Raw genomic sequence first — 95099 nt, forward strand, 5'->3', positions numbered from 1 at the left:
GGCAGGTGCCACCACGCCCGGTGCGGTCGACGCAGGCACCGGCGGCCAGGCCGCCGGGTCCGACGACGTCCTCCCGGTGATCCTCGCCGGCTCCGGTCTGGTCCTGCTCGGCGCCGGTGGTGTCGCCGCCGCCCGGACCCGCACCCGCGCCGACCGCTCCTGACCGTGCCCGACCTGCCCGCGGCGGCGCGGCCGGAGTCCGGAGCGTCCTCGAGTGACGCCCTGCCGGGTGCTGCGCTGCAGGCGTGTGCGCTGCCGGGTGCTGCACTGCCGGCGTATGCGCCCCCCGCGTCCGCGCTGGCCGCGTATGCGCTGCCCGCCGTCGCCCTGCCCGCCGCCCTGCGGGCGTTCGAGGGCACGCGGCCCGACGCCCCCGCGACGACGCCGTCGGGCGGGGGCCCCGCCCCGCGTCGTCGGCGGCCGCGGGCGTCGACGGCGTTGCTGCTCGCCGGGGCGGTCCTGCTCGGGACCGCCGCGGCGCTGTGGTTCGGGCGGGAGCCCGCCGTCGACGCGGCGCCGGTCGGCGACGTGCCCACCGCAGCCGCACCCGCCCGCGTCGAGACGGGGGACCTGCGGCCGGGTGCGCCGCTCGATCTCCGGCTGCCCGGGACGGTCCCGGCCCGACTGGAGCTGCGGGGGGTCGCCGCGCCGGTCGTGCCGGTTGGTACCGGGCCGGACGGGGCGTTGCTCGTGCCGGACCCGCCGCAGACGGTCGGCTGGTGGGCGCCGGGCGCGCTCGCGGGGTCGGGGACCGGCACCGTGGTCGTCGTGGGACACGTGGACTCGCGGCTCGCAGGCATCGGGGTGCTGGCGGTGTTGCCGCAGCTCACGGTGGGGGAACCGGTGGTCCTGCAGGCTGCCGACGGCCGCCCGGTCGAGTACCGCGTGGTCGCCCGGCGGGAGTTCGGGAAGGCCGCCCTGCCCGCGGACACCTTCGCCCGCACCGGCCCCCCGCGGCTCGTGCTGATCACCTGCGGCGGCCGCTTCGACCCGCGGACACGCAGCTACGAGGACAACATCGTCGTCTACGCGGAGCCGGTCCATGATCGTCGATAGCGTGCGCTCACTGCTCCGCGCGCAGCTCTGAGCGCACGCTATCGACGATCACGCAGCAGTGGGTGCACGAAACGTGCCCTCCCGTCGACCGAGCACGGCCACGGGTGATCGACGCTGGTGACGTACCCTGGCGCGGTGAGTCAGGCCCCTGAAAGCTCCGCCGAGTTCGTCGCCGTCCGTGCCGCTGCCCAGCGCGCCGCCGCGGCCGCGCCGGGAGTGCGCGCGGCCGGCGGCCCGGCCGTCGACACGGCCCTGCGCACCGCCGGGGGCCTGCTGCGCGAGAAGGCGCCGGAGCTGTTGGCGGCCAACACCGCGGACGTCGAGTCCGCCACCGCGAACGGCATGGCGGGCGGGCTGCTCGACCGGCTCCGGATCACCCCGGAGCGCCTGGCGGACATGGCGACCCAGCTCGAGGTGCTCGCCGACACCCCCGAGCCCCCCACCGAGCGGTTCGTCCGCGACCTGCCGTCGGGGGAGCGCGTGTTCGAGCGCAGCATCCCGGTCGGCGTGATCGGCGCGGTGTTCGAGGCCCGGCCGAACGTCACGATCGACGTGGCCTCCCAGGTCCTCAAGGCCCGCAGCGCGGCCGTGCTGCGGACCGGTTCCGCGGCGCTCGGCAGCGCGACCGCCCTGGTCGAGCTCGTGATCGCGCCCGCTCTCGCGGCCCACGCCATCCCCACCGACGCCGTGCAGCTCGTCCCGCTGCCCGGGCACGCGGGCGCCGAGGCGCTCGTCGGCCTGCCCGATCTCGTGCCGCTGGTCGTGGTGCGCGGCAGCGGCGAGGTGACCCGCAAGCTGTCGATGCTCGGCGCCGCGGCGGGCACCCGCGTGCTCGCCCACGCCGACGGCGGCGGGGTCCTCTACCTCGACTCCAGCGCCGACGACGCCCTGGTCGAGCGCCTCGTGCACGACTCCACCGACCGGCTCGGGGTGTGCAACCGGCTGAACCTGCTGCTGATCGACCGCCCGGTGTACGACCGGCTGCTGCCGGTCGCGGAGAAGGTGTTGCGGGACAGGGGGATCACCCTGTCGCTGCCGCCGCACGAGCACGCACTGGGCCACGAGTGGGCCCTCGACTCGGGCAACGAGGCGCACGTGACGGTCGCGCCCGTGAACGGTGCGGTCGAAGCCGCGTTGACCGCCGCCCGCGAGACCTCCGGCCTCGCCGCCTGCGTCGCCGCCACCGATGAGACGGTCGCCCGCACCTTCATCGACGCCTACACCGGCACGGGTGTGTTCTGGAACGCCCCCACTCGGCTGCTCGACGGCTACAAGCTCCTCGGTCTCCCCGAGACGGGCATCAACGTCGACCACACCCCGGGCCCCCGCGGCCCGGTCACCTACCCCGACCTCGCCCTGCGCCAGTTCGTCATCCTTCCGCCCGCCTGAGCCGTTCGGGCGAATCGTCCGTTGCTTCCGGGCAGCCGGCAGAGTTCGCTCATGATCACGACGCCCGGTGGTGCCCCCTCCGTTCCGCCCCCGGGCCCCGAAGCGCGGGGGCGACGGCGGTACGCGACCGCGGTCGCCGCCTACGTCCAACTCGTGGTGGGAGCACCGGGCGCGTGCATGGCCTCCATCGGGACCTTCCTACCGTTGCTGACCCGACTCTGGAGCGACGGCGACATCCCTCGTAGGTTCGAGCTGACCGGCTGGACGGCGAGGGTCAACTGGCCTGTGACCGAGCCGTTGTCGGATCCGTACCTCGGGATGCTGGTCCTCGTCAGCGCAGCCACCGCGGTGGGCGGAGCGCAATGGCGTGCGGTGCGACGTGAGGGTTCCTGGGCGGCGGACACGCTCTTCCGGCTCGGGACGACGGGCGTCTGCGTCGCTGCGCTCGGTGTCTGGTCGGCGCTGATCGCGGTGCAGTTCTCCGAGTTCGCCGGGTTGGTGGAGACGATGGTGATCGGCAGTGGGGCGTGGCTCCTCTTGGTCGGGGCGGCACTGATGTTCGGGTCGGCGACCGCGGCAGCGCACCTCCGACGGCGCACGGTCTTCGTGGTGACGCTGTGGCCCGCCAGCGGGCGGCGGCGCGTCGAGAAGTTCCTGGGACCTGTGGACAACTGACCCCTCCGGCGCCGATCACCCGGCGGACGGTCGGGACCCGGGGATAGGGTCGGGTCGTGTCGGAACTCCAGATCCACCGGACAGTGCTCGGCAACGGGCTGCGGGTCCTCGTCGTCCCCGACCCGGCCACGCCGGTGGTCGGGGTCTCGGTGCACGTCGACGTCGGGTTCCGCTCGGAACCGGAGGGGCGTACGGGCTTCGCCCACCTGTTCGAGCACCTGATGTTCCAGGGCAGCGAGAGCCTGGAGAAGCTGGCCCACTTCCGGCAGGTCCAGGGTGCGGGCGGGGTGTTCAACGGCTCCACCCACCAGGACTACACGGACTACTTCGAGGTGCTGCCCGGCGCCGCGCTGGAGCGGGCGCTGTTCCTCGAGGCGGACCGGCTGCGCGCGCCGATGCTCACCGAGGAGAACCTGCGCAACCAGGTGGACGTGGTGAAGGAGGAGATCCGGCTCAACGTGCTGAACCGCCCCTACGGCGGCTTCCCCTGGATCCTGCTGCCCCCGGTCCTCTACGACACCTTCCCGAACGCGCACAACGGGTACGGAGACTTCAGCGAGCTCGAACAGGCCACGCTAGACGATGCGGCGTCGTTCTTCGACACCTTCTACGCCCCGGGGAACGCGCTGGTCACGGTGCACGGAGACCTGGGCGAGCACGGGGTGGACGGCACGCTGGCGCTGATCGAGAAGCACTTCGGCGACATCCCCGCGCGGCCCACCCCGGCGCGGCCGTCGTTCGCCGAGCCGGTCGCGGGTGCCGAGCGCCGCCAGGCCGTCGCGGACGCGCACGCCCCGCTGCCCGCCCTGGCCGTCGGCTACCGGGTGCCGGACCCGACGACCGAGCTGGACGCCTACCTGGCGCACGCCCTGCTCGCCTCCGTGCTGTCGGACGGGGAGGCGGCCCGGTTGCAGCGCAGGCTCGTCCACACCGACGGGCTGGTCACGGACGTCAGCGCGAGCAACGGGCTGATGGGCGGCCCGCTCGACGCGCGGGACCCGGACACCTTCACGATCACCGCGGTCCATCCGGCGGACGTCGACCCGGACCGGGTGCTCGGCGCGGTCGACGAGGAGCTGGACAAGCTGGCGGCCGCAGGCCCGTCGGTCGAGGAGCTGGCCCGCCAGTCCGCCCGCTGGGCCGCGGCCCTGCACCACGAGGACGACCGGGTGATGTACCGGATGCTCGGGCTCGGCGCCCGCGAGCTGCTCTACGGCCGCGCGGAGATCGCCACCGAGCTGCCCGCCCGGATCGCGGCGATCACCCCGGACGGGGTGCGGGCCGCGGCGGCCGCGCTGCGGTCCCAGGGGCGCGCCGTCCTGCTCGTGGAACCGACCGCCGATCCGACCGCCGATCCGACCGCCGATCCGACTGCCGAGGAGACCGCGGAATGAGCGCGCCCACCACCCACCGCAGCGCCGAGCAGATCGGCCGCACCCCGCAGGGCCCCCGGCCGCTGCCGGACCTGGGCGCGATGCGCGAGGTGCCGCTCCCGGAGGTCCACACCACCACCCTGTCGAACGGGCTGCGGGTCCTGGCCGTCCACCGGCCCGGCGTCCCGATGGTCGAGGTGCGGCTGCGGATCCCGTTCGCGGCCGCGGGTCCCACGGCGGACCAGGCGTTCTCGGCCCGGGCCGAGCTGTTGTCCTCCACCCTGCTGACCGGCACCGCGGAGCGGGACCGGGTCGGCATCGACGACGAGCTGGCCACGGTGGGGGCGGACCTCGGCGTGTTCGTCGACCCCGAGCGGCTCGTGGTTCAGGGCTCCGGCCTCGCCGCCGGGCTGCCGACCGTGCTCGGGGTCCTCGGTGAGGTCCTCACCTCGGCGACCTATCCCGAGCAGGAACTGGTGCGCGAGCGCGCCCGGCTCGTCGAGCGGATCTCGCTGGCGCGCGCCCAGCCGCGCACGGTGGCGCGGGAGGCCCTGCAGCGCAAACGGTTCGGCGACCACCCGATCGCGCTGGAGACGCCGACGGGCGAGGCGGTCGCGGCCGTCACGCCCGAGCAGGTGCGCGCGGTGCACACCGCGGGCGTGGTGCCGCGCGGCTCCACGCTCGTGCTGGTGGGCGACATCGAGCCGCAGAGTGCGCTCGCCGAGGTGGAGAAGGCGTTGGGCCACTGGCGGTCCGAGGAGACGGCGCGCGAGCTGAGCCTGCCGCCGCTGCCCGTCGCCGGCCCGCTCGAGCTGGTGCACCGGCCCGGTTCGGTGCAGTCCCAGCTGCGGCTCACCGGACCGGCGCGGCGCCGGGACGACCCGGGGTACGCCGCCTTCCAGCTGGCCAACCTGGTCTTCGGCGGCTACTTCTCGTCGCGCTGGATGGAGAACGTCCGCGAGGACAAGGGCTACACCTACGGCGCCCACTCGGGGGCGGAGTTCGTGCCCGGCGGTGCGGTGCTCGGCGTGGAGACGGACGTGGCGAGTGACGTCACGGCGGCCGCGCTCCTGGAGACGCGGTACGAGCTGGGCCGGATGGTGGCCGTGCCGCCGACGGCCGAGGAGATCGACGCCGCCCGGCGCTACGCCGTCGGGTCGCTGCTGATCTCGCTGGACAGCCAGGGCGGGCTCGCGGCGACCCTGTCGGCCCTGGACGCGGCGGGCCTGGGGATCGACTGGCTGCGGGAGCGGCCGGTCCGGCTGGAGGCGGTCACCCCCGAGCAGGTCGCGGACGCGGCTCTGCAGTACTTCGCCCCCGAGCGGTTCACCGGTGTCATCGTGGGTGACGCCGAGACGATCGGCCCGCGGCTGCGGGCGCTCGGAGGTGTGGAGTGAGCTTCCGGCTGATCCAGCCGCCGGTCCTGTCCCGGGGCACGGTCGCGCGTGACGAACCGCTCCGGCTGGACGCGGACCGGCAGAAGGCGGGCTGGGCCACGGCCCGCGTCGTCGTGGTGGACGAGAAGGGGCGCACCCCGGTCTCCTGGGACACGGCGCCGGGCGCGCACTTCGCGGAGGGGGACGCCGCGGGGTGGGACGCCGCGTCGGGATCCGGGGTCACCCTGCGCACCAAGCCGGCCACGGACATCGCGCCCGCGCCCCCGGAGGACGCCGTGCTGCTCGGCGAGGCCGAGGGCGTCGCCTACTGGGCCGTGCGCGGGCGCCCGGACCTGGTGGCGGGAGACGATCCGTCGGAGTGGTCGGACCTGCGTGCGGTCGGCGGCGAGCTCGACGCGCTGGGAGCGGGCCTGCTCACCGGCGCGGTCGCGGCGCTCAACTGGCACGACACCGCGCGGTTCTGCGCGCGGGACGGCTCCCCGACCCATCCGCACAACGCGGGCTGGGCCCGCAGGTGCGAGGCCGAGGGCCACGAGGAGTACCCGCGCACCGACCCGGCCGTGATCTGCCTGGTGCACGACGGGGCGGACCGCGTCCTGCTCGCCCGGCAGCCGGTCTGGCCGCCGGGGCGCTACTCCGTGCTCGCCGGCTTCGTCGAGGCGGGCGAGTCCCTGGAGGCGTGCGTGGCCCGCGAGATCGGCGAGGAGGTGGGTGTCGAGGTCACCGACATCACCTACCTGGGCAGCCAGGCCTGGCCGTTCCCGCGCTCGCTGATGGTCGGCTTCCACGCGCGCGCCGACCCGGAGGCACCGCTGGTCCCCGCGGACGGCGAGATCGAGGAGGCCCGCTGGATCACCCGCGCCGAACTGCGCCGGGCGATGACCCAGGGCGACTGGGCCGCCACGCCCGAGCCGGGGAGCGTGCTGCTCCCGGGCCGGGTGTCCATCGCCCGCTCGATGCTCGACTCCTGGGCCGCGCTGGACTGAGCGGGCTTTAGGGGGTGTCTGATGGATCTCCAGCCGGCCCGTGGGGCCCCAGGCGGCGCCCCGCGGCGTTCTCGTCGGGTCCGATCCAACCCCGGGATCGGACCCTCCTTGGCCTTGCGGGCCACTGGAACCCCGCGGACTCGGCGGAGATCCATCAGACACCCCCTAGATGAGTGATTCCAAGGTCAGTGGTCGTAGGCCAGGAGGGACCGTTTGATGGGGTGGCCGGTCCGGTCGTTGTGCCATATGACGGCGGTCAGGGCGAGGAGCCGCTGGTAGACCCGGACGGCTACCCCGGTGATGGTATGTCCGCCATGTGTTTCGAGGTCGAGCTGTCCTTTGAGAGTGTCGAAGATCGACTCGATGGTCTGGCGGAGCGGCCGGAGGAACCGGGCGCCTGGTCGGGGTTGCTCGCCTCGGCGGGCTGGGCGGAGCAGGTGTAGCCCGGCTGTGTCCACGGTGGCCTCGAACTCGCGGCCGTAGTAGTTCTTGTCCGCGATGATGATCTGGTCGCGGCGACCGACGAGCAGGGACGGGTCGGCGGCGAGCACGGAGAGCAGGACCTGGCGTTCGTCGGCCTTCGCCCCGGTGAGGGCGAACCCGATCGGGAGTCCGTGCAGGGTCGTGATCAGGTGTAGGCGCAACCCCCAGAAGAACCGTGAGTGCGAGGCGCAGTAGACGTACTCGGCGTAGCCGGCGAGGTCGGAGCGCTTGACCGTCTCGCGGGAGCGGGCGCACTCGACCGGGGTGGAGTCGACCACCCACACGTCGTCGGACCAGAGGCTGGTGTCGGCGGCCAGGGCGGTGATCAGCCACTCGAGGGTCGGGGCGAGCGCGCGGAGGCGCTTGTTGTAGCCGGGCTGCTGGGGCAGGTAGCGGAACAGATGACCGAGATGGGCGCGGGCGTGGCGCAGCCAGCGGGCCTCGCTGGTGAATCGCAGCAGCGCCGCCATCACCGCCAAGGTGACCAGCTCGGCATCTGTGATCTTCGGTGCGATGCCGATCGTGGGCCGCCATGGAGCCCGATCGGGCGAGGCTTTCAGTAGGTCGTCGGTGCGCACGTACAGTGCCGTGGCGAGGGTGTCCAAGTCAGCGTCCACGAGAGCCTCCTGCTCTTCTGGGTCAGCGCGCTGATCTTGGGCACCCTCCACTCATCACCGACGCACGCCGCGCCGCACGAAACCCTTGGAATTGCTCATCTAGGCGGCGAGCTTGCGCTTGACGTCGGCGAAGCTCGGGTTGGTCGCCGTGGTCTCGTCGGGGTAGACGACGGTCGGCACGGTCTGGTTGCCGCCGTTCACGCCCTCGACGAACCGCGCCGCGTCCGGGTCCCGCTCGATGTCGATCTCGCGGTAGGCGATGCCCGCCTCGTCGAGCTGGAGCTTGAGGCGGCGGCAGAAGCCGCACCACGTGGTGGTGTACATCGTCAGATCGGCCATGACCGGTGCAACAGCGCCGCGACGGCCGCCGTTCCCGCTGTGTGCTGGGTCACCCCCCGGCCCGCGCCCGAAACCGTCGGTGGTGTTTGTCAGGATGGCCCGCGTGACCCTTCCCGCCGACCCCCTCGCTGGGCCGATGGTCCGCTCCGCAAGCGCGGCCTCGGCCGAGGACCACCTCGACGACGAGCAGCGCGCCGCCGTCACCGCGCCGCGCGGGCCGGTCTGCGTGCTGGCCGGGGCGGGCACCGGGAAGACCCGCACGATCACCCACCGGATCGCGCACCTCGTCCGGCACGGACACGTCGCGCCGGGCCAGGTCCTCGCCGTCACCTTCACGGCGCGGGCGGCGGGCGAGCTGCGCACCCGGCTGCGGGCGCTCGACGCGCCGGGCGTCCAGGCCCGCACGTTCCACGCCGCGGCGCTGCGCCAGCTGAAGTACTTCTGGCCGCAGGTCGTGGGGGAGCGGCCGTGGCCGCTGCTGGAGGGCAAGCTGCGGCTCATCGGGCAGGCGGCGGCCCGCGCCAAGGCGGGCACCGACTCGGACGCGCTGCGGGACCTGGCGACCGAGATCGAGTGGGCCAAGTCCAGCCTCGTCACGCCGCAGGGGTACGCGGCGGAGGTCGCGCGCCTGCGGCGAGACGTTCCCGGCCCGGCCGAGCAGGTCGCCCAGGTCTACGCGGGGTACGAGGCGCTGAAGAACCAGGCCGAGCTGCTGGACTTCGACGATCTGCTCTTGCACGTCGCGGCCGCGTTGGAGGAGCACGCGAGCGTCGCGGAGGAGTTCCGGGACCGCTACCGCTGCTTCGTGGTCGACGAGTACCAGGACGTCACACCGCTGCAGCAGCGGGTGCTCGACGCGTGGGTCGGCGGGCGGGACGACCTGACCGTGGTCGGCGACGCGAACCAGACCATCTACACCTTCGCCGGCGCCTCCCCGCGCTACCTGCTGGACTTCGCACGCCGGTTCCCCGAGGCCACCGTGGTCCGGCTGACCAGGGACTACCGCTCCACGCCGCAGATCGTCGCCGCGGCGAACACGGTGATCGGCGCGGCGCGCGGCCGGGTGGCGGGGAGCAGGCCGCGGCTCGTCGGGCAGCTGCCGCCGGGTCCGGACCCGGACTTCACCGAGCACCCCGACGAGCCTGACGAGGCGGCCGCCGTCGCCGCCAAGATCCGGCGCATGATCGCGGACGGCACCCCCGCCGCCGAGGTCGCGGTGCTGTTCCGGATCAACGCGCAGTCCGAGGTCTACGAGCAGGCGCTCACCGAGGCGGGCGTGCCGTACCAGGTCCGCGGGGGCGAGCGGTTCTTCGTCCGTGCCGAGGTGCGCCGCGCGATGATCGCGATCCGCACCGCGCCGCCCGCGCCGGAGGGCACGGACCTGGTCACCGCCGTCCGGCGGGTGCTGGCGCCGGTCGGGCTGAGCGACGAACCGCCCGCGGGCGCGGCGATGCGCGCGCAGTGGGAGTCGCTGCTCGCCCTGGTCGGGCTGGCGGAGGAGCTGGCCGCGGTCGAGCCCGAGGCGGACCTGCGGCGCTTCGCCGCCGAGCTCGAGGCGCGGGCCGACTCGGCGCACCCGCCGACCGTCCAGGGCGTCACGCTCGCGTCGCTGCACGCCGCGAAGGGCCTGGAGTGGGATGTCGTGTTCCTCGTCGGCCTGGCGGACGGCACCCTGCCGATCCAGCACGCCGAGGGTGACGAGGCGGCGATCGAGGAGGAGCGCAGGCTGCTCTACGTCGGTGTGACCCGGGCGCGCCGGGTCCTGCGGATCTCGTGGGCGCTGACCCGCGCCGCCGGGCGCGGTCGGCAGCGCAGGCGCAGCCGGTTCCTCCACGGACTGATCCCGGAGGACCACGCCGCCTCGCGCGTGGCGCAGGGGGATCGGCGGCGCACGGGCGGCCCGAAGCCCCGGTGCCGGATCTGTGGCGAGCCGCTGATCGGGACCGAGGCGCTGAAGCTGCAGCGGTGCGGCGCGTGTCCGTCCGATCTGGATACCGAGCTGTTGGATCGGCTGCGCGAATGGCGGGCCGACGTGGCGAAACGGCAGGGGGTGCCGTCCTATGTGGTCTTCACCGACGCCACCCTCGCCGCCATCGCGGAGCAGCGCCCCGCGGACCCCGCCGCACTCGTCGCCATCCCCGGGATCGGGTCGCGCAAGCTGGACCGCTACGGGCCCGAGGTCCTGGCGTTGATCACCGAGCCCGGCTGACCCACGAAGTGCTTCTCCAATCAACGGATTAATTCGGTTGTGCGGCTCCGAGGCCGCGCATTAGTGTGCTGACCACGGACGGAGCAACGGCCCGTCCTTCTGCACGGCCGCCACGAGAGGAGGTACGCCGCGATGAAGCTCTTCACCACGACCCGGACCACGGGAGACGTGTGCGGTGTGCCGACCCCGAGCGCGGCCCGCGTCATGAAGCCCGAGTCCGCGCGTCTCCGCGGCGGTTGGGCGCAGCGTGCGTACGTGCAGGGCAACCGCATTCCGCTGACCGATCACAACTGGACAGGTGTGTCCGTTCCAGGCGGGCTCAGTCGATCATGAGCTGAGCAGCCACCGGCCGAATCTTCAGGGGCCGCGGAACCCACACCAGGGGTTCCGCGGCCCCTTTTTCGCGTTCTCCGACCGGAGGACGGACCGAGAAGGAAACACCACCCACCACACCAGGAGGTAGTGCGGTGCTAGTGAGATCCACCCCGTGCGACGGCGGGGCGATCACGATGCAGGACGGCGGCGGAGACACCGCGGTCGCGATGCCGGACGGTGCCCCCACCGGGGGGCTGTTGACCGACGTCCCGGAGAAGGACCTGAACCTGCCCTGTCGGGAGGGTGACGCGGACCTGTGGTTCGCCGAGACCCCCGCCGAGCTGGAGCGGGCGAAGGCACTCTGTGCGGACTGTCCGATCAGGATCGAGTGTCTGGCGGGTGCGCTGTCCCGCGAGGAGCCCTGGGGCGTGTGGGGCGGCGAGATCTTCGAACGAGGAGTCGTCGTCCCGCGGAAGCGGCCGAGGGGCAGGCCCAGCAAGGCCGACCTCGCCCGCGACCGGGCCTGGGCCGAGGCGCACCAGCGGGCCCAAGAGCTGGCCCGGGCGCTGCGTGCCCGACCCTGCGCCTGACGATCACCCGTTTCCCACCACCGACTCCACAGGAGAGGCCAGACCGATGACCACGAACTTCCTGCCGCAGACCGATCGCGCGCCGCACTCGACCACCCTCGACGCCCAGGGATCCGCCGTGTTGTTGCTCCACGAAGCCCTCGCTCGATCTCGACACCGAGAGGCGGAACAGCGGGCGCGCGAGCACCGCCTCGCGCGCCACCTGTCCGCCGGACGCGGCTGGGCCCGGTTGGCACGCTTCTGTGCCCGCCGGGCCGAGCACGCCCGCGCAGTCACCGTGCGGTGAGTCGAGCCCTGACCGCGCCGTGAGTGCGCACTGACCGCGGCGACGGCCGCGGACCGACCCGCGACCTGTCGCGACCCGTCGCGGTCCCCCACGCCCGCCCCGGACCCTCACCGGGGCGGGCGTGGGGCGTTCCGGCGCCCTCCGGGTCGGGTCAGTCGGCCGGGGTGAACAGCTCCGGCTGCCAACGACCGACGATGCCGCGCAGCGGGACGTCCGCCTCCAGCTGGCAGAGCACGCCGAGGGTGCCGAGGGTGACCCGGTGGACCAGCAGGTACTGCGGCGGCAGGTTCAAGGCGCGCCCGGTGTCGAACTCCGGGCTGCGCAGGTCGCCGACCCGCTCGGCCTGGCCCTGTAGCCAGCGGCGGGTGAAGCGGAAGCGCTCGGTGTGCAGAGGCTCGGTGAAGGGGGCGAGGTAGGCGAGGACGTCATCCGCGGAGACGTCGGTGCCCGCGCGCAGGAACCCTTCGTCCCGCAGCAGCGCGATGAGGTCCGCGGGCCGGTTCTCCAGGGCGAACTTCGTCATGATCGTGAGCGGCCGAGGCAGCCCCTCCGGCAGCCGTGCCACCGCCCCGAAGTCGACGACCAGCATCCGGCCGTCGTCGAGGATCTGGAAGTTCCCGGGGTGCGGGTCGGAGTGGAGCAGGTGCACGCGGTACGGCGCGGAGTAGTGGAACCCGGCGAGCAGCTCGCCCGCACGGTCGCGCTCCTCCTGGGTGCCCTGGCGGATCACGTCCCCGAGCCGCCTGCCGGTGACCCACTCGCTGACCATCGCCTTGGGTGCCGACGCGACGACCCGCGGCACCCGGATCTCCGGGTCGTCCGCGTAGACCGAAGCGAAGGCCCGCTGGTTGTCCGCCTCGTCCCGGTAGTCGAGCTCCTCGACCATCCGCTCCCGCAGCTCGGCGATCAACGGTTTGATGTCCATGCCGGGAGCGAGCGGCTGCAGCAGCCTGCTCATCCGGGACAGCTGCCGCAGGTCGGAGAGCACGGCCTCCTCGGCCCCGGGGTACTGGACCTTGACCGCCACGTCCCGACCGTCTCGCCAGACGGCCCGGTGGACCTGGCCGATGCTTGCGGCCGCGGCCGGCACCTCGTCGAACTCCCGGAAACGGGACCGCCAACCGCGCCCGAACTGCTCGGCGAGCATGCGGTGCACGTCCGCGGTCGGCATCGGGGGCGCCGCGGTCTGCAGCTTGGTCAGCGCCTCGCGGTACGGCTCGGCCAGCTCGTCCGGCACCGCGGCCTCGAAGACGCTCAGCGCCTGGCCGAACTTCATGGCGCCGCCCTTGAGCTCGCCGAGCACGGCGAAGAGCTGTTCGGCGCTCTTCGCCATCATCTGCGCCGAGATCTGCTCGCGGTCACCCCCGGCGATCCGCCGCCCCCAGCCTGCGGCGGCCCGGCCCGCGACCCCGAGGGGGAGGCTGGCCAGCTTCGCGGTGCGGGACGCGGTGCGGCGCGGGATGTCGCTCACTCCATGATTGTCTCCCCCTCCGGCGCCACGGCGCACCTCGTCCGCCTCATCTCACCCGTCGCACGGGCGCGGTTCGCGGCTCGCGGCACCCGCGGACGGGGCACCGCGGTGCGGCGCGCCCACCCGCACGGGCAGCCCGGATGCGCCGTCCACGGGCGCCGGACCAGCCGTGCGGTGTGTGGATCGAGCTCGAGGGAGGCGCCGAGCGAGGGCGGCCGCACCCGCCCGTCCACCAGCACCAGGACCTGCGCCGCCCCGAGGGCCGCACTCGCCACGACCGCCTCCGGCTCCGCCGACCCGCTCCGGCCCGCCAGCTGCGCCGCGATCCGCGGCCAGGCCGGATCGCGCTGCGCCCGCCAGCGCTCGACGCACCCGAGGCACGGCGAGCGCTCCACGAGCACCAGCGGCCCGACGACGCCCGCCCCGTCCCGCACGAAGACGGGCAGATGGTCGACCCCCTCGGCCCGCAGCGCCGCGACGACCGCGGGGTCCGGGACCACCGCATCCGTCAGCACCACGAGGTCCGGGCGGCGACCGGACGGGGCGGGGCCCGTGTTCGTGCCCAGCCCGAGCCGCTCGACGGCCTCGGTGGCCGCGACCGACCGAGGCCTGCCGATGTCCGCCGAGCGCAGGCCCCCGCACCCGACGTCCGCACTCTCGACGTGACCCCGCGCAGCCACCTCCACCGCGCCGATCCCCGCGCGGGCGAGCCCCAGCGCCACCCCGGCCGCGAGGGGGCCCTCGCCACACACCCGCACGCGGGCCGCGGCCCGTCGCGCGGCCGTGCGCGGCCCGATCTCCGCGTCGACCAGGACACCCCGCTCGACGAGCCCGCCGAGCAGCGCGGCCGCGTACTCCGGCGGCACTCCGCGCTCCGTCGCCTCGGCGACCCACTCCACCGCGACGGCGGGCGCCCGCAGCCGGTCCACCAGCGGCAGCACCTGCGCGGGCAGGCCCTCGACCGCCACGCTCCGGCCCGGCGACAGCCCGAACTGGCGCCCGTCCGGCCCGCGGGTGAGCAGCGCCCGGTGCGGTGCGGTGACCAGACGCGCGGGGACGGGCGACGCGGCGACCTGGTCGGGGGCGGGAGGGGAGGACACGCGTCGAGCATCGCGCTGCCGCGCCGGGAACGCGAACGGTTGTCCACAGGTGGCCAGATCTGTGGATGAACGGACCGGACTCGCCGGAGAAACGGCTGGACCACCGGTTCCGACACCACCGTGCTCATCCGGGGCACTAAGCTGGACCCCATGGCGAGCCCCGCGGTCGTCGAGGTCAGGCGAAGTGACCGGCGGCGTCGGATGGTCAGCGCGCGGCGCGAGGGTGACACGGTGATCGTGTTCATCCCGGGCTGGATGAGCGAGGCCGAGGAACGGCGCTGGGTGGACGAGATGGTCAGCAGGTTGGAGCGCAGCGAGGCCAAGCGGCGCTCTCCGGGCAGGCACGGGGACGAGGCGCTGCAGAAGCGCTGCCTCGAGCTGTCGCGGAAGTACCTGAAGGGCAAGGCGACCCCGGCGTCGGTCCGGTGGGTCCCTCCGATGCGCACGCGCTGGGCGTCCTGCACACCGGAGGACCGCACGATCCGGATCAGCGAGCGACTGCGCGAGGTGCCCGGCTGGGTCGTCGACTACGTCCTGGTCCACGAGCTGGCGCACCTGCTGGTGCCGGGCCACGACGACGCGTTCTGGTCGCTGGTCCGCGCCTACCCGCGCACGGAGCGGGCGATCGGGTACCTGGAGGGGCTCTCCGCCGCAGCGGGTCTGGACCTCGTGGGCACCGACGGCCCGGAGGGCGCCGAGGAACCCGCCCCGGCCGAAGCGGGCTGAGCGTCACCGGAGCGCAGACCCGACCGCGCTCCCGTCCCACTCGTCCTTCAGAGGTCGACGCGCGTCACCTGAGCGTGGTCGCGACCGCGCTCGCGTGACGTTCACGGTGCTCGGGACCCGGATCCGCGAGTGTCACCGGAGCGCGCACATGGCGACGCTCAGGTGACGCTCGCCTTGACCGTGGCGGGCGTGACCTGAGCGCTGGTGCGAGCGCACCCGCGTAACGTTCACGGCGCTCGGGATCCGCGGGCGTCATCGTCGGTCGACGAGCGTCACCCGAGCGCTGACCCCACTGCGTTCCCGCCACACTCGCGTGACCCCTTCGCGAGTGTCACTGGAGCGCGGACCCGACCGCGCTCTCGTCACACTCACCGAGACCCGGATCCGCGAGTGTCACCGGAGCGCGCACACAGTGACGCTCACCTTGACCGCCGCGGGCGTGTCCTGAGCGTGGTTGCGACCGCGCTCGCATGACGTTCACCGTGCACGGGACCCGTGAGCGATCGGTCGACGGGCGTCACCGGAGCGCGGACCCGACCGCGCTCTCGTCACACTCACCGAGATCCGGATGCGCGAGTGTCACCGGAGCGCGCACACAGCGACGCTGAGGTGACGCTCGGCGCTACTTCTTCTCGTCCGGACCGTCGGAACCCTCGGAACCATCGGGGTCGTCCGACCCTTCGGTGCCCTCGGCGTCGGACTCGGCGGACTTCTTCTCCTCCGCCGCCGCGTCCGCCTCCGCCTGGAACTGCTTCTCCAGCTCGGCGATGGGGTCGTCGGTGTCGCGGCGGTTCACGAAGCCCGCGGGGTCGTCCAGGTCCTCGGAGACCGGCAGCAGGTCGGGGTGGGCCCACAGCCCGTCCCGGCCCTCGATGCCGCGCTCGGACTCCAGCAGCTTCCACAGCTCGGCCGCCGCCCGCAGCTTCCGCGGCCGCAGCTCCAGCCCGACGATCGAGGCGAACGCCTGCTCGGCGGGCCCACCCGAGGCCCGACGGCGGCGCAGCGTCTCCCTCAGCGCCCCCGCCCCGGGCAGGCGGTCACCCACCGCGTCCGCCACCACGGCGTCCACCCAGCCCTCGATGAGGGCGAGCAGCGTCTCGAGCCGGGCCAGCGCGGCCTTCTGCTCGGGCGTGGTCTGCGGCTCGAACATCCCCGACGACATGGCCTCCTGGATCGACGCCGGGTTCGACGGGTCGATCTGCCGGGCCATGTCCTCGATGCGCGAGGTGTCCACGGTGATCCCGCGGGCGTAGTCCTCGACGGTCGAGAGCAGCCGCTCCCGCAGCCACGGGACGTGCGCGAACAGGCGGTGGTGGGCGGCCTCACGGGCGGCGAGGTAGATCATCACCTCGCTGGCCGGGCGGTCGAGGCCAGCGGTGAACTTCTCGACGGCCTCGGGCAGCAGTGCCGCCGTCCGCTCCGGACCGACCGGGAAGCCGACCTCGGTGCCGGTCAGCACCTCGGCGGCGAGCTGGCCCAGCCCGTTGCCCAGCTGCGAGCCGAACGCCATGCCGCCCATCTGGCCGATCATCGCGAGCATGGGCCCCGCGGCGGACCGGATCTCCTCGGGAAGCCCCTCAACCCAGGCCCCGGACACCCGTCGGGCCACCGGGTCGCACAGCCGCTTCCAGGTCGGCATCGACGCCTTCACCCAGTCCGACGGCGTCCACGCGACGGTCTCGGTGGCACCCGCCGGGAACTCGGTGGCCGGGTCCAGCCAGAGCTCCGCGAGCTTCACCGCGTCCGCGACGGCGGTCCGCTGTGCGTCGGTCAGCGACGACGTCTTCTGCGCGAGCTGCTGCGTGGCCAGCTGCGCGGCCAGGTCGTAGTTGACCGGACCGTCCGACGGGCCGGCCTGCTGCGCGCTCGAGAGCATCTGCCCGAGCTGCGAGAGCATCTGGCCGAGCTGGCCCATGTCGAAGTTCCCGCCGCCGGGCAGGCCGCCGGGCATTCCCGGCATTCCGGGCAGGCCGCCGGGGAAGCCCCCGGGCAGGTTGCCGAAGCCGAAGGGGTCCTTGGGCCCGTCGGAGTCCCGGTCACGGTCGCGGTCCGGGTCGCGGTCGGAGGGGCCGAAGCCGAACGGGACGTCGCTCATGCCACCACGGTACGCGGACCGAACGCGGCGCGGCGTAGGTTCGCTGTCCGTGAGCCGCCGAACGTCGACGCTGGTCGCCGCCGTGCTCCTCGTCGTCGTGGTGGTGGGCGTGGGAACCCTCGTCCGCGTGCCGTTCGTGGCGATGGGGCCGGGGCCGACCTACGACACCCTCGGAACCCTGGACGGGACGCCGGTCGTCGCCGTCACCGGGACGCAGACCTACCCGACCGCCGGGCACCTCAACATGACGACCGTCGCCGTGAACGACGGTGTGACCGCGCTCACCGCCCTCGGCTACTGGCTCCAGTCCGACCGCAGGCTCGTCCCGCGGGACAGCGTGTACCCGCCCGGCCAGACGACCGAGGAGGTCGACCGGCAGAACACCGAGCAGTTCGCGGCGTCGGAGACCAGCGCCGAGGCGGCCGCGCTCGCCGAGCTGGGGCTGCCCACCCGGGTGACCGTGGCGGAGGTCGTCCCGGGCTCGGCGGCGGACGGCGTGCTGCGCGCGGGCGACACGATCGTGTCCGTCGGCGACACCCCGGTGAGCACGCCCGAGCAGCTCGCCGGGTCGCTGACCGGCACCTCGGCGGGGCAGACCGTCCCGGTGACCTACGAGCGGGACGGCGTGCGCACCACCGTCCCCGTCGTCCTCGGGCAGGGGGACGGCCGGGGGATGCTCGGGGTGCGGGGCGGCGTCGAACCCGTGACCGGCGACATCACGATCAGCCTCGGCGACGTCGGCGGTCCCAGCGCCGGGCTCATGTTCGCCCTGGCCGTGGTGGACAAGCTGACCCCCGGCGAGCTCAACGGCGGCCGTTTCGTCGCGGGCACGGGCACCATCGACGCGGCCGGGACCGTCGGTCCGATCGGCGGGATCCCGTTCAAGATGATCGCGGCGAAGGACGCCGGAGCCACCGTCTTCCTGGTCCCGGACGCCAACTGCGCGGAGGCCGCCGCGAACGCGCCCGCCGGCCTCCAGCTCGTCCGGGTGAGCACCCTGGCGGGCGCGGTCGACGCGCTGGAGGGTCTCGACCGCGGCGCCACCGTGCCGTCGTGTACCCCGTGACCTGTACGGTCGCTCGGGAGAACGGACGAATCCGGCACGTTCACGCTGCACACGGGAACTCCACACACCGTCCGTAGAGTTGTCCCACCAGAACCGACCCTGGAGGAGTGCCCAGTGGCCATGCGGCCCCCGGCGGGAGCGCCCTCGCTGTCCCGCCGTACACGGATCCTGCTGATCGCGGCGGCGGTCCTGGTGGTCGTCCTGCTGGGTGGTTCCCGGCTCGTCGACTTCTACGTCGACTGGCTGTGGTTCGGCGAGACCGGCTTCCGCAGCGTGTTCGGCACGGTGCTCGTCACGCGGATCATCCAGTTCGTCGTCGGCGGGCTGCTGCTCGGCGGCACGGTCTGGCTGGTCATGTGGCTGGCCTACCGCTTCCGGCCGGTGTTCGTGCCGGTCAACGGCCCGGAGGACCCGATCGCGCGGTACCGCACGGTCGTCATCTCGCGGCTGAAGGTGTTCGGGATCGGCATCCCGGTGCTCGTGGGCATCGTGGCCGGGCTGGCGGCGCAGGGCGACTGGCAGACCGTCCAGATGTTCCTCAACGGCACGCCGTTCAACCAGGTGGACCCCGAGTTCGGGAACGACATCTCGTTCTACGCGTTCACCCTGCCGTTCCTGCGGCTGCTGCTGGACTGGCTGTTCGTCGCCGTGGCCGTCGGGTTCGTGGTCTCGCTCGTGGCGAACTACGTGTTCGGCGGCATTCGGCTGGCGGGTCGGTCGGGGCAGGTCTCGGCGGCGGCGCGGGCCCAGCTCGCGATCCTCGCGGGGCTGTTCGTGCTGCTCAAGGCGGTCGCGTACTACCTGGACCGGTACGAGCTGCTGTACTCGGACCGCAACCAGAACTTCTACGGCGCCACCTACACCGATCTCAACGCGGTGATGCCGGCGAAGCTGATCCTGCTGGTCATCTCCGTGATCTGCGCGGGGGCCTTCTTCGCGGCGGTGTTCCGGCGCAACCTGCAGCTGCCGGGCATCGCGGTGGTGCTGCTGGTGCTCTCGAGCGTGCTGGTGGGCGCGGCGTGGCCCGCGGTGCTGCAGCAGTTCGTCGTCGCGCCGAACGCCAACGAGCGCGAGGCGCCCTCCATCGAGCGGAACATCGCCGCCACCCGCGCGGCCTTCGGGCTCACCGAGGACAAGGTCACGATCGAGCCGTACTCCGGCACGTCGTCGGCCAGCCCCTCGGAGATCCGCAACGACACGGCCACGATCCCGAACATCCGGCTGCTCGACCCGGGCAAGCTCACCAAGACCTTCACCCAGCTCCAGCAGCGGCGGAACTTCTACGGCTTCCCGGACAAGCTGGACATCGACCGCTACACCGTGAACGGCCAGACCCAGGACTACGTCGTCGCGGCGCGCGAGCTGGACTCGACCGCGCTCGTCGGCAACCAGCAGGACTGGATCAACCGGCACCTCGTCTACACGCACGGCAACGGCTTCGTCGCGGCCCCCGCGAACCAGGTCAACGCCGCGCTGGAGGACACCGGCGGCCAGGGCGGCCTGCCGAACTTCACGGTCAGCGACACCTCGGTGCAGGGCGCCATCCCCGTCCAGCAGCCGCGCATCTACTACGGCGAGCTGATCTCGGACTACTCCATCGTCGGGGCCGAGGAGGGCGCGGCGCCGCGCGAGTACGACAGCGACAGCCAGCAGTGGACCTACGACGGCGCCGGGGGCGTCTCGCTGGGCAACCTGTTCAACCGGGCCGTCTTCTCGCTCTACTACGGCGAGCGGAACATCCTGTTCAACAGCTCGATCAACGACAACTCCAAGATCATCTACAACCGGGACCCGCGGGACCGCGTCGAGAAGGTCGCCCCCTGGCTAACCCCGGACAACGACCCGTACCCGGCCGTCGTCGACGGGCGGATCCAGTGGATCGTCGACGGCTACACCACGCTGCAGCACTACCCGTACGCCGAGCAGGTGCCGCTGGGTGACACCACCCAGGACAGCCAGATCGGGCTGCAGGGCCAGCGGCTGCCGAACGAGAACATCAGCTACCTGCGGAACTCGGTGAAGGCGACCGTCGACGCCTACGACGGCACCGTCACGCTCTACGCGTTCGACGAGAACGACCCCGTGCTGCAGACCTGGATGAAGACGTTCCCGGGCACGGTGAAACCCGCCTCGGACATCAGCCCTGACCTGCGGGCGCACTTCCGGTACCCCGAGGACCAGTTCAAGGTCCAGCGTGAGCTGCTGACCCGCTACCACGTGGACAACCCCGGCGAGTTCTTCTCGACGGTCTCGTTCTGGGACGTGCCGTCCGACCCGACGGTCCAGGGCAACACCGGCGCCTCGCAGGACGCGCAGCCGCCGTACTACCTGCTGACCGGCCTGCCGAACCAGGAGGAGGCGAGCTTCCAGCTCACGAGCGCGCTGGTCAGTCTCCGACGGCAGTTCATGGCGTCCTACATGACGGCGAGCTCCGATCCGGACACCTACGGCAAGATCACCGTGCTGCAGTTGCCCGCGGACACCCAGACGCTCGGCCCGCAACAAGTGCAGGCGCAGTTCCTCGGTTCGCCCGAGGTGTCGTCGGAGCTGAACCTGTTGCGGCAGAACCAGACCACGATCGACTACGGCAACCTGCTCACGCTGCCCGTGGCGGGCGGGCTGCTCTACGTCGAGCCGGTCTACATCGAGCGCGCCGGGCAGGACTCCTCCTACCCGCAGCTGGCGCGCGTGCTGGTGAGCTTCGGCGGTCGGGTCGGGTACGACCCGCAGCTCTCCGCTGCACTCGATCAGGTGTTCGGAGCCGGAGCCGGTACGACAGCTACCACTCCGACGCAGACGGGCGGCGGCACCCCGCCGCCCGCGGCCGGGAACCCGAGCGCGGCGGCCAACCCGGCGGCGGTGCAGGCGGCGAACGACATCAACCAGGCGTTCGCCCAGCTCAAGGCGGCCCAGCAGAGCGGCGACTTCGCCGCGCAGGGCACTGCACTGGCCGCCCTGGACCAGGCCGTCCAGCGCTTCCAGCAGGCGCAGAGTGCGGCACCCGCCGCCCCCGCCGCCCCGGCGGGCGGCGGCTGACAGCCCGACGCGCGCGCCCCGACGGGCGGTCCCGGGTTTCCGGGGCCGCCCGTCGGTCGTCTGTGAGGAGGGACACCGAAGTCCCTGTCTGCGCCCGTGACCTGCGATTATCGAAGGTCGCGCGCATCGTCGCAGGTCAGGGCCTCGGACCCGCGGGGGACCCCCCGTGCACGCGGTGTTCGCGGGCGTGTAATGTTCCTGGCACAAGAGAAAAACACGCGGCACACAGAACGACAGCCGCTGGCGCGGGGTGGAGCAGCTCGGTAGCTCGCTGGGCTCATAACCCAGAGGTCGTAGGTTCGAATCCTACCCCCGCTACAAAGGTCAGAAGGCCCCCGGAGAGATCCGGGGGCCTTCTGCGTTGGCGTTTGTGACCAGATTTGTGACCAGCAGGCCCGCTCAGGGCTGCTCTTCGCTGAGGCGCTGGCGGATCAGCTTGGCCACCAGCTCGGCGGCTTCGCGGTCGTGGCCGGTGGAGCGGTGGCCGTAGATCTGCACGGTGATCCCCTCGCGTGCGTGGCCGATGCGGTCGCTGACGATCTTGGAGTGCACGCCGCTGTCCAGCGAGAGCGTGGCGTAGGTGTGCCGGACGTCGTGCAGCCTGATCCGTCGCACTCCGGCCAGGTCGACCAGCCGGTTGAAGCGCCGGGTGATCGTGTCGGCGTGGAGCATCCGACCGTCCTCGTAGCGCAGGAGCTTCCGGTGGGAGGTGTCGTAGCCCGTCCCGAACGCTTCGGCCTCCGCGTCGAGCATCGCCAGGTAGCCGCGGAGCAGCTCGACCGTGAAGGCGTCCAGCGAGATCATCCGCACGCCGCTGGCTGACTTCCCGTCCGAGTCGACGGTCTGGCCTGCCACGACCACGCGCGTGTCCTCGATCGTCAGCGTCGCGTCGTCGAGGTCGAGCAGGTCGCGATCCACACCGGCCAGCTCGGAGCGGCGCATCCCGGTCGTCGCGGCCAGGAGCCACACGGCGGCGAAGCGGTCCGACAGCGCGAGCCGCAGCCATGCCGTCAGCTCGTCGACGGTCCAGGGCGTCGGACGGGTCCGCGTGGTTCGCTTCTGGCGCGGGAGCCGAGCGTGCACCGCGGGGTTGGAGACCAAGTAGTCCCAGGCCACCGCGTCCGAGAACGCCCGGTGCAGCATCCGGTGGACGTTCTTGACGGTCTTCGGCGCGAGACCGGCCGACGTCTCGACAGGGACCCGACCACGCCGGAAGCGCAGCACCGCGGCCCTGGCAGCGTGGATCGTGACCCCGCACGCCTCGACGAGATCCGCGGGCGCCGGCCCCAGGCCCTCGCGCTGGTCGCGGCGTTCCGACCAGTAGAGGTACATGGCCGTGTTCTTGTCGACCTTGACCCGGCCCTCGGCCAGAAGCCGCTGGTAGAGCAGGTTGAGGACCGGCACCGTGACGTCCTGCAGCCGCCGATCGCCGATGATCGGGTCGACGTACGCCCTGATGTAGTCCGCGTAGTTCTGCCGGGTCGTCGGCTTGATCGACTCCTCGACAGAAGCCAGCCAGTCGGCCATGAAGCTGCGCACGGTCCGACGAGCCGGGGCGACCGCGCGGCCGGTCCCGTGGCGCTGCTTGGAGGCGACCGCGGACTCCCACGCGTCGTCCTCGGTCTCGAAGCCGCCCTTGTTCTCCCGCTGCCGCTTGCCGGTCAGCGGGTCCGGTTCGAGTTCGAGGCGGTAGTGCCAGCGGGAGCCCCGCCGGCTGACGGTGATGCCCGCGATGGGCGCAGCGCGCTTCGTCATGCCGCCACGCCCTCGACCATCGCGAGCAGTCGCGAGGTGACGACGTAGACCCGCCCGCCGAGACGTCGGGTGGGCAGCTCACCCGCGGCGGCGTAGCGGTAGGCGGAGGCGCGGCTGATCCCCAGCAGCTCGGCCGCACGGGGCACGGAGAGCAACGCGGGCAGCGGTGCGCGGTCGGTCGTGCTCGGCGTGGCGCTCATGGCGCGGTCCTCTCACTGGTGGGCGGGCGGCTACTGCGTCGGTCGTCGCGGACTCGTTCGGCGTGGGCGAGGGCGAGTTCTCGGTCGGTGTCGGTGTGGTGGCCGATGCCGACGAGGTGCCAGTCGTTGATGACGATCACGGGTTCGTCGGTGGGGTGGCCCAGCTCGGCGAGCTGCTCGGTGAGTCGCCAGGCCCGACGCTCACCGCGGATGGTGCGGAAGGTGGTGGAGTAGGCGCGGCTCTTGGTGAGGAAGTGGCCGCGGAAGCCGAGCATGTGGGCCCATTTGCGCAGGTTCAGCTCCGCGTACTGGGTGAGCCCGCCGAGGTGCCAGGCGGTCTCGATGAGCCGGCGGTGGTGCTCGGCGAGGGTCATGCGCTCGAGGTGGGCGAGCGAGCGGATCGGGCGGTCCGGGTGGCCGTCGCTCTTGCCCGTGCCCTTGGTGGCGTACTTGGCGATGTAGCCGGCGAGGCGTGAGTCGGTGATCTCGCCGGCCTCATCGGTGACGGCATCGTGAGCGGTGGGGGTGATCTCGCGCAGGTCGAGCTGCGTACCCCAGCGGAGCGCGAGCGTGGTCCCGTCGGGTCGGGCGATGTCGAGGACCGTCGCGGCGGCGGCCTCTCGGACGGCGTCGTTGAGCGACTCTGCGCTGATCCCAGCGGGTGGGTGGTCGGTGGGACCTTCCGGTCCGTCGAGGCGGATGGCGGCGTGGAAGTGCACCAGGCCGCGCCGTTGGTACTCGGCGACCTTGGCGTAGGACAGGCGGGCGACTTGCCCGAAGCGTCGGCCGGAGACGCCGAGGCGGGCGGCGAGGGCGCGTCGCAGAGCGATGGCGAAGCGGGCCCAGAGCTTCCCGGCGTGGGCCTGCCAGAGGATCGCGGCGGTGTAGTCGTAGGTGTCGTGGTCGACGGCCCCGCCGATGTTCGGGTCGTTGGCCTGGTGGTGGCGCCCGCACGAGCAGGGGATGACACGGCCGCGGGCGGTGAGCCGTCGAGTGTGGACCGGACCGAACGACGGCGCCGTGAGCGTGAGGAATGCGCGCGGTCGATCGGTGACCGACGCGGGGACCCCGCGTTCCTGTCCGGCGAGTCCGGCGCGGATGAGGTGGAAGGCGTCGGCGGCGTAGCGGTCGGAGCAGGCGGGGCAGACGGTGTCGCGGCGGTTCCCGCACGGCGCCCAGACCTCGCCGGAGCGCTGGGCCAGGACCTCTCCGCCGGTCGTGGTGATGGTGGAGGAGCCGCGCAGCCGGACCGGGTGTGCGCAGCCGCCGGTGGCTTCCATCCGGGCCCGCCAGGCGGGGTAGTCGAAGGCGCGCAGCCGCGACGTGAGGTCGAGGTCGTGGCTCATCGGGTCCACCACCACGTGTAGCGGGCCTCGTAGCCCCACTCAGCGGCGAGGGCGCGGGTCGTCTGGCACTCGACCAGGACGGCGCCGACGACAGCGGCCCAGAACCAGCCGGAGCCAGTGCCGAGCACGAGCCAGAGGACTCCGAGGGCGGTGGCGAGGGCGAGGGTGACGCGTAGCCAGGTCGCGGCGGCCCATCCGGTGACGGCCCACATCACGCGGCCTCCCCGTCGATCGCGCGCAGCTCCGGAGGGGCAGCCGGTGCGCACCGGGCGACGAGCTCGTCGATCTCGGCGTCGGTGACCAGGCAGGCGCGGAAGCGGATCGGGAGCCGTGAGCGCTGGTCGATGACGTAGCCGATCCCGGCGTGGTCGTCGCCGCCGGGGATCTCGTCGGCGAGTGCTCCGCGTTCGCGGGCTCCGTCGCCGAGGATCATGTCGACGTGGCTGGCGGCGGTGACGCCGAGGCAGATCCGCGTGGTGAACAGGTCCCGGACATCGACGACGTCCTTGGTCGGCTCCTGCACATAGCCCAGTACCGAGGTGAGGCAGGCGCGGCCCTGAGTCAGGATCTCCGCGAGCAGGCGGAGGGCTTCGCGGACGTCGGCGCGTTCGCCGTAGGCGGTGAGCATCGCCATCTCGTCGATGATCACCACGTCCAGCGGGGTCGCCGGGCTGACGTCGAGACGGCGCAAGCCCTTCTCAGCCATGAGTCGCTGACGCGCTTTCATCTCGTCGCGAACGTCCGTAAGGAGAGCGATCGCTTCGGCTGCGGTGGTGGCGTGGCGGTGGAACAGCGGGAGGCCGCGGCGGGTCTCGGCGCCGCCCTTGAGGTCGATGACGTGCACCCGCACCAGCCCTTCGCGGATGGTGGGGCCCATGGCGCGCAGCGGGGACCAGATCAGCGAGCCCTTCCCCGAGCCCGATGCACCCGCCACCGCGATGTGACGGCCGGGCACTCCGAGATTCAAGGGGTGGCCGTACTCGTCCTCCCCGATCGGGAGCGCGCCCAGGTCGACCGACTCCGCTGACAAGGGGATCGCGGGGGCGGGGATCGGGAACCGGAACGGCATCTCCCGCTCGACGACGACGGTGAGCACCCCGGGCCGGTGCCGAGCGACGGCGACCCGATGTGCGCGCAGGGCGTCGGCGAGGGGCTCGGTGCGGCCGGTCCAGAGCGTGAGGTCCTGCCCGCGGGTCAGGCGCACGCGCAGCGTGTCGAGGGTGGGCGTGGCGGAGCGGACGCGGAGCACGCGCGGGGCGGTGATGTGTCCTGTGTGGTGGTTGGTCTGGGCCAGGCCGCAGTCGGCCAACAGGGACGACCAGCGGCGGCCGCGGTAGGTCGTCCAGCGACGCCATGTGGCGCGCAAGGCGGGTGCGGCCCAGCGGTCGAAGGAGGGCGGGTGCAGCCGTCCCCAGACCACGACCACGAGGACGACCGCACCGACGCCGATCGCGGTCGGGAGCGCACCGAGGAGCACAGCGACGGCGACCAGGGCGCCGGGGACGAGCGCGAACAGCGGGTGGCGGACGAGCCAGGCGACACCGCGGAACTCGCCGCCCACGCGGCGGGAGGAGTGCCGGACGGTGTCGTGGCGGGCGCGGTGGTGGCTCAGCGATGGGCGGTTAGTCGGTCGAGCCATGGTCAGACTCCCTTGCGGATGGCGAGCTGGGCGAGGCGGAGTCCTTCGGCGACTCCGGCGCGCCAGGCCTGCTCGGTGGGGATCTCCGGGGTGGTGGTGTGCAGGAATCGGCGGCGCTCGCGGTCGAGCCGGCGCACGAGGCGACCGACGCCGTTAGCTGGCTGGCGGACCCGGCCGTGACTGGCGCGGGCGGTGGTCAGAGACATGACGGCTCCTTGGGAGTGGTTGCGGCACAGGGGGTTCCGGTGCCGTGGCAGGTCGGGCACTCGCCCGCGGTGCAGGCGGGACAGTCGCGTCCGTCCCCGGCGCCGGGATGGGTGTCGGGGGTGGTGCCGTAGCCCTGGCAGGTGTCGCAGGAGCCGGAGCCGGTGCAGTCGGGACAGGTGCTCATCGGGGGCCTTCCTGGTGGGTGGGCCTGTTTTCGGGCAGGGGGCAGCCACTGCGGAATTGCTGGCGATTTCGCCGATCAGAAAGGGGGTCGGCTGCCCCGTGCCTGACGGGGGCGGCGGTCAGGCCGCGGTCGTACTGGTGGTGCTGCGTGCGGTTTCGAGCTGGGTGACGACCTCGGCGAGGACATCGCGCAGGCGGACGAGGTCGCCGTGGTGGCCGAACACGGTCACGTGCGCGTCGGAGCCGTCGATGCGGACCGTGGCGCGGTCCTGCTCGGGGTAGAGGCGGGTGGCGAAGCGCGTGGTCTCGTAGACATGCACACCGACCTCCACATGCGTGGTGGGCAGCCACTCGGGGCGGCTCATCACTTGTCTCCGCTCGGGCGGGGCGCGGGGGCGTGCTTGATGCCCATCGCCCGCCAGGCGAGTCCGGCGTTGACCCGTCCGGCGGTCTCGATCTGGTACGGGGAGACGCGGGCGTCGAGCAGCTCGACCCGGACGTCCTCGCCGAAGTCGGGGCCGGGGTCGGTCCCCAGCGTCACCTTGATCTCCTCACCCTTCGGGGCGCGCTCACCGGGCTTGACCCGCAGCTTCGCGAACAACGACACCGTGAACTGGGTTGCGCCGTCCCGGTCGGTGACGGGCGTCTGGGCGCCGTTGGCGTCCTCGCGCATCTTCGGTGCGGGCGGCTCGACGACGGTGAGCTTGTAGCCGCCGAGGTTGACGGGGATGTCTCGCACTGGTGCTCCTTGGTCGAAGTGTGCCCCAGGCTCGGGGCGTGTCTCGACCGTAGCATGTGCCGCCTGTGCGACTTAGTCATGTTGGGCAACTATCGACATAGTCCACCCAGGTGGCCTAGTCAGCCTATGCGGGGGCACGTAGGGTGAGCGGTATGCAGGACTTGGATCCCGACGACCCGCGCCCGCCGTATCGGCAGGTGGCGAGCGCTCTACGTGCAGCGATCCTGACACGTTCGCTCAAGCCTGGTGAGAAGCTGCCGTCCGGCCCTGAGCTGGCCAAGCGCTACGGCGTCGCCCGCATGACCGCACAGCAGGCCATCCGCGTGTTGCGCGAGGAGGGGCTCGTCGTCTCCCGGCAGGGGAGCGGGGTGTTCGTGCGCGAGCGCACCGAGCGTCCCGTCGGGCTCCGTCCGCACATCGAGCGCGCGTTCGAGGCCGAGAAGGTCACCATCGACTTCGCCGGGTTCTCCGGCGAGACCCTGCACGGCGCGATGTCCGAGCCGCTCGACAAGATCCGCGCCGGCCAGGTGCGCCCCGAGTCGATCCGGGTCCGGATCCTGGTCCCGGACCCAGCGCAGCCGTGGACGCTCCCGGCGACGGTCGACGGGCTCGCGGACAGCCCGGCGTTCCGGGCGCGGGCGACCGGGATCATGCAGCGCCACACCGAGGCCGTCGTCGAGGCGGTCAACGAGCTCGGCGAGCTCGGGCTCGTCGCCGACGCCGCCGCAGAGGTGCGGGTCGCGCCCGCGGTGCCGCTGTTCAAGCTCTACGTGATCAACGATGCCGAGGTGTTCTTCGGCTACTACCCGGTCCAGGAACACACGGTGAAGCTCGACGGCGACCAGGTCCCCATGTGGGACCTCATGGGCAAGGACGCGACGCTGTTCCACCACAGCGCCGACAGCGACCCCGACACCCTCGCCTCCCAGTACGTCGCCCAGTCGAAGATGTGGTTCGACAGCGTGTGGGGCAGCGTCGCGCGCCCGTTCACCCGGTGACGCTCGCTCAGCTCCTCGAGGAGCGCCGACACGTCCTGCTCGACTTCGACGGCCCGGTCTGCGCAGTGTTCGGCATACGAGGGAGTGCGCATGCCGCTGACGCGGTGCGCCGGGCACTCGGGGCCACAGCCTGGCGCGAGATGGGCGACGACACCGCCAGCTACAGCGACGACCCGTTTGACGTCCTCCGCTACGCCTGGGTGCGACTCGACCGCCAGAAGGCCGATGCCGCCGAGCGGGCTCTCACCGCCTACGAAATCCGCGCTGTGGCCGGTCTGTCCCTGACCGAAGGTGTCGCGGAGGCCATCGACTCGCTGCGAGCGAGCGAGCACACGGTCACCATCGTCAGCAACAATTCGGAGCAGGCCATCCGCGCGTTCATCGACGCGCACGCTCTGGCCGAGCAGATCGACGGCGTAGTCGGAAGAACCCGCGCCCGAGCCCAGGACCTCAAGCCCGAGCCCTTCCTGCTCGACCGGGCACTCGAACAGCTCGCCGCGAAGCCGGCCGACGCCGTCCTCGTGGGCGACTCGATCACCGACGTCCAAGCAGCCCGAGCCGCCGGAACCGCAGCCATCGCCTACGCCAACAAGCCCGGCAAAGACCGAGCCCTCCGCTCCTTCGAACCCGACGCCCTGATCAAGTCCATGGCCGAGATCGCCCACGCTGCGTAACTGCCGACCGCAAGATCAACGCGAGCACACCTAGGCATCGTGATCCGAAGGGTCGCTCTCCGTGCAACTCTGACGTGAGCCAGGCGCTTGTGCGAGATCTATAGTCGGCTCGTGTCGGCTGTCGCAGAGGCCATGGAGTCGATCATCGCGTGGTGCATTCGGTACGCGCCGGAGACTGCGACGAGGCTGCGGCCGCCTGCGACGAGAGCGGAGATCGACCGCGCCCAGGCCGCTGTCGGGGTGCCATGGCCGGACGATCTTGTCGAGCTGTACGAGAGCATGGACGGAACCGAAGGCGCATGGCTCTGGCCGGGCGCGGCACCGCTGTCAACGGCGGCTCTCGTCGAGACGTGGAACTCCAGGCAGAGATCGTCCGCGATCGTCCGTCGTGACCACGCGCGGCAACTGGCCGCCAGGCCCGACTGGGAGATCGCCGCTGAGCAGAACCTGCGAGCCATGGCAGGGCTCAACGGCCCGCCCGAGGACCCCTACGACGTCGACCGGCACGAAGCCCAGCCAGCCGGTACCCCTGCCGGGATCTTCATCCGATCCTTCCTGCCCATCGCCAACGACGGCTCAGGCGGACATCTCATCGTCGATCTCCGCGACGGCGACGAGCGGGGCTCGATCAAGTACTTCGACAAGGTCGACGCCGACACCGGATCGCGCTGGTGGCAGTCGGTGGAGCACCTCGTCACTGATGTCGCCGACGGTCTTCAGCATGGACGGATGGTGCAGCCCTACTGGACGGCCGAGGTGGAGGACGGGCACCTGAACTGGGAGATCTGAGTCCCGCTGCCACGACCGCCGGGCTCGCCGAGCCAGAGGAACCCTTTTGGTCGAGGAGCAGCAGACTGGCGCCAGTTCGCGTCATCTAGCTCCACGGACTCGACGTCAGGCCGCGGGGTTCAGACTTTCTCTACCTGATCAAGACGGCGGCTGCGCCGCCGCTGCTTGCGGCGCTGCGGCCTCCGGCCGTTCGCCGCGCAGCGCTGCCCGACGGGCGGCGAGCCCTGGTGTCAGCGCTCCACGCCAGCGGCCAGATCGTCCCTGGCATGTCGATCTTTCTTCGGGGGGACGTGGGGTGAGCGGGCAGGATCCGCTGCGGAGCCTGCTCGATGCGGGTCTTCTTGAGCCGTACGTGAGACACATTCGTTTCCCCCTCATGCGAAATCTAGCAGAGAAGACTCGGATAGACTTCTCATATCCGATCACTGCGCTAGTTGGACCTAACGGTACAAATAAGACCGCAATACTACGTGCGCTTCAAGGGTGTCCCGACTATGAGAATCTCGGCAACTATTGGTTCTCAACAAACCTGGACATAATTCAGCCCAATAGTCGCCACCGTTTCATTCATGGCTACCTAGCCCTCTCTCAGGGCCGGGTTGTCGAGGCTATTAAGTCTAGGATTGAGAAGGGAACGCGTACGCGGTCTAAGGACGATGTTAGTCAGGAAGCGCGTGCGGTGCGCGTAAATCCAGACTATTTCGAGCCTTCTAGGCCAATTCTTGGCGACGATATGGAGAGGATGCCCAAGTCGGTCGAGGGCATACCTGAGCGGACTCGGACCAGGTGGAAGGCAATCCAGAAGGGGGTCGTCTATCTAGACTTCCGCTCCGAATTGTCTGCCTTCGATAAGTATTGGTTCCACTCGCCGTACAGTAGCCGAGTGCCCACGCTATCGGCTAAGAAGGACTTCATTCGAAGGCGCTCTGTCAAGCTCGCCGATGCCGTCAATGGCAAGATGAATGAGTATGTCTTCGCTCGGAAGAATCGGGTCATCGAGGCGGCGTCAGACCTTGACTCCGTGCATATCCGCGCTATATCAACAATACTCGGGCGCGAGTATGCTGGTGTAAGGACAATCCGGCACTCATTCTTTGGGGTCGACGGGTTCACCGTTGTATTGCGGACCGGGGATCTCTACTATAGCGAAGCTTTCGCCGGTAGTGGCGAGTTCGCTGTCGTAATGCTCGTGAAGGCAATCCTGGGTGCGGACGACGGATCGCTCGTTCTACTGGATGAACCTGAGACCTCTCTTCACCCCGGGGCTCAGAGGAATCTAATGGCCTTTCTTCGGGAGCAAGTCAAGCTGAAGAAACTCCAAGTAGTCCTGTCGACACATGCGCCAGAGATCGTCTCCGATCTGCCTCCTGACGCGATTAAGGTCTTGCAGGTTCGGGCATCAGACGGACGGGTTCAGTTAGTTGGTCAAGAATCTGACGCCAATGAAGCGTTCTTTCGTCTGGGCTCTCGGGCTGGTTCGGACTACGCGGTATTCGTTGAAGACGAACTAGCAGCTGCCATTGTCCGTAAGGCAATCCGTCCGCTCGGCTCGGCCGTATTCTCGATGGTTTCTGTTGCGGTCCTTCCAGGCGGCGCTGGCGGAATTCAAACCAAGTTCGTGCCGTCGTTCGCTCAATCTGATCGAGATCGGTGTCTTGTGCTGCTTGACGGGGACCAGCGTCCCGATCGCTTGGCGATCGAGGTGCTTGACGCACTCGACGGTGACGTGGTCGATGTCGTCGAGCAGGTCCTTGGGGGAAAGCCTCAACTTGCGGTAAGCGGTTCACGAGGTGCTGCGGCCCAAGAGGAGAAGGTCAAGGAGAGTCGGCGCCTTCTAAATTGGATTGCAAACCACGTCGACTACTTGCCGGGATCCTCGCCGGAGGGTCTGCTGGCCAATTTAGTTGGGGCGCAGATTCCGTTATCCGCCGCTGAGGCGAAGACATACTGGGTCCAGGCCGCAGAGGTATCGCTCGGTAGGTGCGAGTGGGAGACGGTCAGCGCTCGGGAGATCCTGAACCATCAGGATCGCGAGCTGGCCGCGGTCTCCGACAATCACGTCGACCTCGTCCAGATTCGGGAACGCATCCGTACACTCATTGCAGCGGGCGGTGTGTCCAATTGAGCATCTCGGTAGTTGACTTCTTCTCTGGTTGCGGTGGCACGAGCCTTGGCTTGCGCGCATCTGGTATGTCGATAGTTGCCGGTATTGACAACGATTGCGACGCCGCAAACACGTACCGACTCAACTTTTCGGAAGCGCACTTCTTTGAGAAGGACATCTGTGAGATGTCTACGGCCGAACTGGGGGCAATCCTGCCTCCGGGTGAAACGCTTTTTGCAGGTTGTGCGCCCTGCCAACCGTTTTCTCGTCAGAATCGAGAGAAGAAGACTGAAGACTCAAGACGACGCCTGCTCGGGGAGTTTCAGCGCTTCGTTGTTGACCTAAAGCCTACGCACGTCGTTGTTGAGAATGTTCCAGGCCTCCAGCGACTGGGCCGAGATGGCCCTTTGGCTGCATTCGTTCAGACGCTTGAGGAAATGGGCTACCGAGTCGTCTCCGGCATCCTCCATGCGTCTCATTTTGGAGTGCCTCAAAGGCGAACAAGGTTTGTTCTGGTCGCATCGCTGATTCACGAGCGTGCGAAGCTGCCAAAGTCTACCCATGGCCCAGGCAAGAAGCCTGTGTCGACAGTGCGAGACTGGATGGCAAACCTGAGTCCCCTAGAGGCCGGGGGAGTGGATCCAATGGATCCGGATCACTGCTCTATGTCGGTCAGCGCTACCAATATGCGTAGACTCAAGGCTACGCCTGAAGGTGGCGGGCGGGAGTCTTGGAGTGCTGATCTTCTGCTTGCGTGCCATTCCGACCACAAGGGGCACACGGATGTGTATGGCCGACTAGCATGGGATCGTCCAGCAGCCGCGATGACAACTAGATGTTTGAGCTATTCTAATGGACGATTCGGTCATCCAGTCGAGGATCGGGCAATTAGTGTTAGAGAGGCTGCATGCTTGCAGACCTTTCCGAGAGACTTTCGGTTCACTGGGAACATTACTTCTAGGGGGCGTCAGGTCGGCAATGCTGTCCCTCCTCTTTTGTCTGAGGCTATCGGTAAGGTGTTCGGGTTGAGTTCTAATGCGTCGGCGGAAACGCTGTTCTAGTTGTTTGAGTTGCCCTCGCCGGGCGGGCAGATCAACAGGATGGCGGCCCGTGCCATCCCGACGACCTCCCGGAGGGCTACCACCCGGCCACCCGTGGGCGGAGCGTGCGTAGGTCGGCCGGCGGTGGCGTCGAGGGTCGCCCACGGGCGTCCGGGCGGTCGGGCACAGCCAGGTCGACGGGATGGCACTCAGCAGGCAGGAGAGTGCAGCCAGCGCCGGGCTGTGACCAGATCTGTGACCACGACGCGGCGAGACGGCTGATCCGCGGTGCGGTGAGCTGAGACGGCGCGGGACCGTCGGCGCTGGTCAGGGCGAAATTCAGGCCACTCGTGAGACGCCCAGAGACCTACTGCTCCCGACTCATAACCCAGAGGTCGTAGGTTCGAATCCTACCCCCGCTACTGCTCGAGAGGCCCCCAGGACATCGTCCTGGGGGCCTCTCGCCTGTCCGGGGGTTTCGTTCCCCGCTCCACCGATGAGCCCGCTGCGCTCGGACGGTCTGCCGTTCGAGATCACGACCCGGGGAGTGGCATGGGCATCGTCCGCTACGGCATGAACACCTCCCTCGACGGTTTCGTCGAGGACGCATCCGGCGGCTTCGGCTGGTCCGTGCCGGACGACGAGGTGCACCTCGCCGCGAACGCGCAGGCCGAGGAGACCGCGGCGTTCCTGTTCGGGCGCCGGATGTTCGAGATCATGGACGAGTTCTGGTCGGCCCCCGAGCGTGCCGACGGGCCCGAGGTCGAGGCGAGGTTCGCCCGGGCTTACGTGGCGACGCCCCGGATCGTCTTCTCCGACACCCTCACCGCGGTTCCGGACGGCTGTCGGCTGGTCCGCAGCGGCGACGCGGTGGCGGAGGTGCGGCGGCTCAGGGCGAAGACCGACGGGATCCTCGGCCTGGCCGGGGCCACGCTGGCCGCGTCCCTGGCCGACCAGATCGACGAGCTCGTGCCCTTCGTGGTGCCGACGGTCGTCGGCGGCGGGAAGCCGTTCCTGCCGCCGGGTCGCGCGTTCGCGCTGAGCCTGGTCGAGCACCGGGTGTTCGCGGCGTCGGGCTGGGCGATGCTGCGCTACCGGGTGACGCGGTAGCGCAGCGACCCACGGGGGCCCTGACGCCTGGGCGGCCCAAGCACCACGGAGCGACGGTGGGGCCGTCCGAGCGTCACTCCGCCGACCCCGACCCGCCTCGCGGAGGAGGACGGTCAGATCTGCGCCTGCCGGTGCTCGCGGGGCGAACAGCCGAACCGGCTGCGGAAGGCCCGGCTGAACGTGGCCGGGTCCGGCATGCCCCATCGGGCGCCGATCGCGCCGATCGAGAGGTGCGGCGTGCGCAGGTCGGCCCACGCCCCCTGCAGCCGCTGCTCGCGGATCGAGCCCGCGACGGACTCGTCGGCGTCGGCGAAGATCTTGTGCAGGTAGCTCACCGAGATCGCGCAGGCGGCGGCGACCCGAGCGGGGTCGAGGTCGGGGTCGCCGAGATGCGCTGTGATGTAGGCGCGGGCGCGCACGAGGTGCAGGTTCGGTGCGCCGTCGGGCACCCGGCTGCGGACGAGCGCCACGAACAGGTCCCCGATGGTGCGTGCCAGAGCGGCCTCGCCCGCCTCGGGCAGCTCGTCCGCGACCGCGCGGTCCAACGACGACAGCAGCGGCGGCAGGAGCGCGCCGACCCCGCGCCTGCCGTCGAAGGTGATCGCGGTCGAGGCGGCCATCTCGGCGGCCGAGAGGGGCAGGTCCCGCTTGGGGTGCAGGCAGACCGAGTACTCGAAGCTGTCGCTGGTGGCGAAGGTGAACGGGCGGCTGGAGTCGTACAGCACGAACTCGCCCGGGCCGATGACGGCCTCGCGCCCGTCCTGCACGACGAGGGTGCGCCCCCGCCGGGCGAGTGCGATCTGCAGGTAGTCCTCGTCCGCGCGGCGGACCTGCCCCTCGGTCCGCACGAACGTGTGCGGCACCGAGGAGATCCGGCGCAGGTGGGTGTCCGCGACGTTCGCCGCGGTGACCCGCCCGGTGACGAGCCCCCCGGGCGTGGGCGTGACGTCCAGGGCGACGAAGTTGTCGCAGACGGTCGACCGCCAGAAGTCCAGGCGATCGTTCTCCGCCACGGCGGAGGTGTCGATCGTGACCAGGGCCATCACGACACCGTGCCACGCTCAGGTCACCGGCGCGTTGCCTACAGGTGAGTTTCCCCTGTTCGGACCTGCCGGGCGCGGACCCCGGCGTCGGAGCAGAACCCCGCGCCGGAGCGCTTGAAGCAGAGCAGCCCGAGCAGCCTCCCGTGCCCGTCGACGACGGCGAGCCTGCGCCGCCCGCTCGCGCGCAGCGCGTCCCGGGCGGCGAACAGGTCGGCGTCCGGGCCCACGGTCCGACCCGCCAGCCCGCCGACGTGGCGGACCGGCGCGCCTGCGGGCCGCCCGGGCAGGTCCGCCCGTTCGACGACGGCGAGGAGCGTCCCGTCCTCGACGACCAGCAGGGCGTGCACGTGGTCGTCGGCGAACGCCGCCCGCGCCTGCCCGACGGTGGTGGCGGGCCCGCACGTCTTGGGTGCGTGGAGCATCGCCGCCGCCACCGGGACCGGCTCGCCCCACGCGGGCAGCCTGCCGTAGGCGTGGTCGGTGACGAGCGCGCGAGACACGTCCCTAGGCCGCATCGCTCGAGTGTCCCGGAACGACGGGCAGATCGGGGCGGACGAGCGGCACGAGATTGTTGACCGCCAGCGCGGCCTCCCCGAACCCGACCGAGATCAGCTTGACCTTGCCCTCGAAGTCCGTGACGTCGCCTGCCGCGAACACCCGCGGCAGGTTGGTCCGCATGGACCGGTCGACGGCCACGGCCCGCCTGCCGAGCTCGATCCCCCAGGAGGACAGGGCCGCGAGGTCGGCCTTGAACCCCAGCGCGGCGACGATCTCGTCCACCGCGAGCGTCTCGACGCCTGCGGGTCCCTCGACGTCGACCTCCGCGACCCGGTCGGGGCCGCGGACGTCGAGCACCTCGTACGGGGTGAGGATCCGCACCGACGAGGCCTCCAGCTCCTTCACGCTGCGCTCGTGCGCCCGGAAGGCGGTGCGCCGGTGGACGAGGGTGACCGAGGCGGCGATCGGCGCCAGGCACAGCGCCCAGTCGACCGCGGAGTCGCCGCCGCCGACGATCAGCACGTGCCGGTCGGCGAGCTCCGCGGGCCGGGGCACCGCGTAGCGCAGGCCCCGGCCCGCGAAGTCGCCCCCCGCGGGGAGCGGACGCGGAGTGAACCGGCCCATGCCGCCGGTCACCAGCAGCGCGCCGGCCTCGATCCGGGCGCCGCGGTCGGTCTCGAGCACCACCCCGTCGGGCCCGTGCTCGAGCCCGACGGCGTGATGGCCCAGCAGGTAGGTCGGGTCGGCGGTGGCGGCCTGGTCGACCAGCGAGTCGACCAGGTCCTGGGCGCGGACCCGGGGGAAGCCCGCGACGTCGAACACGGGCTTCTCCGGGTAGAGCACCGACATCTGCCCGCCGAGCTGGTCCAGCGCGTCCACCACGGCCACCGAGAGCCCGCGGAACCCGGCGTAGTAGGTGGCGTAGAGGCCCGCCGGACCCGCCCCGACGACGGCCAGGTCGACCTTCATCGCGGCCTCCGCTGCGCCACCAGGAGATGGTCGGGCACCGGGTCGGCGTCCTCGCCCCCGCCGGACAGCCCGTTCGACCGGACGGTGACGGCGTTGGCCTCGACGAACGCCGCCTGCTCGGCGGGCACCTTGTACTCCCAGTGGATCGCGTCGCTGGGGCAGGCGGGCATGCACTTGCCGCAGTCGACGCACTCGTCGGGGTGGATGTACATCATCCGGTCGCCCGGGTAGATGCAGTCCACCGGGCACTCCTCCATGCAGGAGCGGTCCTGGACGTCGATGCAGGCCTCGGTGACGACGTAGGCCATGTCAGGCGATCTCCACGTCGACGAGGGTGTCCGAGAACGTGGGCGCGTTGCCCAGGTCCCCGAACACGGTCGGGTTGACGGTCGCGAGCGTCGCGGAGGCCTTGGAGTTCTTCCGCCAGCCGCCCATCGGGCTCACGACGACCCCGCGCGGCACCGTGTCCTGCACGGTGGCGACCACGGTGAACGTGCCGCGGTCGTTGAACACCCTGACCGGGGCTCCCTCTTCGATGCCGCGGGAGGCGGCGTCGTCGGGGTGGATGACGAGGCTGTGCTCGCTCGCCACCTGGCGGTGGAAGTCGTGGTTGCCGAAGCTGGAGTTCAGGAACGCGTGCGACTTCGGGGTCAGCAGGTTGAGCGGGTAGCGCGCGGCGAGCTCGGGGTTCGTGGCGGCGGACTCGCGGGGCGCGATGTAGTGCGGCAGCGGGTCCACGGGCTGGCCGGGCTGGTGGTCGTTGGAGCCCTGGCGGAACAGCGGGACCACGAAGTTGCCGCCCGCCGCGGCGGCGGACACGAACTCCGCCTTGCCCGACGGCGTCGGGAAGTTCCCCTCCGCGTGCGGGGCGTACTCGTCGGGGCCGGGGACGGTGAGCCGCTGCCAGCCCTTCTCCTTCAGCGACTCGACGGTGATCCCCTCCATGTTCGGGTGGGACCAGTCGAACGCCTCGGCGATCATCTCCTCGTCGGTGCGCTGGAAGACGGGGTCGTCGAAGCCCATCGCGGCGGCCAGCCTGCGGAACAGCTCGGTGTTGGGCACGGCCTCGCCGAGCGCCTCGATCGCCTGGTGGTTGTAGGTGATGTAGAGGTGCCCCCAGCTGAACATGATGTCCGACTGCTCGAGCTGGGTGGTGGCGGGCAGGACGATGTCGGCGTAGTCCGCGGTGTCGGTCATGAACTGCTCGGACACCACCGTGAACAGGTCCTCGCGCTTGAGTCCCTCGATGAGCCGGTCCTGGTCGGGGGTGGTGACGACCGGGTTGGAGTTGTAGACCATCAGCGCCTTGAGCGGCGGGCCCTCCGGGAGGTCACCGGCCAGCGCGGCGCCGAGGGTGTACTGGTTGATCACCCGCGTGCCGGGGGTCAGCATCTCCGGGTGCATGAACGCACCCCAGTTCACCGGGAAGGCCCAGAGCGGGAGCTGCAGGATCCCGCCGCCCGGCTTGCGCCAGGCGCCGACCAGGCCCGGCAGGCAGGACAGGGCGCGGACGGTCTGTCCGCCGCCGGCGTGCCGCTCGACGGCGACCCCGATCCGGATGACCGACGGCTGCGCGGTCGCGTACTCGCGGGCCAGCGTGCGGATCGTCTCGGCGGGCACGCCGGTCTCGGTCTCCGCCCACTCCGGGGTGTAGCGCTCGACCCGCTCCGCGAACTCGGGGAAACCGACGGTGTACCGGTCGATGTAGTCCTGGTCGGTGAGCCCCTCGGCGATGATCACGTGCGCCATGGACAGCGCCAGCGCGCCGTCGGTGCCGGGGCGGATCGCGATGTGCTGGTCCGCGGCGGCCGCGGTGCGCGAGCGGATCGGGTCGACGACGACGACCTTCGCGCCGTTCTTCCGCGCCTTGGCGATGTAGGGCCACAGGTGCAGGTTGGTGCTCATGATGTTGCAGGCCCACACCAGGATGAACTTCGAGTGGACCAGGCTCTCCGGGTCCACTCCCGCGGTGTCGCCGATGGTCATGGCGTAGGCGGTGCAGGAGCCGGAGTCGCAGTAGGTGCGTTCGGCGACCGTGGCGCCGAGCTTGGCGAAGAAGGGGTCGCCGACGTTGAGGCCGTTGAGGATGCCCTGGGTGCCGAGGTAGCTGACCGGCATGATCGCCTCGGGCCCGTGCTCGGCCGCGATGGCGGTGAACTTCTCGGCGATCTCGGCGACCGCCGCCTCCCAGGTGATGCGCTCGAAGCGACCGCTGCCCTTGGGCCCGGTGCGGCGCAGCGGGAACAGCACGCGCCCGGGGTCGTAGACGCGGTCCAGGTAGTTGTTGACCTTCACGCAGAGCCCGCCGTTGGTGTACGGGTGGTCCGGGTCGCCCGCGACGTTCACCGCCCGCCCGTTCTCGTCGACGTTCACGAGCATGGCGCAGGTGTCCGGGCAGTCCTGGGGACAGGCGGCCCGGACCGTGGTGGTGGCGGCGGTCATGGGGAACTCCTCCGTGGTGGGGCGGCGTCAGGGGTCGATCCTGGCGGAGGAGGTGCGCCGCGGGCTTGGCGCAGCGGTCAGAGTTCTTGGCGTTGCGTGCACGGGTCCGTCCCCGGGGCGGCCGCCGCCTGACACGACGCGGCCCCCGGGAGCACCGCTCCCGGGGGCCGCGTCGGTCGGACGATCAGACGTCGTAGCGGTCCGCGTCCATCACCTTGGCGAAGGCCGCGACGAAGTCCGCGACGAACTTGTCCTTGGCGTCGTCCGAGGCGTAGACCTCGGCGAGCGCCCGCAGCTCGGAGTTCGAGCCGAAGACCAGGTCGGCGCGGGTGCCGGTGTACTTCACCGCACCGTCGACGTAGCCCTCGAACAGGTCCTCGTCACCGGTGGAGTGCCACTCCACGTCCATGTCCAGCAGGGTGACGAAGAAGTCGTTCGTCAGCGTGCCGACCCGGTCGGTGAACACCCCGGCCGTCGAGCCGCCGGAGTTGGCGCCCAGCACGCGCAGGCCGCCGACCAGCACCGTCATCTCCGGGGCGGTGAGGCCGAGCAGGTTCGCCTTGTCGACGAGCAGGTACTCGCCGGGCAGGCGGTGGCCCTTGCCGCGGTAGTTGCGGAAGCCGTCGACCGTGGGCTCGAGGTGGCTGAAGGAGTCGACGTCCGTCTTCTCCTGCGTGGCGTCGGTGCGGCCCGGGGTGAACGGGACCGACACCCCGGAGGCCTTCTCGACCGCCGCGACGCCACCGAGGACGACGAGGTCGGCGAAGGAGACCTTGCCGTCCGCGGCCTGGATGCCCTCCAGCACGCGGACGACCTGGGCGAGGTCGTCCGGGTCGTTCGCCTCCCAGCCGCGCTGCGGCTCGAGGCGGATGCGGCCGCCGTTGGCGCCGCCGCGCTTGTCGCTGATCCGGAAGGACGAGGCCGCGGCCCAGGCGGTCTTGACCAGCTGCGACACGGTGAGGCCGGAGTCGAGGATCTTCGCCTTGAGGGCGGCGACCTCGGCGTCGGTCAGCGTGTAGTCACCGCGCGCGGGGACCGGGTCCTGCCAGATCAGCTCCTCCTGCGGGACCCAGGCGCCGAGGTAGCGCTGCTTCGGGCCCATGTCGCGGTGGGTGAGCTTGTACCAGGCCCGGGCGAACGCGTCCGCGAACTCGGCCGGGTTCTCGTGGAAACGGCGCGAGATGGGCTCGTAGATCGGGTCGAACCGCAGCGCCAGGTCCGTGGTGAGCATGGTGGGCTTGCGCTTCGGGTCGCCCTCCTGCGGACCGGGGATGGTCGCCTCGGCGTCCTTCGCGACCCACTGGTTGGCGCCGGCGGGGCTCTTCTCGAGCTCCCACTCGTAGCCGAACAGGTTGTCGAAGAAGCCGTTGCTCCACTTCGTCGGGGTGGAGGTCCAGGTGACCTCGAGGCCGGAGGTGATCGCGTCCCGGCCGACGCCCGAGTTGTACGAGCCCTTCCAGCCGAAGCCCTGCTGCTCGATCGGGGCGCCCTCGGGCTCCGGGCCGACGAACTCGTCCGCGTCCGCCGCGCCGTGGGTCTTGCCGAGGGTGTGGCCGCCCGCGATGAGGGCGACGGTCTCCTCGTCGTTCATCGCCATGCGGCCGAAGGTCTCGCGGATGTCGCGGGCCGCGGCGACCGGGTCCGGCACGCCGTTGGGGCCCTCCGGGTTGACGTAGATCAGACCCATCTGGACGGCGCCGAGCGGCTTCTCCAGCTCGCGGTCACCGGTGTAGCGCTCGTCCCCCAGCCAGGTGCGCTCCGGGCCCCAGTAGACGTCCTCGTCCGGCTCCCACACGTCCGCCCGGCCGCCGGCGAAGCCGAAGGTCTTCAGCCCCGCGGTGTCCAGCGCGCGGTTGCCCGCGAAGATCATGAGGTCGGCCCAGGAGATCTTCTGGCCCCACTTCTTCTTGACCGGCCACAGCAGTCGACGGGCCTTGTCCAGGTTCCCGTTGTCCGGCCAGCTGTTCAGCGGCGCGAAGCGCTGCATGCCCGCGCCCGCACCCCCGCGGCCGTCGTCCACGCGGTAGGTGCCCGCGCTGTGCCACGCCATGCGGATGAACAGACCGGCGTAGCTGCCGAAGTCCGCGGGCCACCAGTCCTTGGAGTCGGTGAGGACGTGGTCGACGTCCTTCGCGAGCTCGTCGAGGTCGACCGAGAGGAAGGCCTCGCTGTAGTCGAACCCGGGGAGCGGGTTGGCCTCGGCCGGGTGCTTGCGGAGGATCTTCAGGTTGAGCTGGTTCGGCCACCAGTCGGTGTTGCTCGCGCTCTCGGTGGGGTGACCGAGACGGCCGGCGTGGACGGGGCAGCCTGCGGCGCCCGTCTCGTTCATCTCGCCGACTTCGGCGTTCGGGTGCTCAGACACGGGAAGTTCCTTCCGGGTTCACTGAGGTGGTGGTGGCCGCGCACGCTGGGCAGAGTCCCCAGTAGACGACCTCGGCCTCGTCGATGGCGAAGCCGTGGTCGTCGTCCGCGGTGAGGCAGGGAGCGGATCCGACGGCGCAGTCGACGTCGGCGATGGCTCCACACGACCGGCACACCACGTGGTGGTGGTTGTCCCCGACGCGCGCCTCGTAGCGCGCGAGCGACCCGCTCGGTTGGATGCAGCGCACCAGGCCCGCCGCGGTCAACGCGCGGAGCACGTCGTAGACGGCCTGGTGGGACACCTCGCCGAGGGAGTCGCGGACGGCCGTGATGAGCGTGGCCGTGTCGGCGTGGGGGCGGTCGTGCACAGCGGACAGCACCGCCACCCGGGGCCGCGTCACACGTAGTGCGGCTCCGCGCAGCAGGCTCTCGAGATCCGCTGTCGTCGGCACCCGCCCACCCTGGCGGAAGAACTGGAACCAGTCAAGAAAGCGTCTCAGTACGAGACGCCCCGTTCGATCAGTCGAACAGGTCCGGGTCCGTGCGGACGATCTCGTCCCACAGCGGCTGGAAGGCGAACCAGCCCGAGTAGTGCCCGCCCGTCTGCTCGCGGGTGAAGCGGGCGTTCTCCGGGTCGATCAGGTGCGGCGTGCCCGCGGCCTCGGCCAAGAGCTGGGCCTGGCAGTTGCGCTCGGTGGAGATGAACCACCACGCCGCCTCGGCGACGGTGTGCCCGACGGCGAAGATCCCGTGGTTGCGGTGGAAGCACATCGCGTTCCGGCCGAGGCCCGCGGCGAGCAGGCGCCCCGCCTCCGCGTCGACCACGACCGCGCCGCCGCCCTCGGTCACCACGGTGTGGTTCTCGTAGAGGGCGCACGCGTCCTGGGTGATCGGGTCCAGCACCCGGCCCAGGGAGGACCACGCCTTGCCGTAGACCGAGTGCGCGTGGGCCGCGGCCACGACGTCCGGACGCGCCTCGTGGACCGCGGAGTGGATCACGAAGCCCGCCCGGTTGACGGGCCTGGTCCCGTGCACCACTCGTCCGGAGTGGTCGACGCAGAGCAGGTCGGACACCCGGATGTGGCGGAAGGACATGCCGAACGGGTTGACCCAGAACAGGTCCGGGTCCTCCGGGTCGCGCACCGTGATGTGGCCCGCGACCCCCTCGCCGAACCCGAACCGGCCGAAGATGCGGAAGGCGCCCGCGAGCTGCTGCTTGCGGTGCTCGCGCTCCTGCTCGGCGGTCGCGAACACCGGAGGCTGGGGCAGGGCGATGCCCTCCTGGTCCGGCTCGAAGGCGGTCATGTCGGTCTGGGGCGTCGTCGGCGCAGCCATGGTTCGACGGTGCGCCGTCGCGGCGGCGCCGTCAACCGGGACCGACCGGCGCAGCCCCACCGCCTCTCGTCGCTCGGACGGGCGAACGTCACAACTCGGACACAACGGGCTGTGACGATCGGGGCCCCACGAGGCAGGGAGGGCGAGGAGAACCATGGCGGTGGTGGCGACGAGCGGACCCCGGGCACTGCTCCGGCGATGGCACCGGCGGCGGCCGGAACCGTCGATGCTGGACCTGATCCAGGGGCACCGCATCGCGGCGGCGATTCACGTCGCGGCCCGTCTCGGCATCGCGGACGTGCTGGCCGCGGGCCCGCGCACGCCGGGGGAGATCGCGCTGCGGGTGGACGCGGACCCGGACGGCGTGCGCAGGCTGCTGCGCGCGCTCGCCGCGGCCGAGATCTTCGCGGTCCGACCGGACGGGCGCTACGAGCTGACCCCGCCGGCGGACACGCTGCGTGCCGATCACCCGGAGTCGCTGCGCCCGGCGGCCCTGTTCTGGGGCGGCCCGCCGCAGTGGGAGAACTGGGGCACGCTGCTGGACGTCGTGCGCGAGGGCGCCCCCGTGCTCCCGGCGCCGCAGGGCGGGGACGAGCCCGTCGGGCCGCCGGAGCCGGTCGTGGCCGCCTACGACTTCACCGGGACCGGCACGGTGGTGGAGGTCGGCGGCCGCGGCGAGCTGCTCGCCGCCGTGCTCCGGGCCGCGCCGCACGCCCGCGGCACGCTGCACGACCCGGCCGAGGGACCGCTGCCCGCGGACGCGGACTGCTACCTGCTGAAGAACGTCCTGCACGACCACCCCGAGGCGCCCGCGCTGCGGATCCTGCGCGGCGTCCGGGAGGCGATCGCGCCCCACGGGCGGCTGCTGGTCGTCGAGGCGGTGCTCCCGGAGGGCAACACCCCGCACCCGGCGAAGATGACCGACCTGGAGAAGCTGCTGACCGTGGGCGGGCGCGAGCGCACCGAACGGGACCATCGCGCCCTGCTCGCCCAGGCGGGCTTCGAGCTGGCCCGGATCATCCCCACCGCCTCCCCGCTGTCGATCCTCGTGGCCCTGCCGGCCTAACGCAGCGCAGCCCGCAGGGAGGCCAGGGCGAGGCCCTCCAGCTCGCCGTCCGAGGCCCCGTACACGTCTCTGACCAGCGCGTACTCGTCGACGAGGGAGTGCCCGGTGACGTCCGGGACGTCGGTGTTGAGGGTGACGACGAGCCCGGCCTCGATCATCCGGGGCAGCGGGTGCGCGCCGGAGGGGACCAGGCCCAGGGCGGTGTTGGACGACGGGCACACCTCCAGCGGGACCCGCCGGTCGCGCAGCTCCGCGACGAGCTCGCGGTCCTCGAGCACCCGCAGGCCGTGCCCGATCCGCACCGCACGGCCGGGCCCGAGCGCCTCCCGCACGCTCTCGGGCCCCGCCGTCTCGCCCGCGTGGTGGACCATCGTGATGCCGCTGCCGGCGATCACGCCCGCGAACGGCGCCAGCGGATGGGCCTCGTCCCCCGCCAGCCCAACGGCGCGGACCTCGGGCCGGGACCCGGCCAGGGCCACGGTGCGGGCGAAGCGGGCGACCGACCGCCGTCGGGAGTGGTCGAGGATCACCGCGAACGTCGTCCCGGTGCGGGCGGCGGCCTCGCGGAGGCCGGTGAGCAGCGCGTCGAGCGGCATCTCGGGCTCGCCCAGGCGCTCGCCGTGCGAGGCCGCCGTGAAGGTGACGTCGACGTGCACGGTGCCCTGCGCCGCCTCGTCCTCGATCAGCTCGCGTCCGATCCGGGTGAAGTCCGCGGGTTCGCGCAGGCAGGCGCGGGTCCGTGCGTTGTGGTCGGCGAAGTCCCGGAACCCGGTGAACGCGCGTCGGCGTGGCCCGAGCTCCAGCCCGTGCCGGGCGGCGAACTCGGCCAGCGTCGCGGGCCGGACCGTGCTCTCCGCGTGCACGTGCAGGTGGGCCTTGGGGAGGAGCCGCAGATCGAGCACGGGGCCATCGTGCAACGATCGACCGATGTCGCGCCCGCCCATTCTGGACGTCCCGATCGCCGAGGAACCCATCCGTCTCGGCCAGTTCCTGAAGCTCTCGGGGCTGGCCGAGGACGGCGTGCACGCCCGCGAGCTGGTCGAGGCCGGTGAGGTCGAGGTCGACGGCAGGCCCGAGACCCGCCGCGGCGCGCAGCTGCGGCGCGGCCAGGTGGTCGCGGTGCAGGGCCGTCGGGCCCGCCCGACGGCCTGATCAGACCCCGAGGACGCGGTCGAAGTCCTCGCCGACGACCGGGGCCAGGGACGTCATGTACGTGGCGGTGATGTGGTTGAAGTCCAGGTACATCAGCACGTTGCCGGCCTCCACCGGACAGGTCTGCGGGCCGCAGAAGTAGTCCGTGTAGTCCAGGAAGGACACGTTCGGCGGGAGGTCCGGGATCGCCTCCCACGGCGGCACGGGCGCGTAGAGCTGCGCGCGCTCCAGGCTGCACAGGTCCGACCCGCGGCCCGCCTGCTGCAGACAGTCCGCAGGCCGGAACTCGGGGGCGAAGCGCGGGTTGTCCCGCAGCGCGACGACCCGGATGCCCTGGGCGTCGAGCTCGCGCCAGCGGTCCACGAACCCGGGCGGGGTGACCTCGGTCAGTCCGACCTGGACGTCCCGGCTCGCGAGCGTGACCACGACGTTCGGGTGCAGGTCGGCGATCTCGCCCGCGGCGGCGTCGTTGAAGTTCAGGCACACCGGGTCGTCCGGGTAGACCTCCGACGCGGTGGAGAAGGGGCAGGCGCCGTGGATGATCGCGGTGAGCTCGACGTTGCGGGCGTGCGCCCACGGGACCATCGCGGCGGTGAACTGCTGGGCGTGCGAGTCCCCGACCACGACGACCCGTTCGACGGGCGGCACGGCCGGGTCCAGCGGCGGCAGGGTGCAGGCGGCGTTCTCCGGCAGCCGGGACATCGGCACGCAGTTCCAGTACTCGATGCGCGACCAGTCGTCCTGGGCGGTGACCAGCGGCGGGATCAGCGGGGCCTGCGCCACGGCCGGGCCGCCCCGCATCGCCAGGGCACCGGGGTGCGACTCGTCCCCGACCACCGCGACCGAGCTCGAACGCGCGGTGGTCTCCCACTGCCAGGCGCCCGCCGCGAGCAGCACCACGACGAGCCCGGCGGCGGCGCCGCGGTACCGGGCCCGGTCCGAGACGGACGCCCGGCGGATCGGCTCCTCGACGAGGTGGTGGGTGAGCACGGCCAGCACGAACGCCAGCGCGATGATCGCCAGCCCGCCGCGCAGGCCGACCGCCTCCTGGTCCCGGGTGACCAGGAACAGGATCAGCAGCGGCCAGTGCCACAGGTAGAGGGCGTAGCTGACGTCCCCCACGTACTTCAGCGGGCGGGAGGACAGGATGCGGTCGGCGCCCGCCCGGCTGCCGGTCGCGCCCGCGATCAGGACGAGGCAGGCGGCCCCGGTCGGCCAGAGCGCGGCGAAGCCGGGGAACACGGCGTCGACCTGCAGGACGGCGCCGCAGGCGATCAGCCCGACGACACCGACCCAGCCGAGCAGCAGGCGGGTGCGCGCCGACAGGACGATCGAGTCGATGGTGAGCGCCAGCAGCCCGCCGAGCGCGAACTCCCAGACCCGGGTCAGCGAGTGGAAGTAGGCCAGCGGCTGGTCGGTGAGGGTGAGCATCACCGAGTAGCTCAAGGACGCGAGGAACAGCCCGCCGAGGGCGAGGAGCAGGTAGGCGCGCAGGCGCTCGCGCGCGGAGGCGGAGTTCGCGGAGCCGACCATGAGGCGGTTCGCGGCCATCAGCGCCACGAGCGCCACCAGCAGCGGCCACACGATGTAGAACTGCACCTGGATGGACAGCGACCAGAAGTGCTGCACCAGGCTCTGCGTGTTGTGCTGCGCGGCATAGTCGACGGAGTCCGCGGCGAGCCGCCAGTTCTCCAGGAAGAGCGCGGAGGAGAACACCTCGTTGAGGGTCTGCTGCCAGCGCGCCTCGGGCAGCAGCAGCCACCCGGCGGCGACGGCGCCCAGCAGCACCGTGAACGCGGCGGGCAGCAGCCGCGCCGCCTGCCTGGCCCACATCGGGCGGAAGCGCAGCGTGCCCCGGGCGGCGGCGCGGTGGAGCTGGCCGGTGATCAGGAACCCGGAGATCACGAAGAAGACGTCCACGCCGCCGGACACCCGGCCGAACCAGACGTGGTAGACGACGACCAGGACCACCGCGAGGGCCCGCAGGCCCTGGAGCTCGGGACGGAAGCGGCGGGTCCGCTGCTGCAGGGCGCCTGTCGTCTCGTCCGACGGACCCGGGTGGGCCTGGCTCATCCGGGTCCTCTCGGTCGTGCCTGAGAGTCGATCGTAAAGGCGCCCACCTGTGCGCGCCCGACGGGCGGGGTCTCGCCGCTCCTCGACTCAGTAGCCGATGTAGTCGCCTGCGTGGTTGCTCCGGCCGCCGGCCTCCAGGGTGGACAGCCCGTAGGTGGCGACCATGTAGCGCACGCCCGCGGTGATGTTGGCGACCGGATCGGTGATCGGGCGGCCCGCGAGGCTGGGGTGCACGAACTTCTTGAACGTCGAGGGGATCGTCTGCATGAGGCCCTGCGACGGGGTGCCGCGCAGGGCGTTCGCGTCCCAGTTGTTGACGGCCTTCGGGTTGCCCCCCGACTCCGCCATGATGACCTTCTTGACGCTGGGGGCCAGGTCCTGCGGGAGATCGCAGATCCGCAGGGCCTCGGCGATCCAGCCGTCCAGCCCGCCCTTGGCGATGATCGCGTCGAGGCGGTCCGCCTCGGCCTGCGCCGCGGCCTCCTCCGCCTGCTTCTGGGCGATCGCGTCGGCGATCTTCCCCGCCTTGTCCAGCGCGGAGAGGTCGAAGTCCTCGCCCGCGTCGAGGTCGTCGACCCCGAAGGCGGCGGGGGTGACGTGCGCGGCGCTCGAGACGGTGTCCGCGGCGGGCAGCACGGCCTCGTTGGCGGCCAGCGTGGTCGCCATCGTCGCCGGTCCGGTCTCCGCGGCGTCCGCCACGGCTCCGGTGGCGCCGCCCGAGGTCACGGCGGCGAACGTGCCCGTCGCCAGCACGCCGAACGCGGCGCCGACGGCGGCGGTGTGGGACGCGACGGTGCGTCGAGACACGGTTGCGTGTCTGGCGGCGCGGCGAGGCGGGGTCCCAAGGGGGAGCGGGAGCCCGTCACCACGCCGGCCGCCTGGGGAGCGGTGGCCAGCCAAGGTTCGAGTGCCTTTCGGTCCAGCGGCTGATCCCGCTCAGGCCCGGATGGGGGGTCCGGGGAGCCGGTCGGGGAGTCCGGCTCCGGGTGCCTGTTCGTGATCTCGCCGTGATGACTACGGGGAGATTACGGAGCGCGACCCGAACGGCACAACCCTCGGGGCGGCCTGTCGCCGCTGCTCCGGGTCCGTTCGTCGCGCCGATCCACGGTCGGGTGAGTCGGTCGTCGTGCGGTGAGCGGTAACCTCATCCTGAAGCCGACTTCAGGGGTGAGCGTGCACGCCAAGGACCTGCTGACCATCGGGGAGGTCGTGGAGCGCAGCGGCTTCGCCCACTCCGCGCTGCGCTTCTACGAGCGGGAGGGGCTGGTCCACGCGACCCGCACGGCGGGCGGTCAGCGGCGCTACGAACGGAGCGTGCTGCGCAGGCTCGCGTTCCTCCGGGCCGCCCGCGCGATCGGGATCGGGCTCGACGAGGTGCGGGCGGCGCTCGCCACCCTGCCCGCCGACCACACCCCGACCAAGGCGGACTGGACGCGGCTGTCCCAGGCCTGGCGCGGCAGGCTCGACGAGCAGATCGACGCCCTCGTCGCCCTGCGTGACGGGCTGGACGGGTGCATCGGCTGCGGGTGCCTGTCGCTGGCCCGGTGCAGGCTGATGAACCCGGGCGACCGCGCGGGCGCGGACGGCGAGGGTGCCCGCATGCTCCCGCCGGTGCTGCGGAGGACCCCGGCTTAGGAGTGGGTGCCCGAGGGCAGGCGCTCGGCGCGCAGGGCGGAGCGGCGCACCTTGCCGGTGTCCTCGCGCAGCGGGTGGTCCACCCGTTCGACCGTGGCGGGCACCTTCTGCCTCGCCAGCCGCTCCGCGACGTGCGCGCGGAGCTCCTCGTCGGGGACGGGCGCCGCGAGCTGGACGAGGGCGTGGACGCGGTTGCCGAGGTCGTCGTCCGGCAGCCCGATGACGCAGGACGACAGCACCGCGGGGTGGGTCTCCAGCGCCGCCTCGACCTCGGCGGGGTACACGTTGGACCCGCCGACGAGGATCATGTCGCTGCGGCGGTCGGCGAGGTAGAGGTAGCCCTCGGCGTCCATCCGGCCCAGGTCGCCCAGGGACTCCCAGCCGTCCCGGTGGCGGGCGGTCGCGCCGAGGTAGGCGTAGGGCTGCTCGGGCACCCGCATCCACACCTCCCCGACCTCGCCGACCGGCAGCGGCCTGCCCTCCTCGTCGCCGATGCGCATCTCGCCGGAGACCACCCGGCCGACCGAGCCGGGGTGGGCCAGCCACTCCACGCCGGTCGATGACCGTGCTGGCCTGCGACTCCGTTCCCGCGTACAGCTCCCAGACGTGCTCGGGGCCGAACCACTCCAGGCACGCGCGCTTCACGTGCTCCGGGCACGGCGCGCCCAGGTGGAGCAGGGTCTCGACGCTGGACACGTCCGGGCGCTCGGCGGCCGGGACGCGCAGCATCCGCCCCATCAGCGTCGGCACGGCGTAGAGGAAGGTCACCCGGTGCTCGGCCACGGCCTGCAGCACGGTCGCCCCGTCGAAGTGGTCCAACACCAGCACGGCGCCGCCGCGCAGCAGGCTGATCAGCGAGAACATGAACGGCGCGTTGTGGTAGAGCGGTGCGGTCACCGCGAACACCTCGCCGTCGCCGCGGATGCGCAGCCGGTCGGCCGCCGCGGTCACGGTGCCGACGCGCCCGGCGTTGCCCGCGAGGATGATCTTCGGTCGGCCTGTGCTCCCGCCCGAGGTCGGGGCCTTCCAGCGCGGCGGGACCGCGGGCGGCAGCGGGCCCGCGTCCCGGGCGGGGTCGGGGCGCCAGTCGGCGGGCAGGTGTGGGCGGCCGTCGGGCGGGGTGAGGCCCACGACGACGGCCGGATCGGCGATCTCGATCAGCGCCGCGAGCTCGGCGGCGGGCAGCTTCGCCGACACCGGCTGCGGGATCGCCCCGAGCTTCCAGGCGCCGACGACCGCCTCGTAGAAGGCGGGCCCGTTCGGCAGGCCGATCGTGACCAGCGAGCCCTCGCGCACCCCGAGCTCGGCGAGCTCGCGCGCCGCCCGGTGGGACGCCGCCGCCAGCTCGGCGCGGGTGAGCACGGTGTCGCGGTGCAGGAGGGCGGGACGGTCGGGGGCGGCCGCGGCGAGCGCGTCGAGCGCCACGCCCAGCGGCGGGTCGGCGGGGGAGCCGGGCTCGGGGAGGGTGGTGTCGGCGCTGCTCACCCTTCGCATCCTGCGTCGGGGTGCGCCGAACCGGAAGTCCCGTCCACATGCCGGCACCCCACGAGAGTGGTGGTGACCCTCCCGACCGGGAGCGCTCCGCCGCGAAGACTCTCCGACATGAACCGCAGCCTGCTGACCCTGATCCCGACCCTCGCCGTCGCCACCCTGCTGTCCGCGGGCTGCGGTGCCGTCGCCGACGCCCAGCCGCGTGTCGCGGCCACGCCCGTCGCCCAGTCGGCGCCCGTCGCCGCGCCCGTCGCCCAGTCCGCACCCGCCGCCGAGCAGGCGTCCGCGGCGCCGCTGCCGAAGTCGGCGCCGCAGCCCGCGGCGGCCGTGCAGAAGCCCGCGGGCGCCGCGAGCACCGGGGGTACGGACCTCGACGCCGCCGCCGACGGCCTGCGCCCCTTCCTGCTCACGCCCGCCGAGATCGGGCCCGGGTTCGCCGTCGGTGACGAGCCGAGGCCCGACCCGGCGCAGCCCGCGATCTGCGGCGGCCCCGGCGTCGTCGCGCAGTTCCCGTACGCCGTTCGGGTCGGGGCGGCGGCCGAGAGCCCGTCCGGCCTGGTCCAGGAGGCGGTCAGCGTCTACGGCGACCCCGGGTCCGCCGCGGCGGCCTACCGGGCCTCGCTCGCCGGGATGGACTGCGGGCAGGGCAGCGTCGGCGACAAGCCGGTCGTGCTCGCCCCGGCGGAGGACCTGTCCGCGGACCTGCCCTACGACGAGGCGACCGGATGGCGGCTCGGCGGGGAGGGTTTCGACGTCGTGATGATCTCGGTGCGGGAGGGTGAGGTCGTCATGAACTTCACCGTGCTGGCCCCCGAGGACGGCCTGCCCGCGCTGCCCGACCCGCTGGTCGTGGCCCAGGCGGGCGCCCAGAAGCTGCTCGGCTGAGACCCCGGTCACGCCCCGCGCCGGTTACGGTCGGGGCGTGACCTCCACGGATCGGTGGCTGCAGTTCGAGGGCCTCAGCAACATCCGAGACGTCGGCGGGCTGCCGCTGGGCGACGGGTCCCGCACCCGGCCCGGGGTGCTGCTGCGCAGCGAGGCACTGACCCACGTCACCCCGGCGGACGTCCGCAGGCTGGTCGACGAGTTGGACCTGCGGCTGATCCTCGACCTGCGGACCGACCGGGAGATCGCCCAGTTCGGGGAGAGCCCGCTGATCGCCGCCGGCGTCGAGACGGTGCAGTTCACGTTCATCCCCGAGGCGGGCCGGGAGCTGCCCGAGGTCGGCGAGGACGTCCATCCGATGGTCGGGAACTACCTCGGGTACCTGCGGGACAAGGCGCCGAACGTGGTCGGCGCCGTCCGGCGGCTGGCGCTCGGCGAGGGCGCCGCGCTGGTGCACTGCGCCGCGGGGAAGGACCGCACGGGCACGCTGGTCGCGCTGGTGCTCGAGGCCGTCGGGGTGGAGCGGGAGGCCGTGGTCGAGGACTACGCGCTGTCCGCCACGAAGATCGACGACATGTTCCGCCGCTGGACCGCGTCCACCGGCGAGGAGATGCCCGCCCCCGACGAGCTGGACCGCCACCGCCCCCGCGCGGAGGCGATGGCCCAGGTCCTGGCCATCCTCGACGAGCGGGACGGCGGCGCGGCCGCCTGGCTGCAGGCCAACGGCCTCACGCACCCGGAACTGACCGCCCTGCGATCCCGCCTCACCTAGTCGCAGTGTGGCTCCACACTGCGCTCAGGTCAGGGGAGCTCCTCGATCGCCACGGCCGCGTCCAGCTTGCGGAGCGTGCCGGGATCCCCCGTCACCGCGGGCCAGCCCCGCCGCCTGCTGGTCGCCACCACCTGGCCGCTCACGATGTCGTCCTGACCGGACGCGGCGAGCAGCAGGCCGGACTCCTGGGCCATGGCGGGCGAGAGATCGTGGATCACGGTGTTGGGCAGGCCGAGCAGCACCTGCAGGGCCGCGTGGTGCTCCGGGTCGAGCTGCGCCCAGGCCCGACCGAGCGCGGCGCTGGGTATCGCGAGGACGAGGTTCTCCTCGACCGCCGCCCACACCAGGGCCCGCATGTACACCGGCCTGCCGGTGGCGAATGCCGTGAGCGCGGTGGAGTCGAGCACTCTTCCGCCGATCATCTGCGCGCCCTTCAGCCGACGGCGACCGGGGGAACCAGGCGCAGCGACCTGCGTGCCGCGTCGAGCTCGTCCGCCGGCGGGGGACCTCCGTACAGGTCGGCAAGAGTAGCGAGTGCGCGGTCGCGGGCCTGCCGCGCCTGGACCGCCTCGGCGACGTAGGCCGACAGGCTCGCGGCCGACCCGTTCTGGACCGCCTCACGTGCCTCGGCGACCAGCTCGGCCGGGAGGGTGACGGTCACCCGCTCGCTGCGCATACCGTCAGGCTACTCGGCGCATACTCCGCCGTCGACCGCTATGCAGGTTACCGACGGGTATGCCAGGGTGGGAGCTGCAGGCGACGGTGACGTCGCACCCGGTTCGAGCAGGAGCGACACCTGATGGACCTCACTTTCACCGCGGCCGAGGAGGAGTTCCGCAGCGAGCTCCGTGCCTGGCTGTCCGCACACATCCCCGCCGAGTGGCGGCGTCCCGGATTCTGGGAGTCCCTCAGCGACGAAGAGAGTTTCGGCCTGCGTCGGGACTGGGAGCGGGACAAGGCCCTGGCCGGGTTCGCCGGCATCCAGTGGCCGACCGAGTACGGCGGCCGCGGCGGCACCCCCGGCATGAAGGCGATCTACGACGTCGAGATGGTGCTGGCCGACGCGCCGCGCACGGTCAACCCGCTCGGCCTCACCTTCCTCGCGCCCACCGTGATGGCGATCGGCACGGACGCGCAGCGCAAGGAGATCATCGGCCCGATGCTGCGCAACGAGGTCATCTGGTGCCAGGGCTTCTCCGAGCCCGGCGCGGGGTCCGACCTCGCCGCGCTCACCACGCGCGGCGTCCGCGACGGGGACGACTTCGTGGTCAACGGCCAGAAGGTGTGGACCACCAACGCCGTGCACGGCGACAAGATCTTCACCCTCGTCCGCACCACCCCGGGCAGCCAGAAGCACCGCGGCATCTCGATGCTGCTGATCGACATGCACCAGCCCGGCGTCGACGCGCGCCCGCTCAAGCAGATGTCCGGCGCCAGCGAGTTCGGCGAGGTCTTCTTCGACGACGCCCGGGTCCCCGCCACCGATGTCCTCGGCGCGGTCGACGAGGGCTGGCGCACCGCGATGCTGCTGCTCTCCTTCGAGCGCGGCGCCTCCGGCATGTCCCAGTACACCGAGTTCCGCAGGCAGTACGACGAGATCGCGGCCGTCGCGAAGAAGCTGGGTCGGGACCGGGACCCGGTGATCCGCGGCAAGCTCGCCCGGGTGCTCACCGAGCTGGAGTGCCTGCGGCTGCACGCGATGCACATCCTCACCCAGACCGAGCAGGGCCGTGACCTGGGCTTCGAGGCCTCGATGACGAAGCTGCAGTGGTCGGAGGCCTCGCAGGACCTCTGGGAGGTCTTCGACGACGTCCTCGGCGAGGACGTGACCCTCGAGGAGCTGGACGACCTCGACCTGACGCCCTTCAACGCCCAGGCCATGTGGTCGCGGTCGGTCACCATCTGGGGCGGGTCCTCGCAGGTCCAGCGCAACGTCACCGCCGAGCGCGTGCTCGGCCTGCCGCGGTAGGAGCCGAGATGTTCTTCGCACTCACCGAGGACCAGCAGGAGTTCGGCTCCGCCGTGCGCACCTACCTGGCCGAGCGGTTCGACCTCGACGCCGTGCGCGCCTACTTCGAGGCGCCGGCCACGAACGACGCCGGGAACCTCGACGGCCTGTGGAAGGCCGCGGGCGAGCAGGGCTGGCTCGCCGTCACCGTGCCCGAGGAGCACGACGGCCTGGGCCTCGGCCTGGTCGAGGCCCAGGTCATCGCCCGGGCACTGGGCGCCGGGGTGGCACCGGGCCCGTGGCGCGGGACCGTCCTGGCGGCGGAGGCCATCCGCCTCGCGGGCAGCGCCGAGCAGCAGGCCCGGTGGCTGCCCCGGCTCGCGACCGGCGAGGCGGTCGGGGCGCTGGGGTACTCCCGGTCCGTCGAGTACGGGCAGACCGCGGACGTCGTCGTCACGCCCGAGGGGCTGCTCACCGGCTTCACCGCGACGCCGGTCGGGTCCTACGACCGCACCACCCGGCTGGCCCGGGTCGAGGGCGGCTCCACGGAGGCGCTGCCGGGGGACGCCTCGTCGCTCGAGGCCCGCGCGACCGTCCTGGTCGCCGCGGACCTGGTCGGGATCGCCCGCGAGGCGCTGACCCGCACCGTGGACTACGACAAGGAGCGCGAGCAGTTCGGCGTGCCCGTCGGCTCCTTCCAGGCGATCAAGCACGCGCTGGCGGACCTGCACGTCGGGATCACGATGGCCGAGCACGCGGCTCTCTACGCCGCGCACGCGGTGGACGCCGGGCTCGACGACGCGGACCTCGCCGTCTCCGTGGCGAAGGCGAAGGCGAGCGACGTCGCCCTGGCCTCGACCGCCGCGATGATCCAGTACCACGGCGGCATCGGCTACACCTGGGAACACGAGGCGCACTTCTTCTACAAGCGGGCCAAGCGCCTCGCGGGCCAGTACGGCACCGCGGACGCCCACCGCGAACGGATCGCCGCCCTGACCCTGTGAGCGGCGATGGTCGCTGTGGCGACCATCGCCGCGCACGACCACGATGGGGCGATGGATCACTACCGGGCCGTCGCCTCCCGCTCCGCCGCGCTCGCCCAGGCGCAGTCCTCGCCGTTCAGCATCGACGTCCGCTTCACCGGCGGGCTCTCGGACCGGCAGCAGGCGGCGTTCGCGACCGCGGCGGACCGGTGGGCCCGGATGATCGTCGGTGACCTGCCCGCCGTGGACGTCGACGGGGAGACCGTGGACGACGTCCTCGTCCTCGCGAGCGGCGCGGCGATCGACGGCGCCGGGCAGATCCTCGGCCAGGCGGGCCCCACGCGGGTGCGGCCCGCCTCGGCGGGCGGGCTCCCCGCGGTGGGGGAGATGCAGTTCGACACCGCCGACCTGGCGCGCATGGAGGCCGACGGCACGCTCGACGACGTCATCGCCCACGAGATGGGCCACGTCCTGGGCATCGGCACCCTGTGGACGCCGCTGCTGCGCGGGCGCGGGACGGACGACCCGCGCTTCACCGGGGCCGGTGCCGTGGCGCAGTGGGGGGCACTCGGGGGGACGGGTGCCGTGCCGGTCGAGAACACCGGTGGGGCGGGCACCCGCGAGGGGCACTGGCGGGAGACGACGTTCGGCACCGAGCTGATGAGCGGCTTCATCGCCGAGGCACAGAACCCGCTCTCCCGGGTCACGGTGGCGAGCCTGGCGGACCTCGGCTACGTGGTGGACCTCGACGCCGCCGAGCCCTACACCCTGCCCACCCCGTCCTCGGCGGCCGCGATCGTGGCCGGACCGGGGCGGCGCTGCCGGGTCGAGCGGCCCCGGGTGGCGGTGCTGCCGGAGTCCGCGGTGGACGGCTGACCGCGCCGACCGCTGCGACCGCGGCCCGGTCCTAGTTGGAATCGCGCAACCCCCGAGACCGTGGGAACGTGGGGGGATGCCCGCGCCTCCCGCAGTCAACGCCACCGCCGCCGCCCTGCTCGGCCTGCTCCACGACGGCCCGATGACCGGCGGTCAGCTCGTCGCCGCCGCCGGCGAGCGCTTCGGCTCCTTCTTCACCGTGACCCGCAGCCAGGTCTACCGCGAGCTGCCCGTCATGGCCGAGGCGGGGCTGCTGCGGCTGGGCAAGCAGGGGCCGCGGGCGTCCCAGCAGTACGTGATCACCGCGGCGGGCAAGCGGTCGTTCAAGGCCTGGCTGCAGCACGGGTCCGGCGGTGACGCGCTGCGCAGCCCGCTGGTGCTGCGGCTGCTGCACGCCGGGTCGCTCACGGTGAAGCAGCGCGCCGAGCTCGTCGACACCTCGAAGGAGGTCTACGCCGAGCGGCTGGTCGAGGCCAGGGCCGCGGCCCGCGGCGAGACGGACCCGTACCGCAAGGCCGTCGCGGACTTCACGGTCGCGCACACCCGGGCGATGGTCAAACTGCTGGACAGCATCCCCGCCGAGTAGCCTGTGTGGTTGTGAACCCCGACGTCTCCGCCGACCTGAAGGACCTCGCGACCACCCTCGAGGGCATCGAGGCCGTCACCGACGTGCCCGCCCTCAAGAACGAGATCGCGGACCTGGAGGAGCAGGCGGGCGCGCCGGACCTCTGGAACGACACCGAGGCGGCCCAGAAGGTCACCAGCAGGCTGTCCCACGCCCAGGCCGACCTGCGCCGCGTCGAGGACCTGCGCCGCAGGCTGGACGATCTCCCCGTGCTCTACGAGCTGGCCGAGGACGAGGGCGACGAGTCCGCCATCGCGGATGCGGACGCCGAGCGCGCCAAGCTGCGCGAGGACATCGCGTCCCTCGAGGTCCGCACCCTGCTCTCCGGCGAGTACGACGAGCGCGAGGCCCTGGTCACCATCCGCTCCGAGGCGGGCGGGGTGGACGCGGCGGACTTCGCCGAGATGCTCATGCGCATGTACCTGCGCTGGGCCGAGCGCCACGGCTACAAGACGGACGTCTACGACACCTCCTACGCGGAGGAGGCGGGCATCAAGTCGGCGACCTTCCAGGTCCACGCGCCCTACGCCTACGGCACGCTCTCGATCGAGCAGGGCACCCACCGGCTCGTCCGCATCTCGCCCTTCGACAACCAGGGCCGCCGCCAGACGTCGTTCGCCGGCGTCGAGGTGACCCCCGTCGTCGAGTCGACCGACCACATCGACATCGACGAGAAGGAGCTGCGCGTCGACGTCTACCGCTCGTCGGGGCCCGGCGGTCAGGGCGTCAACACCACGGACTCGGCCGTCCGGCTGACCCACCTGCCCACCGGCATCGTGGTGTCGTGTCAGAACGAGCGGTCGCAGATCCAGAACAAGGCCACCGCCATGGTCGTGCTGCAGGCGAAGCTCCTGGAGCGCAAGCGCCAGGAGGAGCGGGCGCTGATGGACTCGCTCAAGGACACCGGTTCGTCCTGGGGCAACCAGATGCGCTCCTACGTGCTGCACCCGTACCAGATGGTCAAGGACCTGCGCACCGAGTACGAGTCCGGCAACCCGGGCGCGGTGCTCGACGGGGACGTCGACGCCTTCATCGAGGCGGGGATCCGCTGGCGCCGGAACCAGGAGCTCGAGGCCGAGAAGGCCTGATCGGACGAGCGGTACCGCCGGTGCGCCGAGGGGGCCTGTCGGGTAGCGGTTCGCTCACGCCCTGTCGGTAGCGTCACGGACGTGATCCGGCTGGAGCGCGTCACCAAGATGTACAAGACCTCGACGCGTCCTGCCCTGGACCGCGTCTCGGTCGAGGTCGAGAAGGGCGAGTTCGTCTTCCTGATCGGCCCGTCGGGCTCCGGGAAGTCGACGTTCCTGCGGCTGCTGCTGCGGGAGGACGTCCCGACCCGCGGCTCGATCTTCGTCACCGACCTGAACGTGGCGAAGCTCCCGCGCCGCAAGGTGCCGCGGCTGCGCCAGAAGATCGGTTGCGTGTTCCAGGACTTCCGGCTGCTGAACAACAAGACCGTCGGCGGCAACGTCGCCTTCGCGCTCGAGGTGATCGGCAAGTCCCCGTCGACGGTGCGCAAGGTCGTGCCCGAGGTGCTGGAGCTCGTCGGGCTCTCCGGCAAGGCGGACCGGATGCCGCACGAGCTCTCCGGCGGCGAGCAGCAGCGCGTCGCGATCGCGCGGGCCTTCGTGAACCGGCCGCTGGTGCTGCTGGCGGACGAGCCGACGGGCAACCTCGACCCGGACACCAGCCAGGACATCATGCTGCTGCTGGAGCGCATCAACCGCACCGGCACCACCGTCGTCATGGCGACGCACGACCACTCCATCGTGGACTCGATGCGGCGCCGGGTGGTGGAGCTGGACATGGGCCGGGTGGTGCGGGACGAGGCGCGCGCGGTGTACGGGGTGGGCCGGTAGCGATGCGCACCGACTTCGTCCTCCGGGAGGTCTCCACCGGCCTGCGCCGCAACGTCACCATGACGGTGGCGATGGTCCTGACCACCGCGATCTCGCTGCTCATGGTCGGCACCGGGCTGCTCGCGGTGAAGACGATCGACGCCACGGAGGCGCTGTACTCGGACCGGCTCGAGGTGCGGGTGGCGCTCACCCAGGACGTCTCGACCGCCGATGCGGACTGCACCCAGCCGATCTGCGCGGGCCTGCTGTCCACCCTCGAGAACTCCCCGCTGGTCGACTCGGTGACCTACGAGAACCAGGACCAGGCCTACGCCCGCTTCCAGGAGCTGTTCGCGGGCCAGTCGGTCGCGGAGCTCGCCCGGCCGCAGTCGCTGCCCGCGACGCTGCGGGTGAAGCTCGTGGAGCAGAACGGGTCCACCGAGGCGGGCGCCGCCGCCGTCAAGCAGGCGATGACCGACCAGGTCGGGGTCCGGACGGTCATCGACCAGCGGGACGTCGTCGCCAAGCTGTTCGACTTCCTCGGCGGCGTCCGGAACATGACGTTCGCGCTGGCGCTGGTCCAGGCCGTCGCGGCGCTGATGCTGATCTCGAACACCGTGCAGGTGTCCGCCTACACCCGGCGCACGGAGGTCGGGGTCATGCGGCTGGTCGGCGCCACCCGCTGGTACACCCAGCTCCCGTTCCTGGTCGAGGCGGTGATCACCGGCGTGGTCGGCGCCGTGCTCGCCGGGGTGGGCCTGATCGTCGGGAAGTTCGCGTTCATCGACTCGCTGCTGGCCGGCATCGCGCAGAACGGCGTGATCCCGCCGGTCACGCTGACGGACGTGATCACCACGAGCGTCTACCTGGTGCCGATCGGGGCGCTCGTCGCGGGCGTCACGGGCTACATAACCCTCCGCCTGTACGTCAAGGTCTAGATCGCATTATGGAGCCATAACGCCAGATCAGCGGCCTCCAGACGGCGTTGTGGCTCCATAATGCGGGCGGGGCGCGGGTACGCTGGACGTGTGAAGGAGAAAGGCCGCAAGGTGATCGCGCAGAACAGGCGTGCGCGACACGACTACGCCGTCCTCGAGGAGTTCGAGGCGGGCGTGGCGCTCATGGGCACCGAGGTCAAGAGCCTGCGGCTGGGTCGTGCCTCGATCGTGGAGGCGTACGCGACGGTGGACGACGGCGAGGTCTGGCTCCACGGCCTCACCATCCCGGAGTACACCCACGGCAGCTGGACGAACCACGAGCCGCGCCGCACCCGCAAGCTGCTGCTGCACAAGTACGAGATCGAGCGGCTGATCGGCAAGATCCGCGAGGGCGGGCTCACGCTGGTCCCGATGTCGCTCTACTTCTCCGACGGCAAGGTCAAGTGCGAGCTCGCGCTGGCCCGCGGCAAGAAGACCCACGACAAGCGGCAGGACCTCGCGAAGAAGGACGCCGAGCGCGACATGGCCCGCGCGATCGGCCGGGCCGCGAAGGGGCGAGCCCGATCGCTGCGCTGACCGACGCGGACGTCCCGGGGTGGGTCGCCGAGCTCGGCCTCCCCGGGCTCGTCGACATCCACGTCCACTTCCTCCCCGAGCGGGTGCTCCGCAAGGTCTGGGCCTACTTCGACGAGGCACGCACGCACTACGGCCGGGACTGGCCGATCCACTACCGGCTGCCCGAGGCGGAGCGGGTCGCGATCCTGGAGAAGCTCGGCGTGCTCGCGTACGCGCCGCTGGTCTACCCGCACAAGCCCGGCATGGCCGCCTGGCTGACCGAGTGGGTGGGGGAGTTCGCCGAGGCCACGCCCGGCGCCGTCCGGACCGCGACGCTGTACGCCGAGCCCGGCGTCGAGGACTATCTCGGCGCGGCCGTCGAGGCGGGTGCCCGGGCCGTCAAGGTGCACGTCCAGGTCGGTGGCTTCGACCCGCGGGACCCGCAGCTGGACCCGGCCTGGGCCCTGCTGTCGGAGGCCGCCGTCCCGGTGGTCGTCCACTGCGGGCACGGCCCGATCCCCGGCGCCCACACGGGACTGGACGTCTTCGGCGAGGTCCTGGCCCGCCACCCCCGGCTGACGGCGGTGCTCGCCCACGCCGGCATGCCGGACTTCACCGCCGCCGTGGACCTGGTGCGCCGCCACCCGAACGTGCACCTCGACACCACGATGGTCGGCACCCCGTACGCCGAGGAGTTCGCCCCGCTCCCGGCGGACTGGCCCGAACTCCTCGCGAGCATCCCCGGCCGCGTCGTGCTGGGCACGGACTTCCCCAACATCCCCTACCCCTACGCGAGGCAGCTGCAGGCGATCGCGGGCTGGGCCGAGCACCCGTCGCTCGGGGACGCGTTCCTCCGCGACGTGCTCCACGACGCCGGGGCGAGACTGCTGCGTCTGTGAGCGGCGATCGTCGCCATGGCGGCGATCGCCGCTCACGAACCCTGGTCGGGGGACGACGCGGAACCGGAATGAACCGCGGCCCGATGGGCGTTATGCTGTCCCGACGGTCCGAACGCCGGGCTGCGAGGGGGTGAACGGTTTCGACTCCTGAAGCCGACCGAGGAGAAGCGTGCCGAGGAAGGCGACGATGATCTCGTTAACCACACGTCGCAAAAAAATAAGTGCCGACGAGAGTCAGCACGCCCCGGTTCAGGGCGCCCGCGCGGACTTCGCGCTCGCGGCCTGATCCACTAGTGGGCTGTCGGCCCGCGGGCGTTCCCGCCGCGGTGTCCGGCATCAGCTAGGGAACTCACCGTCCAGCCCGGCCGTCGGGGGTGGACGGGACATCTCACAGCGGCTGGGATCGTCACACCGGCTTGTTCGCGAGACCGGTGGATCCGAGTAGAGACACAGCGGACTGCGCACGGAGAATGCCTCGCAACGCAAGGGAGGACCCGGGTTCGATTCCCGGCACCTCCACCCCTCAGGACGGGGCCCCGACCAGCCGGTCGGGGCCCTTCGTCGTGTCGGAGGGATCGGTGCACACCAGGCCCCAGGGGCGGTCGCGCACCCGGGTCATCACGAGCGTCACCCGGCGGGAGCCGCGCAGCTTCAGCCGCTTGTGCAGGGCGTCGACGTCTCCGGCGAGCCCGCGCCGCCGGATGTCCACCGCCCCCACGTCGAGCTCGGCGAGCCTGCGCGGCAGTCGTTTCTGGTCCCACGGCGCGGAGTCGACGACCTGCAGCGTCCGGGCGAAGGGCGTGTCCACTCGCGACGACGTGCACAGGAACGCGATGCGCTCGTCGATCTGCCACGCCCCGACCCGCCGGGCCAGCTCCGCCACCGCCCCCGCGCGTGTGACGGCGGGGTTGGGATCGAGCAGCCACGGGCCGGGATCGCGCACCTCCACCGGCTCCCCGTCGGCCGCGACCAGGGTGTCCCCGCTCGGCAGCACCGTGGCCCGCGCCCCCGCCGTCGCCAACGCGGGGGACCACAGCACGGCCTCCTTGAGGTCCCGGTCGACCGCCACGAACTCGTGCTCCCAGCCCGCCGGGACCAGGGCCCGGTCGACGCCGGGCGCCGCCTTCACCGCGACCGGCCGGTCCAGCGCGAAGCACCACTCCAGCGGCGGCTCGCTGTCCCCGAGCCGCATCCGCCCGCCTGCGGACCGGCGCGCCGGGTCGACGAACACGGCGTCGAACCCGCCGAGATCGACGTCGCGGACATCGGACTCGCACGTCGAGACGACGCCGCCGTAGACGGCCGCGTTGTGGCGGGCCATCCACAGGTGCACGGGGTCCAGGTCGACGGCCAGTGCCTCGCGCCCGGGGGCCAGCGCCAGCAGGTCCCCGCCGATCCCGCAGCAGAGGTCCGCGACCCGGCCGCCGGGGAACCGCGCGGCCCGGTGCCGCGCGACGATCTCCGGCGAGGCCTGCTCCAGACCGGCCCGGGTCAGGAACATCTCCGCGGCCCGGCTGAACTTCGCCGCCCCCCGCTCCCGCAGCCGGGCCTGGGTCAGCGCGTCCGCGACCAGGTCCGCGGGGTGGGTCCGGCGCAACGCCGTACCGAGGGCGAGGGCGACCTCGTCCGTGATCGGCCGCCCGTCCGCCGCGATCGCGGCGAAGAGCTCCGAGGCGCCTGCCAGCCGTTCCACGTCCACCGGCCGGAAGGCTACGGCAGGTCCCGTAGCGTGAGGGGGTGACGGTCAGGCTGCCCCGCGAGATCTGGGTCCTCGTCGTCGCCGCGTTCGTGGTCGCGATCGGCTTCGGGATCGTCGCCCCGGCGCTGCCCGCCTTCGCCCGCTCGTTCGACGTCGGGTACGCGGCGGCCGCGGCCGTCATCAGCCTCTTCGCCGGGTTCCGGCTGGCGTTCGCGCCGATCGGGGGCCGGCTGGTCGGCCGGTTCGGTGAGCTGCGGGTCTACACCGTCGGGCTGCTGCTCGCGGCCGCCTCGGTCGGCGCCACGGCGTTCGCCCAGAACTACTGGCAGCTGCTGGTGTTCCGCGGGGTCGGCGGCATCGGCTCCACGATGTTCACGGTCTCGGCGATCTCGCTGCTCATCCGGCTCGCCCCGCCGGAGGCGCGGGGCCGCGCGTCGGGCATGTGGGCCACCGGGTTCCTGCTCGGCAACATCACGGGCCCGCTCGTCGGCGGCGGCCTGATCGCGGTCAGTCTGCGGGCGCCGTTCCTCGTGTACGCCGCCGCGCTCCTGCTCGCGACGGCCCTCTCGTTGCCGCTGCTGCGCGGCCGGGTCGGCGGCCCCGCCCCCGCGGACGAGGAGGTCTCGCTGACCTTCGGCCGCGCCGCCCGGCACGCCACCTACCGCGCCTCGCTCGTGGCGAGCTTCGCCAACGGCTGGACGGTCTTCGGGGTGCGCGTCGCGCTGGTGCCCCTGTTCGTGGTGGAGGCGCTGCGGCAGAGCGAGACCTGGGCCGGGATGGCCCTCGCGGTGTTCGCCGCGGGCAACGCCGCCACCCTGCTGTGGTCCGGCCGGGTCGCGGACCGCCGCGGGCGCAAGCCGCCGGTCATCGCGGGGCTCGTGGTGTCCGCCCTGGCCACGGCCGGGTTGGGGCTCGCCGAGGTGCCGTGGATCTTCCTGGGCCTCTCCGTCCTCGCCGGGGTGGGCAGCGGCCTGATCAACCCGGCGATGACCGCCGCGGTCGCGGACGTGATCGGCAGCCGCGCCCGCGGGGGGACCGTGCTGGCGGGCTTCCAGATGGCGGCGGACGTCGGTGCGATCGTCGGGCCGCTGGCCGCCGGTGCGGTGGCCGAGGCGGCGGGCTTCCGCTGGGCCTTCGGGGTGACGGGCCTGGTCTCCGTGCTGGCCCTGCTCTTCTGGGTCCGCGCCCCGGAGACCCTGCCCCCGGTGGATCGCTGCGATCCCACGGCCGAGGCGGTCGCGGGGGAGCGCGCGGTCGGCACGGAGTAGCGGCCTACTCGTCCAGCTTCGCCGGGTCGAGGGTCGCCTTGCGCACGCCGAGCCGCCGGTTCAGCAGCACCGTGATCCCGTACAGGACCAGGCCGAGCACCAGCAGCAGGCCCGCCAGCTCGTACTGGATCGCGTCCCGGCCCGAGAACGGCAGCACCAGATAGGCGCTGGCGACGGCGCCGACGACCGGCAGCCAGGTCGGGGTGCGGAAGTGGCGGCCGTCGTCGACCCGGTCCTTCCGCAGCACGAGGACGGCCACGTTGACCAGCGAGAACACGGCGAGCAGCAGGAGCGAAGTGGTGCCCCCGAGCGCCGACACGACATCCGACGACGAGTCCAGGGACACGTAGGTGATCAGGCCGAAGGCCACCAGCGTGGTGAAGATGATGGCCACCCACGGGGTTCGGCGGAAGGGGTGGACGCGCGCGAGCGGCTTGGGCAGCACGGCCTGGTTCGCCATCCCGTAGAGCAGCCGCGAGGCCATCAGCATGTTGATCAGCGCCGAGTTGGCGACCGCGAACATCGAGATGAACGGCAGCACCGCGTCCGCGGGGATGCCCGGCGCGCCCGCCCGCGCGACCTCGACCAGCGGGGTCTCGCTCGCCGCGAGCGGCCCGACCGGCACGAGCGCCACCGCGCAGATCGCGACGAGCACGTAGATGATCCCGGTGAGCGTCAGCCCGGTGATCATGATCTTCGGGAAGATCCGCCGCGGCTCCTTGCACTCCTCGGCCATGTTCACCGAGTCCTCGAAGCCGACCATCGCGAAGAAGGCCAACGACGTCGCCGACGTCACCGCGAGGAACGTGCCCTTGTCCTCCGGGGTGTCGAAGGCGACGACCCGGGACCAGTCCGCGTCCCCGCCCGCGATCGCGTAGACGCCGATGAGGATCACCAGCAGCAGCCCGGAGAGCTCCACGAGGGTGAGCACCACGTTCAGCTTCACGCTCTCGCCGACGCCACGCAGGTTCACGATCGCGACGAGCACCATGAAGGCCAGCGCGACCAGCACGATCCCGCCGTTCCCGAGGTCCCACCCGAAGCCTTCGGCGAGGTTCGACGCGAACGCCCGCGAGGCCGTCGAGGCCGACGTGATGCCCGAGGACATCACCACGAACGTCACCATGAACGTGAGGAAGTGGATGCCGAAGGCCTTGTGCGCGTAGAGCGCCGCGCCCGCCGCCTGCGGATACTTCGTCACCAGCTCGAGGTAGGAGAAGGCGGTGACCATCGCGACCGCGAAGGCCACCAGGAAGGGCAGCCAGGCCGCCCCGCCGACCTCCTCGGCCACTTGGCCGACCAGGGCGTAGATCCCCGTGCCGAGGATGTCGCCGACGATGAACAGCAGGAGCAGCTTCGGCCCCATCACGCGCTTCAGAGCGGGCTGCGCGGTCGCCTCGGTCGCCTCGGTCATCGGACAAGCGTGGCCATACCGGACGGATCTGTCGACTCCTGGGCTCAGCGCGCGGCGAGGTAGGCGGGCCAGCTCCCGTGCGCGGTGACGTCGTCGCCCGTGGCCCACGACTCGCAGATCAGGCCGACGACGGAGTCGCCGTCCGCCAGCGCCAGTCGTCCGACGGCCAGGGGGGACGGCAGGGAGACGGCCAGCTCGCCGACCGCTCCCACGGCCATGGTGAACAGCTCCACCTCCACCGACTCGCCGCCCTCGGCGACCCGCACCAGCCCACCGCGGGCGACGCCCGCCCCGTCCAGCGCGAGCAGCCGGTAGACGGGGGCGGTGCGGGCGACGCGGAGGAACCGGGCGCCGAGGGTGAGGAGCTCCCCGTGCAGCGGGTGGCCGCGCCGGTGGGCGGCGACCACCGCCACCGGCACGGTCCTCACGCCGGCACCTCGGACACGTGCGCCGCCACGATCCGCCAGCCCTCCGGCAGCTTCGCCCAGGTCTGGGTCTGGCGGCCCTCGGCGGGGGAACCCGGGTAGCCGAACAGGGTGCTGACGACCGCCGTGGTGGGCGAGGTGGCGAGGACGACCGTCTCGGACAGCGTGCGACCGGGTGGCACCCCGGGGTTCGCCGCCCGCCACGCCGCGATCTCCGCCGCGCCGTACTGGCGGTCCGCCACGCCGTAGCGCACGCAGCGGGGGTCGTCCCAGAACAGCTCGGTGAGCACGGCGACGTCCGCCTCGCGCAGGGCCCGCTCGTACCGCCCGAACACGGCGGCGACCTCGGCCGCCGTGTCGGGGAGGGCCCCGGCGTCGGGGAAGGACGAGGGACCCGCCGCGGGGGCGTGTGCCCCCGCCCCCGCGGCGGTCAGACGGACCACGTTCACGCCGTGGCCGGCTTCTCGGCGGTCTCCCCGCTCGGCACACCCTCCCGGGGGGCGGGGACGCCCTCGCCGGGCTCCGCGCCGACGAGGTCCGCGGCCACGGGCTGGTCCTCGCGCACGCCCGTGTCGGTCCGGCCCCGCATGACCAGCCCGAACGCCGCCAGCACGATCGCGGCGAACAGGTAGCCGAGGGCGATCTGGCCGCCCACGTTCCAGCCCACCTGCTCGGCGTGGATCAGCCCGATGAACCCGAGCACCGCCCCGATCGCCGAGTAGGTCGCGGCGGCGAAGAAGTTCTTGTCGATGATGAACGCGGTGATGGCGCCGAGCACGAGCCCGGCCAGGATCGCGCCGCCGCCGAGCAGCGCGGTCCCGTGGTAGACGAGCCCGGCGTTCGCCAGCGCGTCCTCGCCCACGTCCGCGGCGGTGGTCCCGGCCGCCGACAAGGCGTTGTTCATCAGGCCGGTCGCCCAGGAGGCGATGTTCGGGATGATCGCGATGACCACCGCGACGGCGTGCCGCTTCGGGGTCTCCTGGAAGGCCTGGGCGCCGATCAGCAGGCCGATGTAGAGCAGGATCGGGACGATCGCCGGCAGCGGGAGCAGGGCGCCCAGCAGCGAGAACAGCCCGAGGAAGCACATCAGCGCGATCACGACGCCGGACGCCAGCGAGTACGTCGTGCGGCCGCCTGCGGCCTTCCAGCCGGGGTGGCCGATGTACACGGCGGGCGGGAAGGGGCAGCCGAGCGCCGAGCCGACGATCGCCCCGGCGCCGTCCGCGAGCAGGATCGAGCGGAGGTTGTACTCGTCGCCCGCGACGGCGGCGGACTCCACGTTCGTCATGCCCTCGGTGAAGTTGTAGATGCCGAGCGGGATCGCAGTGGCGAGCAACGGCGCGACGTCCGCGAGGCCGTGGCCGAGCCGGGCGAAGTCGAACCAGGGCAGGTTGACGGACACGTCCGAGGCGGCCGCGGCGACGGCGTCGCCGGACATGTACCCGCCCGCCCAGCCGATCGCGGTGCCGACGAGCAGGGCGGCGAGTCCGACCGGGATGTTGCCCGGCAGCTTCAGGTCGGTGAAGAACCCGATCAGGATGATCACCATCACCGGCAGCGCGATCCAGAGCGCGGTGAACATCTGCGCTGCGGGCCGCATCGAGATGAACGCGATCGAGATGCCGGCGAGCGTGCCGAGCATGGCCGCCTGCGGCGTGTACTTGCGGATGTACGGACCGACGAACGCGCCGAGCAGCACGATCACGCCGATGATCAGCGACCACGCGAGGCCCGCCGCCCAGGCGACGAGCGGGTCCTTCGTCGTCAGATAGATCGGCAGCATGATCACGAAGACCACGATGAACATGTGCGGTACGGACGGGCCGTAGGGCATGGCGCAGACGTCGGTGCGGCCCTCCTTGCGGGCCAGCCTGCGCGCGAGGTACGTGTAGTAGACGTTGCCGATCAGCAGCTGCACACCCAGCGCCGGGAGGATCACCCCGAACACCTCGGCGCCCGGGATGTTGATCACGCCGATGCAGAGCCCGGTCAGCACCAACACGTTGACCAGGGTGTTGAAGCCGAGGCCGAAGAAGGCGTTGGTGTCACCCGACACCCACCAGGACAGCTTCATCGGGGTGGGCTTCTCGTCGATGACACTCATGCGACGACCTCCTGGGACTCGAGGGCTGCGAGCAGGGCGGACGAGGGGGCGACCCAGCCGAAGATCCCGCCCTGGGCGGCGATCATCTCCAGGGCGACGCGGTGGAACTCGGGGAAGTACGAGCCGGTGCAGTCCGAGAGCACGAGGCACTCGTAGCCCCGGTCGTTGGCCTCCCGGACGGTGGTGTGCACACAGACCTCGGTCGTCACCCCGGCGACGACCAGGGAGCTGATGCCCTTCTCGCGCAGCAGGTCCCCGAACCCGGTGCCGTGGAAGCTGCCCTTGCCCGGCTTGTCGACGACCGGCTCCCCCGGCAGCGGGGCCAGCTCGTCGATGATGTCGTGGCCGTACTCGCCGCGGATCAGGATGCGCCCCTTGGGCCCGGGGTCCCCGATGCGCAGCGACGGGTTGCCGCGGTTGAGCTTGGCGGGTGGGCAGTCCGACAGGTCGGGCGCATGGCCCTCGCGGGTGTGGATCACCGTCATGCCCAGCGCCCGGGCGGTGGCGAGGACCTGCTGCAGGGGCGGGATCACGCTGCGCAGCAACGACACGTCGTTGCCGAGGGTCTCGCCGAAGCCCTCGGGCTCGCAGAAGTCCCGCTGCATGTCGATGATCACCAGCGCGGTGGTCGCGGGGTCGAACGAGTACGGTCCGGGGTTCGCGTCCACGATCATGAGTCACTCCAGGTGGTCGCCTCGACGACGGCGTCGGCGGTCCCGACGGCGCCGAAGACCCCGCCCTGCATGGTCACCATGTGCAGGGCGGCGTCGTGGTTGGCGGGGTCGGTGGCGCCGGTGCAGTCCGAGAGGATCAGGCACTCGTAGCCGCGGTCGTTCGCCTCCCGCATGGTGGTGTGCACGCAGACGTCGGTGGTGATGCCGGTCAGCAGGATGTGGGTGATCCCGTTGCTGCGCAGCACCAGGTCGAGCTGGGTGGCGTAGAAGGCGCCCTTGCCCGGCTTGTCGATCAGCACCTCGCCGGGCACCGGCGCGACCTCCGGGACGATCTCCCAGCCGGGCTCGCCGCGCACGAGGATCCGCCCGGTCGGTCCGGGGGAGCCGATCTCCGCGCCGATCTGCTTCGAGCGCCAGCGCTTGTTGGCGGGCAGGTCGGACAGGTCGGGGGCGTGGCCCTCCCGGGTGTGGACCACCAGCATCCCGGTCTCGCGGGCGTGCGCGAGGAGCCGGGCGGTCGGCCCGAGCCCCTTTCTCGTCAGCCCGATGTCATAGCCCATGCGGTCGACGTAGCCGCCCGGCCCGCAGAAGTCGACCTGCCAGTCGATGCAGATCAGGGCCGTCTTGGACGCGGGGACCGCGCCGTCGTACGGCCAGGCGTAGGGGCGGGCCGCGACGGGGCCGATCGTCGCGGTGCGCGTGCTCGTGCTGAGATCTGTGGAGCCTGTCATGCCACCTCCATCGGTGTCGGGACGAGCGCGGCTGCTGCGGTCAGCAGTCGGGTCTCGGAGAACGCGGGGCCGAACAGGGTCACCCCGCAGGGCCGCCCGTCGGCCGTGAACCCCGCGGGGACGGCGACGGCGGCGAGGTCGAGCAGGTTCGTGAACTGCGTGTACCGGCCGAGCACGAGGTTGCGGCCGACCGGGTCCTCGGTCAGCTGCGCGCGGGTGAACGTGGTCGGGACCGTGGGGAGCAGCAGCACGTCGGCGGTCTCGAACAGCCGGGCCGCCCAGGCCTTGAGCTCCTGGAGCCGGTAGATCGCCCGGAACGTGTCGACGGCGCTGAAGTCCGCGCCGCGCGCGATCACCGCGCGGGTCACGGGCAGCACCGCGCCGTCGCCCGCCAGGAAGTCCTCCAGGTGGGCCAGCCGCTCGGCCACCCACGGCCCGCCGTAGAGCAGGTCGCCCGCCTCCCGCAACGGAGCGGCGTCACAGCGCACGAACCCGTCCGCCCTGGTCACCGCGGCCTCGACCACCTCGGCGAACCGCGCCTCGACGGCGGGGTCGAGCTCCAGGCCGTCCGGGACGGCGAGCCGCAGGCCGGGCGCCGCGGGGGCGTCGGCTCGCGACCACGGGTCGTCCGGGTCGGGGCCGGCGAGGACGTCGAGCACCGTGGCGGCGTCGGCCAGGTCGCGGGTGAACACGCTGACGCAGTCCAGCGAGCGGCACGCGGGCACCACGCCCGAGGCGCCGACGAGCCCGCGGGTCGGCTTGAGCCCGACGATCCCGTTGAGCGCGGCGGGGACCCGGCCGGAGCCCGCGGTGTCCGTGCCCAGGGCCACCGGCACGATCCCGGCGGCCACGGCGACCGCCGACCCGGAGCTGGATCCGCCGGAGATCAGGTCCCCGCCGTACACCGACTCCGGTGCGCCGTACGGGGAGCGGGTGCCGTTGAGGCCGGTGGCGAACTGGTCCAGGTTCGTCTTCCCGACGACGATCGCGCCCGCCTCGCGCAGCCGCCGCACGGCCCCGGCGTCGGCCGTGGGGGTGTAGGCGAAGTCCGGGCAGGCGGCGGTGGTGGGCAGCCCGGCCACGTCGATGTTGTCCTTGACCGCCACCGGGATCCCCCACAGGGGCAGGGCCCGGTCCAGGCCCTCGAGCTCCGCGGCCCGCTCGCGCAGCACCTCCGCGGGCGTGACGCTGATCCACACCGCGTCGTCCCCACGACTGGCGATGTGCGCGAGCACGTCTTCGACCACCGTGAGGGGCCGGAGCGTCCCGGCCCGGTAGGCCGCCCGGAGTGCACGCACCCCGAGCGCTGTCACTGTCTGCACTCCGTCGATTGTCGACAGTTGGGTGTCAGGGCAAGCCTCCCGACGTAACGGCTGTGTGAACCCCGTCTCTGTCCCGGGCACCCGGGACACCCCGACACGGGTGGTCGGGACAGGCGCCGGGCGACCCTGGCCCGCATGACCACACACGCCCTCCCCGCCGTGCCGCCGCGCGTCCGCCCCCGTGCCTGGGTCTGGTGCGGGATCGCCGCCGGCGTCCTCGGCCTCGGCGGTCTGCTCGCCACCGGCAACCTCTACGACCCCGCCGCGGGGCTGCTGTCGGACAACGCGCGACTGCTCGAGGCGGTCCGCGGGTCCGCGACGCTGATCCTCGCCCACCAGGTGCTGTGCGCCGCGCTCGTCGGGCTGCTGGTGGTGTTCGGGACCGGGCTCGAAGGCCGGCTGCGTCAGACCCTGCCCGCGGGCTCGCTGCTCCCGGGGATCGCGGCGGCCGGCGTCGGGCTCACCGCCGTCGCGCTGCTCGTCGGCGCGGGGTACGACACCGACCTCTGGTGGGCGCTGCCGCCGGAGGTCGCGCTCGACCCGGACGCGGTGAGCGGCTACGTCGTCTTCTACAACACGATCCCGTGGCTGTGGGGCGGGCTGGCGCTCAGCGCGGGCGCGACCGCGGTCGCGGGCCTGCGGCACGGGGCGGTCGGGCGGCCCACGGCGTGGTGGGGCGCGGCCTGCGCGACGCTGCTGGTCGCCACCCAGCTCGCCCCCGCGCAGTACGCCGCGGTCCTGCCCGGGGCGCTCTGGCTGATGGGGGCGTTCACGTTCCTGCGTGCTCGCCCGTGATCGTCGTGTGTCCGTGATCCACGCCCTGGCGGTCCCCGCGGCCGCGGCGACGGTAGTCGCGGCCGGGCTGGGCGGGCTCCTGGCGCTCCACTCGGGCGCCGCGGTCACCGACGTCGCGTCCCTGCTGTTCGTCGTCGCGTGCGGGGTGGCGGGCGGGCTGGTCGCCCGGCAACGACCGACGGACCGGGTCGGGCCCCTGCTGCTGGGCGCCGGGCTGTCCTTCGCCGTCGCCGAGGCGTGCGGCCGGACCGCCCTCGCGCTGCCCGACGGACCGCTCGCGGCGGCCCTCGGCTGGCCGCAGACCTGGCTCTGGGTGCCCGGCAACACCTGCCTCGCCCTCGTGCCGCTCGCCCTCGCCGAGCCCGCGTCGCGGCTGCGGCGGGCGGTGGGGGGAGCGGTACTGGTCGCCGGCGTGGTCACCGCCCCGCTCGCCGCCCTGCGGCCCGGTGTCGACCGGCAGCCCGGGGTCCCGAGCAGACCGAACGCCCTGGGCGTGCCCGCGCTGCAGGGGTGGGTCGACCCGATCGCGGCGGCGTTCACCCTGGTCGTGGGGGCGGCGTTCCTGGTCGGCGGCGCGCTGGTGGCCCGTCGCTGGTGGCGCACCCCGCGCCAGGACCCGTTGCGCCACCGGCTCCAGTGGCCGATGTGGGCGCTCGTCGTGGCCTGCGCCACGGTGCTCCTGCGCCTGGTCTCGGGTCTGCTCGACGACGATCCCGCACTCTGGCCCGTCGGCGCCCCGGTCTGGGAGGTGGCCGGGTCGGCGGCCGCGGCGCTGCCCCCGGTCGCGGTGGCGGTCGGGCTGGTGCGCCACCGGATCGTCGACATCGACCGGCTCGCGGGCCGCACCCTGCTCTACGGCGGGCTCACCGCCACCGTGCTCGCCGCCTACCTCGCGGTGGTGACGGCCGCTGTGCACGTCCTCGGCCCGGCCGCGGGCCTGCCGGCGTCCGCGCTGGTGGCGGCCGGTGCGGCGGTGGGCGCCGAGCCGCTGCGGCGAAGGTGGCAGCGCCGGGTCGACCGCCTGCTCTACGGCGAGCGCGGCGACCCGTACGCCGTCCTCGCCGGGCTCGGCGCCCGGCTGGAGTCCGTGGCCGACCGGGCCGCGCTGGCGGACGTCGCCGAGGCGGTCCGGACCTCGCTGCGGCTGTCCGCGGTGGTGGTCGTCGGGCCCGACGGGGTGCTCGCCACCGCCGGGTCCCCGCCCGGCGAGCCGGAGGTCGTCCCGCTGCGGGCGGGCGGGGACCGGGTCGGGGAGCTGCGCCTGGCCGGGCGCGAGACCCGCGCGCGGCGGGACCGGGCGCTGCTGGCGGAGATCGCCCGCCCGATCGCCGCGGTGGTCCGGGCGGTGGCGGAGGCCGAACGGGCGGACCGGCTCACCGCCGACCTGCGGCGCTCGCGGCAGCGGCTGGTCCTGGCCGCGGAGGAGGAGCGCAGGCGCCTGCGCCGCGACCTGCACGACGGGCTCGGCCCCACCCTCGCCGGGCTCGCCCTGCGCGCCGAGGCCGCCCGGGAGCTGGGTGACGACGCCGCAGGCCGGGTCCTGCTCGACGAGATCGTCGCCGACACCGCGACCGCCCTGGCGGACGTCCGGCGGCTGGTCGACGGCCTGCGCCCGCCCGCGCTCGACACCCTCGGCCTGGTCGGGGCGCTGCGGGCGCACCTGTCCGCGCGGCCGCCGGGGACGGCGCCCGTCGACCTCGAGGACGCGCTCGGCGACGCGCCGCTGCCCGCGGCGGCCGAGGTCGCCGCCTTCCGGATCGCCGTCGAGGCGGTGGCCAACGCCGACCGGCACGCCCGCGCCCGCCGGATCCGGGTGGCGGTGCGTGGGCCGGTGCCCCTGTGGCTCCGGGTCGCCGACGACGGGGTGGGCCTGCCCGCCCACCCGCGCGCCGGCGTCGGGTTGGGATCGATGCGGGAGCGCGCGGCCGAGCTCGGTGGCCGCTGCACGGTGCGCGGCGTGACCGAGGGCGGGACGGAGGTGATCGTGTGTCTGCCGTGACGGACCCGGTCCGGGTGCTGGTGGTCGACGACCACCGGGCGTTCCGGTCCGGCGTGTGCGCCCTGCTGCGCACCGATCCCGGCGTGCTGGTGTGCGGCGAGGCCGCGAGCGGGGAGGAGGCGGTGGCGGCGGTCCGCGCGCACCACCCGGACGTCGTGCTGCTGGACCTGACCATGCCCGGCATGGGCGGGGTCGCGGCGGCCGAGCGGATCGTCGAGGCCAGCCCGCACGCCCGCGTCCTGGTCCTCAGCATGGCCGACGACGACCACTCCGTCCTCGCGGCGTTGCGCGCGGGGGCCCGCGGCTACCTGCTCAAGGGGTCCGGGCGGGCGCAGATCCTGCGCGCGGTGCGGGCCGTCGCCGCGGGCGAGGCCGCGTTGGGCCCGTCGGTCGCGGCACGGCTGGGGGCCTTCCTCGCCCCGACCCCGCCGCCGGTCGACCCGTTCCCGGAGCTGACCGCCCGCGAGTCCGACGTGCTCGCGCTGCTGGCGCAGAACCTGACGAACCCGCAGATCGCGGCCAGGATGGGGATCGGTGACAAGACCGTCCGCAACCACGTCTCCGCGATCTTCGGCAAGCTGGGGGTGGCCGACCGGGCGGGCGCGGCGGAGCTGGTGCGGCTGCGCGGCGGTCAGGCCCCGTCGAGCCCGGGGGAGAGCTCCGGCGCGAGGTAGGTCTGGGCGCCGTGGCCCGCCAGCGCGGCGAGGACGGTCGCGGCGTCGCCCGAGGCGACCGCCTCGAACAGGTGCCGGTGCCGGTGCGCACCCTCGGCGGGGGAGCGCTGCTCGGCCTCCCGGCGCATGTTGGCGGCCATGTAGAGCTGCAGCTGCATGATCACCGGCTCGTACACGCGCAGGAGGTGCCGGTGCCCCGCCAGCGCGACGAGCGCGACGTGGAACTCGCGGTGCGCGTCCGCCCGGTCGAGCGAGGCGTCCTGCGTCGCGGCACGCTCGATCCGCTCCGTCGCCCGCTCGAGGACCGCGAGCCGCTCGGGGTCCGGCGGCGCCGCCAGCGCGGTCTCCACGGCGTAGCGCTCCAGCGCGTCCCGCAGCCCGAACAGCTCCGCCATGTCCGTGGCCGACAGCTCCGCGACCCGCACGCCGCGCCGCGGCAGGTGCTCGACGAGGCCCTGTTGCCCCAGCAGCCGCAGCGCCTCCCGGACCGGCGCCCGGCTGATCCCGAACCGCCTGGTCAGCTGCTCCTCGACCAGCCGCTCACCCGGGGCGATCGCGCCGCGCAGGATGTCCCCGCGGATCCGCTCCAGCGCGAGCTCGACGAGGCTCTGCGCCCCCAGGCCGAGCTCAGCGGTCACGGCTCCTCCTCGCGATGGTGTGGCTCCAGCCTGTCACACACTCGCGGCAGGTCAGCTCACACCGACACCGATCAGCGTTCCCACGAGGTAGGTCGCACCCGCGGCGATGGCGCCGAACAGGAGCTGGCGCAGCCCGCCGCTCCACCAGGTGCGGATGGTGAACCTGCTGCTCAGGGCCCCCGCCACGAACAGGCCGACCGCGCCGATCCCGAGCCCGAGCAGCAGCGACGAGGAGCCGAACAGGAACGACAGCAGCGGGATGATCCCCCCGATCGCGAAGCACGCGAACGAGGAGCCCGCCGCCACCCAGGGCGACGGCTTGTCGTCCAGGCTCACGCCCAGCTCCTGCGTCACGTGGACCCGCAGCGCGACCTCGGGGTCGGCGTCGATCTCGTCCGCGACCCGGTTCGCGGTCTCCTCGGTCAGCCCCATCTCGCGGTAGCGCGCGACGAGCTCGGCGCGTTCGGCGCGGGGGTGTCGGGCGAGCTCCCGCCGCTCGAGGGCGGCCTCGGCGTCCACCGCCTCGTTCTGGGTGCCGACGGAGGCGAACTCGCCCAACGCCATCGAGAACGCGCCCGCCACGAGCCCGGCCATCCCGGTGAGGATGATGACCTCGCGGTCGGCGCCCCCGCCGCCCACGCCCGCCAGCAGGGCGATGCTGGTGACCAGCCCGTCCATCGCACCGAAGGTCGCGGCCCGCAGCCAACCCCCGGAGACGTCCCGGTGGCGGTGGTCGTCCTGGTGCTCGGCGAGCTCGGCGGCGTCGTCCACGTGCGGAAGCGTAGCGCCGACCCCACACTGACCCGATGGAACCGCTCTGGTTGTTCGCGGACCAACTGGGCCCCCACGTGCACGCGACCGACGAGATGCGCGACCGCGAGGTCGTGCTCGTCGAGTCGACGAAGGCGCTGCGCCGCAAGCGGTTCCACCGGCAGAAGCTGCACCTGGTGCTGTCCGGCATGCGCCACCTCGCCGACGAGCTCGGCGACCGGGTGCGCTACCTCGAGGCCGACACCTACCGGGAGGCCCTCGAACGGGTGGGGGAGCCGGTCGTCGTGCACACGCCGACGTCCTTCGCCGCGGCCGACCTCGTCGAGCGCCTGCGGAAGGACGGCCTGGTCTCCGGCGTGCTGCCCACCCCCACCTTCGCCCTGTCCAAGGCGGAGTTCGACGACTGGGCGGGCGACCGAGACCGGTTCCGCATGGAGGACTTCTACCGCGCCCAGCGCGAACGCTTCTCCGTCCTCATGGACGGCGACCAGCCGGTCGGCGGGACGTGGAACCTCGACCACGACAACCGCGAACCACCGCCCAAGGGCGAGGCGCACCTCCCGGTGCCGGGTCCGTGGCAGCCGACCGAGGACGACATCGACGAGCAGGTTCGCCGGGACCTGCAGGACGTGCCCGCGGTCGGCGTCGACGGCCCGCGCCGCTTCGCCGTCACCCACGACGAGGCCCAGCAGGCGTTGCGGCACTTCGTCGGTCACCGGCTGGAGCTGTTCGGCCCGTACGAGGACGCGGTCATGGAACAGGACTGGGCGATGGCCCACTCCCTGCTCTCGGTGCCGCTGAACCACGGCGTCCTGCACCCGCTCGAGGCCGTGCACGCCGCCGAGCAGGCCTACCGCGCCCAGGAGGTGCCGCTGGCCTCCGCGGAGGGGTTCGTCCGGCAGGTCCTCGGCTGGCGCGAGTACGTGTGGCAGCTCTACTGGCGTTTCGGTCGCGGCTACACCCGCCGGAACGCCCTGCGCGCCCACACCCCGCTCCCGGACTGGTTCACCGAGCTCGACGCCGACGCGGTCACCGCCGCCTGCCTGCGCTCGGCGCTGGAGGGGGTGCGGGACCGGGGCTGGGTGCACCACATCCCGCGGCTGATGGTGCTGGGCAACCACGCCCTGCAGCGCGGCTACCGCCCCGCCGAGCTCAGCGAGTGGTTCCGCACCGCCTTCGTCGACGGCTTCGAATGGGTCATGCCGCCCAACGTGATCGGCATGAGCCAACATGCGGACGGCGGCCTGCTGGCGACCAAGCCGTACTCCTCGGGAGGCGCCTACCTCCACCGCATGACCGACCACTGCGGCGGCTGTGCCTTCGACCCGAGGAAGCGCCTCGGCGAGGACGCCTGCCCCTTCACCGCCGGCTACTGGCAGTGGGTCCACCGCCACCGCGAGCTGCTGTCCGAGAACAACCGCACCGCCCGGGCGGTCGCAGGCCTGAACCGCCTGTCGGACCTGGACCAGGTCCTGGAACAGGAGTCCGCCCGCGAACACTTCTGAGGTCCCGGTCCGAGGGTCCTCACCCCGGTCTCAGGTGGCGGGTCTACCGTTCCTCGCGTGACGGGGAGCCGGGCGCTCGACGGGATCGGTACCCTCGCGCGCCTCGGCCTCGCGGCCGTCTGGATCACCTCCGGCCTGCTCAAGGCGGTGGACCCGGCGCAGACCTACGTGGCGGTCCGGGCGTACGACGTCCTGTCCCGCACGGCCGTCGGCGTCGTCGCGGGTGTCCTCCCGTGGTTCGAGCTCGCCCTGGGACTGCTGCTCCTCGCGGGCGTCGGCGTCCGCGCGGTGGCCGTGCTGTCCGCCGGGCTGCTCCTGGTGTTCCTCGCGGGCGTGACGCAGGCGTGGGTGCGCGGGCTGTCCATCGACTGCGGCTGCTTCGGCGGCGGCGGTGCGGTGGCGCCGGGACAGACGCAGTACGTCCAGGAGATCCTGCGAGACGTCGGGTTCCTGGCCCTGGCGGCCTGGCTGGTCGTGCGCCCGCGCACGCTGTTCGCCGCCGAGCGGCGGCTCGTCACGTCGGGACTCGGGTAAGGAAGGGAACGGAAGTGGGCGGAGCGGACCGCAACGAGCGGCGACGTCGTCAGGAGGCCGCACAGGCCAGGCTGAAGGCGGCGGGGATCAAGCCCGAACGCAAGGGGCTCTCCGGGAACACGCTGGTGCTCGCGATCGTGGCCGTCGTCGTGATCGCGGCGATCGTGGTCGGCGTCGTCGTGACCCTGAACAACCGGAGCACCGAGGCCGCCGGTCCCGCCCCGAACTACCCGGTGGCGCGCTCGGGTGCCGTCATCACCGCGGGCCAGCCGAGCGCCCCGGTGACGGTGGACATCTACGAGGACTACCTCTGCCCGTACTGCGAGCGGCTGGAGTCGGCGTACAAGGACCAGATCACCACGGCGTTGAACGCGGGCCAGATCAAGGTCGACTATCACGCGATCTCGATCCTCGACCGTGCGAGCAGCCCCGCGGGCTACTCCACCCGCGCGGCCAACGCAGCCATCTGCGCCGCGGACGCCGGCATCTTCCCCGCCTACCACGCGGAGCTGTACGCCGACCAGCCCTCGGAGGGCAGCGCGGGCTTCTCGGTCCAGGAGCTCACGGACAAGGGCACGGCACTCGGCGCGGGCGGCACCTTCGGCCAATGCGTCGCGGCCCAGGCCAACAGCGGCCTGATCCAGGACGCGACCAACACGGCCGCCGCGAACCCGGCCTTGCAGACGAACGGCAACTTCGGCACCCCCACCGTCGCCATCGGCGGCCGGAAGATCGACGTCAACGACTCGGACTGGCTGCAGAAGGCCATCGCGGGCTGACCCGCCCGCCTTCGCGGGGACCCCCTCCCACGGGGTCCCCGCGAGGGTGTTGTAGGGTTCTGTTCATCGCAAGGGGCTGTGGCGCAGCTGGTAGCGCACTTGACTGGCAGTCAAGGGGTCAGGGGTTCGAGTCCCCTCAGCTCCACCCTTCTGACCAGGCCCGATGAGTCTCCTGAATCGTCGGGCCTGTCGTTTTGTGGCGCCACTTGTGGTGCCAACCGGCCTTACGCCCGTGCCATGGCCACCGCTCCCCGCCGCAAGCGCCCCCGCGGCCAGATCGTGCAGCTGACCAGCGGCTCGCTGCAGGTCCGCGTGTTCGTCGGGCGGGATCCGGTCACCAAGCAGCGCCACTACCTCCAGGTGACCCTGCGGCGCGGCCCGGACGCTGACGCGGAGGCTGAGAGGGTCCTGCGTCGGCTGCTGGTCCAAGTCGACGAGCAGCTGAACCCACGGACCTCGGCTATCGTCCGTCAGCTGCTGGAGAAGCACTTCCTGCTGCTCGACGTGGAGCGAACCACCAAGGCGACCTACCAGAACCTCGCCCGGACCCACATCGTGCCGCTAATCGGCCCGGTGAAGTTGGCGGCGCTCACCTCCGAGGTCTTCGACTCCTTCTACGCCGAACTCCGTCGCTGCCGGCTCCACTGCAAGCGCCGTCGGATGATCGAGCACCGGTGAAGACTGTGCACGACTGCGACCACCGCTGCCGCCATAGATGCAAGCCGCTTGCACAGTCGACGATCCGACAGATCCACGTCATCCTTAGGCGCGCTCAGGCGTGCCGTCCGATGGAAATGGCTGTCGCGCAGCCCGATCGAGAACGCCGAGCCGCCGAAGCAGGCGCCCGGCCAACCCCTTGCCGCCGACGTCCGCCGAGGCCGAACGCATTCTGAACGCGTCCTGCGAGGACCCCGGACTGGGGTGTGCCGATGTGGCTGACCATGGTCACCGGCGCCCGCCGTGGCGAGCTTTGCGCGCTGCGGTGGGACGACGTCGAGCTCGTAACTGGCACGCTCCGCGTCCTGCGGTCGATCGCCGAGCTCAAGACGGAGACGTGGGAGAAGGACACCAGGACCCACCAGCACCGCCGAATCGCACTCGACCCGGAATCGGTCACGCAGCTCACTGCTCATCGGGCGCGCACCCGGCCCGACGGTCGCGCGCGGGAGGTCGTGGGCATGGATCGCGAGCTTCTCGATCTCTTCTCCTCCCACCGCCACGCCATCACCACCCGCATCCGGGAGCTGGAGCGGGCGTTCGTCGCCCGCGTCGGGCGCGAGCCGGCGCCGTTGGAGCGCACCCGCCTCACGCAACAGGCGACCTTGGCGACCCGAGCGGCCAAGGACCGCCACGGCGAGACGCTCGAGCAGCGGATCGACCGCTGGGAGGCGGAGACGCGGTGGGCGGTAGCAGGTGGATTCGGCAAGGTCGTCCGGGACGCCCTGGCCCAGGACGCCGGGCCCGCAGCCGAGTGGTCCGAGCGGGACGTGATCGAGCGAGCCCTCGCCAACATCGGTGAGCACCGCGCGTCGTGGTTGCGGCAGGACCTCCTGCGGGCGGTGTCCGACGAGCTACCGGCGCACCTCGGACTGGCTCCCGACCAGGTGCGTCCTCTGTTGGAGCAGCTGGCGGATCGGGCTCTGGCGGATGCCGTTCCGATCACGCCGCCCCCGGTGCTCGCCGACCTTCCCGACGAGCTGCGGCGCGCGGACGGAGCGTCGATGTTCGAGCGTTCGGGCAGTGCGCGGTTCAGTGTCGCGCCGCATCTCGTCGCCGAGGGTGTGCTGCGGCGCTGACCGCGGAGGAGGCCGACACCGTTGTCGCTCGCTTCGCCGAGTCCGGGCACGAGCTTGACGCGGACCAGGCGGCGGCGATCCGCGGCGTTCTGACGTCGGGTGCTCGGGTCGAGGTGCTGTCGGCGGCAGCCGGGACCGGGAAGACCTTCACCGTCGGCGCACTGACCGAGGCATGGACCGGAGCCGGGCGTCGAGTCATCGGGCTCGCTCCCTCCCAGGTCGCAGCGGACCTCCTCCAGGACGAGGGACTTCGTGCCGCGAACCCCGGGGCTTGACCTACCCGACGCCGGGGCAGAGGAGGCCGATCTCAGCGACGGCCAGCTCCGCATGCGGGTCCGTGCCTACGAGCGCGAGACCGCGTGGGCGCCGCGCTGGGTGGGGGACGAGCTCGACCGAACCCACCAGGAGGCCTCGAAGGCCGCGGCAGACGCCGATGTCTGGTCCGCACGGGCCACCGCCGAACCCGAGCGCGCACAGCTCGCCGAGGCGGCCGAGCGAGCCCGCCGCGAGTCGGACTCGCTCGCAGATCGCGCCGAGCAGCTCGAGGCGGCGGACGAGGCGAGGGCGACCTGGAACGCGCACACCGCCCAGACCAGGGATAAGGCGGAGCGAGCCCGCGTCGAGCTCGGCGCGCGCGGTGTCGACCTGACCCACCCGGGCGCCCGGGTCACCGCCGAGGATTGGCTCGCCGTCCACCTCGACGCGCAGCGAGCCGACGACGCCCACCGAGAGATCACCGAGGACGACCTCGCCCAGGACCAGGACCATGCCCGCCACATCGACGGGCCTGAGACCGCGATGCCGGACCTTCGCGACCGCAGCGTCGTCGACCCGACCGAGCGAGCGGACAACCCCGCGCGGATTCCGACGGTCGACGAGACCACCGCCGTAGTCGCCCGAGCACAGCTGGCACTGGCCGAGATCGAGGCGCGGGACGCCGCGGACGCCCAGCGAGAGGACGACACGTCCTGGACCACGACCCGAGAGGAGACGGCCGAATGGAACGACGACCTCGTCGCGGAGCGCCAACTTGCGTGCTTCTGAGCGGCCGAGATCCGCGCCAGCAACCGCTGCGTGCGTTCGACGGCGACGCGTGCGTCGTTGCGGGCGGCGTGCCGCTCCTCTGGTCCCAGGTTCGACCTGGTTGGGCAGCGATGGCGGCCTCGACCATCGCCTGGACGTCGGCAGGGCGCCCGTCAGCGAGGCGCCGCGGCAGTGGCAGGGGAGACGTCATCTGCCCCAGCAGCCAGGCCGTCGCCTACCCCTCGGCCTGCTCCGCGTCGATGTCGCGCGGCGCGAGGTAGGCGACGTCGAGATCGCGGCAGATCGTTGCGATCGGGGTGGCGAGTCGGGGGAGAGGAGCGCGCGAGCCGACCGGCGCTCCGCTTCGGCGGCCCGACGGTCCGACGGCTGTTCCTCGCGGCCCGTTTGCCGGTGCGGCCGCTCCGCCGCGCACGCAGGCGAGGGCCGCGGTCACACCGAAGGCACGTCGGTCGCCGTCCGCCGCGTCGGCATAGGCAAGCCAGTGCAGGTCCGCGATCTGCGCACGCGACGGCACGACCCAGCCGGGTTCGCTCGCCGTCCACGCCATGGCGCCGAGTATGCGCGCTGCCGCCCCGCTCGGGCAGCCCGAATCGGAGGCCGCCGCGATGCCCGGTACTGACCTGCTGCGAGCTGCGCTCGCCCACACCCGTCGCGGCTGGCACGTGTTTCCGCTGCGCCCCAGCGACAAGCGTCCTGCGATCCGGGACTGGGAGACCCGGGCGACGACCGACGTCGTCCGGATCCGCAAGGCCTGGTCGCGGGAGCCGTTCGGGATCGGTATCGCCTGCGGCCCGTCAGGTCTGGTGGTGCTCGACCTGGACCGCCCGAAGCCCGACAGCGTCCGGCCACCGGAGTGGGACCGGCCCGGGATCACCGACGGCGTGGATGTCTTGGCCGCGCTGGCCGGGGACCACGGCGCCGAGGTGCCGTTGGCGACCTTCTCGGTTCTCACCGGGAGCGGAGGCGCGCACCTCTACCTCACCGCGCCCGCCGGCGTAGGGATCAAGAACTCGGCAGAGTCATTGATGTTCGCGCGGCCCCACTGTGGACACATCGCGACCACAGACGAGGTTGACGCTGGTCAGAGGAGTGCGACTTGACGCGTGCTCGAAGGATTCCGGAGTTCAGCTCGTCGCCCCGCCTAAGTCTATCGGGACCCTTCGCTAATGTGCGCGTCATGGTTGATCAGAACGGATTCGGCCGTTCCACGGCCCGGAGCACGTTGCCGATCTCCACAGCCCGCTCGGCGAGCTGATCCTCGGCTGGAAGGACGGTCCGGTCCAGACCACATCTCGACGGGCGAGGGTGGACGTGGCCCGCGCGACGCTGATCGGCGGACTGGCGTCGAGCGCCCCGCCTGGCGCGACGTAGGTGGCCGTCGCCGAAACGGACGGAGCGGAGCGGAGCGGGAGGCTGCCTCCCGTCCCAGCGGCTCCCCGTCGGATCAGGGGAGAAGCACAGAGCCCTGTTTTGACTGCTGAGTCAGACCTCGAGGACGTTGTCATCAACGGGATCCTTGCCAAGATCCGCGGAGTCGAAGACGGTGGCGCCAAGATCTGGATTGAACTGAGCAACGGGGAGTTGCCGCCGTCGAGACTGAGCAGCCGCTCGAAGCTCTCAGCAAGAATCAGCTTGCAATATATGGCTTGCCCCGGGTCAGGTCACGGGCTGGGAAGTAGCGTTCGCCACCTTGCTCACCACTCGGGTACTGACGCCCGGGAACCTGACCGCGTGCTCACCCAGGCCGCGATCTGGGCCCGCGAGGAGAAACCCAGCTTCGTCAGCAGTGTCTGCACGTGGCCCTCGATCGTGCGGGTGGACAAGGTCAGTCGTTGCGCGATGGTCCGGTTGGACATGCCCTGCGCGACGAACGCGGCGATCTGGGCCTCCCGCCTGGTCAGGGTCGGCTCTGAGCCGCCAAGACCCCGGGGCTGGTCCGGCGAGGCGACCGCGGTCGTGGGCGCGGTCGGCGTGCTTCGGACGGCCGGGGTTCGGTCGGCGGTGTCGCCGTCCAGCACGAGCGCCAGCGCCTCGGGCCTGCCGACGGATGTGCCGCGGGCCTGCCACTCGGCGAGCGCGGCGTGCCCGATCAGGGCGGTGACCTGTTCCACGCACCGGCGTCTGTACTCCAACCAGGTACGCGAGTCGTACAGCTCCATGCCGAACTCCCGCCACAACCGTCCGGCGGCGCCGAGTGCGACGGCAGCGCGCTGGCCGTCGCCTTGGTCCGCCCGGATCCACGCGGCCAGCTCGAAGATCAACGCGCTACCGATCACGTCGTCGAACGGACCCTTCATCCGCGCGGACCGAGCCAACCGGTCGAGGGCCGCCGTTCCCCGCCCGGCCCAATGATCGATCAGCGACAGCCCATAAAGGACATAGGAGTACAACCACTGCTCGCCGTGCCGCTCGCAAGTCTCTGCGGCATCAGTGAACAGCTGCGCGGCGAGCACTGTCCGCCCCTGGGTGGTCCGCAGGAGGCCGGTGTGCATGGCCAGGCATACCCGCCAGCCTTCAGACGCGCCGTGCTCCCGGTAGATGGCCTCGGCCTGATCCAGTAGATCGCCCGCGCCGTCCGGGTCGCCGTCGAAGGCCTCCGCCAGCCCGAGTATGTGCCGGGCGTACCCGGCACCGAGGAGATCCCCTAGCTGTTCCGCGGCGATCAGCCCGACGCGGAGCAGCTCTCGCCCCTCGACACGCTCACCCTGGATGACCAGCAAGTACGCCAGTAAGATGAGCGCGCGCATTCGCTCCACGCTCGGCGGATCCTCAGCGGAGGCAGCGAGCAGCCGCTCGAGCCACTGGCGGCCCTCGGATGGGGCGCGCGGGAGCCAGTAGAACCACAGCGACACGGCAATGTGCAGTCCGACGGCGTGGTGCTCGGCGTCAGCCGTGCTCGCCCACAGCGCCGCCCGCAGATTGTTGTGTTCGGTGCCGAGCTCGGCGAACGTCTCCCGCTCCTGGTAGAACCAGTCACGATTCTGCTCGTCGACCAGCCGTCGGCACCACTGCAGGTAGCAGTCCCGGGCCCGGTCGCGCTTCGCCCGAGTCTCCGAAACGGCATCAAGCAGGTTCAGCCCGTATTCGCGAATCGTCTCCAGCATCCGGAACCGGACTCGGCCGTTCGACTCGGCCCGTACCAGCACCGACTTGTCGACCAGCCCCGACAGGCCCACCAGGACCTCATCCGGCTGCGCCGTGCCGGCCTCGACGCAGACGTACTCCAGGGCGTCGAGGGTGAACCCGCCAGCGAACAGCGACGCGCAGGCCCACAGCCGCTGCTCCAGCGGGGTGCAGAGCTCGCAAGTCCAGTCCAGTGTGGTTCGCAGGGTCTGATGTCGCGCCGGTCGGCCCGGGCGGACGTCCGCGAGCAACCGGAATCGATCTTGCAGTCGCTCCCCGAGTTCGCGCAGCGACAACACCTTGAGTCGGACCGCGGCCAGTTCGATAGCCAGCGGGATCCCCTCGAGGCGCCGGCACAGGGCTGCGACGTCGGCCACGTTGTCTTCGGTGATGCTGAAGCCGGGTACCGCAGCGGAGGCCCGGTCAGCGAACAGCGTCATGGCCGAGTACGCGAGCGCGCCCTCTAGGGATACCTCGTCGTCGGGGAGGTGCAGCGGCGCCACGGTGAATAGCTGCTCGGACTGGACCGCGAGCGGCTGTCGGCTGGTTGCCAGCACGTGCAGCGTCGGGGCGGCACAGAGCAGCCTCTCGACCAGCGTGCCGACCTCCGCGGCCAGGTGCTCGCAGTTGTCCAACACGAGCAGGGTCGGCTTGAGCCGGAGTTCTTCGACGACCAGATCCAGGGGTGGGCGACTGGACCGGCCTAGGCCGAGGGCATCGACCAGCACGGTGGCCAGCAGGTCCGTTTGTCGGGCCGGGGCCAGCTCGACGACGCGGGCGCCGCCGGGAAAAGCGCCATGATTACGCGCCGCCGCTCGCAGCGCCAGCCGGGTCTTGCCCACTCCGCCCGGCCCGAGCAACGTGATCAGCCGTTTCGACCGCAGCAGCTGGCGCAGCTCGGAGAGCTCACCAACCCGTCCGACGAAGCTGGTCAGTTCTCCGGACACGTGTAACCGGGCACCAGAGCGGACCGGTTCGGGAGCGCCATTGCCCACTTGTTCACCATACATGCCGGCTGGCGCCCCGTTGCGCTTCACGCGACCCATCGACCGGCGCTGCGTCCTGCTCACCGAGCTCCAGTCGGACCGCGGCCTCCTTCGCCGCTTCCCCTCGCGGACCTTGCGATCGCAGTCGACGGGACCGCGTCCACGAGGGACGTGTCGGTTCGAGATCGTCGTCGATCGAGTCGCTCAGTAGCGGGACGTCGGTGGGACCACACGACGTGCCTTGGGCGCCCCCAGGGCAAGGGTGGTGCTCGTCCCTGCAAGCACATCCGTCGTCCGCCGCATCACCGGCTCGTGTTGCCCTCAGGGGGTCGAGTCGTCAGGCGCCCCGACGCCCGTGATCGGCATGTCGATGGGGTCGATGCCGCACTATCTGGAGCGCCTCCAGGTTTGTAGGACGATGTCGTCGACGTCGCGGGGCTCGGCGCCCTGCTGAAACGCGCTTCCCACCGCGCGATGGCGGGCACACTCACCTCCCCGAGATCTTCCCGACGAGTGTCTCCCAGGACACCCCGCCGTAGGTGCTCACGTATTGCACCGCGGCTGCTGCGGGTCGGTGGCTCGGGTACGAGGCACAGCTCCGCCCGGACGCGCCTGGGCGGCGGCCGCGAGGCCGAGGAGCGCAGGAGGATGCGGTGGAAGCCGCGGATCCGCGTCCGGTCGGACACGCCCCAGGCGCGCCAGTCGGGTCCGCATGGGTGGCGCAGCGCAGGGCCGTGTCGCCGGGGCCGAGCTGCACTCACTGACGGTGCACACCCCACGCCACACTGGCTCTGCCTGCCCGTCCAGGAGGCGGCAAGGGCTCATCGCTGACCGAGCGGGTCGCGCCGGAGTCAGGCTTGGGCGAGCTCCCCGGCCTGCGAACCAGGTAGCGAACTACGTAATGTCTACGTGGTCCGACACCGCCCCCGCAGGTCACCGTAGACCGCATGACCGACTACGACTGCATCATCATCGGCGCCGGGTTCGGCGGCCTCCGTGCCATGATCGAGATGCGCCGCCGCGGGCTGACCGCTCGGGTGATCGAGTCCGGCTCTGACGTCGGTGGCACCTGGTACTGGAACCGCTACCCGGGCGCTCGCACCGACTCGGAGAGCTGGGTGTACTGCTTCAGCTTCGACGACGACCTGCTCCAGGACTGGGACTGGAAGGCGCGCTACCCCGACCAACCGGAGGTGCAGCGCTATCTCGCGCACGTGGCCGACCGCTTCGATCTGCGCCGCGAGATCGACTTCGACACCCGGGTCGAGTGCGCCGTCCGCGACGACGCCACCAACTCGTGGACCGTCTCAACAAGCTCAGGCAACCAGCTGACCTGCACTTATCTGATCCCAGCGACCGGCCCGTTGTCGGTCCCCTACCTGCCACCGTTCCCGGGCATCGAGTCTTTCCGCGGCGAATGGCACCTGACCGCCCGATGGCCGAAGGAGTCGGTCGACCTCACTGGCAAGCGCGTTGCGGTCGTCGGCACCGGAGCTACTGCCGTTCAGCTGATCCCGGAGGCCGCGCAACTGGCCGACCACGTCACGGTCTTCCAGCGCACCCCGAACTACGTCATACCCGCGCGCAACGGCATGCTCGGTGACAATCAGCGGCGGTCGATCAAGGCCCACTACGGTGACATCTGGAAGCAGGTAGGCGAGCACGTCTTCGGTATGGCGATCAACGCTGCCGGGCGGGTGCTCGCCGATGTCGACGGGGCCGAGGCCCGCCGCATCCTGGAGCGTGGCTGGGAGGTCGGCGGCTTCCGCTTCCTGTTCGAGTCGTTCGACGACGTCTTCACCAATCAGGAGACGAACGACGTGGTGTCCGAGTTCGTCCGGGACAAGATCCGGTCGATCGTGGTGGACCCGACCACCGCCGAGCTGCTGTGCCCGAAGGGCTACCCCGTGGGCGGGAAGCGTCCCCCTCTCGGACATCATTACTACGAGACCTTCAACCGGCCGAACGTGTCGCTTGTCGACGTGAGCGGCAACCCGATCGAGTCGGTCACCGAGGCCGGCATCCGGCTGGCCGACGGCAGCGAGCGCGAGTTCGACATGATCGTCTTCGCTACCGGGTTCGACGCCGTCACCGGAGGTCTGACCACGATCGATATTCGCTCGTCCGCCGGCGTCTCGCTCGCCGAAGCCTGGGCGGACGGCTCCGAGACCCAGCTCGGAATCGGGGTGACCGGATTCCCGAACATGTTCATGATCGGCGGCCCGGGGTCCCCCATCGGCAACTTCCCGCCGGCGCAGGACGTCGCGGTGCCCTGGATCGCCGACGCGATCGAGCACCTGCGAGCCACGGGCGCTGACGCCATGGAGGCCGACCAGTCGGCCATGCAGGCCTTCGGCCGGCACCTTCGTGACATGATCGACGCTACTGTCTTCGGTCAGGGTGACGAACTGCGGTCCTTTCTCATCGGCGCCAACGTGCCGGGCAAACCGCACGTGCCGCTGTTTCACTTCGGTGGCTTTCCCGCGTACTGCAAGGAGCTGCAGGACTGCGCGGACGCCGGGTACGTGGGCTTCACGATCAAGGCCGCTCCGGTGCGGGCTCACGTATGACAGGCGGGTCCCGGATCCCGCCGCGATGGGTGACTCGATGCCCTCGCGGCGCTCCCGGGCGATCCCGCGATGACCTTCCCCCGACGACGACGTCGTCGTCGTCGTGGACCACGGATACACGATCCTCTCAGGAACGGGAGACCACGATGGGAAAGCTGGACGGCAAGGTCGCGCTGGTCACCGGCGCGGCGCGAGGCCAGGGCCGGTCACACGCACTGAAGCTGGCAGAGGAGGGTGCCGACGTCATCGCGGTGGACGTGTGCGCCCAGATCGACGGCGTGCCCTACCCGATGAGCACTCCCGAGGACCTGGCCGAGACGGTCAAGAGCGTCGAGGCGCTGGACCGGCGGATCGTCGCCCGCGAGGCCGACGTCCGGGACTACACGCACCTGGAGTCGGCGGTCGCCGAGGGCATCGCCGAACTCGGGCGGATCGACATCGTGGTCGCCAATGCGGCGATCGGCACCATGGGTCCGGTCTGGGAGATCACCCCGGAGCAGTGGCGGCAGACGGTCGAGGTGGACCTGAACGGAGTTTTCCACACGGTCCGCGTGGCGCTGCCCGCGATGATGGAGCAGGATCAGGGCGGCTCGCTGATCCTCATCAGCTCGAACGCCGGGCTCGCGGCCTTCCCCAATCTCGCGCACTACACCGCCGCCAAGCACGGCGTCACCGGCCTGGCCCGCTCGCTGGCGATCGAGCTCGCCCCGCACCACATCCGGGCGAACTCGATCCACCCGACCACGGTGGACACGGCGATGGTGCACAACACGGCGTTCTACGAGCTGGCCGGGGTCGAGACCCGGGAACAGGCTGCCGGGGTCTTCATCAACCTCAACGCGCTGCCCATCCCGTGGATCGAGCCCCGGGACATCAGCAACGCGGTGGCGTGGCTGGCCTCTGACGACTCGCGCTACGTGACGGGCGTGGCGCTGCCGATCGACGCCGGTGGCCTGATGCCGTACCGGATCCCGCACCAGGTACCCGTGGCCGGGGGATGAACGCCGACCCTTTGGACCATTCATCCGGCCGGCCGCGCGGCTTCTGTGCCGTCAGCCGATGCGTGGACGACAGGCACCGCCATTGAATGAACCCCAGAAGGTCCCCGACGGACCGCTCCCGCCGAGTCGCCGCCCTACCGAGAAGAGTCGATGATGACCTCCGCCACCTCCGCGATCGAACACTCGTCGCCGACGGGCGACGTCCCCGCGATGGAACGTGTCGATGTCCTCATCATCGGGGCCGGCCTGTCCGGCATCGGAGCGGCGGTGTCGCTGAAGAAGGAGCACCCCGAGCGTAGCTTCCTGATCGTCGAGGCGCACGAGAGCTTCGGCGGGACCTGGTGGACGCATCGCTACCCGGGAGCGCGCTCCGACAGCGACCTGCACACCTTCGGATACTCCTTCAAGCCGTGGGAGGGCGCGACGATCGCTTCGGCGGGTCAGATCCTGGACTACCTCGCCACGGTGGTCCAGGAGTACGACCTGGAGCGCGACATGCGGCTGCGGCACCGCGTGAGCGAGGCGACGTGGTCGAGCGCGGACGCCTCGTGGACGGTCGTCGCGACCCGTACCGACACCGGTGAGACCGTGCACATCGCGGCCCGCTTCCTGTGGATGAACCAGGGCTACTACGACCACGCGAACGGCTATCGGCCAGACTGGGCGGGCCTCGAACTGTTCGACGGCGACGTCGTCCATCCCCAGCACTGGCCCGACGATCTCGACGTCAGCGGCAAGCACGTGATCGTGATCGGCTCGGGAGCGACCGCCGCCAGCCTGATACCGGCGCTGACCGACACCGCGGGCCACGTGACGATGCTGCAACGTTCGCCTACCTACTTCACGAGCCGACCGAGGACCCACGAACTGGCCGTGACGCTCGCCAAGCTCGACGTGCCCGCCGCGTGGCAGCACGAGATCATGCGCAGACAGTTCATCGCGGACCGCGCCGAGCTGATCGCGATGTCCGTGGACCGCAACGAGGACCTCCGTACCCTCCTCATCGAGGAGGCGCGTCGTCAGCTCCCGGCAGGCTACGACGTGGAACGTCATTTCGCACCGCGTTACCGCCCGCTCCAGCAACGCACCGCTGCCGTTCCCGACGGGGACCTGTTCGCCACCATCCGCGAGGGCAGGGCGAGCGTCGTCACCGACACGATCGACCACTTCGACAAGTCCGGGATCGTGCTCACGTCGGGGGAGCACCTGGACGCCGATGTCGTCGTCACCGCCACCGGTCTCGTGGTGAGCCTGTTCGGTGGCATCGACTTCGCCGTGGACGGTACCCGGATCGATCCCTCCGAACAGGTGACCTACCGCGGCCTGATGATCACCGAGCTGCCGAACTTCGCCTACACGTTCGGCTACTTCCGGTGGAGCTGGACACTGCGCGCCGAGCTCGTCGCAGGGTTCGTCAACCGGCTCCTCACCCACCTCGACCGGACCGGCGCGGAGTCGGTGGTGCCGAGGCTGCGGGCCGAGGACGCGGACATGCCGCTCCTGCCCTGGATCGACCCCGACAACGCCAACCCCGGCTACATGATGCGTTCCCAGTCGACCATGTACCGCCGCGGGGACCGCGAACCGTGGACCCATTTCAAGGAATACACGGAGGAACGCGAGAGCATCCCGGCGATCGACTTGAACGAGGGCGCTCTGTCCTACGGCTTCCGGCAGGTCCGGCCCGGGGCCCCCGAGTTCGCCTCCGTCTCTGCGTCCGCCTCCGCCTCGTCGGGCAACAACTGAGACCGCGTCCGCAGAGAAGGAGTCAGTCATGCCGGTGGACCCCGAGCTTGCTGCCGAGCGTGTGGCCGCGGCTGTGGTTGCCTCGCGGGCCTCATGGACGGTTTCCCTCGTGGAAGGCTCTGCGCCCGGTCTCGGCATGGATGCCAGTACGTGGTGTACTTCCACGGCGGTGGGTGGGTCGTCGGCGATCTCGACACCCACGACAACATCGCCCGCAACATTGCCCGCGGCAGCGACAGCGTCGTTGTGGCCGTCGACTACCGGCTTGCGCCCGAGGCGCCGTTCCCCGCCGCGGTCGACGATGCGATCGCCGCCGCGCGTGCCGTCGCCGCGTCGGTCGAGGAATGGGGCGGCACTGACGCAATGGCGGTCGCCGGCGACAGCGCCGGCGGAACCCTCGCGGCCGTGTGCGCACAGACACTCCACGGCGACGGAGTGCCGGTGGCCGGACAGTTGTTGATCCACCCCGCGACCGACCCCGCCGGGGACTACCCCTCGCGGACACACAACGCGCAGGGGTTCGGCTTCGAGGCGGCGACCAGCGACTGGTGCCTCGCCCAGTACGTAGCGGCAGACATTGATCCGACCGATCCCAGGTTCGCGCCCATTCATGCGCCGGACCTGCACGGACTTGCGCCGGCCGTGATCGCCACCGCAGGATTCGACGTGCTGCGCGACGACGGAGAGGCCTACACCCGGAAGCTGCGCGACGCCGGCGTGAGAGCGCACCACACCCGCTACGCCGGCCTCATCCACGGGTTCTTCGACCTCGACCGATGGTCCACCGCCGCCCGTACCGCCATCGACGAGATCACCGCGGACTTCGGAACGATCCTGCGGTCATCGCACGACCGGACTCTGTGACGGTCGCGGCGCAGCTGGAGACCCCGTCCAGCACGGCCCGACGGACCCGTCCCGCCGCTGACCGGGCTTCGTGATTATCACGAGTCAACAGGGTTTTGGGGCCGGCAGGTTCCAGGATAGTACCTATGGAGGAACGATCCGCGATGTCTCAGAGTGAGGACAGCCCCGACCACCGTGCACACGAGGACCGATGACGACTCCCACCACGATCTCCCCAAGCAGCGGCATGTCGCTGGACGACCGCTTCGACCTGCTCAATGGCGAGGCCCACCTCTCGGGCATCCAGGCCCTGGTCCGCCTGCCACTCGATCAACGTCGACTTGACCAGCGACGCGGTCTCGACATCGGCATCTTCGTCTCCGGTTACGAGGGCTCCCCGCTGGCCGGGCTGGACCTGCAGCTCTCCCGCCAGGCGACCCGACTCGTCGAGCACCGTGTCGTCTTTCAGCCCGGGGTGAACGAAGAGCTGGCCGCGAACGCGGTCCAGGGCTCTCAGCTCGCGTCCGCCTCGGCGGATCGGATCGGCGACGGCGTGGTCGGGATCTGGTACGGCAAGGCCCCCGGTTTAGATCGGGCCACCGACGCCATCCGGCACAGCAACCTGGGCGGCACCCACCGCAACGGCGGAGTCCTTGCCCTGGTCGGTGACGACTCCACAGCGAAATCCTCCACAGTCCCGAGCAGCTCCGAGCCCGCCATCGCCGAGATCGGCATGCCGTGCCTGTCCCCAGCCGACCCCCAGGAGATCCTTGATCTGGGCCTACACGGCATCGCGATGTCGCGGACGTGTGGTCTGTGGGTGGCGATGAAGTTGGCGACGAATGTCGTCGACGGGTCCGGTTCGGTGCAGCTCAGCTCCGCCCGCGTCATGCCGGTCAGCCCGGATACCACCTTCGACGGCGTCCCGTTCGCCCACGAACCCACCGGCGAACTCATCCAACCGACTCTCGGCAGGCTCGAGGCGACCCAGGTTCGCGAACGACTGGAGCTCGCCCGCCGGTACGCTGCTGGCAACGACCTGAACCGGATCATCGGCGACGATGCGGCCCGGATCGGGATCGTCTGCGCGGGCGCTACGTACCTCGACGTGCGACAGGCGTTGTCGGACATGGGGATCTCGGCGGACGGACTCAGCACGAGCGGGGTCCGCCTGCTCAAGCTCGGCATGGTCCATCCGCTCGAGCCGGGGGTGGTCGAGCGGTTCGCCGAGGGTCTGAACGAGATCGTCGTCGTCGAGGAGAAGAAGGCGTTCGTCGAGCCCGCGCTCAAGGACCTGCTCTACGGTCGGGCCGGCGCCCCGCGCATCGTCGGCAAGCGGGATGACAACGGCCGGGAGCTGTTCCGGGCGGACGGTGACCTGCCCGCCGACTACATCGCCGAGCGGCTTGCCCCTCGCATCCGCGACCTCGACGGCTCGCCCTCAGTCGGTGCGTGGTGGGACCAGCGACAGTCCGTCCGGCGCATGCCGACCCTGCTCCCCATCCTCCCCCGCAGGCCCTCTTTCTGCTCGGGGTGCCCGCACAACAGCTCCACCCAGGTGCCCGAAGGTGCGCTGGTAGGCGCCGGGATCGGCTGTCATGCCCTCGTGGCTCTCATGCCGGAGGACCGACGCGGCGACTCGATCGGACACAGCCAGATGGGCGGTGAGGGAGCCACCTGGATCGGCATGAGCCCGTTCGTCACCCGGAAGCACCTGTTTCAAAACCTGGGCGACGGCACCTACCACCACTCCGGCTCGTTGGCCGTCCGAGCGGCGATCGCGAGCGGCGCGAACATCACCTACAAACTCCTCTACAACGACGCCGTCGCCATGACCGGCGGGCAGCAGGCCGTCGGCAAGATGGCGGTTCCCGAGATCGTCGCCGAACTCCTGGCCGAGGGCATTACCCGGATCGTGATCACCAGCGACCAACCCAAACAGAGCCGTCGGGCATTCGGACGCCGACTGCCCGAGGGGCTGTCGATCCGGCACCGCGACGACCTGATCCCGGTGCAGGAGGAGCTCTCGCAGACCGCCGGGGTGTCCGTGTTGATTCACGAGCAGGAATGCGCCACCGAGCTCCGCCGCAAGCGCAAGCGCGGACTGGTCGAGGCTCCACCCCAGCGCATCTTCATCAACGAGCGGGTCTGTGAAGGCTGCGGGGACTGCGGCGACAAGTCGGGTTGTCTGTCTGTGCGCCCGACCGACACCGAGTTCGGCCGCAAGACCGAGATCCACCAGGCGTCCTGCAACCTGGACTTCTCCTGTGTGAAGGGCGACTGTCCGTCATTCGTCGAGGTGGTTCCATCGAAGTCGGCCAAGCGGCAGGTACCGCGGGTGCCGGTCACCGACCTGCCCGACCCGCAGCGGCGTGTCTCGGCTGACGAGTTCACGATGCGCATCACTGGGGTCGGCGGCACCGGAGTGGTGACCGTGGCACAGGTGCTCGCCGCGGCCGCCTCACACGCCGGGATGCAGGTGAAGGGTCTCGACCAGCTGGGTCTGGCCCAGAAGGGCGGCGCCGTCGTGTCCGACGTGCGCATGTCCACTACCGAGATCGTCGGTTCCAACAAGATCGGCTCCGGCGGCTGCGATCTCTATCTCGGCTGCGACGTCCTGGTCGCCGCTACCGACACCAACCTCGCCGTCATGGCCGCAGAGCGGACCTATGCCGTCGTCTCGACCTCGGTCACCCCGACCGGACGGATGGTGACCGACACGTCGGTGAGCTTCCCAGACCGGGGCGAGCTCATCGACCGCATCGAGTGGGCGGGCCCACGCCCGGAGAACGTCTTCGTCGACGCCCACGCCGCGACCGGCACGGTGGGGCTCGACGAGGACCAATACGACAACATCTTCTTGCTCGGCGTCGCGGTACAGGCGGGTGTCATCCCCCTTTCACCCGCGGACGTCGAGTGGGCGCTGGATCTCAACGGGGTCCAGGTCCAGCGCAACCTGACGGCGTTCCGACTCGGGCGACGCCACGTCGTCACCGGCGGGATCGTCGCCGATCAACTTGAGCGGACCACGAGCGACCGAGCGGCGCAGGTCGCCGCCGAGGTGCAGGCCCCTGCCGGGTCCGACCTTGAGTCCCTGGTTCGCCACCGGGTGGACGAGCTCATCGCCTACCAGAACGTGGCTTGGGCCCAGCGGTACGCGCGAGAGATCGAAACCGTCCGCGCCACCGAGGCCGCCGCGCTCGGCGACGACACCGCGGTGACCGAGGCCTACGCCCGCCATCTGTACAAGATCATGGCCTACAAGGACGAGTACGAGGTGGCGCGCCTGCACATCGACCCGGCCGCGGAGCGCAGGCTCACTGACGAGTTCGGCGCGGGAGCCCGCTACTCGATCCTGCTCCACCCGCCGATCCTGCGGGCCATGGGGCTCAAGCGAAAGATCCGGCTTCGCTCCTGGTGGGCTAAGCCGGTGCTGCGCACGCTGTATTCCCTGCGCCCGCTCCGCGGCACCCCGCTGGATCTCTTCGGTTACGACGAGGTGCGACGCGAGGAGCGCCGCCTGATCGACGACTACATCCACGCCATGACCATCGCGGTCTCGGCGCTGTCCCCCACCACCCGGGGCACCGTGCTCGAGCTGGCCGCCCTGCCGGACCTCGTCCGCGGGTACGAAGACATCAAGCTCGCCTCCCTCGCGAGGTACCGAACCCGCGAGGCCGAACTCCTCACTGAACTGGCTGGGTAGGGGGCCGACCACCAAGCCGCCCGAGCACCAACGCCTGCCAAACCGCGGTCCTCGTTGCGAGCAGGCACAACGACCGAGTGAGGAGAGTTGCTCCGATGACCACGAGTCCGCAGGTTATGAGATCGGCCGTCGAACGGGCGGTGGTCGGGCGGGAGCGCGAGCTGACGCTGGTGCTGGCGGCCGTGGCCGCGGGTCGGGACGTGTTGCTGGAGGGCCCGCCCGGCACGTCGAAGTCCACGATGCTGCGGGCGATCACCGAACACTGGGGCGTCCCCTTCATGCTGGTGGAGGGCAACGCCGAGCTCACCCCGGCCCGCCTGGTCGGGCACCACAACCCGGCCCGGGTGCTGGCCGAGGACTACTCCGCGGAGAACTTCGTGCCCGGCCCGCTCGTCGACGCGATGCAGTCCGGCGGGTTCCTCTACATCGAGGAGCTCAACCGGGCCCCCGAGGACACGCTCAACGTGCTGCTGGGCGCGTTGGCCGAGCGCGCGGTGACCGTGCCGCGGGTCGGGACCCTGCGGGCGGAGTCGACGTTCCGGGTGCTGGCCTCGATGAACCCGTTCGACAACGTC

Annotated in this window: 89 protein-coding genes, 2 tRNA genes, 1 other RNA gene and 1 pseudogene (1 of these 93 running past the window's edge); 53 read left to right on the forward strand and 40 right to left on the reverse strand. The window is 71.8% G+C overall.

From position 1 onward, the window contains the following. The 7 genes from BLS43_RS14215 to nudC all read left to right on the forward strand — a co-directional run. Positions 1 to 163: the 3' portion of a DUF4142 domain-containing protein gene (locus tag BLS43_RS14215; protein ID WP_176921328.1), read on the forward strand. Its footprint begins 572 nt before the window's first position; only the last 163 of its 735 coding nucleotides appear in the window; its start codon lies beyond the left edge, outside the window; the stop codon is at positions 161 to 163. 2 nt (positions 164 to 165) lie between these two features. Then, on the forward strand, positions 166 to 1056 hold the full coding sequence (locus BLS43_RS14220) for a class F sortase (protein ID WP_176921329.1): 891 nt from the start codon (positions 166 to 168) through the stop codon (positions 1054 to 1056). Positions 1057 to 1191: 135 nt separating this feature from the next. Beyond that, the gene (locus BLS43_RS14225; RefSeq protein WP_093084006.1) at positions 1192 to 2445 is read left to right on the forward strand and encodes an aldehyde dehydrogenase family protein; all 1254 of its coding nucleotides are present in this window, start codon (positions 1192 to 1194) and stop codon (positions 2443 to 2445) included. Positions 2446 to 2730: 285 nt separating this feature from the next. Next, positions 2731 to 3120, forward strand: coding sequence for a hypothetical protein (locus tag BLS43_RS14230; RefSeq protein WP_143030047.1), 390 nt, complete (start codon positions 2731 to 2733; stop codon positions 3118 to 3120). A gap of 56 nt (positions 3121 to 3176) precedes the next feature. After that, positions 3177 to 4514 carry a M16 family metallopeptidase gene (locus BLS43_RS14235; protein ID WP_093084012.1) on the forward strand — a complete coding sequence of 446 codons (1338 nt, stop codon included), beginning with the start codon at positions 3177 to 3179 and terminating at the stop codon, positions 4512 to 4514. Then, complete coding sequence (locus BLS43_RS14240; RefSeq protein WP_093084014.1) at positions 4511 to 5890, forward strand: M16 family metallopeptidase; 1380 nt, start codon at positions 4511 to 4513, stop codon at positions 5888 to 5890. The genes BLS43_RS14235 and BLS43_RS14240 overlap by 4 nt, the downstream gene beginning before the upstream one ends. Then, the gene (gene nudC / locus BLS43_RS14245; RefSeq protein ID WP_093084017.1) at positions 5887 to 6876 is read left to right on the forward strand and encodes an NAD(+) diphosphatase; all 990 of its coding nucleotides are present in this window, start codon (positions 5887 to 5889) and stop codon (positions 6874 to 6876) included. The genes BLS43_RS14240 and nudC overlap by 4 nt, the downstream gene beginning before the upstream one ends. 185 nt (positions 6877 to 7061) lie before the next feature. Here the strand turns inward: nudC and BLS43_RS14250 are convergent, their stop codons facing one another. Together BLS43_RS14250 and BLS43_RS14255 are read right to left on the reverse strand one after the other, a co-directional pair. Continuing rightward, the gene (locus BLS43_RS14250; RefSeq protein WP_093084020.1) at positions 7062 to 7976 is read right to left on the reverse strand and encodes an IS982 family transposase; all 915 of its coding nucleotides are present in this window, start codon (positions 7974 to 7976) and stop codon (positions 7062 to 7064) included. Positions 7977 to 8075: 99 nt separating this feature from the next. After that, positions 8076 to 8315, reverse strand: coding sequence for a mycoredoxin (locus BLS43_RS14255; protein WP_093084023.1), 240 nt, complete (start codon positions 8313 to 8315; stop codon positions 8076 to 8078). A gap of 136 nt (positions 8316 to 8451) precedes the next feature. Here BLS43_RS14255 and BLS43_RS14260 point away from each other — a divergent pair, with 136 nt between their 5' ends. Both BLS43_RS14260 and BLS43_RS14265 read left to right on the forward strand, forming a co-directional pair. Further along, complete coding sequence (locus BLS43_RS14260) at positions 8452 to 10524, forward strand: ATP-dependent DNA helicase UvrD2 (RefSeq protein ID WP_093084026.1); 2073 nt, start codon at positions 8452 to 8454, stop codon at positions 10522 to 10524. 542 nt (positions 10525 to 11066) lie between these two features. Beyond that, positions 11067 to 11429, forward strand: coding sequence for a WhiB family transcriptional regulator (locus BLS43_RS14265; RefSeq protein WP_093084313.1), 363 nt, complete (start codon positions 11067 to 11069; stop codon positions 11427 to 11429). Between the two features lie 437 nt (positions 11430 to 11866). Here BLS43_RS14265 and BLS43_RS14275 read toward each other — a convergent pair whose 3' ends face one another. Beyond that, positions 11867 to 13186, reverse strand: coding sequence for an ABC1 kinase family protein (locus BLS43_RS14275; RefSeq protein ID WP_093084031.1), 1320 nt, complete (start codon positions 13184 to 13186; stop codon positions 11867 to 11869). Beyond that, positions 13183 to 14286, reverse strand: coding sequence for a hypothetical protein (locus BLS43_RS14280; protein ID WP_093084034.1), 1104 nt, complete (start codon positions 14284 to 14286; stop codon positions 13183 to 13185). Before BLS43_RS14280 ends, BLS43_RS14275 begins: the two co-directional genes overlap by 4 nt. 150 nt (positions 14287 to 14436) lie before the next feature. On the opposite strand from BLS43_RS14280, the gene BLS43_RS14285 reads away from it, so the two are divergent. Next, positions 14437 to 15012 (forward strand): M48 metallopeptidase family protein, encoded by a 576-nt coding sequence (locus tag BLS43_RS14285; RefSeq protein ID WP_093084036.1) that lies wholly within the window; start codon positions 14437 to 14439, stop codon positions 15010 to 15012. Between the two features lie 622 nt (positions 15013 to 15634). Here the strand turns inward: BLS43_RS14285 and BLS43_RS14290 are convergent. Beyond that, a complete protein-coding gene (locus BLS43_RS14290) occupies positions 15635 to 17107 on the reverse strand; it encodes a zinc-dependent metalloprotease (protein WP_093084039.1) in 1473 nt (490 codons plus the stop codon). 49 nt (positions 17108 to 17156) lie between these two features. On the opposite strand from BLS43_RS14290, the gene BLS43_RS14295 reads away from it, so the two are divergent. The 3 genes from BLS43_RS14295 to BLS43_RS14305 all read left to right on the forward strand — a co-directional run bounded on the left by BLS43_RS14295 (position 17157) and on the right by BLS43_RS14305 (position 21527). Then, entirely contained in the window at positions 17157 to 18173 is a 1017-nt protein-coding gene (locus BLS43_RS14295; RefSeq protein WP_093084041.1) for a YlbL family protein, read from the forward strand. Positions 18174 to 18293: 120 nt separating this feature from the next. Next, complete coding sequence (locus BLS43_RS14300; RefSeq protein WP_093084316.1) at positions 18294 to 21209, forward strand: UPF0182 family protein; 2916 nt, start codon at positions 18294 to 18296, stop codon at positions 21207 to 21209. Positions 21210 to 21453: 244 nt separating this feature from the next. Beyond that, positions 21454 to 21527, forward strand: a tRNA-Met gene (locus BLS43_RS14305). 81 nt (positions 21528 to 21608) lie between these two features. On the opposite strand, the gene BLS43_RS14310 is transcribed toward BLS43_RS14305, so the two are convergent. The 8 genes from BLS43_RS14310 to BLS43_RS14345 all read right to left on the reverse strand — a co-directional run bounded on the left by BLS43_RS14310 (position 21609) and on the right by BLS43_RS14345 (position 27278). Further along, positions 21609 to 22964, reverse strand: coding sequence for a site-specific integrase (locus BLS43_RS14310; protein WP_093084044.1), 1356 nt, complete (start codon positions 22962 to 22964; stop codon positions 21609 to 21611). Next, the gene (locus BLS43_RS14315; protein ID WP_093084046.1) at positions 22961 to 23164 is read right to left on the reverse strand and encodes a helix-turn-helix domain-containing protein; all 204 of its coding nucleotides are present in this window, start codon (positions 23162 to 23164) and stop codon (positions 22961 to 22963) included. The genes BLS43_RS14310 and BLS43_RS14315 overlap by 4 nt, the downstream gene beginning before the upstream one ends. Continuing rightward, complete coding sequence (locus BLS43_RS14320) at positions 23161 to 24510, reverse strand: replication initiator (protein ID WP_093084319.1); 1350 nt, start codon at positions 24508 to 24510, stop codon at positions 23161 to 23163. Before BLS43_RS14320 ends, BLS43_RS14315 begins: the two co-directional genes overlap by 4 nt. Beyond that, on the reverse strand, positions 24507 to 24722 hold the full coding sequence (locus BLS43_RS14325) for a hypothetical protein (protein ID WP_093084049.1): 216 nt from the start codon (positions 24720 to 24722) through the stop codon (positions 24507 to 24509). Before BLS43_RS14325 ends, BLS43_RS14320 begins: the two co-directional genes overlap by 4 nt. Next, positions 24722 to 26149 (reverse strand): FtsK/SpoIIIE domain-containing protein, encoded by a 1428-nt coding sequence (locus BLS43_RS14330; protein ID WP_093084052.1) that lies wholly within the window; start codon positions 26147 to 26149, stop codon positions 24722 to 24724. The genes BLS43_RS14325 and BLS43_RS14330 overlap by 1 nt, the downstream gene beginning before the upstream one ends. Positions 26150 to 26151: 2 nt before the next feature. Next, positions 26152 to 26355: a hypothetical protein gene (locus BLS43_RS14335; protein ID WP_093084056.1), complete on the reverse strand. Its 204-nt coding sequence runs from the start codon at positions 26353 to 26355 to the stop codon at positions 26152 to 26154. Positions 26356 to 26658: 303 nt separating this feature from the next. Beyond that, positions 26659 to 26904, reverse strand: coding sequence for a hypothetical protein (locus BLS43_RS14340; RefSeq protein WP_093084059.1), 246 nt, complete (start codon positions 26902 to 26904; stop codon positions 26659 to 26661). Beyond that, complete coding sequence (locus BLS43_RS14345) at positions 26904 to 27278, reverse strand: hypothetical protein (protein ID WP_093084062.1); 375 nt, start codon at positions 27276 to 27278, stop codon at positions 26904 to 26906. The genes BLS43_RS14340 and BLS43_RS14345 overlap by 1 nt, the downstream gene beginning before the upstream one ends. A gap of 152 nt (positions 27279 to 27430) precedes the next feature. Between BLS43_RS14345 and BLS43_RS14350 the strand changes: the two genes are divergently transcribed. The 6 genes from BLS43_RS14350 to BLS43_RS14375 all read left to right on the forward strand — a co-directional run bounded on the left by BLS43_RS14350 (position 27431) and on the right by BLS43_RS14375 (position 33993). Continuing rightward, on the forward strand, positions 27431 to 28276 hold the full coding sequence (locus BLS43_RS14350) for a winged helix-turn-helix domain-containing protein (protein ID WP_093084065.1): 846 nt from the start codon (positions 27431 to 27433) through the stop codon (positions 28274 to 28276). Beyond that, on the forward strand, positions 28273 to 28950 hold the full coding sequence (locus tag BLS43_RS14355) for an HAD family hydrolase (protein WP_143030049.1): 678 nt from the start codon (positions 28273 to 28275) through the stop codon (positions 28948 to 28950). Before BLS43_RS14350 ends, BLS43_RS14355 begins: the two co-directional genes overlap by 4 nt. Before the next feature lie 111 nt (positions 28951 to 29061). Next, complete coding sequence (locus BLS43_RS14360) at positions 29062 to 29739, forward strand: SMI1/KNR4 family protein (protein WP_093084071.1); 678 nt, start codon at positions 29062 to 29064, stop codon at positions 29737 to 29739. A gap of 295 nt (positions 29740 to 30034) precedes the next feature. Beyond that, complete coding sequence (locus tag BLS43_RS14365; RefSeq protein WP_093084074.1) at positions 30035 to 31864, forward strand: ATP-dependent nuclease; 1830 nt, start codon at positions 30035 to 30037, stop codon at positions 31862 to 31864. After that, a complete protein-coding gene (locus BLS43_RS32020; RefSeq protein ID WP_093084077.1) occupies positions 31861 to 32904 on the forward strand; it encodes a DNA cytosine methyltransferase in 1044 nt (347 codons plus the stop codon). Before BLS43_RS14365 ends, BLS43_RS32020 begins: the two co-directional genes overlap by 4 nt. A 531-nt stretch (positions 32905 to 33435) precedes the next feature. Continuing rightward, positions 33436 to 33993 (forward strand): dihydrofolate reductase family protein, encoded by a 558-nt coding sequence (locus BLS43_RS14375; RefSeq protein ID WP_093084080.1) that lies wholly within the window; start codon positions 33436 to 33438, stop codon positions 33991 to 33993. A gap of 113 nt (positions 33994 to 34106) precedes the next feature. On the opposite strand, the gene BLS43_RS14380 is transcribed toward BLS43_RS14375, so the two are convergent. From BLS43_RS14380 to BLS43_RS14415, 8 genes are all read right to left on the reverse strand, one after another. Further along, on the reverse strand, positions 34107 to 35036 hold the full coding sequence (locus BLS43_RS14380; protein ID WP_093084083.1) for an AraC-like ligand-binding domain-containing protein: 930 nt from the start codon (positions 35034 to 35036) through the stop codon (positions 34107 to 34109). Positions 35037 to 35074: 38 nt separating this feature from the next. After that, positions 35075 to 35551 (reverse strand): CBS domain-containing protein, encoded by a 477-nt coding sequence (locus tag BLS43_RS14385; protein ID WP_093084086.1) that lies wholly within the window; start codon positions 35549 to 35551, stop codon positions 35075 to 35077. After that, positions 35541 to 36503: an NAD(P)/FAD-dependent oxidoreductase gene (locus tag BLS43_RS14390; RefSeq protein WP_093084089.1), complete on the reverse strand. Its 963-nt coding sequence runs from the start codon at positions 36501 to 36503 to the stop codon at positions 35541 to 35543. Before BLS43_RS14390 ends, BLS43_RS14385 begins: the two co-directional genes overlap by 11 nt. Further along, positions 36500 to 36811, reverse strand: a complete 312-nt coding sequence (gene fdxA / locus BLS43_RS14395) for a ferredoxin (RefSeq protein WP_093084092.1) — start codon at positions 36809 to 36811, stop codon at positions 36500 to 36502. The genes BLS43_RS14390 and fdxA overlap by 4 nt, the downstream gene beginning before the upstream one ends. A gap of 1 nt (position 36812) precedes the next feature. Next, a complete protein-coding gene (locus BLS43_RS14400) occupies positions 36813 to 38945 on the reverse strand; it encodes a molybdopterin-containing oxidoreductase family protein (RefSeq protein ID WP_093084095.1) in 2133 nt (710 codons plus the stop codon). A 184-nt stretch (positions 38946 to 39129) separates the two neighbouring features. Continuing rightward, positions 39130 to 41307 (reverse strand): catalase/peroxidase HPI, encoded by a 2178-nt coding sequence (gene katG / locus BLS43_RS14405; RefSeq protein WP_093084097.1) that lies wholly within the window; start codon positions 41305 to 41307, stop codon positions 39130 to 39132. Further along, positions 41300 to 41758 carry a Fur family transcriptional regulator gene (locus tag BLS43_RS14410; protein ID WP_093084100.1) on the reverse strand — a complete coding sequence of 153 codons (459 nt, stop codon included), beginning with the start codon at positions 41756 to 41758 and terminating at the stop codon, positions 41300 to 41302. The genes katG and BLS43_RS14410 overlap by 8 nt, the downstream gene beginning before the upstream one ends. Before the next feature lie 67 nt (positions 41759 to 41825). Continuing rightward, the gene (locus BLS43_RS14415) at positions 41826 to 42641 is read right to left on the reverse strand and encodes a class II aldolase/adducin family protein (protein WP_093084322.1); all 816 of its coding nucleotides are present in this window, start codon (positions 42639 to 42641) and stop codon (positions 41826 to 41828) included. A gap of 226 nt (positions 42642 to 42867) precedes the next feature. Between BLS43_RS14415 and BLS43_RS14420 the strand changes: the two genes are divergently transcribed. Next, positions 42868 to 43707, forward strand: coding sequence for a methyltransferase (locus BLS43_RS14420; RefSeq protein ID WP_093084325.1), 840 nt, complete (start codon positions 42868 to 42870; stop codon positions 43705 to 43707). Here BLS43_RS14420 and BLS43_RS14425 read toward each other — a convergent pair. Then, positions 43704 to 44609: an adenosine deaminase family protein gene (locus tag BLS43_RS14425; RefSeq protein WP_093084103.1), complete on the reverse strand. Its 906-nt coding sequence runs from the start codon at positions 44607 to 44609 to the stop codon at positions 43704 to 43706. The genes BLS43_RS14420 and BLS43_RS14425 overlap by 4 nt on opposite strands. Before the next feature lie 25 nt (positions 44610 to 44634). On the opposite strand from BLS43_RS14425, the gene BLS43_RS14430 reads away from it, so the two are divergent. Next, a complete protein-coding gene (locus BLS43_RS14430; RefSeq protein ID WP_093084106.1) occupies positions 44635 to 44859 on the forward strand; it encodes an RNA-binding S4 domain-containing protein in 225 nt (74 codons plus the stop codon). Here BLS43_RS14430 and BLS43_RS14435 read toward each other — a convergent pair whose 3' ends face one another. Continuing rightward, positions 44860 to 46932 (reverse strand): acyltransferase family protein, encoded by a 2073-nt coding sequence (locus tag BLS43_RS14435; RefSeq protein WP_093084109.1) that lies wholly within the window; start codon positions 46930 to 46932, stop codon positions 44860 to 44862. It lies immediately after the preceding gene. Positions 46933 to 47019: 87 nt separating this feature from the next. Then, positions 47020 to 47739 (reverse strand): transglycosylase SLT domain-containing protein, encoded by a 720-nt coding sequence (locus BLS43_RS14440; RefSeq protein WP_093084112.1) that lies wholly within the window; start codon positions 47737 to 47739, stop codon positions 47020 to 47022. A gap of 366 nt (positions 47740 to 48105) precedes the next feature. On the opposite strand from BLS43_RS14440, the gene soxR reads away from it, so the two are divergent. After that, positions 48106 to 48567, forward strand: coding sequence for a redox-sensitive transcriptional activator SoxR (gene soxR / locus BLS43_RS14445; RefSeq protein ID WP_093084327.1), 462 nt, complete (start codon positions 48106 to 48108; stop codon positions 48565 to 48567). On the opposite strand, the gene BLS43_RS31085 is transcribed toward soxR, so the two are convergent. Together BLS43_RS31085 and BLS43_RS31090 are read right to left on the reverse strand one after the other, a co-directional pair. Next, complete coding sequence (locus BLS43_RS31085) at positions 48564 to 49118, reverse strand: AMP-binding enzyme (RefSeq protein WP_245707494.1); 555 nt, start codon at positions 49116 to 49118, stop codon at positions 48564 to 48566. The genes soxR and BLS43_RS31085 overlap by 4 nt on opposite strands. A gap of 25 nt (positions 49119 to 49143) precedes the next feature. Further along, a pseudogene (locus BLS43_RS31090) lies at positions 49144 to 50061 on the reverse strand (AMP-binding protein); the annotation flags it as partial. Positions 50062 to 50169: 108 nt separating this feature from the next. Between BLS43_RS31090 and BLS43_RS14455 the strand changes: the two are divergent. Both BLS43_RS14455 and BLS43_RS14460 read left to right on the forward strand, forming a co-directional pair. Beyond that, the gene (locus tag BLS43_RS14455; protein ID WP_093084116.1) at positions 50170 to 50943 is read left to right on the forward strand and encodes a hypothetical protein; all 774 of its coding nucleotides are present in this window, start codon (positions 50170 to 50172) and stop codon (positions 50941 to 50943) included. Between the two features lie 37 nt (positions 50944 to 50980). After that, the gene (locus BLS43_RS14460) at positions 50981 to 51715 is read left to right on the forward strand and encodes a tyrosine-protein phosphatase (protein ID WP_093084119.1); all 735 of its coding nucleotides are present in this window, start codon (positions 50981 to 50983) and stop codon (positions 51713 to 51715) included. Positions 51716 to 51744: 29 nt separating this feature from the next. Here the strand turns inward: BLS43_RS14460 and BLS43_RS14465 are convergent, their stop codons facing one another. Both BLS43_RS14465 and BLS43_RS14470 read right to left on the reverse strand, forming a co-directional pair. After that, positions 51745 to 52137 (reverse strand): hypothetical protein, encoded by a 393-nt coding sequence (locus BLS43_RS14465; RefSeq protein WP_093084122.1) that lies wholly within the window; start codon positions 52135 to 52137, stop codon positions 51745 to 51747. An 11-nt stretch (positions 52138 to 52148) separates the two neighbouring features. Then, complete coding sequence (locus BLS43_RS14470; RefSeq protein ID WP_093084125.1) at positions 52149 to 52391, reverse strand: ribbon-helix-helix domain-containing protein; 243 nt, start codon at positions 52389 to 52391, stop codon at positions 52149 to 52151. A gap of 123 nt (positions 52392 to 52514) precedes the next feature. Between BLS43_RS14470 and BLS43_RS14475 the strand changes: the two genes are divergently transcribed. The 10 genes from BLS43_RS14475 (at position 52515) to ssrA (ending at position 60899) form a co-directional block, all read left to right on the forward strand. Then, complete coding sequence (locus BLS43_RS14475; protein WP_093084128.1) at positions 52515 to 53684, forward strand: acyl-CoA dehydrogenase family protein; 1170 nt, start codon at positions 52515 to 52517, stop codon at positions 53682 to 53684. Between the two features lie 8 nt (positions 53685 to 53692). Beyond that, on the forward strand, positions 53693 to 54667 hold the full coding sequence (locus BLS43_RS14480) for an acyl-CoA dehydrogenase family protein (protein ID WP_093084131.1): 975 nt from the start codon (positions 53693 to 53695) through the stop codon (positions 54665 to 54667). 51 nt (positions 54668 to 54718) lie between these two features. Then, the gene (locus tag BLS43_RS14485; protein ID WP_143030050.1) at positions 54719 to 55522 is read left to right on the forward strand and encodes a leishmanolysin-related zinc metalloendopeptidase; all 804 of its coding nucleotides are present in this window, start codon (positions 54719 to 54721) and stop codon (positions 55520 to 55522) included. Positions 55523 to 55598: 76 nt separating this feature from the next. Beyond that, a complete protein-coding gene (locus BLS43_RS14490; RefSeq protein WP_093084137.1) occupies positions 55599 to 56108 on the forward strand; it encodes a PadR family transcriptional regulator in 510 nt (169 codons plus the stop codon). An 11-nt stretch (positions 56109 to 56119) separates the two neighbouring features. Continuing rightward, positions 56120 to 57235, forward strand: coding sequence for a peptide chain release factor 2 (gene prfB / locus BLS43_RS14495; RefSeq protein ID WP_093084140.1), 1116 nt, complete (start codon positions 56120 to 56122; stop codon positions 57233 to 57235). 81 nt (positions 57236 to 57316) lie between these two features. Beyond that, positions 57317 to 58006: a cell division ATP-binding protein FtsE gene (gene ftsE, locus BLS43_RS14500; RefSeq protein WP_093084142.1), complete on the forward strand. Its 690-nt coding sequence runs from the start codon at positions 57317 to 57319 to the stop codon at positions 58004 to 58006. A 2-nt stretch (positions 58007 to 58008) separates the two neighbouring features. Then, positions 58009 to 58923 (forward strand): permease-like cell division protein FtsX, encoded by a 915-nt coding sequence (gene ftsX / locus BLS43_RS14505; protein ID WP_093084145.1) that lies wholly within the window; start codon positions 58009 to 58011, stop codon positions 58921 to 58923. A gap of 60 nt (positions 58924 to 58983) precedes the next feature. Further along, positions 58984 to 59499, forward strand: coding sequence for an SsrA-binding protein SmpB (gene smpB / locus BLS43_RS14510; RefSeq protein ID WP_093084148.1), 516 nt, complete (start codon positions 58984 to 58986; stop codon positions 59497 to 59499). Continuing rightward, positions 59487 to 60377: an amidohydrolase family protein gene (locus BLS43_RS14515; protein ID WP_093084330.1), complete on the forward strand. Its 891-nt coding sequence runs from the start codon at positions 59487 to 59489 to the stop codon at positions 60375 to 60377. Before smpB ends, BLS43_RS14515 begins: the two co-directional genes overlap by 13 nt. Positions 60378 to 60503: 126 nt before the next feature. Continuing rightward, positions 60504 to 60899: a transfer-messenger RNA gene (gene ssrA, locus BLS43_RS14520) on the forward strand. Between the two features lies 1 nt (position 60900). Here ssrA and BLS43_RS14525 read toward each other — a convergent pair. Beyond that, positions 60901 to 62076 carry a THUMP-like domain-containing protein gene (locus tag BLS43_RS14525; RefSeq protein ID WP_093084150.1) on the reverse strand — a complete coding sequence of 392 codons (1176 nt, stop codon included), beginning with the start codon at positions 62074 to 62076 and terminating at the stop codon, positions 60901 to 60903. Positions 62077 to 62114: 38 nt separating this feature from the next. Between BLS43_RS14525 and BLS43_RS14530 the strand changes: the two genes are divergently transcribed. Continuing rightward, entirely contained in the window at positions 62115 to 63344 is a 1230-nt protein-coding gene (locus tag BLS43_RS14530; protein WP_093084153.1) for an MFS transporter, read from the forward strand. Between the two features lie 4 nt (positions 63345 to 63348). On the opposite strand, the gene BLS43_RS14535 is transcribed toward BLS43_RS14530, so the two are convergent. From BLS43_RS14535 to atzF, 7 genes are read right to left on the reverse strand one after another with little or no spacing between them, the layout of a single operon-like run. Beyond that, positions 63349 to 64758, reverse strand: a complete 1410-nt coding sequence (locus BLS43_RS14535) for an APC family permease (protein WP_093084156.1) — start codon at positions 64756 to 64758, stop codon at positions 63349 to 63351. A 44-nt stretch (positions 64759 to 64802) separates the two neighbouring features. Next, the gene (locus BLS43_RS14540) at positions 64803 to 65186 is read right to left on the reverse strand and encodes an allophanate hydrolase-related protein (protein WP_093084158.1); all 384 of its coding nucleotides are present in this window, start codon (positions 65184 to 65186) and stop codon (positions 64803 to 64805) included. Further along, positions 65183 to 65632, reverse strand: a complete 450-nt coding sequence (locus tag BLS43_RS14545) for an AtzH-like domain-containing protein (RefSeq protein ID WP_245707495.1) — start codon at positions 65630 to 65632, stop codon at positions 65183 to 65185. The genes BLS43_RS14540 and BLS43_RS14545 overlap by 4 nt, the downstream gene beginning before the upstream one ends. Beyond that, entirely contained in the window at positions 65629 to 67287 is a 1659-nt protein-coding gene (locus BLS43_RS14550; RefSeq protein ID WP_093084161.1) for a regulator, read from the reverse strand. The genes BLS43_RS14545 and BLS43_RS14550 overlap by 4 nt, the downstream gene beginning before the upstream one ends. After that, entirely contained in the window at positions 67284 to 67961 is a 678-nt protein-coding gene (locus tag BLS43_RS14555) for a cysteine hydrolase family protein (RefSeq protein ID WP_093084163.1), read from the reverse strand. Before BLS43_RS14555 ends, BLS43_RS14550 begins: the two co-directional genes overlap by 4 nt. Continuing rightward, complete coding sequence (gene biuH / locus BLS43_RS14560) at positions 67958 to 68692, reverse strand: biuret amidohydrolase (protein WP_093084166.1); 735 nt, start codon at positions 68690 to 68692, stop codon at positions 67958 to 67960. The genes BLS43_RS14555 and biuH overlap by 4 nt, the downstream gene beginning before the upstream one ends. After that, the gene (gene atzF / locus BLS43_RS31095) at positions 68689 to 70014 is read right to left on the reverse strand and encodes an allophanate hydrolase (RefSeq protein ID WP_245707496.1); all 1326 of its coding nucleotides are present in this window, start codon (positions 70012 to 70014) and stop codon (positions 68689 to 68691) included. Before atzF ends, biuH begins: the two co-directional genes overlap by 4 nt. 135 nt (positions 70015 to 70149) lie before the next feature. Between atzF and BLS43_RS31100 the strand changes: the two genes are divergently transcribed. From BLS43_RS31100 to BLS43_RS14575, 3 genes are read left to right on the forward strand one after another with little or no spacing between them, the layout of a single operon-like run. Continuing rightward, positions 70150 to 70809, forward strand: coding sequence for a hypothetical protein (locus BLS43_RS31100; protein WP_143030051.1), 660 nt, complete (start codon positions 70150 to 70152; stop codon positions 70807 to 70809). Positions 70810 to 70822: 13 nt separating this feature from the next. Continuing rightward, positions 70823 to 72808 (forward strand): histidine kinase, encoded by a 1986-nt coding sequence (locus BLS43_RS31105; RefSeq protein ID WP_143030052.1) that lies wholly within the window; start codon positions 70823 to 70825, stop codon positions 72806 to 72808. Continuing rightward, positions 72805 to 73482, forward strand: a complete 678-nt coding sequence (locus tag BLS43_RS14575; protein WP_093084172.1) for a response regulator — start codon at positions 72805 to 72807, stop codon at positions 73480 to 73482. Before BLS43_RS31105 ends, BLS43_RS14575 begins: the two co-directional genes overlap by 4 nt. Here BLS43_RS14575 and BLS43_RS14580 read toward each other — a convergent pair. Both BLS43_RS14580 and BLS43_RS14585 read right to left on the reverse strand, forming a co-directional pair. Beyond that, entirely contained in the window at positions 73440 to 74120 is a 681-nt protein-coding gene (locus BLS43_RS14580; RefSeq protein ID WP_093084174.1) for a GntR family transcriptional regulator, read from the reverse strand. The genes BLS43_RS14575 and BLS43_RS14580 overlap by 43 nt on opposite strands. A gap of 51 nt (positions 74121 to 74171) precedes the next feature. Beyond that, entirely contained in the window at positions 74172 to 74891 is a 720-nt protein-coding gene (locus tag BLS43_RS14585) for a VIT1/CCC1 transporter family protein (RefSeq protein ID WP_093084177.1), read from the reverse strand. Between the two features lie 35 nt (positions 74892 to 74926). On the opposite strand from BLS43_RS14585, the gene BLS43_RS14590 reads away from it, so the two are divergent. The 8 genes from BLS43_RS14590 to BLS43_RS14620 all read left to right on the forward strand — a co-directional run bounded on the left by BLS43_RS14590 (position 74927) and on the right by BLS43_RS14620 (position 80549). Continuing rightward, on the forward strand, positions 74927 to 76396 hold the full coding sequence (locus tag BLS43_RS14590) for a cryptochrome/photolyase family protein (protein ID WP_093084180.1): 1470 nt from the start codon (positions 74927 to 74929) through the stop codon (positions 76394 to 76396). Positions 76397 to 76453: 57 nt separating this feature from the next. After that, positions 76454 to 76930, forward strand: coding sequence for a MauE/DoxX family redox-associated membrane protein (locus BLS43_RS14595; protein ID WP_093084183.1), 477 nt, complete (start codon positions 76454 to 76456; stop codon positions 76928 to 76930). 14 nt (positions 76931 to 76944) lie between these two features. After that, positions 76945 to 77709: a DsbA family protein gene (locus BLS43_RS14600; protein WP_093084186.1), complete on the forward strand. Its 765-nt coding sequence runs from the start codon at positions 76945 to 76947 to the stop codon at positions 77707 to 77709. Between the two features lie 72 nt (positions 77710 to 77781). Continuing rightward, a tRNA-Ala gene (locus tag BLS43_RS14605) sits at positions 77782 to 77854 on the forward strand. A gap of 92 nt (positions 77855 to 77946) precedes the next feature. After that, a complete protein-coding gene (locus BLS43_RS14610) occupies positions 77947 to 78387 on the forward strand; it encodes a hypothetical protein (protein ID WP_093084189.1) in 441 nt (146 codons plus the stop codon). A 251-nt stretch (positions 78388 to 78638) separates the two neighbouring features. Continuing rightward, positions 78639 to 79505 carry a relaxase domain-containing protein gene (locus BLS43_RS29415; RefSeq protein WP_143030053.1) on the forward strand — a complete coding sequence of 289 codons (867 nt, stop codon included), beginning with the start codon at positions 78639 to 78641 and terminating at the stop codon, positions 79503 to 79505. Then, positions 79502 to 79780: an AAA family ATPase gene (locus tag BLS43_RS32025; protein WP_425438546.1), complete on the forward strand. Its 279-nt coding sequence runs from the start codon at positions 79502 to 79504 to the stop codon at positions 79778 to 79780. The genes BLS43_RS29415 and BLS43_RS32025 overlap by 4 nt, the downstream gene beginning before the upstream one ends. A gap of 52 nt (positions 79781 to 79832) precedes the next feature. Next, positions 79833 to 80549, forward strand: coding sequence for a hypothetical protein (locus tag BLS43_RS14620; RefSeq protein WP_143030054.1), 717 nt, complete (start codon positions 79833 to 79835; stop codon positions 80547 to 80549). A gap of 214 nt (positions 80550 to 80763) precedes the next feature. On the opposite strand, the gene BLS43_RS14625 is transcribed toward BLS43_RS14620, so the two are convergent. Beyond that, positions 80764 to 81096 carry a hypothetical protein gene (locus BLS43_RS14625; RefSeq protein ID WP_093084198.1) on the reverse strand — a complete coding sequence of 111 codons (333 nt, stop codon included), beginning with the start codon at positions 81094 to 81096 and terminating at the stop codon, positions 80764 to 80766. A 10-nt stretch (positions 81097 to 81106) separates the two neighbouring features. Here BLS43_RS14625 and BLS43_RS14630 point away from each other — a divergent pair, with 10 nt between their 5' ends. Beyond that, complete coding sequence (locus BLS43_RS14630; RefSeq protein WP_218129821.1) at positions 81107 to 81649, forward strand: bifunctional DNA primase/polymerase; 543 nt, start codon at positions 81107 to 81109, stop codon at positions 81647 to 81649. Positions 81650 to 82243: 594 nt separating this feature from the next. Here BLS43_RS14630 and BLS43_RS14635 read toward each other — a convergent pair. Beyond that, positions 82244 to 84619, reverse strand: a complete 2376-nt coding sequence (locus tag BLS43_RS14635) for a helix-turn-helix transcriptional regulator (RefSeq protein ID WP_143030055.1) — start codon at positions 84617 to 84619, stop codon at positions 82244 to 82246. A 986-nt stretch (positions 84620 to 85605) separates the two neighbouring features. Between BLS43_RS14635 and BLS43_RS14640 the strand changes: the two genes are divergently transcribed. The 6 genes from BLS43_RS14640 to BLS43_RS14665 form a co-directional block, all read left to right on the forward strand. Beyond that, positions 85606 to 87228: a flavin-containing monooxygenase gene (locus BLS43_RS14640; RefSeq protein WP_218129822.1), complete on the forward strand. Its 1623-nt coding sequence runs from the start codon at positions 85606 to 85608 to the stop codon at positions 87226 to 87228. A gap of 146 nt (positions 87229 to 87374) precedes the next feature. Continuing rightward, on the forward strand, positions 87375 to 88229 hold the full coding sequence (locus tag BLS43_RS14645; RefSeq protein ID WP_093084205.1) for a mycofactocin-coupled SDR family oxidoreductase: 855 nt from the start codon (positions 87375 to 87377) through the stop codon (positions 88227 to 88229). Positions 88230 to 88379: 150 nt separating this feature from the next. Further along, entirely contained in the window at positions 88380 to 89975 is a 1596-nt protein-coding gene (locus tag BLS43_RS14650; RefSeq protein WP_093084208.1) for a flavin-containing monooxygenase, read from the forward strand. 93 nt (positions 89976 to 90068) lie between these two features. After that, entirely contained in the window at positions 90069 to 90839 is a 771-nt protein-coding gene (locus BLS43_RS14655; RefSeq protein ID WP_093084211.1) for an alpha/beta hydrolase fold domain-containing protein, read from the forward strand. A gap of 190 nt (positions 90840 to 91029) precedes the next feature. After that, the gene (locus tag BLS43_RS14660; protein ID WP_093084214.1) at positions 91030 to 94524 is read left to right on the forward strand and encodes an indolepyruvate ferredoxin oxidoreductase family protein; all 3495 of its coding nucleotides are present in this window, start codon (positions 91030 to 91032) and stop codon (positions 94522 to 94524) included. Positions 94525 to 94601: 77 nt separating this feature from the next. Next, on the forward strand, positions 94602 to 95099 hold a 498-nt coding region (locus BLS43_RS14665), incomplete at its 3' end, for an AAA family ATPase (RefSeq protein ID WP_281245836.1).

The organism is Pseudonocardia oroxyli, from assembly GCF_900102195.1.
Taxonomy (GTDB): Bacteria; Actinomycetota; Actinomycetes; order Mycobacteriales; family Pseudonocardiaceae; genus Pseudonocardia; species Pseudonocardia oroxyli.

Excerpts from the sequence above, each read along its gene's own strand:
- BLS43_RS14650 (WP_093084208.1), top strand. The coding sequence starts at position 88,380 with ATGATGACCTCCGCCACCTCCGCGATCGAACACTCGTCGCCGACGGGC.
- BLS43_RS14385 (WP_093084086.1), bottom strand. The coding sequence starts at position 35,551 with ATGCGGCCTAGGGACGTGTCTCGCGCGCTCGTCACCGACCACGCCTAC.
- BLS43_RS14430 (WP_093084106.1), top strand. The coding sequence starts at position 44,635 with ATGTCGCGCCCGCCCATTCTGGACGTCCCGATCGCCGAGGAACCCATC.
- BLS43_RS14420 (WP_093084325.1), top strand. The coding sequence starts at position 42,868 with ATGCTGGACCTGATCCAGGGGCACCGCATCGCGGCGGCGATTCACGTC.
- BLS43_RS14300 (WP_093084316.1), top strand. The coding sequence starts at position 18,294 with ATGCGGCCCCCGGCGGGAGCGCCCTCGCTGTCCCGCCGTACACGGATC.
- fdxA (WP_093084092.1), bottom strand. The coding sequence starts at position 36,811 with ATGGCCTACGTCGTCACCGAGGCCTGCATCGACGTCCAGGACCGCTCC.
- BLS43_RS31100 (WP_143030051.1), top strand. The coding sequence starts at position 70,150 with ATGACCACACACGCCCTCCCCGCCGTGCCGCCGCGCGTCCGCCCCCGT.
- BLS43_RS14255 (WP_093084023.1), bottom strand. The coding sequence starts at position 8,315 with ATGGCCGATCTGACGATGTACACCACCACGTGGTGCGGCTTCTGCCGC.
- BLS43_RS14640 (WP_218129822.1), top strand. The coding sequence starts at position 85,606 with ATGACCGACTACGACTGCATCATCATCGGCGCCGGGTTCGGCGGCCTC.
- BLS43_RS14265 (WP_093084313.1), top strand. The coding sequence starts at position 11,067 with ATGCCGGACGGTGCCCCCACCGGGGGGCTGTTGACCGACGTCCCGGAG.
- BLS43_RS14555 (WP_093084163.1), bottom strand. The coding sequence starts at position 67,961 with ATGATCGTGGACGCGAACCCCGGACCGTACTCGTTCGACCCCGCGACC.
- BLS43_RS14630 (WP_218129821.1), top strand. The coding sequence starts at position 81,107 with ATGCGCGCTGCCGCCCCGCTCGGGCAGCCCGAATCGGAGGCCGCCGCG.
- BLS43_RS14400 (WP_093084095.1), bottom strand. The coding sequence starts at position 38,945 with ATGACCGCCGCCACCACCACGGTCCGGGCCGCCTGTCCCCAGGACTGC.
- BLS43_RS14350 (WP_093084065.1), top strand. The coding sequence starts at position 27,431 with ATGCAGGACTTGGATCCCGACGACCCGCGCCCGCCGTATCGGCAGGTG.
- BLS43_RS14455 (WP_093084116.1), top strand. The coding sequence starts at position 50,170 with ATGAACCGCAGCCTGCTGACCCTGATCCCGACCCTCGCCGTCGCCACC.
- BLS43_RS14490 (WP_093084137.1), top strand. The coding sequence starts at position 55,599 with ATGCCCGCGCCTCCCGCAGTCAACGCCACCGCCGCCGCCCTGCTCGGC.
- BLS43_RS14340 (WP_093084059.1), bottom strand. The coding sequence starts at position 26,904 with ATGAGCCGCCCCGAGTGGCTGCCCACCACGCATGTGGAGGTCGGTGTG.
- BLS43_RS14330 (WP_093084052.1), bottom strand. The coding sequence starts at position 26,149 with ATGGCTCGACCGACTAACCGCCCATCGCTGAGCCACCACCGCGCCCGC.
- BLS43_RS14550 (WP_093084161.1), bottom strand. The coding sequence starts at position 67,287 with ATGAGTGTCATCGACGAGAAGCCCACCCCGATGAAGCTGTCCTGGTGG.
- BLS43_RS14325 (WP_093084049.1), bottom strand. The coding sequence starts at position 24,722 with ATGTGGGCCGTCACCGGATGGGCCGCCGCGACCTGGCTACGCGTCACC.
- BLS43_RS14655 (WP_093084211.1), top strand. The coding sequence starts at position 90,069 with ATGGACGGTTTCCCTCGTGGAAGGCTCTGCGCCCGGTCTCGGCATGGA.
- BLS43_RS14285 (WP_093084036.1), top strand. The coding sequence starts at position 14,437 with ATGGCGAGCCCCGCGGTCGTCGAGGTCAGGCGAAGTGACCGGCGGCGT.
- BLS43_RS14475 (WP_093084128.1), top strand. The coding sequence starts at position 52,515 with ATGGACCTCACTTTCACCGCGGCCGAGGAGGAGTTCCGCAGCGAGCTC.
- BLS43_RS14435 (WP_093084109.1), bottom strand. The coding sequence starts at position 46,932 with ATGAGCCAGGCCCACCCGGGTCCGTCGGACGAGACGACAGGCGCCCTG.
- BLS43_RS14335 (WP_093084056.1), bottom strand. The coding sequence starts at position 26,355 with ATGTCTCTGACCACCGCCCGCGCCAGTCACGGCCGGGTCCGCCAGCCA.
- BLS43_RS14315 (WP_093084046.1), bottom strand. The coding sequence starts at position 23,164 with ATGAGCGCCACGCCGAGCACGACCGACCGCGCACCGCTGCCCGCGTTG.
- BLS43_RS14485 (WP_143030050.1), top strand. The coding sequence starts at position 54,719 with ATGGATCACTACCGGGCCGTCGCCTCCCGCTCCGCCGCGCTCGCCCAG.
- BLS43_RS14660 (WP_093084214.1), top strand. The coding sequence starts at position 91,030 with ATGACGACTCCCACCACGATCTCCCCAAGCAGCGGCATGTCGCTGGAC.
- BLS43_RS14310 (WP_093084044.1), bottom strand. The coding sequence starts at position 22,964 with ATGACGAAGCGCGCTGCGCCCATCGCGGGCATCACCGTCAGCCGGCGG.
- BLS43_RS14415 (WP_093084322.1), bottom strand. The coding sequence starts at position 42,641 with ATGGCTGCGCCGACGACGCCCCAGACCGACATGACCGCCTTCGAGCCG.
- BLS43_RS14645 (WP_093084205.1), top strand. The coding sequence starts at position 87,375 with ATGGGAAAGCTGGACGGCAAGGTCGCGCTGGTCACCGGCGCGGCGCGA.
- smpB (WP_093084148.1), top strand. The coding sequence starts at position 58,984 with ATGCGGGCGGGGCGCGGGTACGCTGGACGTGTGAAGGAGAAAGGCCGC.
- BLS43_RS14290 (WP_093084039.1), bottom strand. The coding sequence starts at position 17,107 with ATGAGCGACGTCCCGTTCGGCTTCGGCCCCTCCGACCGCGACCCGGAC.
- BLS43_RS14465 (WP_093084122.1), bottom strand. The coding sequence starts at position 52,137 with ATGATCGGCGGAAGAGTGCTCGACTCCACCGCGCTCACGGCATTCGCC.
- BLS43_RS14610 (WP_093084189.1), top strand. The coding sequence starts at position 77,947 with ATGGCCACCGCTCCCCGCCGCAAGCGCCCCCGCGGCCAGATCGTGCAG.
- BLS43_RS14375 (WP_093084080.1), top strand. The coding sequence starts at position 33,436 with ATGGGCATCGTCCGCTACGGCATGAACACCTCCCTCGACGGTTTCGTC.
- BLS43_RS14625 (WP_093084198.1), bottom strand. The coding sequence starts at position 81,096 with ATGGCGTGGACGGCGAGCGAACCCGGCTGGGTCGTGCCGTCGCGTGCG.
- biuH (WP_093084166.1), bottom strand. The coding sequence starts at position 68,692 with ATGACAGGCTCCACAGATCTCAGCACGAGCACGCGCACCGCGACGATC.
- BLS43_RS14535 (WP_093084156.1), bottom strand. The coding sequence starts at position 64,758 with ATGACCGAGGCGACCGAGGCGACCGCGCAGCCCGCTCTGAAGCGCGTG.
- BLS43_RS14320 (WP_093084319.1), bottom strand. The coding sequence starts at position 24,510 with ATGAGCCACGACCTCGACCTCACGTCGCGGCTGCGCGCCTTCGACTAC.
- BLS43_RS14240 (WP_093084014.1), top strand. The coding sequence starts at position 4,511 with ATGAGCGCGCCCACCACCCACCGCAGCGCCGAGCAGATCGGCCGCACC.
- BLS43_RS14620 (WP_143030054.1), top strand. The coding sequence starts at position 79,833 with ATGCGGGTCCGTGCCTACGAGCGCGAGACCGCGTGGGCGCCGCGCTGG.
- BLS43_RS14390 (WP_093084089.1), bottom strand. The coding sequence starts at position 36,503 with ATGAAGGTCGACCTGGCCGTCGTCGGGGCGGGTCCGGCGGGCCTCTAC.
- BLS43_RS14470 (WP_093084125.1), bottom strand. The coding sequence starts at position 52,391 with ATGCGCAGCGAGCGGGTGACCGTCACCCTCCCGGCCGAGCTGGTCGCC.
- BLS43_RS14260 (WP_093084026.1), top strand. The coding sequence starts at position 8,452 with ATGGTCCGCTCCGCAAGCGCGGCCTCGGCCGAGGACCACCTCGACGAC.
- ftsX (WP_093084145.1), top strand. The coding sequence starts at position 58,009 with ATGCGCACCGACTTCGTCCTCCGGGAGGTCTCCACCGGCCTGCGCCGC.
- BLS43_RS14480 (WP_093084131.1), top strand. The coding sequence starts at position 53,693 with ATGTTCTTCGCACTCACCGAGGACCAGCAGGAGTTCGGCTCCGCCGTG.
- BLS43_RS29415 (WP_143030053.1), top strand. The coding sequence starts at position 78,639 with ATGTGGCTGACCATGGTCACCGGCGCCCGCCGTGGCGAGCTTTGCGCG.
- BLS43_RS14590 (WP_093084180.1), top strand. The coding sequence starts at position 74,927 with ATGGAACCGCTCTGGTTGTTCGCGGACCAACTGGGCCCCCACGTGCAC.
- BLS43_RS14380 (WP_093084083.1), bottom strand. The coding sequence starts at position 35,036 with ATGGCCCTGGTCACGATCGACACCTCCGCCGTGGCGGAGAACGATCGC.